Source organism: Paenibacillus terreus, from assembly GCF_042138595.1.
Lineage (GTDB): Bacteria > Bacillota > Bacilli > Paenibacillales > Paenibacillaceae > Paenibacillus > Paenibacillus terreus.
Map to the genome: position 1 here is coordinate 115,344 of NZ_JBHIRX010000006.1, position 115,343 is coordinate 230,686.

98 protein-coding genes and 3 pseudogenes (2 of these 101 cut by a window edge) are annotated in these 115,343 nt (G+C 48.7%); 31 read left to right on the plus strand and 70 right to left on the minus strand.

Going from position 1 to position 115,343, the window contains the following annotated elements:
- Both ACE5KN_RS13205 and ACE5KN_RS13210 read right to left on the minus strand, forming a co-directional pair.
- On the minus strand, positions 1-627 hold the 5' portion of the coding sequence (locus tag ACE5KN_RS13205; protein WP_375524908.1) for an ABC transporter permease. It extends 279 nt beyond the left edge of the window; the window shows 627 of its 906 coding nt (coding positions 1-627); the start codon lies at positions 625-627; its stop codon lies off the left edge, out of view.
- 28 nt (positions 628-655) lie between these two features.
- On the minus strand, positions 656-1,666 hold the full coding sequence (locus tag ACE5KN_RS13210; protein ID WP_375524907.1) for an ABC transporter permease: 1,011 nt from the start codon (positions 1,664-1,666) through the stop codon (positions 656-658).
- A gap of 608 nt (positions 1,667-2,274) precedes the next feature.
- Here ACE5KN_RS13210 and ACE5KN_RS13215 point away from each other — a divergent pair.
- Complete coding sequence (locus ACE5KN_RS13215) at positions 2,275-2,880, plus strand: YjgB family protein (RefSeq protein WP_375524906.1); 606 nt, start codon at positions 2,275-2,277, stop codon at positions 2,878-2,880.
- Between the two features lie 174 nt (positions 2,881-3,054).
- Here ACE5KN_RS13215 and ACE5KN_RS13220 read toward each other — a convergent pair whose 3' ends face one another.
- From ACE5KN_RS13220 to ACE5KN_RS13230, 3 genes are read right to left on the minus strand one after another with little or no spacing between them, the layout of a single operon-like run.
- Positions 3,055-4,161, minus strand: a complete 1,107-nt coding sequence (locus ACE5KN_RS13220; protein WP_375524905.1) for a GerAB/ArcD/ProY family transporter — start codon at positions 4,159-4,161, stop codon at positions 3,055-3,057.
- A gap of 14 nt (positions 4,162-4,175) precedes the next feature.
- Positions 4,176-5,333: a Ger(x)C family spore germination protein gene (locus tag ACE5KN_RS13225; RefSeq protein WP_375524904.1), complete on the minus strand. Its 1,158-nt coding sequence runs from the start codon at positions 5,331-5,333 to the stop codon at positions 4,176-4,178.
- A gap of 4 nt (positions 5,334-5,337) precedes the next feature.
- Positions 5,338-6,816 carry a spore germination protein gene (locus ACE5KN_RS13230; protein ID WP_375524903.1) on the minus strand — a complete coding sequence of 493 codons (1,479 nt, stop codon included), beginning with the start codon at positions 6,814-6,816 and terminating at the stop codon, positions 5,338-5,340.
- Positions 6,817-7,076: 260 nt separating this feature from the next.
- On the opposite strand from ACE5KN_RS13230, the gene ACE5KN_RS13235 reads away from it, so the two are divergent.
- Complete coding sequence (locus ACE5KN_RS13235) at positions 7,077-8,021, plus strand: phosphotransferase (RefSeq protein WP_375524902.1); 945 nt, start codon at positions 7,077-7,079, stop codon at positions 8,019-8,021.
- 19 nt (positions 8,022-8,040) lie between these two features.
- Here ACE5KN_RS13235 and ACE5KN_RS13240 read toward each other — a convergent pair whose 3' ends face one another.
- The 4 genes from ACE5KN_RS13240 to ACE5KN_RS13255 form a co-directional block, all read right to left on the minus strand.
- Entirely contained in the window at positions 8,041-8,670 is a 630-nt protein-coding gene (locus ACE5KN_RS13240; RefSeq protein WP_375524901.1) for a YfbR-like 5'-deoxynucleotidase, read from the minus strand.
- A 171-nt stretch (positions 8,671-8,841) separates the two neighbouring features.
- Positions 8,842-9,420: a GNAT family N-acetyltransferase gene (locus ACE5KN_RS13245; RefSeq protein WP_375524900.1), complete on the minus strand. Its 579-nt coding sequence runs from the start codon at positions 9,418-9,420 to the stop codon at positions 8,842-8,844.
- 69 nt (positions 9,421-9,489) lie between these two features.
- Positions 9,490-10,551, minus strand: a complete 1,062-nt coding sequence (locus ACE5KN_RS13250; RefSeq protein WP_375524899.1) for a suppressor of fused domain protein — start codon at positions 10,549-10,551, stop codon at positions 9,490-9,492.
- 222 nt (positions 10,552-10,773) lie between these two features.
- Positions 10,774-11,652 (minus strand): ROK family protein, encoded by an 879-nt coding sequence (locus ACE5KN_RS13255; RefSeq protein WP_375524898.1) that lies wholly within the window; start codon positions 11,650-11,652, stop codon positions 10,774-10,776.
- Positions 11,653-11,844: 192 nt separating this feature from the next.
- On the opposite strand from ACE5KN_RS13255, the gene ACE5KN_RS13260 reads away from it, so the two are divergent.
- The 6 genes from ACE5KN_RS13260 to ACE5KN_RS13285 all read left to right on the plus strand — a co-directional run bounded on the left by ACE5KN_RS13260 (position 11,845) and on the right by ACE5KN_RS13285 (position 18,628).
- Entirely contained in the window at positions 11,845-13,308 is a 1,464-nt protein-coding gene (locus ACE5KN_RS13260) for a GH32 C-terminal domain-containing protein (protein ID WP_375524897.1), read from the plus strand.
- A 24-nt stretch (positions 13,309-13,332) separates the two neighbouring features.
- On the plus strand, positions 13,333-14,667 hold the full coding sequence (locus tag ACE5KN_RS13265; RefSeq protein ID WP_375524896.1) for an ABC transporter substrate-binding protein: 1,335 nt from the start codon (positions 13,333-13,335) through the stop codon (positions 14,665-14,667).
- A 95-nt stretch (positions 14,668-14,762) separates the two neighbouring features.
- The gene (locus ACE5KN_RS13270; RefSeq protein ID WP_375524895.1) at positions 14,763-15,638 is read left to right on the plus strand and encodes a carbohydrate ABC transporter permease; all 876 of its coding nucleotides are present in this window, start codon (positions 14,763-14,765) and stop codon (positions 15,636-15,638) included.
- 1 nt (position 15,639) lies between these two features.
- Entirely contained in the window at positions 15,640-16,473 is an 834-nt protein-coding gene (locus tag ACE5KN_RS13275) for a carbohydrate ABC transporter permease (protein ID WP_375524894.1), read from the plus strand.
- Positions 16,474-16,496: 23 nt separating this feature from the next.
- Positions 16,497-17,585: a glycoside hydrolase family 172 protein gene (locus ACE5KN_RS13280; RefSeq protein ID WP_375524893.1), complete on the plus strand. Its 1,089-nt coding sequence runs from the start codon at positions 16,497-16,499 to the stop codon at positions 17,583-17,585.
- 44 nt (positions 17,586-17,629) lie between these two features.
- Positions 17,630-18,628 (plus strand): LacI family DNA-binding transcriptional regulator, encoded by a 999-nt coding sequence (locus ACE5KN_RS13285; RefSeq protein ID WP_375524892.1) that lies wholly within the window; start codon positions 17,630-17,632, stop codon positions 18,626-18,628.
- 327 nt (positions 18,629-18,955) lie between these two features.
- Here ACE5KN_RS13285 and ACE5KN_RS13290 read toward each other — a convergent pair whose 3' ends face one another.
- The 13 genes and pseudogenes from ACE5KN_RS13290 to ACE5KN_RS13350 form a co-directional block, all read right to left on the minus strand.
- Positions 18,956-20,380, minus strand: coding sequence for a GH32 C-terminal domain-containing protein (locus ACE5KN_RS13290; protein ID WP_375524891.1), 1,425 nt, complete (start codon positions 20,378-20,380; stop codon positions 18,956-18,958).
- Positions 20,381-20,418: 38 nt separating this feature from the next.
- Positions 20,419-24,390, minus strand: coding sequence for a GH32 C-terminal domain-containing protein (locus ACE5KN_RS13295; RefSeq protein WP_375524890.1), 3,972 nt, complete (start codon positions 24,388-24,390; stop codon positions 20,419-20,421).
- Positions 24,391-24,544: 154 nt separating this feature from the next.
- Positions 24,545-26,824: a GH32 C-terminal domain-containing protein gene (locus tag ACE5KN_RS13300; RefSeq protein ID WP_375524889.1), complete on the minus strand. Its 2,280-nt coding sequence runs from the start codon at positions 26,822-26,824 to the stop codon at positions 24,545-24,547.
- Positions 26,821-28,317 (minus strand): annotated as a pseudogene (locus tag ACE5KN_RS13305) (glycoside hydrolase family 32 protein); the annotation flags it as partial. The gene ACE5KN_RS13300 and the pseudogene ACE5KN_RS13305, both read right to left, overlap by 4 nt.
- 41 nt (positions 28,318-28,358) lie before the next feature.
- Entirely contained in the window at positions 28,359-29,984 is a 1,626-nt protein-coding gene (locus ACE5KN_RS13310) for an ABC transporter substrate-binding protein (protein WP_375524888.1), read from the minus strand.
- A gap of 121 nt (positions 29,985-30,105) precedes the next feature.
- Entirely contained in the window at positions 30,106-31,002 is an 897-nt protein-coding gene (locus ACE5KN_RS13315) for a carbohydrate ABC transporter permease (protein ID WP_375524887.1), read from the minus strand.
- A 12-nt stretch (positions 31,003-31,014) separates the two neighbouring features.
- The gene (locus tag ACE5KN_RS13320; protein WP_375524886.1) at positions 31,015-31,965 is read right to left on the minus strand and encodes an ABC transporter permease; all 951 of its coding nucleotides are present in this window, start codon (positions 31,963-31,965) and stop codon (positions 31,015-31,017) included.
- Between the two features lie 176 nt (positions 31,966-32,141).
- Positions 32,142-33,110 (minus strand): LacI family DNA-binding transcriptional regulator, encoded by a 969-nt coding sequence (locus ACE5KN_RS13325; RefSeq protein WP_375524885.1) that lies wholly within the window; start codon positions 33,108-33,110, stop codon positions 32,142-32,144.
- 205 nt (positions 33,111-33,315) lie between these two features.
- Positions 33,316-34,035, minus strand: coding sequence for a GntR family transcriptional regulator (locus ACE5KN_RS13330; RefSeq protein WP_375524884.1), 720 nt, complete (start codon positions 34,033-34,035; stop codon positions 33,316-33,318).
- 9 nt (positions 34,036-34,044) lie between these two features.
- Positions 34,045-35,061, minus strand: a complete 1,017-nt coding sequence (locus ACE5KN_RS13335; protein WP_375524883.1) for a sugar kinase — start codon at positions 35,059-35,061, stop codon at positions 34,045-34,047.
- Positions 35,054-35,809 (minus strand): 2-dehydro-3-deoxy-phosphogluconate aldolase, encoded by a 756-nt coding sequence (gene dagF / locus ACE5KN_RS13340; RefSeq protein ID WP_375524882.1) that lies wholly within the window; start codon positions 35,807-35,809, stop codon positions 35,054-35,056. Before dagF ends, ACE5KN_RS13335 begins: the two co-directional genes overlap by 8 nt.
- Position 35,810: 1 nt before the next feature.
- Positions 35,811-36,914 (minus strand): DgaE family pyridoxal phosphate-dependent ammonia lyase, encoded by a 1,104-nt coding sequence (locus ACE5KN_RS13345; protein ID WP_375524881.1) that lies wholly within the window; start codon positions 36,912-36,914, stop codon positions 35,811-35,813.
- Entirely contained in the window at positions 36,892-37,992 is a 1,101-nt protein-coding gene (locus ACE5KN_RS13350; protein ID WP_375524880.1) for an amidohydrolase/deacetylase family metallohydrolase, read from the minus strand. The genes ACE5KN_RS13345 and ACE5KN_RS13350 overlap by 23 nt, the downstream gene beginning before the upstream one ends.
- Before the next feature lie 309 nt (positions 37,993-38,301).
- Between ACE5KN_RS13350 and ACE5KN_RS13355 the strand changes: the two genes are divergently transcribed.
- Both ACE5KN_RS13355 and ACE5KN_RS13360 read left to right on the plus strand, forming a co-directional pair.
- Positions 38,302-38,541 carry a hypothetical protein gene (locus tag ACE5KN_RS13355; protein WP_375524879.1) on the plus strand — a complete coding sequence of 80 codons (240 nt, stop codon included), beginning with the start codon at positions 38,302-38,304 and terminating at the stop codon, positions 38,539-38,541.
- Between the two features lie 2 nt (positions 38,542-38,543).
- A complete protein-coding gene (locus ACE5KN_RS13360) occupies positions 38,544-38,939 on the plus strand; it encodes a retroviral-like aspartic protease family protein (RefSeq protein WP_375524878.1) in 396 nt (131 codons plus the stop codon).
- A 143-nt stretch (positions 38,940-39,082) separates the two neighbouring features.
- Here the strand turns inward: ACE5KN_RS13360 and ACE5KN_RS13365 are convergent, their stop codons facing one another.
- The 3 genes from ACE5KN_RS13365 to ACE5KN_RS13375 all read right to left on the minus strand — a co-directional run bounded on the left by ACE5KN_RS13365 (position 39,083) and on the right by ACE5KN_RS13375 (position 41,237).
- The gene (locus ACE5KN_RS13365; RefSeq protein WP_375524877.1) at positions 39,083-39,601 is read right to left on the minus strand and encodes a hypothetical protein; all 519 of its coding nucleotides are present in this window, start codon (positions 39,599-39,601) and stop codon (positions 39,083-39,085) included.
- Between the two features lie 139 nt (positions 39,602-39,740).
- Positions 39,741-40,268, minus strand: a complete 528-nt coding sequence (locus ACE5KN_RS13370; protein WP_375524876.1) for a copper amine oxidase N-terminal domain-containing protein — start codon at positions 40,266-40,268, stop codon at positions 39,741-39,743.
- Between the two features lie 72 nt (positions 40,269-40,340).
- Complete coding sequence (locus ACE5KN_RS13375) at positions 40,341-41,237, minus strand: LysR substrate-binding domain-containing protein (protein WP_375524875.1); 897 nt, start codon at positions 41,235-41,237, stop codon at positions 40,341-40,343.
- Between the two features lie 131 nt (positions 41,238-41,368).
- On the opposite strand from ACE5KN_RS13375, the gene ACE5KN_RS13380 reads away from it, so the two are divergent.
- Together ACE5KN_RS13380 and ACE5KN_RS13385 are read left to right on the plus strand one after the other, a co-directional pair.
- The gene (locus ACE5KN_RS13380; protein WP_375524874.1) at positions 41,369-42,040 is read left to right on the plus strand and encodes an O-methyltransferase; all 672 of its coding nucleotides are present in this window, start codon (positions 41,369-41,371) and stop codon (positions 42,038-42,040) included.
- A 155-nt stretch (positions 42,041-42,195) separates the two neighbouring features.
- Positions 42,196-42,375, plus strand: a complete 180-nt coding sequence (locus ACE5KN_RS13385) for a hypothetical protein (RefSeq protein ID WP_375524873.1) — start codon at positions 42,196-42,198, stop codon at positions 42,373-42,375.
- A gap of 244 nt (positions 42,376-42,619) precedes the next feature.
- On the opposite strand, the gene ACE5KN_RS13390 is transcribed toward ACE5KN_RS13385, so the two are convergent.
- The 8 genes from ACE5KN_RS13390 to ACE5KN_RS13425 form a co-directional block, all read right to left on the minus strand.
- Complete coding sequence (locus tag ACE5KN_RS13390) at positions 42,620-43,402, minus strand: SDR family NAD(P)-dependent oxidoreductase (RefSeq protein WP_375524872.1); 783 nt, start codon at positions 43,400-43,402, stop codon at positions 42,620-42,622.
- 92 nt (positions 43,403-43,494) lie between these two features.
- Positions 43,495-44,193 carry an SDR family oxidoreductase gene (locus ACE5KN_RS13395; protein ID WP_375524871.1) on the minus strand — a complete coding sequence of 233 codons (699 nt, stop codon included), beginning with the start codon at positions 44,191-44,193 and terminating at the stop codon, positions 43,495-43,497.
- A gap of 198 nt (positions 44,194-44,391) precedes the next feature.
- Positions 44,392-44,964 (minus strand): TetR/AcrR family transcriptional regulator, encoded by a 573-nt coding sequence (locus ACE5KN_RS13400; RefSeq protein ID WP_375524870.1) that lies wholly within the window; start codon positions 44,962-44,964, stop codon positions 44,392-44,394.
- Between the two features lie 27 nt (positions 44,965-44,991).
- Positions 44,992-45,714, minus strand: a complete 723-nt coding sequence (locus tag ACE5KN_RS13405) for an NADP-dependent oxidoreductase (protein ID WP_375524869.1) — start codon at positions 45,712-45,714, stop codon at positions 44,992-44,994.
- A gap of 5 nt (positions 45,715-45,719) precedes the next feature.
- On the minus strand, positions 45,720-45,998 hold the full coding sequence (locus ACE5KN_RS13410; protein WP_375524868.1) for an alcohol dehydrogenase catalytic domain-containing protein: 279 nt from the start codon (positions 45,996-45,998) through the stop codon (positions 45,720-45,722).
- 10 nt (positions 45,999-46,008) lie between these two features.
- A complete protein-coding gene (locus ACE5KN_RS13415) occupies positions 46,009-47,022 on the minus strand; it encodes an NADP-dependent oxidoreductase (protein WP_375524867.1) in 1,014 nt (337 codons plus the stop codon).
- 172 nt (positions 47,023-47,194) lie between these two features.
- Positions 47,195-48,277 (minus strand): alkene reductase, encoded by a 1,083-nt coding sequence (locus tag ACE5KN_RS13420; RefSeq protein WP_375524866.1) that lies wholly within the window; start codon positions 48,275-48,277, stop codon positions 47,195-47,197.
- Positions 48,278-48,334: 57 nt separating this feature from the next.
- Entirely contained in the window at positions 48,335-49,087 is a 753-nt protein-coding gene (locus ACE5KN_RS13425; protein ID WP_375524865.1) for an SDR family NAD(P)-dependent oxidoreductase, read from the minus strand.
- 433 nt (positions 49,088-49,520) lie between these two features.
- Here ACE5KN_RS13425 and ACE5KN_RS13430 point away from each other — a divergent pair, with 433 nt between their 5' ends.
- Positions 49,521-49,844: a helix-turn-helix domain-containing protein gene (locus tag ACE5KN_RS13430; RefSeq protein WP_375524954.1), complete on the plus strand. Its 324-nt coding sequence runs from the start codon at positions 49,521-49,523 to the stop codon at positions 49,842-49,844.
- A 102-nt stretch (positions 49,845-49,946) separates the two neighbouring features.
- On the opposite strand, the gene ACE5KN_RS13435 is transcribed toward ACE5KN_RS13430, so the two are convergent.
- The 7 genes from ACE5KN_RS13435 to ACE5KN_RS13465 are packed head-to-tail and all read right to left on the minus strand — an operon-like array spanning position 49,947 to position 57,154.
- On the minus strand, positions 49,947-51,128 hold the full coding sequence (locus tag ACE5KN_RS13435; protein WP_375524864.1) for a M20 metallopeptidase family protein: 1,182 nt from the start codon (positions 51,126-51,128) through the stop codon (positions 49,947-49,949).
- 13 nt (positions 51,129-51,141) lie between these two features.
- Entirely contained in the window at positions 51,142-52,362 is a 1,221-nt protein-coding gene (locus ACE5KN_RS13440) for a M20 family metallopeptidase (RefSeq protein WP_375533087.1), read from the minus strand.
- Positions 52,363-52,383: 21 nt separating this feature from the next.
- Positions 52,384-53,463 carry an ABC transporter ATP-binding protein gene (locus ACE5KN_RS13445; protein WP_375524862.1) on the minus strand — a complete coding sequence of 360 codons (1,080 nt, stop codon included), beginning with the start codon at positions 53,461-53,463 and terminating at the stop codon, positions 52,384-52,386.
- 15 nt (positions 53,464-53,478) lie between these two features.
- Positions 53,479-54,255 carry an ABC transporter permease gene (locus ACE5KN_RS13450; RefSeq protein ID WP_375524861.1) on the minus strand — a complete coding sequence of 259 codons (777 nt, stop codon included), beginning with the start codon at positions 54,253-54,255 and terminating at the stop codon, positions 53,479-53,481.
- Positions 54,255-55,115 carry an ABC transporter permease gene (locus ACE5KN_RS13455; RefSeq protein WP_355316097.1) on the minus strand — a complete coding sequence of 287 codons (861 nt, stop codon included), beginning with the start codon at positions 55,113-55,115 and terminating at the stop codon, positions 54,255-54,257. Before ACE5KN_RS13455 ends, ACE5KN_RS13450 begins: the two co-directional genes overlap by 1 nt.
- 49 nt (positions 55,116-55,164) lie before the next feature.
- A complete protein-coding gene (locus ACE5KN_RS13460; RefSeq protein ID WP_375524860.1) occupies positions 55,165-56,247 on the minus strand; it encodes an ABC transporter substrate-binding protein in 1,083 nt (360 codons plus the stop codon).
- A 19-nt stretch (positions 56,248-56,266) separates the two neighbouring features.
- Positions 56,267-57,154 (minus strand): MurR/RpiR family transcriptional regulator, encoded by an 888-nt coding sequence (locus tag ACE5KN_RS13465; protein WP_375524859.1) that lies wholly within the window; start codon positions 57,152-57,154, stop codon positions 56,267-56,269.
- A 436-nt stretch (positions 57,155-57,590) separates the two neighbouring features.
- On the opposite strand from ACE5KN_RS13465, the pseudogene ACE5KN_RS13470 reads away from it, so the two are divergent.
- A pseudogene (locus ACE5KN_RS13470) lies at positions 57,591-57,881 on the plus strand (PhzF family phenazine biosynthesis protein); the annotation flags it as partial.
- Between the two features lie 212 nt (positions 57,882-58,093).
- Here ACE5KN_RS13470 and ACE5KN_RS13475 read toward each other — a convergent pair.
- The 4 genes from ACE5KN_RS13475 to ACE5KN_RS13490 all read right to left on the minus strand — a co-directional run bounded on the left by ACE5KN_RS13475 (position 58,094) and on the right by ACE5KN_RS13490 (position 60,468).
- Positions 58,094-59,131, minus strand: coding sequence for an aldo/keto reductase (locus tag ACE5KN_RS13475; RefSeq protein ID WP_375524858.1), 1,038 nt, complete (start codon positions 59,129-59,131; stop codon positions 58,094-58,096).
- 61 nt (positions 59,132-59,192) lie between these two features.
- The gene (locus ACE5KN_RS13480; RefSeq protein WP_375524857.1) at positions 59,193-59,489 is read right to left on the minus strand and encodes a dehydrogenase; all 297 of its coding nucleotides are present in this window, start codon (positions 59,487-59,489) and stop codon (positions 59,193-59,195) included.
- 186 nt (positions 59,490-59,675) lie between these two features.
- On the minus strand, positions 59,676-59,867 hold the full coding sequence (locus ACE5KN_RS13485; protein ID WP_375524856.1) for an SDR family NAD(P)-dependent oxidoreductase: 192 nt from the start codon (positions 59,865-59,867) through the stop codon (positions 59,676-59,678).
- A 367-nt stretch (positions 59,868-60,234) separates the two neighbouring features.
- Positions 60,235-60,468: a hypothetical protein gene (locus ACE5KN_RS13490; RefSeq protein WP_375533088.1), complete on the minus strand. Its 234-nt coding sequence runs from the start codon at positions 60,466-60,468 to the stop codon at positions 60,235-60,237.
- 222 nt (positions 60,469-60,690) lie between these two features.
- Here ACE5KN_RS13490 and ACE5KN_RS13495 point away from each other — a divergent pair.
- Positions 60,691-60,855 (plus strand): annotated as a pseudogene (locus ACE5KN_RS13495) (methyltransferase); the annotation flags it as partial.
- Between the two features lie 148 nt (positions 60,856-61,003).
- Positions 61,004-61,183 (plus strand): hypothetical protein, encoded by a 180-nt coding sequence (locus ACE5KN_RS13500; protein WP_375524855.1) that lies wholly within the window; start codon positions 61,004-61,006, stop codon positions 61,181-61,183.
- 181 nt (positions 61,184-61,364) lie between these two features.
- On the opposite strand, the gene ACE5KN_RS13505 is transcribed toward ACE5KN_RS13500, so the two are convergent.
- Together ACE5KN_RS13505 and ACE5KN_RS13510 are read right to left on the minus strand one after the other, a co-directional pair.
- Complete coding sequence (locus ACE5KN_RS13505) at positions 61,365-62,000, minus strand: VC0807 family protein (RefSeq protein WP_375524854.1); 636 nt, start codon at positions 61,998-62,000, stop codon at positions 61,365-61,367.
- A gap of 25 nt (positions 62,001-62,025) precedes the next feature.
- Positions 62,026-62,607, minus strand: a complete 582-nt coding sequence (locus tag ACE5KN_RS13510) for a TetR/AcrR family transcriptional regulator (protein WP_375524853.1) — start codon at positions 62,605-62,607, stop codon at positions 62,026-62,028.
- A gap of 202 nt (positions 62,608-62,809) precedes the next feature.
- On the opposite strand from ACE5KN_RS13510, the gene ACE5KN_RS13515 reads away from it, so the two are divergent.
- Positions 62,810-63,547: an SDR family oxidoreductase gene (locus ACE5KN_RS13515; RefSeq protein ID WP_375524852.1), complete on the plus strand. Its 738-nt coding sequence runs from the start codon at positions 62,810-62,812 to the stop codon at positions 63,545-63,547.
- Between the two features lie 125 nt (positions 63,548-63,672).
- Here ACE5KN_RS13515 and ACE5KN_RS13520 read toward each other — a convergent pair whose 3' ends face one another.
- From ACE5KN_RS13520 to ACE5KN_RS13570, 11 genes are all read right to left on the minus strand, one after another.
- Positions 63,673-64,623 carry a diacylglycerol kinase catalytic domain-containing protein gene (locus ACE5KN_RS13520; protein ID WP_375524851.1) on the minus strand — a complete coding sequence of 317 codons (951 nt, stop codon included), beginning with the start codon at positions 64,621-64,623 and terminating at the stop codon, positions 63,673-63,675.
- 21 nt (positions 64,624-64,644) lie between these two features.
- Complete coding sequence (locus ACE5KN_RS13525; RefSeq protein ID WP_375524850.1) at positions 64,645-65,664, minus strand: SPFH domain-containing protein; 1,020 nt, start codon at positions 65,662-65,664, stop codon at positions 64,645-64,647.
- Between the two features lie 186 nt (positions 65,665-65,850).
- Positions 65,851-66,903, minus strand: a complete 1,053-nt coding sequence (locus ACE5KN_RS13530) for a hypothetical protein (RefSeq protein ID WP_375524953.1) — start codon at positions 66,901-66,903, stop codon at positions 65,851-65,853.
- A 2-nt stretch (positions 66,904-66,905) separates the two neighbouring features.
- Positions 66,906-68,744, minus strand: a complete 1,839-nt coding sequence (locus ACE5KN_RS13535; protein WP_375524849.1) for an HSP90 family protein — start codon at positions 68,742-68,744, stop codon at positions 66,906-66,908.
- 185 nt (positions 68,745-68,929) lie between these two features.
- The gene (locus ACE5KN_RS13540) at positions 68,930-69,757 is read right to left on the minus strand and encodes a carbohydrate ABC transporter permease (protein ID WP_375524848.1); all 828 of its coding nucleotides are present in this window, start codon (positions 69,755-69,757) and stop codon (positions 68,930-68,932) included.
- A 13-nt stretch (positions 69,758-69,770) separates the two neighbouring features.
- Positions 69,771-70,670 (minus strand): carbohydrate ABC transporter permease, encoded by a 900-nt coding sequence (locus tag ACE5KN_RS13545; RefSeq protein WP_375524847.1) that lies wholly within the window; start codon positions 70,668-70,670, stop codon positions 69,771-69,773.
- A 23-nt stretch (positions 70,671-70,693) separates the two neighbouring features.
- On the minus strand, positions 70,694-71,947 hold the full coding sequence (locus ACE5KN_RS13550) for an ABC transporter substrate-binding protein (RefSeq protein ID WP_375524846.1): 1,254 nt from the start codon (positions 71,945-71,947) through the stop codon (positions 70,694-70,696).
- 34 nt (positions 71,948-71,981) lie between these two features.
- Positions 71,982-74,075, minus strand: coding sequence for an amylo-alpha-1,6-glucosidase (locus tag ACE5KN_RS13555; RefSeq protein ID WP_375524845.1), 2,094 nt, complete (start codon positions 74,073-74,075; stop codon positions 71,982-71,984).
- Positions 74,076-74,131: 56 nt separating this feature from the next.
- Positions 74,132-75,148 (minus strand): LacI family DNA-binding transcriptional regulator, encoded by a 1,017-nt coding sequence (locus ACE5KN_RS13560; RefSeq protein WP_375524844.1) that lies wholly within the window; start codon positions 75,146-75,148, stop codon positions 74,132-74,134.
- Positions 75,149-75,225: 77 nt separating this feature from the next.
- Positions 75,226-75,984, minus strand: a complete 759-nt coding sequence (locus ACE5KN_RS13565; protein WP_375524843.1) for an exodeoxyribonuclease III — start codon at positions 75,982-75,984, stop codon at positions 75,226-75,228.
- Positions 75,985-76,071: 87 nt separating this feature from the next.
- Entirely contained in the window at positions 76,072-76,731 is a 660-nt protein-coding gene (locus tag ACE5KN_RS13570; RefSeq protein WP_375524842.1) for an alpha/beta hydrolase, read from the minus strand.
- 126 nt (positions 76,732-76,857) lie between these two features.
- Between ACE5KN_RS13570 and ACE5KN_RS13575 the strand changes: the two genes are divergently transcribed.
- The 7 genes from ACE5KN_RS13575 (at position 76,858) to ACE5KN_RS13605 (ending at position 84,000) form a co-directional block, all read left to right on the plus strand.
- Positions 76,858-78,282: an amino acid permease gene (locus tag ACE5KN_RS13575; RefSeq protein ID WP_375533089.1), complete on the plus strand. Its 1,425-nt coding sequence runs from the start codon at positions 76,858-76,860 to the stop codon at positions 78,280-78,282.
- Between the two features lie 272 nt (positions 78,283-78,554).
- Complete coding sequence (locus ACE5KN_RS13580) at positions 78,555-78,878, plus strand: DUF3817 domain-containing protein (protein ID WP_375524840.1); 324 nt, start codon at positions 78,555-78,557, stop codon at positions 78,876-78,878.
- A gap of 252 nt (positions 78,879-79,130) precedes the next feature.
- Complete coding sequence (locus ACE5KN_RS13585; RefSeq protein WP_375524839.1) at positions 79,131-79,883, plus strand: IclR family transcriptional regulator; 753 nt, start codon at positions 79,131-79,133, stop codon at positions 79,881-79,883.
- Positions 79,884-79,907: 24 nt separating this feature from the next.
- The gene (locus ACE5KN_RS13590) at positions 79,908-80,861 is read left to right on the plus strand and encodes a sugar kinase (protein ID WP_375524838.1); all 954 of its coding nucleotides are present in this window, start codon (positions 79,908-79,910) and stop codon (positions 80,859-80,861) included.
- Between the two features lie 30 nt (positions 80,862-80,891).
- Positions 80,892-81,524, plus strand: coding sequence for a bifunctional 4-hydroxy-2-oxoglutarate aldolase/2-dehydro-3-deoxy-phosphogluconate aldolase (locus tag ACE5KN_RS13595; RefSeq protein WP_375524837.1), 633 nt, complete (start codon positions 80,892-80,894; stop codon positions 81,522-81,524).
- 18 nt (positions 81,525-81,542) lie between these two features.
- Positions 81,543-82,691 carry a galactonate dehydratase gene (dgoD, locus tag ACE5KN_RS13600; protein WP_375524836.1) on the plus strand — a complete coding sequence of 383 codons (1,149 nt, stop codon included), beginning with the start codon at positions 81,543-81,545 and terminating at the stop codon, positions 82,689-82,691.
- Between the two features lie 22 nt (positions 82,692-82,713).
- Positions 82,714-84,000, plus strand: coding sequence for an MFS transporter (locus ACE5KN_RS13605; RefSeq protein ID WP_375524835.1), 1,287 nt, complete (start codon positions 82,714-82,716; stop codon positions 83,998-84,000).
- Positions 84,001-84,042: 42 nt separating this feature from the next.
- On the opposite strand, the gene ACE5KN_RS13610 is transcribed toward ACE5KN_RS13605, so the two are convergent.
- Positions 84,043-85,059 carry an ABC transporter substrate-binding protein gene (locus ACE5KN_RS13610; protein ID WP_375524834.1) on the minus strand — a complete coding sequence of 339 codons (1,017 nt, stop codon included), beginning with the start codon at positions 85,057-85,059 and terminating at the stop codon, positions 84,043-84,045.
- 562 nt (positions 85,060-85,621) lie between these two features.
- Positions 85,622-87,016, minus strand: a complete 1,395-nt coding sequence (gene thrC, locus ACE5KN_RS13615; protein WP_375524833.1) for a threonine synthase — start codon at positions 87,014-87,016, stop codon at positions 85,622-85,624.
- A 308-nt stretch (positions 87,017-87,324) separates the two neighbouring features.
- Between thrC and ACE5KN_RS13620 the strand changes: the two genes are divergently transcribed.
- Together ACE5KN_RS13620 and ACE5KN_RS13625 are read left to right on the plus strand one after the other, a co-directional pair.
- Positions 87,325-88,488 (plus strand): MFS transporter, encoded by a 1,164-nt coding sequence (locus ACE5KN_RS13620; protein WP_375524832.1) that lies wholly within the window; start codon positions 87,325-87,327, stop codon positions 88,486-88,488.
- A gap of 38 nt (positions 88,489-88,526) precedes the next feature.
- Complete coding sequence (locus ACE5KN_RS13625; RefSeq protein ID WP_375524831.1) at positions 88,527-89,651, plus strand: VanZ family protein; 1,125 nt, start codon at positions 88,527-88,529, stop codon at positions 89,649-89,651.
- A 25-nt stretch (positions 89,652-89,676) separates the two neighbouring features.
- On the opposite strand, the gene fhuB is transcribed toward ACE5KN_RS13625, so the two are convergent.
- Both fhuB and ACE5KN_RS13635 read right to left on the minus strand, forming a co-directional pair.
- Positions 89,677-91,761, minus strand: a complete 2,085-nt coding sequence (gene fhuB, locus ACE5KN_RS13630; RefSeq protein ID WP_375524830.1) for a Fe(3+)-hydroxamate ABC transporter permease FhuB — start codon at positions 91,759-91,761, stop codon at positions 89,677-89,679.
- Positions 91,762-91,763: 2 nt separating this feature from the next.
- The gene (locus ACE5KN_RS13635; protein WP_375524829.1) at positions 91,764-92,768 is read right to left on the minus strand and encodes an ABC transporter substrate-binding protein; all 1,005 of its coding nucleotides are present in this window, start codon (positions 92,766-92,768) and stop codon (positions 91,764-91,766) included.
- Between the two features lie 273 nt (positions 92,769-93,041).
- Here ACE5KN_RS13635 and ACE5KN_RS13640 point away from each other — a divergent pair, with 273 nt between their 5' ends.
- The gene (locus ACE5KN_RS13640; RefSeq protein ID WP_375524828.1) at positions 93,042-95,402 is read left to right on the plus strand and encodes a helix-turn-helix domain-containing protein; all 2,361 of its coding nucleotides are present in this window, start codon (positions 93,042-93,044) and stop codon (positions 95,400-95,402) included.
- A gap of 923 nt (positions 95,403-96,325) precedes the next feature.
- Here ACE5KN_RS13640 and ACE5KN_RS13645 read toward each other — a convergent pair.
- The 4 genes from ACE5KN_RS13645 to ACE5KN_RS13660 form a co-directional block, all read right to left on the minus strand.
- Entirely contained in the window at positions 96,326-97,924 is a 1,599-nt protein-coding gene (locus tag ACE5KN_RS13645; protein ID WP_375524827.1) for a type 2 periplasmic-binding domain-containing protein, read from the minus strand.
- Between the two features lie 210 nt (positions 97,925-98,134).
- Entirely contained in the window at positions 98,135-99,733 is a 1,599-nt protein-coding gene (locus ACE5KN_RS13650; protein WP_375524826.1) for a type 2 periplasmic-binding domain-containing protein, read from the minus strand.
- Positions 99,734-99,966: 233 nt separating this feature from the next.
- Positions 99,967-100,878, minus strand: a complete 912-nt coding sequence (locus ACE5KN_RS13655) for a carbohydrate ABC transporter permease (protein ID WP_375524825.1) — start codon at positions 100,876-100,878, stop codon at positions 99,967-99,969.
- 12 nt (positions 100,879-100,890) lie between these two features.
- Positions 100,891-101,874 carry an ABC transporter permease gene (locus tag ACE5KN_RS13660; RefSeq protein WP_375524824.1) on the minus strand — a complete coding sequence of 328 codons (984 nt, stop codon included), beginning with the start codon at positions 101,872-101,874 and terminating at the stop codon, positions 100,891-100,893.
- Positions 101,875-102,252: 378 nt separating this feature from the next.
- Here ACE5KN_RS13660 and ACE5KN_RS13665 point away from each other — a divergent pair, with 378 nt between their 5' ends.
- Positions 102,253-105,474 carry an alpha-mannosidase gene (locus tag ACE5KN_RS13665; protein WP_375524823.1) on the plus strand — a complete coding sequence of 1,074 codons (3,222 nt, stop codon included), beginning with the start codon at positions 102,253-102,255 and terminating at the stop codon, positions 105,472-105,474.
- Positions 105,475-105,496: 22 nt separating this feature from the next.
- On the plus strand, positions 105,497-106,777 hold the full coding sequence (locus ACE5KN_RS13670) for a glycoside hydrolase family 125 protein (protein WP_375524822.1): 1,281 nt from the start codon (positions 105,497-105,499) through the stop codon (positions 106,775-106,777).
- A 9-nt stretch (positions 106,778-106,786) separates the two neighbouring features.
- Here the strand turns inward: ACE5KN_RS13670 and ACE5KN_RS13675 are convergent, their stop codons facing one another.
- Positions 106,787-107,695: a helix-turn-helix domain-containing protein gene (locus ACE5KN_RS13675; RefSeq protein WP_375524821.1), complete on the minus strand. Its 909-nt coding sequence runs from the start codon at positions 107,693-107,695 to the stop codon at positions 106,787-106,789.
- A gap of 120 nt (positions 107,696-107,815) precedes the next feature.
- On the opposite strand from ACE5KN_RS13675, the gene ACE5KN_RS13680 reads away from it, so the two are divergent.
- Both ACE5KN_RS13680 and ACE5KN_RS13685 read left to right on the plus strand, forming a co-directional pair.
- Positions 107,816-108,874 carry a Gfo/Idh/MocA family protein gene (locus tag ACE5KN_RS13680; RefSeq protein ID WP_375524820.1) on the plus strand — a complete coding sequence of 353 codons (1,059 nt, stop codon included), beginning with the start codon at positions 107,816-107,818 and terminating at the stop codon, positions 108,872-108,874.
- Positions 108,871-109,728 (plus strand): sugar phosphate isomerase/epimerase family protein, encoded by an 858-nt coding sequence (locus ACE5KN_RS13685; RefSeq protein ID WP_375524819.1) that lies wholly within the window; start codon positions 108,871-108,873, stop codon positions 109,726-109,728. Before ACE5KN_RS13680 ends, ACE5KN_RS13685 begins: the two co-directional genes overlap by 4 nt.
- 271 nt (positions 109,729-109,999) lie before the next feature.
- Here ACE5KN_RS13685 and ACE5KN_RS13690 read toward each other — a convergent pair whose 3' ends face one another.
- The 4 genes from ACE5KN_RS13690 to ACE5KN_RS13705 form a co-directional block, all read right to left on the minus strand.
- A complete protein-coding gene (locus ACE5KN_RS13690; protein ID WP_375524818.1) occupies positions 110,000-111,616 on the minus strand; it encodes a response regulator transcription factor in 1,617 nt (538 codons plus the stop codon).
- A gap of 28 nt (positions 111,617-111,644) precedes the next feature.
- Positions 111,645-113,507 (minus strand): cache domain-containing sensor histidine kinase, encoded by a 1,863-nt coding sequence (locus ACE5KN_RS13695; RefSeq protein ID WP_375524817.1) that lies wholly within the window; start codon positions 113,505-113,507, stop codon positions 111,645-111,647.
- Between the two features lie 98 nt (positions 113,508-113,605).
- Entirely contained in the window at positions 113,606-115,174 is a 1,569-nt protein-coding gene (locus tag ACE5KN_RS13700) for an ABC transporter substrate-binding protein (RefSeq protein WP_375524816.1), read from the minus strand.
- Between the two features lie 67 nt (positions 115,175-115,241).
- Positions 115,242-115,343 carry the 3' end of an ABC transporter permease gene (locus ACE5KN_RS13705; RefSeq protein WP_375524815.1) on the minus strand. Its footprint extends 723 nt past the window's final position, so 102 of the gene's 825 nt are visible here — the last part of the coding sequence; its start codon lies off the right edge, out of view — the gene reads right to left on this strand; it ends in the stop codon at positions 115,242-115,244.

The window sequence follows — 115,343 nt, forward strand, 5'->3', positions numbered from 1 at the left end:
AATATGCCTGAATAAAATGGTGGAATCCTTCACCCCGATCGCCCGGCTGGCTTCCACAAACTCCTTCTCCCTGAGGGAAATGGTCTGTCCGTGAATGAGTCTGGCGAATTCCGGAATGCCCACAATACCCACGGCAATCAGCGCACTGAGCAGCCCCGGACCCATCGCAGCCGCGATAGCCATGGCCAGCACCAGCGAAGGAAAAGCAAGCAGGATGTCCATACAGCGCATGATCATGCTGCCTGTCCGTCCGCCGTAATACCCGGCAATCGCGCCCAGCGGAACCCCGATCACAAAGGAGATGGATACGGCAATCATGCCTGTCCATATGCTGATTCTCGCTCCATAAACGACACGGCTGAATATATCCCGGCCATAATTATCCGTACCGAACCAATGCCCGGTGCTTGGTGGCAGCAGCTTGTTGGCCGGATCGGTGCCATACGGATCATGCGGGGCAATCCACGCGGACAGAATTGCCGTCAGCATCCAGCCCAGGATAAATATCAGTCCGACTACAGCCAGTTTGTTGCGCACCAGCAGCCGCCAAAAGGTCGTTCGTTTCCCTATGGAAGCCTGCGGCTGTCCAACAGCTGTTTTGACCGCTGCATCACTAGCACTGCTCATTGCAGTCCCCCCTGTCTCTCTCTTCTATTTACTCATAGCGAATACGCGGATCGAGCCACCCGTAAATCAGATCCACAGCCAGGTTAATGAAGCTGTAAATCAGGGCGCTGACCAGGGTAAAAGCCTGAATCGGCGCATAATCCGCGGCCAGAATGGAATCCGTTACGTAGCTGCCTACCCCCGGCCATGTGAAAATCGTTTCCGTAATGACCGCGCCACCGATCAAATACCCGACCTGCAGGCCAAGCACCGTCAGTGTCGGAATAAAAGCGTTAATCAGCGCATGCTTGTAAATGACGATCCGTTCCCCAAGTCCCTTCGCCCGCGCGGTGCGGACAAAATCCTGGCCGATGACCTCAAGCATGCTGGAGCGCATCATTCTGGCCACGATGGCCATCGTGCCTGTGCTGAGACAAATGGCAGGCAGGATCAAATGGGAAATGCTGCTTTTCAATGCCACGAAATCTCCGCTCAGCAAGCTATCCACCACATAAAGTCCTGTAATATGTGTCGGCGGATTCAAATCATTGCTGATCCGGCCCATTGGGGCGGGGGCGATGCCCAAGGTCGCATAGAAAATGTAGATAAACAAAAGCCCGATCCAGAAAATCGGCATACATGCTCCGATCAGGGAGAATACCCGCGAAATATGATCGACGATCGATTCTTTGCGCGTAGCCGCTAGAATTCCCACTGGAATCGCCACCAGAATCGCCACAATCAGACTGGCCAAGGCCAACTCGATGGTCGCCGGAAACCGTGTCGCAAAGTCGCTGGCCACCGATTGTCCCGTATGATAGGCCTCGCCAAGATTCCCCTGCAGCAAGCCGCCTATATAATGAAAGAACTGAGTGTACAGCGGCTGATCAAGCCCCATGCTTTTGCGGATATTTTCAATCGTTTCCGGTGTTGCCTGTTCCCCCGCAAGCATGACGGCAGGATCGCCAGGCAGAACCCTTGAAATAATAAAGGTAATGATGACAATCCCCAGCAGCGCCGGGATCATTTGAATCAGCCTGCGAATGGTGTAGATAACCACTGCCTTTCCCCCTTTTTATACGGATGCAGCGCATCCTCTCTTGTCATGTTTGCATTCCCCTCGTGTTATGTTTGTTCTCCCGCTTGCGATTTTTTCAATTGTACTGTAATGAGCGCATCGCTTCCTATGTACCCTGCAAATAAAAATACGTTCTTTTCTTTGTCGTTTGAGCACAAATGAAACATTTGATGTAATGTAACAAACAAGCTTATTAGACAAATATGTAAATTTATATAACAAAATGACCTGTTGAAGCTGCGGCCACCTTTTTACGGATGAAATTCGGGGGCAAAGGCGATCGCTCCGCTTTTCCGGAATTGCTTCGTCCTTTCCGCTGCTTCGTGCAAACTTCTACCTAAAACAAGAAGAAATCTTCATTCTCATACGATTTCTAATAAAGCAAAGAGGTCGAGAAAAGGAGCAGCTCGCCCCTAATATCTACCTTTTTTTTAGGATTTTAGGAATATTACACCAATAAATTTATGTTTTCCAGAATCTTAACAAAACTTTAAGATTTTCTGTTACTTTTCCTCGTTTTATATCCTGTATATTGGTTAAATGACAGGATCGTCATAACATTCTTTTTTTCCTGAGAGGAGCTGCACATCATGAGCATGAAATTCAGAACGAAGTCAGCTGCAAAAACGGTTATAGCCATGGGCATCATGGGTGCGGCGGTTTTCGGCACAACCATCTCCATTCCCACTCCGCTCACATCTGCTTCCAGCGCCGCAGCAGCTGCAGCTACTAGCGACAGCATAAGCGCTGAGCAGAAGAAAATGGCCATCGATACGCTAAATTCTTTCTATAAACCTGCTTTGAAGGGACAATTTCCGGGGGCCGTCAGCGGCTTTACCGTGGGCAAGACCAAACGGGCCGAAGTGATCAAAAAGTTCGGAGAGCCTATGGAAAAAAGCGGGGGCTTTGAATTTTACACCGCCAATATGGGGAATCCCGGTTACGCTTTTGCCTATAAATCCGGTGTGATCAACGAAATGCGCTATTTTGGCACAAATGTAGAGCGGCAGACCAATATCGGCGGAATCACGATCAGTATGCTGTGGCAGCAGTGGTTCAAGCCCGAGCACAGCACCATCATCCAAAGCGGCGGTAAACAGCAAATCAAGGTAACTTACCTTAGAGGCGATTACAAGCTGGACTTTATTTTCAACTCCAAGACCGACCTTGATCATATCAATCTGACAAAAGCATAATTTACGAAAGCTGCGGCAGCGCGAAAAGACCGGCCACCCACCGTCATGGTGGTATTATCCCCTCACAGTAGACAGTGAAAAAAACGTTCATGTTACAATGAACTCAACACTGTAGACTGGAGGTTTTTTTTCAGGGAGGGAAGTTGAATGCAGAAGGCCGGTGCACGCTATCCTCTATCCTTGAGAGTGCTTGGCGGAGTTTCCCTTTCTCTGTAAAATTAAGGATATGATTAGCAGCAACAGCGGCATTAAAGCGCAAATAATGACTCCAAAATATCCTGCAAAATTACCCATTCTGTCGGTTTCCACTAAATTTTTTGGATACATGGCGGCGGCAAACAGAAAAACTAAAGGAAGATAATGAACATACTTGTTCCGCTTTTGGGTAAGGTGGCTGATTCCAGCGACAAGGTAAAAATAGTAATTTGCCGTAGTCATGTAAATTTTAATCGTCCACAAAACGATAAACAGCAATTCGAAACGTTCCAGGAATGCCCCAGGAAATTCAATCTGCTGGGCAAAAGAAAGAACCGGCCACTGCAACCGGGAAACCTCTTCAACTGACATGCAGGCGATGACCATCGTCACCATCAAGAGATACAACCCCATGGCGATGGAATAACCGATCGCTCCCGCCTTCCACGCCTGCTGCGGATGAACCATGAAATTTGTCAAGATGAGTATGGATTCAAAACCTAGTGTCGAAAAGGGAACTACTTTTAAAGATTGGAAAATCGGCTGCCATCCCTTATGAAAAACGGGAAGCAAGTTATCGGGATCGAAATGGTTGATGTTCAGAACAATCAGCAGTATAAAAACGATAAAAGTTAAGGGGAAAAAAAGCTCCACCAACCGAACCATCACATGAAGTCCGCCTGAAGTCAAATAACCGACAAGCAGCAGAAACGGGATGAGAATCGCGCTTACCGGCGTTCGCTCCAGGGCCAAGGCTTTGATAAATTCCGCCATCATTCTTACTACATGCGAGCAGATAAAGAGGCAGTATAAGATAAATGATATGTTGATGATGTGTCCGATAAAATTACCCGCAATTCGTGTATTTATCTCGTAAAATGTCTTCCCGGGAAATCTTCGGCATAAGCTCACATTAATAAAAACGGCGACCAACCCCAGCAAGCTGGACAAGAACAGCCCCTGCCACACATCGGGGGTTTGCGTCTTTTCCGCTATGGTTCTCGGCAAGCTGACAATCCCCACGGCGTACACGGTTGAAGTGACCGTAAAGACCGTTTGGAGGGTGGATATTTTTTCATGTTTCATGTCAGGTATGTTCGTCACTTTGCACCCGCTCCTTTGCTATAAGCGCCCGTTTGTTCTATCTCGGCCTGAACCTGGACATGAACCGGGATTTCACTGAAGGTATCCGGCCAGCTGTTCTTCACGCGATCCCAGGTTGCGGGATATTTCACTTTTAGCCTTGTGCGAAAATCGGCTACGTCCGTTTTTCTTTCTTTCTGCAGCTTTCTTATGGAGCGAAGCACAGTCTCTTTGATCTCCTCTTGCGCAGCTTCTTTGGCCGTTGACAAAAACGATTCCTTCAGAAGGTCGGCGGAGACAATTCGAATCTCGTTCAGCTTAAGGACGGCCTTAATACGGACCGTGAATGAGATATCTTGTCCCTTTACATGGGGGATGAGTTTACTCTTCACCTCATCAACTTCAAATACCATCGTTTGCTTCGTCCGCGGATCCTCAGTTTCAATAACGGCCCCCTTCGTGTTTCCCAGCATCCAGTTGATTCCGCTGACATCGTCTCCTTGCAGCCAACCGGCAAACTTCTTCGTCTGGCCGCTGATTAAGGCCGCGCCTGCCAAACGGTTACCCTCCTTACCGGTATTCAGCCGTTGAATCAGCAAATCGGCTCCTTGTGAAATCCGGATAGAGACTTCTCCCAATGTAATTTTTTCGGGTATTTTTGTGTTTAAAGCGCTATTTTGAGACAGGTCCTGCAGATCGATGGAAGCCATGTCTTTATGTTTGCCCGTCTTCGCTAGCGCTTCCTGGGCGCTGCCTTTCACGACCATAATCACCGAGTTGCGGCTTGGTTTGTAAGAGCGGGTATATGTATCCAGCAATTGATCGATCCTCGTCTTCCTTAAAACCTCATCACTGATCAAGATGAGACGGATGAAATTATACAAGGGAGCATGGGCCACCTGTTTTGCCTCTTCGCTTGAAGCGTTTTGAATGGAAGTTTTGTTGAACGTCGTGACGTTGATATATTCATTTTTTCTCTGTTTCTGTGCGATTAAGTGCTGATAAGTAAGTTTCAGCGAATCCTGATCCAAATCGATCGCTACTCCGAGAATGATGCTCAAATCTTCGATTTCCCGGCTATCCCAACAACCGGTGAGCAAAACACAGGCCATCCATGCGGCAATGCATTTCTGCAGCACCAGGTTGGGGCGTGACTTAAAGATGGAAGATGTCATAGGCTTATTTCCTTTTCCTGTTGGATAACATTTCGTCCTGTGTTTTTAACGTTATGGAACGTTTTTTGAAATATCTGTACGGAACGCGAATCAAGGCATCTTGTTGATCTCTTAATCGTATGGGGGCCAAAGGCGCCATATAAGAAACGCCAAAGCTTTTGAGCCTGACCATATGTGCACCCAGAAAAATAAAAGACAGGATCACCCCATAAAGCCCGTAAACCGCGGCAACCAACATGATCGGGAAACGAAGCAGGCGGATGCCGATACTGCCGCTGTACTGAGGGCTCGCAAAGGAGGAAATCGCGGTAAGGCCGACGATAATAACCATGAAAGGGCTCACGATCGAGGCCTCGACAGCCGCTTGTCCGATGACAAGCCCCCCCACAATGCCGATAACCTGCCCTATGCCTCTGGGCAATCGCAAGCTTGCCTCGCGCAGTATTTCCAGCGACACTTCCATGATTAATGCCTCGACTAAGACGGGAAAAGGAATTCCCTCCCGCGCGGCTATGATGGACACGACCAGTTCGGGTGGGATCAGCCCGGGATGGAACGAAACCAGAGAGATGTATAGCGAAGGCAGGAAGGTTGCTATAAACAGCGCCATTAGCCGGAGCATGCGAAAAAATGTACCAAGCGGAAACCGTTCATAATAATCCTCCGGAGATTGGGCCAGCATCCAGAACGTCATGGGGGCAATCAGAACGAATGGCGTACCGTCCAGCATGATGACGACTCTGCCGCTCATCAGGGCATTTATTGCTTTATCCGAACGTTCTGTCGCCTGGAGCTGCGGGAAGGGAGACCATGGATTATCTTCGATCAATTGCTCAACGATCCCGGTGTCGAGCACATCGTCTATATCGATAGATTCGATTCGTTTTTTTATATCCTGAACCAGATCCCGATTGACGATGTCTGCAATATAGAGCACAGCCAATTTTCGAGATGATCTTCTGCCTACGCGGTAACTATCAATCTTGAGGCTGACATCCTTGACATGCTGCCTGATTATGGCCAGATTACTTGCGATGTCTTCAACAAAACCTTGTCTTGGTCCTCTTACCAAAGTCTCTGTACTGGGTTCTGCAACGTCTCGGGCAGGAAAATTTGCGGTCTCGACAATCAGCGCCTCATCCATTCCTTCAAGGAGCAGGCAAGTGTTCCCGGACAATACTTCATGAACACACTTGTCCAAAAATTCACCCGTTTCAATTTTGAACAATAAAGCGGTCTTATGCAGCAGATTTTCTTTTAATGTTTCTGGGGTATGCTCAGGTTTATTTTCCCCGAGCCCCGCGATAATCATCGGTTTGACGATTTGTTCATTAACTACATGGGGGTCTGCGATCCCGGAGAGATAGATGATCATGACCTGAAAGCCGGTTTGTCCTACATCCAACTCCTTGAAGACAGCATCGGAAAAATGACTCAGGGTTCGTTTAAGGTATTCCAGGTTTTCTGCAAGCGCCCTTGCCATGAAGTTCCTCCCTCAGGAGCGTATCCGTGAACTTTAAGAGGTAATATGTGCTAAAAAGGAAATTAGTATTCGAATAGCCGCTTAAATCAAAAAGAGCAAGAGCAAAAAAGTGAATGGACATCCCCGCAGCTAAAGCTGACTGGTACACATGTTGCACTTGTTGGGAGACTTTAGTAACTTATATCTTATATGCTTTTTCCTATAAGGATTACTTCAATCTACCCTTTAAAACGGAGGTTTAAATGCACTTTTCGTCTCAATTGGAAAATATAAAAGAGATTCTGCATCACCATTACAGATTGGAAGCATCCCATGTCATTCCGCAGCAGGGTGGCTGGTCCGCCCTGGCTTACAGGGTGACAACCGGGGAACAGTCATATTTTCTTAAGTTATACGACAAGAGCAGGGCATCTACTCCAAAATTGACAGCGTTAATCAACATCTACTCTCCCCTCCTGCTCTGGCTTCATGACAACAGCCGTCTTAAGGGGAAAGTTCCCGTCCCTCTAGCAACCCAGGATGGGCGTTACCAATGCGAGGACGATGAAGGTATCTATCTGCTATATAAATACATTGCAGGGGAAACGATAGGGGAACGGGAGTTAACACCACAGCAAACAGCACAACTGGCAGGGATTGTGTCTGAGCTGCATTCTTTTGGCAGTGAAGTACCGGTGAATACAGCACAGATCAAAGAGGAATTTGAGCTGCCCTTTCTTCATTCGTTAAAACAGGTGATTGGCGGTCATTTACATGCTGTACCGACGGATATTCGCGATGTGCTGTATCCGTTTATCGAACCTTTGAACGCCCTCATCTCTGCCACTGAAGGATTGTCCCAAAGTCTGAAGCACCGCCCTCTAAGGTATGCACTTTGCCATACCGATCTGCATAACTGGAATTTGATGCAATCCGGTGACGACCTGGTGTTAATTGATTGGGAGGGAATACGGCTCGCACCTGTGGAAGCGGATATGATGTTTATCGTGGACCAGCCCTACTATGATGTTTTTCTGGACATGTATACCAGAAAGCACCCGGATTATGTCCCAAACCCGGAGGCTCTGAACTTTTATCAAGGCCGCCGCAAGCTGGAGGATATCTGGGAATGGACAGAGCTGCTTTTGTTCAACAGCCAGGATGCCCGCGAACGGGGGAGTGCGCTTCACAGCCTGGCAAATGAACTGAAGAGCTTGCACGGATAGCAGTTGCGGAGAAGCGAGCTTACAGAGCCAGCGCTTCCTCCGTAATTTTTCTGATATCAATGGTGGAGCTCATGCCATCCTTCACGATATCAGGCAAAATATTGTTCAGAAAATAATCTACACAGTGCAGCCGAATGTCCTTGATCTTAATGAGCGCATTGCGGTACATGACCACAAATTCTCTCTCGCTGTTGCCCCTCTGCAGCTCGGCAAAAGCCTCATACACCTGATCCAGCTTGTCGGCAACCTCCAGAATCAGGCCCTCAACGGACTGATCCTTGCCCTCACGCAGCTGTCTGCGGAAAATGGCCTTGAACTCCTCCGGGATATTTTCCTCGATAAAATGCTTCACCATCGCTTCTTCAACATGCTGCAGCATGGAGCGGAGCTCCAGGGAGTAATGCTTGACGGGAGTCTTGATATCTCCGATGAAGATTTCGCCATAATCATGGCTGCTGGTAATCTCGTACAGCTTCTTCCAGTCCACGGTTACACCGTGCTGTTCTTCAATATCCGCCAGCGTTTTGGCGTACTGCACGACCTTCCAGGAGTGGGCGGCCACGCTGTGTTCCTCAAATTTAAACTTTCCGGGGCAGCGGATAATCCGTTCCAGATCGTTCAGTGACCGAAAATACGTATGGATTCCCATGAATTAGCCATCCTTTGTCTAGTGTATGGATCGTCGATATACCAAGATCAGTATAAATTACATATGTTAATAGAAAATTAATTGAGGTTCCCTAATTTCTCCAATATCAAAATCCGCAGACCGTTATGGCCTGCGGATTAACTATTATTTCCAAATCACCTTTTGGATAAACTATGTAAAATCGATTCCCCGCACCTTGGCAAACACCATCTGATTCACAGGCGTACCGTCTTCTTCACGCTCCCAGCTGCGCAGAACACCTTCAAGCGTAAAGCCTGCCCGTCTTGCGACAGCGGCGCTGCGGGTATTGCGGTCATCACAGCGGATTTCCAGACGGTTTGCGCCAAGCTGCCTGACAGCAAAATCCGTTATGCCATGAACGGCTTCCGTGACAAGCCCTTCCCCGGAACGGGACGTTCTGATCCAGTAGCCGATTTCAAATCTGCGGGCATTCCAGTCGATCCGGTGCAAACCACATGCGCCAAGCACTCCGCCGCTCTCTTTATCACACATCAGCATCATCATATCCGTCCGTTCCAGGAAGCGGAGTCTGCCGCGGCGCACAACTCTCTCGGTTTCCTCAGGCTCGGGAGTCACACGGGCAAACGGCATAAAGGGCCGGAGTTCCTTGAGGCTTTCCCGGATCGCTACATTCAGTGGGGCCCCGTCTCCCCATTGCGGGGCACGAACAAGCAGCCTCCCGGTTTCAAACTGCTCCGGAAAATCAAACAGCAAAGGATCTTTTTGCATAAAAATATCCCCTTTCTCTCACGTGACTCCAAGCGAATCTGCCGTCTCTCCAAATGTGCTTGAACAGCGTCATCCTATAATTTCGACAACCTGACCCTCATGATCCTTGATTTCCGTTTTGACAATCTGGAAGAGCACGCCCGTTAAAAATGAAACCTCAAACACGCCGGCCTGCGGAATCAGTTTGCTGGCCAGTTCATCCACAACCGGACCATTCAGCATAATCCGCACTTCACCTTCCTGCGTTTCCCAAGCCGGGCTTTCTCCCGGCTCAAATACGACCCGTATGGACGGTCCGGACAAGCTCAGCTTTTTGCCCTTCAAAATGCGCCCGCGAAGCAGGCTTCCAATGATCCCCGCCTGTTTGGCTCCAAGCGTCAGCGTGGAGGAGGACTTTTTGAACAGACCCTTTTTTCCCGGCTCCCAGGTCAGCTGATCTACGTACAAAAAACCGGTGCTCGAGCCATCCCGCTCATGTCCCAAACGTATGGCCCCGGACACAGCATCATGACGAAGGAATGAATCCCTGTTCAGATCTGTGATATAACGGGGCATATACGGCTCACAAACGGACAGCACACCCAGCGTATTCCAGGTTTGCATGGCCTGCAGTTCATCGGCAGTAATGCCGATCATCTGCAGAAACTCCAATCGTCCATTCGGTGTATCGATCTCGGGGAGCTCCGGATCGGCTGTGAAAGCCAGTGCCGTAATCCGTGTATCCGCATCAAGGCAGATCGGTCCGTTGGCATCCATATAATCGCCTGCTTGAAACGTATTGCCGCTGCCAAACACGTATCTCCCGATATTTTGCAACAAATTCAGCGCCCACGCAGGAGGCTCCTCCTCTTCAGGCTGCCGCGGCAGCCGAAAGGTCAGTTCAAATCCATAACCGCTGTAATCGGCATTCTCTGATTCCTTCTCATATAACGCGGAAAAACCGTATGTAACAAAATGCCAATGGGGCTGCGGTGTTTCCGCCATGTAAGCACTGATCCCCTGCAGTGGGTCCTGTCCTCCCAGCGCATAGGGGATCAATGTGCCGTAATGCTTCGGCTCCTGATCACCATAAATGTTCCGTAATGTCTGATCAATGGCATCCCAACCGGGTGCGTTCAATTCCTCGCTCATTTCATGCCCTCCTGCTGTCCTTTATAAAAAGGTAAACCTTTAATTTACAATGTTTCGATTATATACTCTTTTTCCCTTCTCAAGGAGCAGGAATCTTAATATATTTTTCCGAACATGCCCGGGGGATTTTACCATGATCAAGTGAAACTATGATCTCGCATTCCGGTTTTTTATGAGACAGATTGTAATATGAAATGCGGCACTTACATCGTTCACCATATTCTATTTCGGTTCTACCGCTTCGATTCCCAGCGCCAGCGCGCCGCACAATCCGGCGTTGTCGCCCAGGCCCGGAGGAACGATATAATTTTCCATATCGTCAAGAATCGCCGGGGACGCCACATATCCGTTTAAGTTTTGGGCGACTTCCTTGCGGATAAGCGGGAATAACTGTTGCTGGTGCATCACCCCGCCGCCAAGAATCACTTTCTTCGGCGATAACAACAGGATCACCCCTGAAATGGCCTGCGCCAGATAATAAGCTTCCATCTTCCAAGCCTTATGATCTGCTGACAGCTCGTTTCCTTTCCATCCCCAGCGCTTCTCGATCGCAGGTCCGCTAGCCATACCTTCCAGACAATCGCCATGATAAGGACACAAACCACCGAAGTTATCCTCCGGATGCCGCCGGATCAATACATGCCCCCCTTCCGGGTGGACCAGTCCATGGACCAGCTTGTCTTCCGTGTACACGCCGACACCGACACCTGTCCCGATCGTATAATACACACAGCTATCCACTCCCTTCGCAGCCCCCCACTTCGCTTCGCCGAATACCGCCGCGTTCACATCGGTATCGAAACCGATCGGCACCGGGAAAGTACGCTTCATATATCCGACAAAGTCAAACCCCGCCCACCCCGGTTTCGGCGTCGTAGTCACCTGCCCGTAAGAGGGGCTGGAACGATCCAGGTTGATCGGTCCGAAGGAACCAATCCCAATCGCCTCAATAGACTTGTCCTGAAAATACTGAGCAGCTTGCTCAAGCGTTTTTTCCGGCTCCTCCGTCGGAAAGCTGATCCGTTCCAGAATTTCCCCCTGTTCATTGCCGATACCACATATAAATTTCGTGCCTCCCGCTTCAATCGCACCAATTCGCATATTTGATTCCTCCTGCATTGTAAGTGTTCGCACAAATATTTTAACTTTTTGAAAATCGTTTTACCATACTTTTTTTATTATCTTACTATACACTTATAGATTCTCTTATTATAGCTAATGAAAACGTTGACAAACACTAAAGCTATGTTATTATATGTTTTGTAAAACGTTTTACTAAATGGAGATGACGAGATGAAAAAAGTATTTTACAAACCGCAAGACGGATGGGTCGGAGACGTGATCCCGTTCTATGACAATGGAGAGTACAAGCTCTACTATCTCCATGATCAAAGAGTCGGCGGCGATTATGGGAACCATACAACGTGGAACCTGATCACGACCAAAAACGGCCTGGATTTTGAAGATTACGGCGTATCTCTATCGAATGGCGACGAAACCGAGCCAGACCGGAACGCCTATACCGGTTCCGTAATCAAGGATCAAAACGGAACGTATCACCTTTTCTACACCGGGCATAATCCCAATTCCGAGTTTTGCGTTGACGGAAAGCCCCTGCAAGTCGTTTTGAAGGCTACCGGCACCGACGGCATGCACTGGACAAAGGATGTAAATTTCAAGCTTTATGGGGACGGCGTGATTTATGAGAAGTTCGATTGGCGTGATCCGTTCGTGTTTTTTAACGAAGAACGGCAAGAGTTTTGGATGCTTGTCACCTCAAGGCTGATGAATTCCTCCGAAAAAAAAGGGGGTTGCATTGCCCTTCTCACTTCCGATGATCTTGTACATTGGCGTTATCAGGAGCCATTTTACAGTCCGGACAAGTACATCACCATGGAATGTCCGGATTATTTCCAAATGGGAGACTGGCACTACTTGGTCTACTCGACGTTCAGTGAAAAGTTTGTAACCCATTACAAAAAAAGCAAAAGCATCGAAGGTGTGTACACCTCGCCAATTCCCGACACTTTTGACGGCAGAGGGTTTTATGCGGCGAAAACGGCTTCAGACGGTCAACAAAGATTTGCCTTTGGCTGGGTCCCTTCCAAGAAAGATGCAAGCGATTACGGAGATTGGGAATGGGCCGGAACCCTGGTTGTGCATGAAGTTTATCAAAACGATGACGGAGATCTGCTCGTAAGGATGCCTCAAGCAATCTATGAGCATTTTAATACAGAAACGGACGCCGTTCCCGAAGCGGAGAAAAATTGCCACCACACCGGAAGCCGATTCGAACTGGAGTCCCCTGACGGACTGGCTTACCTCGTTTTGGATGAACTGCCTCCCCAAGTCCTGATCGAAGCCGAGTTTACGGACTGGAAAGAGGTGAAGGACTTCGGCATCGCGCTGCGCACCGATAAGGTGCTTGACACGGGTTATTTCATTAAATTCGATCCGTTCCACAATCGCATCGTGTTCGATATGTGGCCGAGAACCGAGCCCGGTTTCTTTCAATGGCAAATTGCCGGAGATAAACCGCAAATGATCGAACTGGAAAGACCGTTTTTGTTCAGCCGGCACGACCGGATTAGAGTAAAGCTGATTTTGGAAGATGACATCCTGTGTCTATATGTCAACGATGCCATCGCAATGACAACGCGAGTCTATAACTTCAAAACCGGTCACCTCGGTTTTTTTGCGAATGAGGGCTCCGTCAAAGTCCATAACGTCAAGCTCAAGACGGGGGCAAAGGATTAATTTATAAAATGGAGGGGTTTTAAAATGGCAAAAAAGAGAAAACTGTCGAAGGTCATCTCGCTTCTCACTATCTTTGCATTGATTGCAACCGCTCTCGCTGGCTGTGGCGGATCAGCGAAGGACGCCAACAAACAGGAAAATTCGTCTGATGGCTCCACCGGCAAAACGATTACATGGCTGTCGGCCCGCCCTTCGGACGGACCGATCGTGCAAACGATGCGTGAGCTGGCAGACCGGTATGCGAAGGATCATCCCGGATTCAAGCTGGATATTCAAGTAACTTCCGATAGACCTTCCTATTTGACCAAGCTGCGCACGCTCGTCGCTTCCGGCGAAGCTCCGGAATTGATCGATATGGACGCCGATCCGTTCGCCCAGCAATTGGCGGAAGCCGGAATGCTGGTTGACATGAAGCAGTTTCTGAACGAACAAGGACTGTACGACCAATTCTACGAACCTGCGTTGAAATACCAGGAACTGCCCGATGGCAGCCTGTACCTTCTCCCTTTGGAGTATCAGCTGGAAATGACCTGGTATAACAAGAAAATATTCAAGGAAAATAACCTCGCCGTTCCGAAAACCATCGATGACATGCTAACAGTTAGCAAATCGCTAAAGGACAAGGGCATTACCCCGATCGCCGTTGACGGTGTTGACGTTTGGCCCTTGCTGCGCTATGCGGCCATGATTCCGTTCCGGGCCACCGGAAATGAATTTGCCCGCAATCTGAGCCAAGGCAAGGCCAAAATGAGCGACGAAGTCGGAATGCAAGCTGCGAACTTTGCGCAGGGGATCGCTCAATACTTCCAGGAGGGGTTTGCCACTACGGATTATACGACAGCCAAGAACATGTTCCTCAATGGTGAAGCTGCCATGTATACCATGGGTACCTGGGAAATTCCTTCCTTTACAGAGGAAAATCTTCCGGAAAACCTCAAAGGCAACGTTGACTATTTCTATCTGCCTACCATCAACAACGCCAAAACGCCGAATAATGAGTTTTTCGGAAACAGCGGCATCGGTCTTGCCGCAACGGCTGACAAATTCGACGCAACCACCAAAGACTTCCTGAGTTTCGTCTTAAAAAATTACAGTGACATCTATGTTGCCAAACAGCAGATGTCTCCGCTCAAGTTTGAGATTAAAGATGAGTCCCAGTTCTCCGATTTATACTTGCGTATTAAAAAGGATATGGATAACTACGGATCAGAATTTGCCAAGCCTTGGGATACCTTACTGGACCCTAATACGAACTCCGTCATGAGCGATTTAATCATCAAATTGATGATGGGTGCCATGACGCCGGAAGAGTTTGCCAAACAAATCGATGATACTATTGCCCAAAACGTCACCAACTAGCTCGTTAACGTTCAGAACACTGCCACCCGGCCATACAAGGTCCGGGTGGCAGCCTTCAGTGAACTTTTTAAAATAAACTTTATGGAGAGATTTATATGAATGTGCTCAAGGACAAGAAGGCATGGTTAATATTCATCACGCCAGCCTTGCTGTTTTATTTGGGAACTGTCTTTGTCCCGATCATTCAGTCGCTGAACTACGGCTTCCAGGATTGGAATGGAATAAAAGATGCCGAGTATATTGGGCTGGGCAATTATATCAAGATGTTTCATGACCCCTACTTCTGGAATTCCGTGAAAAACAACTTGATATATGTCGTAATCGTGGTACTCATGCAGGTGTTCATCGGCTTGTTTTTTGCATTGCTGCTCTCGTATGTCAAGAAAGGAGCCGGCATTTTCAGAACGCTGTATTATTTGCCGGCCGTTGTGGTCACCGTCGCCATCGCGCAGATGTTTCGGAACTTCTATTCCCTGCAGCCGCTTGGTTTGCTGAACATGTTCCTGGATTGGATCGGACTGGGCCATTTGCAAACCGCCTGGTTATCCGATCCGCACACCGCATTGATTGCGGTATCCATCCCCGAGGGCTGGCGCTTTACGGGAATGTACATGGTCATTTTTTACGCAGCATTGATCGCGATTCCGAAAGAAATCGAGGAGGCTGCAACCATAGACGGCGTTAACGGATGGCAGCTGATCCGGCATATAAAATTGCCAAGTATTAAACATGTGCTGAGTTTGGCCCTTATCATGTGTACCACCGGTGCGCTGAGAGGCTTCGATATTCCTTATATCATTGGCGTGCCGGGTTCGACGACCGAGCTGGTTACCACTTATATGTACAAAAAAGCGTTTGCTACCAATCAATTTGGATACGGAAGCTCAATCGCCGTATTTATCGTAATTGAAAGCCTTATTGCTGTTCTTATAATTCGGGCCATATTCAGTTCCAGGAAAGGAGAAGCGTAACATGCAATCCAAAAAAGCAACCTTATCCTTCCTGTTGTATTTTATCGTTATCGCAATCCTGATCGTGCAGATCTACCCGGTGATCTGGCTGATGCTGTCCAGCTTTAAATCGAGCATCGAACTAACAACAAAGCCCTTTTCGCTGCCGACGGTATGGTCGTTCGACAACTATGCAGCCGTATTCAAGGGAAGCGATCTGCTGCTTTATATCAAAAATACCGCCATCGTGACGTTCAGCTGCCTGCTGCTGATCATCTTCTTAAGCTCAACGGCCGGGTTTGCCCTCGTTAAAATGAATTTTAAGCTGAATTCAAAGCTGCTGCTATTCTTTACGGTCGGGATCATGATTCCCATTCAAGTAACCCTGATCCCGTTGTTTATTATGTACAAGGACTTCGGGCTGCTGAATTCATATCTGGCGCTAATCCTTCCTCAAGTCGGATTTGCCTTGCCCTTATCCATTTTGATCTTCACCAGCTTCTACAGTTATGTGCCCAACGAATTGATCGAAGCTGCCGTCATTGACGGATGCAATATTTATCAGGTGTTCTATAAAATCATTTCTCCGCTTACCATCAACACAACCATCACGGTCGCATCGATCAATTTCGTTCTCATTTGGAATGATTTTATTTTTTCCAACACCTTTACGAGTGACAAGCAATACAAAACAATCGCCGTTGGTCTTCAGGAGTTCATCGGGGCATTCGGGGCTACGGATTGGGGACAAACGTTTGCAGCCATCAGCGTTAGCATCATCCCGATCATTATCATCTATTTATTTCTAAATAAATACTTGATGGCTGGCGTTTCTGATGGAGCAGTTAAAGGATGAAAAAAGATAAGGAGAGATAAACCATGTTATCCATGAATCAACTTTTCGGCAGAATGAAAGGGAAAAGCAGATCGATCACGGCGGAGAATCCCCGTGGCCTGAAAGGGGAAGGCGGAAAAGCAGAAGGTCCTCTGGGAGTTGCACGGAAAGGCAAAGCTTTTATCTCGTTAGCCCAAGGGCAAACCGCCACCCTTGTCGATGTCGAGGGCCCCGGCATCATCCAGCACATCTGGATGACCGTGACCGATCAGACCGAATCCGGCTGGTTCGTATTGCGCGACCTGGTGCTGCGAATGTATTGGGACGGTGAAGAGTCCCCTTCCGTTGAAGTTCCGCTGGGAGATTTCTTCTGCAACGGCTTCGGCGCCAGAGCGGTTGTGAATTCCCTGCCGATCGTAGTCAATCCGGTAGGCGGCATGAACAGTTACTTTGCGATGCCTTTCAAAAAAGCCGCCAAAGTAACCGTAACAAATGAGCATCCCCAGGAGATCGAGGCGTTTTTCTACCAGTTTGATTATATGCTGGTCGATGAGCTGCCGGAGGATACGGAATATTTTCACGCCCAATTCCGCCGGGAAAATCCGACCCAGCTTAAGCAGGATTATACGATTATTGATGGAATTAAAGGAAGGGGCAAATATGTCGGCACCTATATGGCCTGGACCTCGCTGTCCCGCTATTGGTACGGCGAAGGGGAAGTTAAATTTTATCTCGACGGCGATCGGGACTGGCCTACGATCTGCGGAACGGGAACGGAGGATTACTTCGGCGGAGCCTGGGGCTTCGTGAAATATGACAACGGCAACCCGGTTGAGGAGCAGACGTACTCCACCCCATTTATGGGTTTCCCGTATTTTGCAGTAAAAGATACGACGAGAGCGCATATTTACGACGGCGCCGCTTGTCCGATGCGCGGCTTCTATCGTTGGCATATGCTTGACCCCATTTTGTTTGAAGAGGATTTAAGGGTCACTGTTCAACAGATCGGGCATGACGGAAAGGCGTTGTTCGAAAGAAGCGATGACATAAGTTCCGTATGTTACTGGTATCAGACCGAGCCGCATCAAGCGTTCCCCGCCCTTCCCGGCGTAGTGGAAAGACGGCCACGCTAATCAAGACGAAATATTCGCAATCCAAAAGAAGCAGAGGTTCGAAAATGGCAAAGAAAAGGGTTACTTTAGTTCAAGTCGCAAAAGACGCGGGCGTATCGCCCGCGACGGTCTCCCATTTTCTGAACGGCAACTTTCAGAAGATGGGCGCGGAGACGAAGGAAAAAATCAGTCTCTCGATCGAGAAATTAGGTTACCAAGTGAACCCGGTTGCCAAAAGTCTTATTACTGGCAGAATGCATACCATTGGGCTTGTTTTATCCGATAGCACCTATGATGGTGACGGTTACTTTGAGGACTTATACTTCCTCCATTTTGCCAAAGTCATCAAGCAGCAGTTAAAGTCCTTGGGATATAAAATCATCCTGCTGGACTTTGAAGAAATCTTTATGAATATCCAGATGGTCGATGGGATTATCGTCAAAGCAACGATGGACACGGAAAAATTCATGTCAAAATTAATGGACCTTAACGTGCCAGTCATTACAGTGGGCCGCCACAATTTATCCTATGGAGCACATGTCCTTCGCGTCAACGACTATCAGAGCGGCCAAATCGGGGTGAATCACTTATTATCCCGCGGCTATGACAAGCTGGTTATTTTGACTTATCCGCACGGCCACGTCCCCGGCTTCGATGACCGGCTCAACGGAGCCAGTGAGACCCTGCAGCAAAACGGCAAGCTGCCGACTGTCATCACGGGCGATATGACGGAAACCTTCGGATACGAGACCGTGATAAACCTGACCAAAAATAATCAGCTGCCGCAAGCGTTGTTTTGTTTAAATGACATCTCCGCTATCGGGGCGTTGAAGGCCTGCAAGGATTTGAACATTTCCATTCCGGATGGGCTTGCTATTCTCGGCGTTGATGATATGCCTACCGTCTCCGAACTGCTGAGCTTATCAACCATTCGACATCCGATTAATGAATTAGCCGAGGCCGCTTCCAAGCTGATGATCGAATCCATTGAATCCGACAGCCAGCGCCCCGCGCCTGTCGAAGAAGTGTTTCCGACGGAACTGATGGTGCGTCGAACCAGCTGATATCCAAATAAACTTCAGACTCCCAGACTGAGGTGGCTGTCTATTGTGTTCGTGTCTTGATGCCCTTGCACGCTGCTTTGTACGATTATCCCTCTCGCTCAGGGAATAGGTGGGGCTAGGGTAGGTATTCGTCTGTTTCTCTGTTTCTGATCAAACGGGATAATCATGCAAAGCGTCCGGACTTGCGAGTGTTGATTGATCTATCGCCCAACCCACCGGCCTGCCAAGCCGTCAAGAATTGATTTCTAGGTTGAGCCAAACTTCAAACAGATCATTCAAGAAAATCGAGCGGGGGATTCATTGATCCCCTGCTCGATTTTTTTTGTTTTATCCTCTACCCTCGATTCGCACATCGCTAAACTTAGCATGGCCTTGGCTGACAAACAAGCCAAGCTTCCCTCGGGGGATATCGTACATTCTGGCGCTCATCGCTATGTTCTCATCCACGTAAATTTCGCAAATCGATCCGTCCATAAACACTTTGATTTCGTAAGGATGATCGGGAATAAGCTCTATCGGACGCTCCAGCTCTACCTCATAAGGGAACGTCTTCCCGCCCTCTTCCGACTGCATGATCTTCCCACGAAAGGTAAGACGATTCCGCTGCGGTTCCAGGGTAACGTAATAGGCCTCATCCAACGTGTCTTCTGCTCGCAGCATGAAACCAACCCCTTGCGTCTGCTCGGAGAATGAGACGCTGGCGGAAATCTTGCATGGATCAGGCAGCTCCTCCCAGCTCGTGCAGCCGGCAAAGCCGTACGGCGACACGCAGGAGAGCGTGCGATCCGTAATTAGCCAATCTCCCGTAATGCTCTGATAATGTGCGGGCAGCGGCTGCGAAAACGCCGCATCAACCGTATCCGGCACTTTTACGTCGAGCGTGCCGTCAGGGCGCTGAACGATTTCATGGACGATCAGATTTCCTCCCCAATCCCAGGTATTGTAGTCCTTGCCTCGGGATTTCGGCGGATTCCAACCGAATAAATCGTCGTTTTTCGTGGGATTCCACCCGAACAGATAGCGCCCTCGCCCGTCTGTCGAGGATTTGGCAGCGTAGAAAGCCCGCCCGTCGAAGGTATCCTCTTTCGGGGTAAGCCAAGGGCCATTCAGGCTACGGCTCATTCGGTAAAAGGTCGCAAAGCGTCCCGTATAGGAGGAGTAGATTAAATACCACCAATCCCCGATTCTGAACAAGTCAGGACATTCATGAGCCCCTACGTGCAAATTCGGCGCATACAGAGGTTCGCGGTACTCCCAGGTTTTAAGGTCTTTGGATGACAGCAGCGCAGTGCACCCTTTTCGGTTGGTTGGCCCTTTCGCCATCGCGGCAAGCAGCATCCAGTATTGGTCTTCCTCTTCATTCCAGAACACGAAAGGATCGCGCCAATCGGACAGCTCATAGATGCGGTCGTCAGCGGCAAAGGTATCTTCAGGAATGGGCTCCCAGTTCTTCAGGTCACTGCTGATCGCATGGCAGACCAGTTGCTTGCCTGGGGGAAATATGCAGTAAAACATATGATAGATACCGTCCACTTTCAGAATATGGCCGGTGCCGCCTTCTATTTTGCAGGCTCCTTCTGCCCGGTAATTCACGAAATCCTTCGTTCCGACCAGATACCAGCCATGGTCAAGACCCTCCCGGTAGTTTTCTCGCCAGCCGTGCAGATAGAACAATTTAAATTCCCCATCTTCATAATAGGGAATCACATCCCCTACCCAGGCGTTCTCCGGCCGATAGAAAAATTCCCTCATCCAATGATTCCTCCTAAAGATTTAAGTGGTTTATGCGTTCATTTAACGAAACCCAGGGGAGAGTCAGTTGGATCGTTCTCCTTCTTGACCTGTACCGGTACGTTAAAATCATCGACGTTAAGATGTCCGAAACCGCCTGTGGATTGGTCAACCACTTTAATATAAAGCTCCTCGCCGATATACTCCGATGCATCCCAGATCTTCCGTTGATACTCCTCATAATTAGTGGCAGTCTCTTTAAACAGCTCTTTGCCGTCCGATGCCCGGACCAGCGCAACGTACAGCTTATCTATATCGCGCCCGCCGCTGACTAGGAAGTTGATTTTGCCGTTCCCGCCAAGGATGAAATTCTGTGATTGTAGCGTACCTGTCAAGCTGTCGCCGCCAGCTTGCTCGTTGAAGCCCCACAAATGATAGCCCCCCGGAATTTTTTGCGACGGATTAAAGTAAATGTTACCCCAGAAGAACTTGGTGTCGGTCACGTGGACATCTTGGAAAGCATCTCCTTCGGCAATCCAACCGGTTAAATCACCCGTTGCAAAATCATGATTAGGCAGATCTGTAATATCGGTATACACTGAGTTGTCCCAGTTCTCAGGCACATCGACCGGAGCAGCCGGTTCACCGGTTAAAGCATTCATCTCCCATACTCCCATCGATTTGACCGTAATATCATTGTCGGCCCAAACCTGCAAGCCCAAGGAGTCGTATCTGCCTACGTATACTCGGGTTGTCAGCTTTTTCTTGTAATTTGCAAAAGCTTCAATGACCGAACGGTCGAGGAAAATATGGAGTTTCAGGTTATCTCCGTTCAGATCAACGTATCCGCCTTGAATGCCGTCTACGCGCACATCCGGGTCGATACTGCTCTTGGTGCGATCCACATTAAAGGTACCGTTTGTCTTGTCGTAGTAAATCAGGGTTTCTTCCTGGCCGTTGTCGGAGCGCCGCACCTTGAGGCCGAATTTCTGGGCTTCTCCCGGATCTATTTCCATTACAATCTCCAGCATGTCGCCTTTGACATTACGGATCAATTGATTAGCGGACTCCATATTTTTCTCTGATAAATCAACCAGTTTATTTCCTCGCAGACTCTGCAATTCTTGAATCGGGTCAATGCGCAATTCATCATGCTCATCCAGGCTTAGTGAAACTGGCAGAGCCAGATTATGAGCCCATCCGGATTGATATTCTGCTTGCGGTGTTCTTACATTTTGCACCATGGAGAATACGACAGTTCTTCCATCGGGCGTGACCAGGCCACTCTCAGCGGTTAAGTACCCGTCACCTACATCCATTTTGGAGGGAGCCTCTTGATCGGGAATAAACTTGAAATTATCCCGATCCCAGGTCCCAATCCAATAAAAGACCTCAACATCTCGTTGCACATCGTTCGCGGGCGGTACATGCTCCGGTTTTTCATGCGGATTAATCATGAATATATGTTTTTGTTGGCCCTTGCTATCCTTGCCTAACGGCAATAATACCGGCAGTTCCCAGACCGTACCCAACTCCGGATAGAGGGTTCTGTTGCTAACATATAAAGGCCCCTTGTACTCCCAGTTGTACATATCGTCGGATACATATACTAATGCCGTGCCGCTGCTGAAGTCCTGAAGGCCGGAAGTCACTAATTGATACCACTTATCCGTCTCTTCATCGTACCAGACGAACGGATCGCGAAACTCGTTATGGATGCCGATCCCGTTCTGTTCCGTCACCGGTTCGGGGTATTTCACCCATTGCTCCAAATCGGGATCGGATAAATCGGCTGGAGTCGCAATTGCTGTTCGCTGGTTCGGCGACTCGGAGTCGTTGCCGGCGGTATAGAACAGCACGGGATTGCCGTTTCGATCATACGCCGCTCCGCCTGACCACGCGCCGTCCGGGTCAAGAGTGCCCGCTTCGGGCGCAAGGGCCGGCCTTACATTTTCCCAGTGCACCATGTCGTCGCTTACCCAATGTCCCCAATGGATTTGATGCCAATATGGCCCCTGCGGGTTATGCTGATAAAACAAATGGTATTGGCCGTTATAATAAATTGGCGCATGCGCTTCATTCATCCAGTTTTGCGGAGGCATTGCATGATACTGGGGACGGTGCTGATCTCCGTCAAACACGCTTGGGTCCTCATCAATGTCCCCATTCGGAATTTCCGGAACCGAACCGCCATGGAGCGCCTTTACGTTCTCATACTCAGCTAGTACCTCTTCATTCGTAAGGGCTTTGTTATGCAGCTTCACTTCATCGATGAGCCCACTGAACATATTGAAGGAAAACAGTCCTGCCAACTCAACCGGTTTATTGTTTTTCCCGATGATCAGGCTTTCCGTGGATGGTGTGATTGGGACGTTAACGGGGGTTGCTTGGGAAGCCACTTCCTCACCGTTTAGATATAACTTGATCATTCCATCTTTTTTGTCGAACGTGGCGGCGACGTAATTCCACTTGTATTTTTCCAATGGGTGATCCTTTGCCCAAACCTGAAGCCACTGCCCGCCAATTCCGGCCTGCATCGACCATGTACCGTGCCGGTACATTCCAAGAGAAAAGCCTTCCGCTTTATCCTGATCGGATTGGTTCACAATGGCAGACAGTTTGTTTCCGTCTCCCCATTCATAACTGCGCGGAGCGACCCAGGCTTCGATGGTTAACGCATCGTTTACAGTCACGGTATCCTTGGCGTTGACCTCAATATAGTTCGAATATCCATCGAACAACAAGGCCCCGCCTTTCACCCCGCGGGGAGTCCATCTCGGATCCTTGGAGTCCATATATCTGGCGTTGTTAAATACATAGTTCACATCATGCTCAAGCTTGCGTACTCCATCCAACGTTTCCTTTCCTGTGCCTTCATTAAGACCCAAGTAAAATATAGTACCCGTACCACGTACTTGGAAACCGTCAACGGCTATGCGGGCTTGATCAGACTGATCAACGACCTTTACATAGAGCTCCTTGTTGTAGTACTCCTGCACGTTCCATGTGATATTCTGATTTGCACTGACATTCCCCGTTTTCTTAAGCAACGTATTGCTGACGGCATCGTAAAGTTCGACGTAGGCGTCCTCCGGTTTTAAAATGTCCAAAATAGTAAAGTTAATGGTTCCACTTCCCTGGAGTGTGAAAGTATTGGAGGTGATGGAGCCCTGAGCTTCCAAGGCAGATTTAGCATAGAAGTTTCCTTCTTTGCTCGCATGAGCTTCATCAGTCACTTGAAAAGCATTTCCTTCAACCGTCCAGCCATCGAAATTTCCCGTTTCAAAACTGGCATTCGTGATTTCAGTCGGGATCATGTTAACCGCCAAAACCCCTTCTTCCGGAACGCTTTCATGGAAGGTGCGGAAGGCATCCGCAAAAATCAGGCCCCAATCCGAGGTTGCATGATCGACGATTTCCACATACAGCTTCTTGCCCAAATATCCGGAAAGATCCGCCTTATACTGCTCCATATTGGCAAGCCGCATGCCCTGTGCGGGATCCGGGAACCCGGACTCGTTAAATTCGCTGTTGCCGTAACGGGCAATCATCTTTCCCGTATCTGCTTCGATGACGCTCACATAAACTTGATCCCTATGTTTGCCTCCGCCCAATCTGAAGGTAATCCACCCCGTTCCCCCCAGCTCGAAAGTGCTGGAACGAAGAATGCCTGTCGCAGATTCCGCATATTTCCACCCATTTAAATGATAAGTACCTTCCTGATTATAGGGGATTTCTTCCGCCCACCAGGTTGTTTCATCCGAAACGCTATCCGGGCCGAACGCTTCGCCTTCGACAATGGTCCATCCCGTCAAATCTCCGGTTTCAAATCCCGAATTCTCGATTTGATATACTGCTTGATATACTGCATCTGTAACCGTCGTCTTCACTTCAGCCAAAGACGCGGGCGTTTCCACCCCAACGGAATCGGAAGTGGCCGCGGCCGGAATCACGGGAGCAATAAGCTGAAGAACCAGAGTCCATATAACCGCCTTGCCAAACGCGTGTCCTCTCTTTTTTTCTTTTCTCATACACAATCCTCCTTCGTGATTTCCCAATTCAGAAAAACATCGCTAGCTGACTTCGCAATGCTCCCTTTGTACAAGGATGAAAATCATGATGAAAAAGGAGAATAATAGAGCGTTTTCACAATGTAAGGCGATAAGGAGCGCCTAAACGCTCACTTTACCAAATGGCCTGCATATCCCATATATCCAAGGTTTTAACCGTTAGTTCCCCGTCTCCCCAAATCTCTAGCCCCAGAGCATCCATACGGCTCGGATACACACGGGTCGTCAGGCTTTTCAATCCGTTGGCATAGGCTTCGACCATGGAACGGTCCAAATAAAGGTGAAGCTTCAGATTCTCACCTGGCAGCTCCAGCTTGCCGCCCTGAATCCCTCCGCATCTTTCTCCCGGATGCAGTGTCGTTTTTGTCCGGTCGACCAAGAGCATAGATTGATTCGCATCATAATACAGCTGCGTTTCTTCTTCTCCGTCCGGGGTGCGCCGGACCTTGATTCCGAATCGTTTGGCGCTGCATGGCTCGATTTCCAGCTGAATCTCAAGCATGTCGCCTTGTACCTCCCGGAGCCGTACATTCGTCTCGGCCAGTGACTTGTTCCGAAGCGATAGCCGCTTCTCTCCGCGCAGCGATTGCAACTCCTGGATCGGCTCGATTCCCAGTCGTCCGTCATCCCGCAAATACACGCTTAGCGGCAAGCCGCCGTTATGGGCCCAACCCGATTTATATTCCAGCTCGGGCGTCCGCTCCCCTTGGGCTATCGTAAAGATAATCTTTCGCCCGGTTTTAGGATCCACCATTCCGCTCGGTCCGGTAAAATGGAAATCACCAACGTCAATCAGTTGCGGCTTCTCTTGATCGGGAATAAATGACAGGTTTTCCTTGTCAAGCCGCCCGATCCAATAGAACACCTCTACATCCGCCCCTTTTCCCACAGGGCTGACCAGCAGGAGATGTTTGTTCACCCCCTGCTTGTCGGTGCCAAGTGGAAGCAGCACGGGGAGCTCCCAGATCGGGCCAAGATAAGGGAACTTCTGAAGATCCGCATGATACAATGGACCCTTGTAAGTCCAATTCAGCATATCCTTGGACGCAAATGCCAGCGCCGCGCCTCCTTCGCCTTCCATCCCCGACCCGACCAAAGCATACCAGCCGTCATCGTCCTTCCAAACAAAGGGATCTCGGAAATCGCCGAATGCCCCTATGCCCTTTTTCTGCACGATGAGCGGCTCCGGATGTTTGACCCAATTTACCAGATCCGGGTCTCCATCCCGAGAATAAGTGCTGCGGGCAAGCGCTACGCTCTGATTCGGCGAAGCGCTGTCGTTGCCTGCGGTAAAGAACAAGACAGGCAGACCGTCCGCATCATAGGTCGCGCTTCCCGACCAGATCCCGTCCGGTGCAAGCTGATCCTTCTCCGGCGCCAGCGCGACGGGAAGGTCCCTCCAATGCACCAGATCTTCACTTACCCAATGTCCCCAATGGATCTGATGAAAGAAAGGCCCCAGCGGGTTATGCTGATAGAACAAATGATATTTCCCATCAAAATAGATCGGCGCATGAGGTTCATTCATCCAATGAGCCGGCGGGCTGACATGATATTGGGGTCTATGCCGGTCCGACAGCAGGGGCGTCCGGTCCAGCTTGATCTCATCATATTTTAAGGACGGCCGGACACCTCCATGGGCGGAGTCCAGTACATGACGATAAGCAACGACCACCTCTTCCGCGCTAAGGACCCGATTATAGATCTTGAGCTCATCAATGATACCGCTAAACATGTGCAGGCTGAACGCTTTTGCCAGACGGCTGCTGTGATTGTTCTTTCCGATGAGCAGATCGCTGTCCACTGCCTCGGTCAAGCGGGAACCGCGTGGCAAAGCAGTCGAAGCGATTTCGCTGCCGTTCAAATAAAGCTTCATTTCTCCCTGGTTCCCATCGAACACCGCACTTACGTAAGACCATTCATTTTTGGGCAGTTCACAGCCGTCCGGCGACCAAATCTCCGCCCAGGCCCCTCCTTCAAGCCCAACCTGAAAAGACCATGATCCGTGGCGAAACATGCCCAGCAAATAACCCTGCTTGCGGTCCATGTTGTAGCGGTTCACGATGGAAGCCAATTTGCCGCCTTCCCCCCATTCGTAGGAGCGGGGCGCTACCCATACTCCGATGCTGAGCGCTGTCAGAAATCCTGGCTCGCCATTCGAATCTCCCGTATTGACCCGATGGGCAACGAATGTCGAGTACCCATCGAACAGGAGTCCGCTGCCCAATACACCCTGCCTCCACTGCGGATCACGCGGTTCCGTAAACTCCGCTTGCTTAAATACGTATTGAATATCATCATGAGTTTTGGATACACTCTCCAAAGCTCTTGCTCCGCTTCCTTCATCGAAAGCCCAATACATCATCAGCCCTCGATTGTCGGGTACTTGGCTCACGCGTCATTCCCCCTTGAAGTCTGCTCGACGGCACCATTAGGAATTGGAATGGATTTAAGAGTATGAATATGAAGCGAGTTCAATACAACCTGCCCCGAATTCGTGCTTATCCAAACATTCTCGATCGGAGCATCCGGGAATATTTGATCCGTCAGCACAACCAGTCCCCCATTCCCATACACTTCAACCGCATTGCGGTCCAGCCAGATATGCAACTTGATCTTTCCATCCTCCGGAACCAGGCTTGCGCCGTGATTGCATGCAAACTCCGGATGAAAGTCAGTCAGACCCGATTGGGAACGGTCGATAGATAGCCGTTGGCACACTGGATCATATCCAATAATCGTCTCGTTTTGCCCGGAGGACTTGAACTTAATATGCACCTCGTTCCCGGACCGGGTATCGATATCCGCTTCTATCTCGAGCAGTCCATCGTTCGTCTGCTGTGTAAACGGTACGTCCTGAGTCACTGTAACATCATTCCAGCTCGTCGACGTTTTTCGCAGCCGTTCAACTTCCCGGACAGGCATTTGGGTCAGAACTATGCCTTCGTCCCGGCTGGTCAATGACAAGGCGCGGGGCAGAGTCATGGCGCCTCTCCAGTCTCCAGTTGGCGTGTGGTTGGCATATTTCCAGTTGCTCATCCATCCAATAAGCACGCGCCGTCCGTCTCGCTCCGGTATATCCGACCAGGTGACACCCGCATAATTATCCCTTCCATGATCCAGCCAAAGGATATGATCAGCCGAATGGTCATTGATGAACGTATTTCCGTCGAACTCTCCGATAAAATATTGCGTGCGCGAGCCTTCAGGACAGTCGGGATTATCTCCAATGCTTATGATAAGCACCCATTTGGAGCGTTCGCTGTCATCAATCGGCAATTCAAAGAGATCCGGGCATTCCCACACACCGTCATGTGATCCTTCCCCTTTACCGAATTCGCCGGTCAGCGTCCATTCGAGTAAATTTTGCGATCCATAAAAACGAGCATGGTCTCCCGCCACAAGCACCATCACCCACCGCTCACTCTGCGGATGCCAGAACACTTTTGGATCTCGAAAGTCGATCAGATCATCCTCGGCGAGAACCGGGTTCCCCTCATATTTGTGCCAAGTTCGGCCTTTGTCGCTGCTGTACGCCAAGCTTTGCCGCTGGCGCGGCTGCCCGGTCTTCGGACAGGTGTCCGCATGGGTAAAGATGGCGACTAATCCATGGGGGCCTTCGAACAGTCCGCTGCTGTTATTCCAGTCCACTACACAGCAGCCTGAGAAAATGGCTCCATGCTCATCCGGGAACAAAGCGATCGGCATATGCGCCCAATGAATCAAATCCGGACTCACCGCATGTCCCCAATGCATGGGCCCCCATTTGTTGCCGTGAGGATGATGCTGATAAAACAGATGATATTCTCCCTCGTAATAGACCAATCCGTTCGGATCATTCATCCAATGGGATGGAGGCGAAAAATGAAAGCCGGGTCTGAATCTCTCATAAAATACATCTAGCACAATTTCTCCCACCAATCGTTTGATTATTTATCTTTTAAATTTGCATGATAACGGTCTAATCCTGTTTGATAGATTTCCATCAATTCGTTCAGGCCCATCTTCTCCAATGTCTTCACATATTTATCCCACTGTTCATCCACGCCCCCGTTAACAATGAATTTACCTCGTTGGGCATTTACATATTTAATCAGTTCTGGCTCAATTCTATTGATTTTGTCCAGCTCTTCCTTTTCAAAGAATATATTTGGATAGTTTTCCTTCTCCATATATGGATTGTAATATTGCTCCAAATCTTTAACACGCTGCTGGGCCCGCGGCTCCAGATCAACAACTTTTCCAAGGTCTTCGATGGTAATAACGCCAGGCCCGCCTGCACCTGGAGCCACTTTTTGCCGGAATTCACCTGCGGAGGTTCCATCAGGGAGCGGCAGGTTCACCAACTTGCCATTTTCGTCTTTCTTGAATACAACATCCAGCGGACCCCAGTGAATCTGAGCCGCCATATAGGGTTCATACTGCTGATCGATCCAACGCATCGTGATTTCGGGATAGCGGTTCGCTTTTGTTATCACAAAGGCGCCGCGTCCCGGCCCCCCTCCGTTGCCGCGGCCAATCAATTGGTCACCGTTCGGTCCTTTAAGCGGAGACAGTAAAGCATAATCCTGGCTTCGTTCCGTTCCGACAACCTCTTCGGCTTCCCACCAGATGTAGGAGCCAAGGGTTTCGTCCTTCGTTTTGCCTTTTGCCAGATACTGAGCAGCGTCCTGGGTGAAAGATTCGGGGTCAATCAGGCCCTGTTTATACCACTTTTCGTGAAAATACTTCAAAGCTTCCTTGTACTGGGGTTGCGTCGCGGTAAAAATCACTTTTCCGTCGCGGACGATCCGATGCTCCATGTTATCCGGAAGTCCGAAAGCTCCGAATATGCCGCCAATGTCCATACACCATTGCATGTGCATGAAGCTTAACGGAATTTCATCGGCCTTGCCGTTGCCATTCGGATCCTGCGTTTTAAAGGAAATCAAGGCTTCGGTGTATTCATCGAGCGTTTGCGGCATTTTCAGACCGAGCTTTTCAAGCCACTTTTTATTGATGACATGAAAGAAAGGGTTGGTTCCCAGGTTATTCTCTTCCCACGACGGCAGCCCATAAATGTGCCCATCGGGGGCTGTGATCGCTAACTTGATGTCTGGCCTGCGCTCCAAAAGCGCTTTCAAATTAGGCGCGTACTGATCGATCAAATCCTCCAGTGGAATGATCGTCCCGTCTTTACCGTAATTGATGAGCTCGTAATCCGAAAATCCGGCTGCGTAAAAAGCGTCCGGCAAATTTCCGCTGGCCAGCAGCAAATTTTTCTTCTCTGCATAGTCTGTGTCCGGAATGTTCTCCCACTCGATCTTTACATTTGTTTGCTCCTCCAGCCGTTTGAAAATTTCCATTTCGGAATACTCCGGCGCCAACGCTGCTTTTGGGGATACCATCTTTAACGTCACTGCTTCTTTAACAATCGGCAGACCGGTTTTGTTGAAGTTCGTATCCTGTTTCGGATTTTTCACCTGATTTTTGGAGCCGTCTTCTCCCGCACATCCGTTCAGCGCAAGGGCTCCGGCCAGCACGAGAATTCCTGCGTTTTTGAATAAAGATTTCATCGTACCTAACCTCCCTTTAGTTCATCCATAAAAATCACAATATTTTTTTCCCAATCCGGCTTTATCCGAATGCACAATGGTTGGCTGCCATATATCCCCTCCCTTCAAGTAATCGTCAGCATCAGCCTTTGATCGACCCAATCATTACCCCTTTGACAAAGTACTTTTGCAGAAATGGATACAAAATCAGCAGTGGCAAGCTGGACACGATAATAACACCGTACTTGATAAGTTCAGTAACCCTCATCTTCGCTGCATAGGATTCCACATCCACCATCATCCCGGAGTTGACCTGATTTTGGACGAGAATGTTGCGCAGCACCAATTGAAGAGGATATTTGCTCTCGTCATTCAAATAGATCAAAGCATCGAAAAAGCCATTCCAAAAGCCGACGACATGATACAACACCATGACTGCAATGATGGACTTGGAGAGAGGCAAGACAATACTCCAAAAAAATCTGGTGTTGGAGCAACCGTCGATTGAAGCGGCTTCCCACATTTCATCCGGAATGGACGACTGAAAGAATGTCCGAACGATGATAACATTGAATATCCCGCCAGCTCCAGGAATAACCAGCGCCCAAATCGTATTTAACATGTGCAGATCCTTGATCAACAAATACGTGGGAATCAACCCACCGCTAAAAAACATGGGGATCAGTAAAAACCACATAATTGCTGATCTTCCGACCAGATCCTTGCGGGCTAACGGATAGGACGCAAATACGGTAACAGCTACTCCAATCAAAGTTCCCAAACCCGCGTAAAGAAGGGAATTTGCATATCCGATCCAAATAGAGGAGTCATTAAAAATTCGTAGATAGCCATCGAGTGTAAACCCCTTCGGATATAACCATACTTCTCCTGAATAAATCAGATTGGGATCACTGAATGAAGCAATCCATACAAAATACAGCGGAAATAATATGAGCAGCATGACCACGGTCAACACGAAATAGTTAATGGCGTCAAACCAGGCGTCCTCTCTGCTTTTTCTCTTCAAAAGATTGTTCAAAGTAAATCCCCCTTACCACAGACTGGTTTCCGTCAATTTTTTGGCGATCCGGTTAACGGTGACAATCAGGATGATGTTGATAACGGAATTAAACAATCCAACCGCCGTTGAAAAGCTGTATTGCGCCTTCTGAATCCCTAATTCGTATACATAGGTTGGAATAATATTGGAGGTGGCATAGTTCAGATCACTTTGCATCAAAAAGGCCTTCTCGAAACCGATGCCCATAATGTTTCCAAGTGCGAGAATCAGCAGAATGATAATCGTCGGAAGAATGCCAGGAATATCTACATACCACACCCGTTTCCATTTACTCGCACCATCCATAATGGCGGCTTCATGCAATTCAGGATTGACTCCTGCAAGCGCTGCCAAGTAAATAATCGTGGAGAAACCGGTCTCTTGCCATATCCCTGACAAAATATATAAAGGACGGAACCAGCCTTCATCAGCCATAAACAGAATGGGTTCTCCTCCAAACGAGGTAATAATGTGGTTCACGAGCCCGCTGTTTGGCGATAAAAAAACATGGAGCATACCGACAAGCACAACGGTAGAGATAAAATGAGGCGCATAAATGACCGTCTGAATAAATTTCTTGTATCGCTTGCCTAACATTTGATTCAACATAACCGCTATGATAATCGGAGCCGGGAAGCTGAACAAAAGTGACAGGAAACTGAGCGTCAGCGTATTGAACATGATCGTCCAGAAGTTATAAGAATCAAAAAAATCAATAAAATGCTGAAAGCCTACCCATTCGCTGCCCCATATCCCCTTGCTCGGTGAAAAATCCTTAAATGCAATTTGCACTCCGTACATCGGGTAGTACTTGAATACGAGATAAATCAAAACAATCGGCAGCAGAAACAGATACAGTTCATAGTTGCGTTTGATTCGATCCCAGGTTTTACGATTTTCTTTGATAACGAGTTGATATTCTCCGGAATCCCTTGAATTCACCCTAATACTCCCTTTCTTATATAATTTTTGAAATTGAAACGTTTCCATTTTAATTTGAAACGTTTCCAATTTAGTTTAAGAAGAACGCCAACCGCAAGTTCACTGATGCAGCGACAGAAGCGATTGGTGTTTTTCTAATAACCGTTGAAAAGGAAACTCCTTTTTTTTAGGTGAAACTAAGTAGTTTCACCTCGTCTAAATATGACCGGAAGACGATAAACTTCCCGGTCCAAGGTTTCTCCTTCTATCTTTTTGTAGAGCAGTCTGATCGTCATACGAGCCATCTCCTCTACAGGCTGCCTGATCGTTGACAATATCGGATGAAAATAGGAATGATCCTGAATACCGTCATATCCGATAACCTTTACATCCTCTGGAACACGAATCCCCTGCTTGCCTGCTTTATCTATATATTTCGCGGCGAACATATCAGTAATGGCAAAAATACCGTCCACATCGTGATACTTATCCAGAAACTCGTCAAAATAGGCATCGTCGTCCAAAACGGGATCCGGCTTCTCGTATACAACATAGTCGACTCCCATTGTTTTCGCCTCATGTATGAAACCTTCTCTCCGATTCATGGTTTCACTGAAAACGGAGGTGACACTGCCCAAAAAAGCCATTTTTTTTGCACCTGCTTTGACAAGTTCCCTTAACGCCAGGCGCCCCCCTTCATAATTGTCCGAAGTGACGCATGTGATTTTCTTGTTAAAGTGTCTGTCGATACTGACAATCGGAATGTCATTGCTTACGTCATTTTCAATATCGTTGTATGTAATACCAACAATACCTGCCACTTTGTTTTGCTGCAGCATATCGAGATAATACAATTCCTTTTCGGGTTTGCCGCCGCTATTGCACAGCATAAGCTTAAAGCCTTCCCGGTCCAACTCATCTTCAATGTAATATGCCAATTCAGAAAAGAAAGGGTGCCAGATACTTGGGAGCAGCAGGGCAACCATCTTGGATTTCCGCATTTTGAAGTTGCGGGCAACCTCATTAGGGATATAATTCAATTCTTGTATGGCTTTCTCCACTTTTTTGCGTGTAGCGGGTTTTACAGAGCCCGAATTGTTAATGACTCGGGATACAGTTCCCACAGCTACACCAGCCAAGTTGGCTACATCTTTAATACTTGACATCTAACCCTCCACTTGAGCATCGCTTATGACAATCATAATAATACTAAATTGGAAACGTTTCAATAGTTAATTTGGAAACGTTTCATTTTTTTTATGGACGCACATAATCACCATCAATCACGAAAAGGCGGCTCTCCTGGTCATAACCAAGGAGGCCGCCTTTTCACAGGCAATACAAAATGAGAGGGGCAAGCAGCCCAGTTTATCAAGGAGCATCATAGCTCACAAGATAAGGCTGGAGCTCGGTATTGTAATGACCGATGCTATATTCAACGACCTGGCCGTCGGCACTGTAGGAGTATCGGATACGCTTAAGCGTAGAAGCTCCTTCCGGGATGCCAAGCAATCGTCCGGTTTCAACGCTTGCCGTACCGACGGTAAACGCATCACGAAACCGCTCCAGGCTGATATCATTTTCTTCAATCAGGTCATACAGCGATTGCATATCTGCATGTGCATCCCCTGTAACTGCAACGGCAGAGGGATCAAGGTAATGCACATAATGAATATATGGTTTACCGTCGAGCAGATATAACCTCTCAATACGCAGGCAGCGCTCCCCGAAAAGCTGGAACGGCTCGGATAACGCATCATTGGTTACCATTTCCGAACCGAGCAGCTTCTTCTCCATCCGATGGCCTTCGTCAACGAGAATTTCCGTGAACCTTTTCCCTTTGGACAGCCGGGACAGGGAGCGATTCCGGATCACTGTCGTGCCTACACCGCTTCGTTTTTCCAGATAGCCCTCCTGGCATAATTCCTGCACCGCATTGCGGACTGTCACCTTGCTGACGCCAAACTCTTTTTCCAGCTGCGGCTCAGACGGAATGATCGTTCCCAGGGGATAAATGCCGTGCAATATCCGGTCCTTCACGATTTTCTTGATTTGCAAATATAACGGCCCATTTTTGCGCGTAATGGACAATCCGCGTCACTACCTTTCCACGTCAGGCATCATTTGGGTCATGGCCTTCAAGACTTCGGCCTCGGATGCATTCGGCGTATCTCCGGACACGGTATGTGCCAGCGCCGCGGCGGCTGCGGCAAAGTCAACAGTGTTCTTCGCGGAGAAATTCTGAATTTCTCCATGAATGATGCCGCTCGCATATGCATCTCCCGCCCCTATACGATCATACACCATAAAGCTGAGCGTGTCCGAAAATTCAAATTGTCCGTCTTTATAAATATACCCCTGCAAGGAGTGGCTGTTATCCCGGTTAATGGACCGGTGCGTCCCGGCGGCTACCGAGATCCCAAACTTGCCCGCAACCTGCGGGATCAAGTCCAGCAGCTGCTCCTTCCTGTCCGTGGCCTGCGTTTCCATACCGAGAATATGCAGCGCATCCTTTTCATTCATCATGACGACATCGGCCAGCCCGAGCATCTCCTCATAATGTGGTTTGGCCAGCGCATATCCACCGTCACCCCATAGGGATGGGCGATAATTACAGTCGAACACGACCTTGCCGCCCGCCTGCTTCACTGCTGCGGCCAGTCTTTTCATATGTCCGCGTACCGTGTCGTTCATGGCCAGCGAAATTCCGCAGAAATGCATGATATCCACGTTCCCGGCAATGTCCGCCGGATCGTAGCTGTCCTCTGGAGCCTGATTAAAACTGCTTCCCAGACGGTCTGTGTAAGTAACCCTGCTTGGGCGCATACCAAATCCGTTCTCCAGAAAATACATGCCGACAAATTTTCCGCCCCGCTGGATCAACGAGGTGGACACATCCAGCTTGCGCAAATACGCCATGGCCGCTTCGCCCAGCGGATTGTCAGGCAGCGTTGTGACCAGGTAACCGGTATGACCAAAGCGTGCCAGGGCGGACACAATATTGACGCCTGTTCCCGAAAAGGTATACCGGAGCGCATCCGCCTGTGCCAGCGTGTCATACCCGGGCACCTGCAGCCGCATCATCACTTCCCCAAATGCGGCTACACGTTTACTCATATTGATCCACCAGCTTTTTCATCGTTTCGTACAGGAACTGTACGTCCTTGACGTTCGTGTTGCCGGTGTCCTTATCGATGATGGAAGAATACACATGCGGGATCACCTGCGGAACACCAGCTTCGAGCGCAATACGCAGGATCTCTTCGAAATTGTCCAGATCGATGCCGCCTGTCGGCTCCAGGGCAAAGCCTTCCTCGCCGCATGCCTGCGCCACTGCCCGGAATTCATCCTCAAGCTTCAGCCCCTGCATTGGGAAATATTTCAGCGCATTTCCGCCCATATCGCGCACGAGCGCAATCGCTGCTTTCACAGGCACGATGGCATGTTCGGACAAAGCCGCACTGACAGGGCCAGTCGAAATATTCACATAGCCGGGACGGCCGCACGGAGATACAAGACTGTTAATCCAGCTGTCGCGGGTGTCCAGATTGGCGCGGGTCGCTCCAACGGCTGTGAACACCTGGTTGATGTGTGTGCCGCCATAGCTTTTCACGATTTCCGCCACGACCGCCGCCTGCCGGTTGTCCCCGGCCCCGAGACCGATGGACACGGCGTCTTCGATGGCCGCTCCATATTCCTTCATGGCAGCGACAGCTGTCTCCGCATCCGGATAGTTTTTGGACAATACCCCGACAATGACATGGCCTTCAGCGGCTTCGTACACTTCACGGGCGTTCTCAATGCTGCCTGCCAGCACATTAAGCGCAGCGCGGTTTTTGTAAAGACGTTTTTCCATCAAAGACATATTATTTTCCTCCCACAATTTCCTGAATTCTCGATACGATCACCTGGATGTCATCCCCTTGGAAGGAGCGGGCATCCAGATCGAAATATCCCTGCCGTACTCCGTAGTCGCGTGTATAGATGGCAATCTGCCCTTCCCGCAATTGGTCGTTCACTTGTTTGGCATCAATGCCGGTCTCCGCCTCGTTAATCTGGATCCGTCCGCGGAAAATCGCTCTGCCTGCTTCGTCCTGCACAATGCTCACCCGGACGCCTGGCAGATCGTTCAATACCATGAGCGCCTGCAGCGATTCCTTCTCCTGCTCGCTCTTATCCTCTTTGCGGGTATACTCGTCGAGTGCCTGTAGCAAGCCAAATGTCGATTCCTTGCCAACCTTCATGCTGCGCCCGATGCCATGCAGCTGTACCTTCAGCCACTCAATATATTGGCGCTTGCCAGCGACAATGCCGGAGGTCGGTCCTTCAATGGCTTTGGAGCCGCTGTAAATGGCCAGGTCGGACACCTTGACATATTTGTAAATATCCTCTTCCGCCGCCGCATCCACGATGAGCGGTACACCCCGCCGCTGCGCGACTTCCCAAGCTTCCTCCACGGAGATCATGTTCTTTTGCACACTGTGATGGGATTTTACATACAAAATAGCGGCCGTCTGATAGCTAATAGCGTCTTCGATATGCTCCTTCCGGCCTTCATTGGCATAGCCCACTTCAACGAGCTTGCCTCCACCCAGATACACCATAGTCTCCACAGGAGCACCAAATTGTACGTTATGACCCTTCAGGATAATGATTTCATTCTTGGCAATGGGGTCCTGGTGAAGCCGTTCGCTTAGGCGTTTGTTGCCCTGGGTCACGATCGCTGCAACCGACAGCGCAATGCCACTGGATGCCGAGTTGACGACGACAGCAGCCTCCGAGCCCAAAATTTGCGCAATATGGTCGCCGGCTTTATTCACCAGGTCAGCAATCTCCACATACTGCTGCCCGCCGGTCTTCATCGCCTCCATCACCGTATCCGTAGGTGCGGAGACACCCAGAATGCTCATGCGGCCGCTGGCGTTAATGACCCGTTTCAATCCGTATTTAGCAAGTAAAGAATGATCCATGAATGACAGCTCCTTTAGCTTCAATATATTGGTCCGCAGTCCGTTCCTCGCCTTCGGAATCGACAAGCACAATCGGCTCCTGCTTGACGGCAAACAGCGTCAGGTTGGCATCGTCCCCGACCTGAATGCGGCCGAGCTCAGGCTTACCGAGCCAGTCTGCCGCTTTGGCGGTGACGGCATGAATAACGTCTTCCAGGCTGTGGCCCAGATACAAAAACTTGGACAGCACGTTCGCCATACTGTAGACCGGTCCGTTCAGACGGTTGCCCCGGTAAATGTCGGTGCTGATCGTGTCAGGCTGAATGCCGTTTTGCTTGGCGTGCTCGGCGACCCGGAACGAGAAGCTCGCCGAGCCGTGGCCGACATCCAGATGTACTCCCCGCTTGACCGCATCCACCAGCACAGGCAGCGGCTTACCGGCTTCATCGAACAGATTGTTCGGCTTGCCGTTCAGATAGTGGGTGACCACGTCCCCTTTGGCGAGCAGAGGGATCACCTCTTCGATTTGCGGCGGAGCCGAGCCGATATGCACCATCAGGTGCAAACCTGTTTCCTCCGACAGCTCACGCGCCAGCTGCAGCGGCCGAATACCGCTCTCCTTCACCACACTGCGGCTGATACGCGCCTTCAGGCCGACAATGAAATCCGGATACAGAGCGACGGCCTCCCTGACCTTTTCCTTGTCGATCCACTCCAGCTGGGACAGCTCATCCACCCGCTGCAATCCGATGTGCGAGATGTTCAGAAATGCAAAACAGCGGGTGTTCGCAGCAGCCGCGCTTAATTGCAGCTCCCCGATCCGGTCAGCGCCGCAGCTCCCTGCATCGATGATCGTCGTCACTCCCTGCTTGACGCCAATCTCGTCGATCTCGTCCCCATACGGATCAAACTCCGGAAAAGCATGCACATGCATGTCGATCCAGCCGCTGGATACGTACAGCCCGGTGCCGTCAAAACCATCGCTTCCCGGCAGCGAGCCTCCCTGGGCAATCTCCGTAATCTTCCCATTCTCGACAGCAATATCGGCGGTCTGTCCATTGACAAATTTCACATTGCGAATGACCAAACGTTCAGACATGTACTCCTTCCTTCCCGAACGGCCTCCCATCCTTCATAAGGCGATAGCTTGTTTGGCTCCCTCTCTTACCGGAGCAGCCGCTCTTTATAGATCAACAATACCACATCTTGAGCAAGAAAAGAATATAACGTTATAATGTTTGGATAAAAAATATATTTTATAGGATATTGTGCTGTTTCTCTTTGATCCTATAATCAAAATGATAGGCAAAAGTCTTGTGATTCCGCCGTTTTTCAGCCGCTCTATACTGAATCTTTCAGGCGGAAATGGTATCATGGAAGTACAAAAAATTCGTTGGAGGTGTAGACGATGAAATGGGAGGAAGTACGTAGACTGTATCCTGACCGTTTTGTTAAACTTCGCATCCTGGAAGGACACATCGAAAACCAAGTTCAGTATGTTGACGATATGGCCATCATTCAAGCATTTGACGACAATAAAGAAGCCACCCGAGAATTGGTTCGGGCAAAGGACGACATTCTCGTCTATCATACGGGCAAGGAAAAGATTGAGATCCCTATCAAACGTTTATTTGGATACAGAGGTTAGATATGACCTTAAACATCGTGCCTAAAGACGGTCTTTTGTTTACGTCGATCGAGATTGTGTTTCGGGGAAAATCCATGGTGATTGACAATGTCGTTATCGACACTGGAGCCGCAGAGACGATCATTTCCCCGGATGCAGTCGAGGAAATCGGCATCTCTGCCGAACTCGACGATTATATACATTCTTCATATGGTATCGGCGGAAGTCTGCATAGGTTTTATTCCAAGTCGATTGACCAAGTGAATTTAGGAGCAGTAAGCCTGAGTAATGTGAAGCTGGATTTTGGTATCATTGACCCTCAGGGGCATATCAATGGTCTCCTCGGACTTGACCTTCTTATCAAATTAAATGCCGTTATCGACTTGAAGCATCTAACTCTGTCGCTGGATGCTTCATGATATTATCCATGTAGATGAAAAAGCAGGAGCCATTGTGGCTTCTGCTTCTTCACGGACGCCAAAAAAACTACATCATTTCCAGCGAAGCGATAGGTTTCAGGAAGGTGAATAAACAAGGCCTAAATGAAGTTGATGGTTTTTGATTAAAAATCCGGGTCAAGACTTAGATGATCGCTATAATTCCAGTGACCATTGGCAAACTCCATATAAATAAGAGCCGGAAATACATCATCACCTTCCGCTATACCTTGCGTAGAATCAGTCCATTCAAGTACTCCTTGGACTACGGCCTCTTTTTTCCCAAGGAAAATAACACGAACTTCCGATAATTTGTATCTCGAATCAGAATATTCAAAATGACCCTTCAACATCTCTTCCCACCTATACCAATCTGTAGCACCAGTATTCCATCGCTCAATAAATGAAGGGGCGGTATACTGAAGTGTAAGATTGAGATCTTCCGTGTTATAGGCTTTGTAATAGGTTTTGAGATCTGATAAGACTGCAGCCTGTTCCTGATTATATTTCTGTAATATCTCTGCCGCCTTTATATCAATATCCTTTGGAAGATCCACAAAATCGCTGGTTACATCCTCCCGTGCAATCTTCCACTGTCCATTTTCTTTTTTAATTTCAAAATTATACTCATTTTTTTGATCCAATACTTCCGTATTTTTAATGTAGGTAACCCGAAGAGTTGCCTCACTGGCAGATAAGTAATCAATTTGATCAATTGTGACTATGAAATCCCTGACTGGAATTTCACTGGGCTGTGTATTGGTCTCTTCATCATCTCTGGGATTATAATAGGCCCCGTTCAGGATTATCAGAGGTTAATAAAGCAGGACGGGGCGTTTCAAGGTATTGGGTAAGGAGTTTTTTCACTGCCGCATCCTCGCCATATCCATAAGGCTTCATTTTAATGGTAGAATTTTCTCTATCATAATCTATCGAATACTCTGCAAGATAACCGACCAAGCGAAGATAAAGGTAGACTTGCCCGTTTATAATAGGGATCGGGTCGTCCAAGTAGTAAATTCTGTCGTTAAACTCCACAATATCATCCCCGGCCCACAAAATAAGTTCAGAGCCATTAATGACCGTTGAAATTTCCAGATTTTTGGCATCAAACGAAGTCTTATAACCCAGCAGCTCAAACATTTCTTGAGCCGGGACATACGTGATCCCGTCTTTTACAATTGGCTTGACCTCATTAACCTTCTCATTTTTTACATAAAACTGAATCGGCCTTTCAGCAGCCATCACCATATCAGGCAGCGCTGCCAGCAAAACAATTGAAAACAAGAGGAATAGAAACTTTTTGATCATACAACACTCCCTATCGCCTTTGATATATTTCATATAGAGCCTATTCTTTATATCGGTAAATTTCTGTCCCAATCAAGCCCTAAACGGATGCTCCCGGATCATTTGAATAAAATTCCGGGCCGCTGCCGACAATTCCTCATTTTTACGTGTACACACAGCGATCGTATTCTTCATTTGCACCCCTTCTACCTCAACCCGGCACAGCTCACCGCGCTCCACGTAATCGCGCACAACCAGCGATGACACAAAGTTCGCACCGTACCCGGCAATCACGGCCGTAATCGCCTCATGCAGCCCGTTAAATTGCAGGGAAATGGTAGGAGCGGGCGCATTGTATGTACGGCATAGGGAAAATAACCGCTCCCGCGTCGAGCTGCCTTCCTCCCGCATGACAAACGGCTCCTTCATCATCTCGACCAAAGATACCTTCTGATTGGCATAGCGGTGATTGGGCGCCACCACGAACCACAGCTCATCCTGAAAAAGCTCCTCCGCCTGCACCGTATCCGGATATTCCTCAGGTCTTCCCCCATAAACGGCGATGTCCGCCTCCAGATTCAGGAGCTGCTCCAAAGCGCCGCTGGAGTTCGTTGTGGTGATCTTCATTTCTACCTGCTCATACTGCTTTTTGAATTTGGCAAGCCAGGCGGGCATGAGAAAATGGGCGGGCAAATAAGTGGCGGCGATCCGGATCGAGCCAACAGTCCCGCTACGATACTCCTGCACAAAACGCTCCATCTGCTGTTCGACCGCGAACAATCTCTTGGCCAGGACAGATAGCTGCTCACCGGCATCTGTCAGGGCAATCCCTCTTCCCTGAGGCTGGATTAAGGTAAGGGACAGCTCCTTTTCAAATTTCTTGATCTGGGCTGTTATCGCAGGCTGGCTGATATTAAGCGTCTCAGAAGCGCGCGTAACGCTCCCTGTGGTGGCAATGACGTGAAAAAGGCGCAATGCGTGCAAATTCATGACAGACAGCTCCGTTCCATAAATTTATATATTAAATATATAACAAATACAAAAACATATATTATATTTATGACTTTAACGAAAATATAATGAATTCGAAAGGAAAAATCAAATAAGGAGCAGTGATCGATATGAGCCAGTCAAACACATGGACCAAGGTAGACGAGTATATCGGGGAAAAGCTGATTGAACATGATCCCGTTCTGGAGCAGGTGCTGGTGGCCAATCGGCAGGCAGATCTGCCGGCAATCGATGTATCTCCAAGCCAGGGAAAGCTGCTGTCCCTGCTGGCGCAAATGGCAGGTGCCAAACGAATTCTGGAAATCGGCACTCTGGGGGGCTACAGTACCATCTGGATGGCCAGAACGCTTCCTGCCGACGGGAAAATTGTGACACTCGAGCTGGACCCGCACCATGCGCAAGCGGCCAGAGCCAATTTCGCCCTTGCGGGCCTGGAGGAAAAGGTGGATTTGCGCCTGGGCAATGCCTTGGAGCAGCTCGCTCAGTTGGATCAGGAAGGCACTGAACCCTTTGATCTGATCTTCATTGATGCCGACAAACCCAACAATCCGGCTTATCTGCGGTGGGCACTCCATTTTTCACACCCTGGCACAGTAATCATCGGCGACAATGTCATCCGGGAAGGCGAAATTATAAATAAGCACAGCACTGACCCCAGAATTCACGGGGTGCGTGCCTTTTATGACCTCCTGGCGGATGAGCCCCGAATCAATGCCACGGCCATGCAGACGGTTGGAAGCAAAGGCTATGACGGCTTTGTGCTGGGACTTGTAACCGGCTGACACTAGCTTCACAAATCTATCTCTTTGCCCGTCTCCATATTCCGCAGATTATTCCGATTTATGAAGTAATGACTTGAAACAAGAACATATGTTCTGTATAATTACTTTAGCAAACTTGGGATAAATGAAGAATTTCTTTCTATGGAGATACGGACATGGACGACAACTTTATTAAAGAGCTCCGCAGAACGAGCCGGAATGACAAACAGCGTTCCGAACTGCTCATCAAAGGCATGAAAGCTGTGCTGCAGGAACGCAAGGAAGAGAGCAGAATCAAGAGATGGATGAGGATGTACCGGGATAAGAAACGGCTGACCCGAAAGTTCAGGTCCTGATACCTATTCCTGGAATTTTATATTCCTGTAGAGTAGAGAACTGAAATTTCATTGGAGGGCTAAATGCCCTCTTCTTACTTTTCCAGCTCCCCCTTCATCAAACCGGACGTGAGGTTTTCCCTCATCCGGCCAACTCCATATCCCCTAAGGCAAATGGTTGAAACACATTGGCTGGCTCCGCTCGTGTTTCACAGCAACTGTACTTGGGGAGCGCCCTACTTGACTGTGTTGATCCTCCATCAGGTCAATGTTCCGTCCTGTTCTGCGTAGAAACTACACGGGCCACCAGCTTGCGCGGCAACAACCGCGGGAGAAACGTTATGAAGCGGTTGCGAGCCCCTGGCATGATGAATGTCTTGCCACCGATGAATCCTTGGTATGCTTCATCAGCCACCTGTCCGACTTCCATGATGCCTCCCCTCTGGAACAGCTTCGAAGCGCCCATACCTGAACGATCAACGAAGCCGGTTGCCGTCAATCCCGGACACAGTGCCGTTACCGTCACGCCCGTGCCGCTCAACTCGTTCCCCAGCGCCTCGGTGAACGACAGCACATATGCCTTTGTCGCGTAGTAAACCGACATCAGAGGTCCCGGAAAAAAAGCAACCACCGAAGCCACATTCATCACGCCGCCTTGACCTCGTTTGACCATGTCCGGCAAGAACAACTTTGTCGTAACCGTCAGCGCCTTGATATTGACATCGATCATATTCGTCTCTTGCTCCAACGGCGTTTCCAAAAAAGCCCCATGCAAACCGAAGCCTGCATTGTTAACGAGATAATCGACGGCAATCCCTTTTTCCTTGAGCTCCGCGTAAATCTTCTCCGCCACTCCGGGCAATGCAACATCCTCGGTGAAGACCGTCGCGTGTACGCGATACCTTTCCTGATAGTCCTTCGCAAGCTCCGCAAGCTTGTCCCCGCTGCGTGCTACCAACACCAAATTGTAACCATCCTTGGCAAACCGATCCGCCAATGCTTTGCCAATTCCACCTGACGCTCCGGTGATAAGTACCGTCTTGTTCATCTATAGTCACCCTCTGCCATTTCTTCAAAGCTTTCCATTCATTTCCTCCATTCTTCCTACAACGAGGGACAGAAAACTCAACAACCAGCGTATTAAGAGAGCTGCGGGTATAGGGCGGCTACACCGCCAGCAAGCCCACTTTGCACTTGGCGGCTCGCATCATCGGCGAGAATTTCAAAACTGTTCGATTCTATTCCGTCAATCGCAATTTTGGCAATATCTGCAGGGTTGGACTTGGGAGCGTCAATGCCTGACGTCATGTCTGTGTCCATATAACCCACATGCAAGCCAGCCACTCTTACTTGTTGAGGGTACAGATTTAAGCGCAGCACGTTTGTCAATCCCCATTCGGCTGCCTTGGCAGCCGTATATGCGCCTGCTCCTCCCATACTAAACCATGATAATACAGAAAGAATATTCAGAATGGTCCCTCCGCCATTATTGGAAATAACAGGCGCGAAAGCACGAACCATTGATAAGGTGCCAAAAACGTGCGTATTAAACTCTGTTTGTATGCGATCGAGATCATCGTCAAGCAAAGAAGCGCCGGTAGAGGAACCCGCATTGTTGATCAAAAGTGTAACATCCTTAGCCGCCGAAGCTGCCGCCTCTACCTCTTGAGGATTGGTAATGTCAAGTTTTACAGGTATTGCGCCGGGAATATCGACGGAGTCCGGATTTCTTGCGCCCGCATAAACCTTAGCCCCTCTGGATAAAAGTTCAAGCGTAAGATGGCGGCCGAGACCCCGGTTCGCTCCGGTAACAAATGCGACTTGTTCAGATATATTCATTTTGACAGCTCCTTTTCGTGTAATGGTTTTATAACCCCGTGTTTGTTGTCTGATACTAAGATATCTATCTCATTAAACGGACAACAAACGGACAACGGATGGTTTTCGACGCCAGTTTGCAGCCCGCGGCTCTTGTCACGGTTATCGAATGATCTTCATTATTCAAATCAGCAGCTTCAAGTTCTTATTTATATTTTCTTAACCTAAAATGCTAAGTGTGGTATTAATTATACCCGATAATTTCTCTTGATTTGTTGCTGTTTTAACCATTGTACGCAACCCTAACCAAGCATTCATGAAGTAATGAGAAAGGGCCTCAGGATCAAGTTTGGAGTCGATTTCCCCTGTTTGTTGACCAACAAGAATGAGATTATATAAAAGCTTCTCCGTTTTTAAATAGCTATCCTCAACAAAGGAAGAAACTTCTTGATCCAATATTCCTAGTTCTACACCAGAATTAACGATGAAACAGCCTTGAGGTTCTCCTTCTTTCTCTAAAGTGGTCTCTAAAAAAAGACGTAATAATTCTTTAACCGGATCTTGCTTCTCAACGAGTAACCTCATTTTTTTGTTTTGGATAGCCTGATATCGTTTAAGTGCCCTCATAAATAAGGCATGCTTATCTCCAAAAGTATCATAGATGCTTCTTCTGTGAATGCCCATATACTCGACCAGTTCTTGCATTGAAGTTTTTTCATAACCTTGCACCCAAAAAAGATGAATAGCTCTATCCAATACTTCATTTACTTCAAATTCTTTGTGTCTTGCCATTATCATCACCTCAAAGATTTGTTGCTTCTACCTCCTGGGCATGGTTAGAAGAATCTTCCCTTTGGCTGTTCCTTGGGCGATTTTCGCAATAGCTTTATTCACTTGTGAAAATGGAAATGTCGAATCAATGATTGGTTTCACACCTGTTTCATCGATCCACTGAGTCATATTTTTCAATTGAATGCCATTGGGCTGAACATACAAGAAATCATATGTTTTATGCTGAAGATACGCCGCTATGTCAAACGGCATTCCAATCGCACTAAAAATAAATTTCTGTATCGTTGAAAATCCGCCTTGTCGAGCTGCAAAACGTGCATTGGGCCCAGCATTCAATGATAACAATTTCCCGCCAGGTTTTAATATACTTAATTCTTTCCTGAACTCGCTTGCGCCTCGGGTGTCAATCACGTAATCGAAATCTTTCAGTAGCTTAACATAATCTTGCCTTTGATAATCAATAAAATGGTCTGCACCAATAGACGATGCTACATGGCGAGTCGATTCATCACCACTGACAGCTACAAAAAGGTTTTTTGATTTTGCATACGGAATGGCAATTTGTCCGAAGCCCCCCGTTCCACCGGGAATGAACAGCTTCGAGCCAGCTTTCACCTTCAGTACATTCAATGCCTGCACAACCGTCAAAGCTGATAATGGAACTGCTGCGGCTTCTTCAAAAGTAAGATTTTTGGGCATTTTCGCAACAATATTTGCATCAACAACAACGTATTCTGCAAAAGCTCCCATTGTATTCAGGGCAGTAGCGCATATACTCTGTCACCTGTCATTAAATCTCTAACGTCTTGACCAACCGCTTCAATAACACCTGAACCATCAATGCCTAGCGTTAATGGGAACTTATATCGGTCAAATACACGCACCTTTCCATTGATCGCTAGTTTGAGATGCGGATCAACACCTGCAGCATACATTTTTATTAATACCTGATGTTTGTCTATTCTTGGAATAGGCACATCGTTGATGAGAGCCTCCAGCTTTTTCGAGTAGCCGTTTATTTGGACTGCTTTCATCGTGTTCTCCTTAGAAATTTATAATCACCTTCCCTTTTGGACGTCCATTTGCGACTAATTCTATCGCTTCATTTATTTCGCTAATCGTAAACTGTTTTGGATGCAGCGGGGGAACGATATTATTTTTTTCAATCATTTCAGTGATTTTTTTTAGCTGTGCGCCATCGGAACGAACAAAAATAAAGCGATATTCGACATTTTGCTTCTTGGCTTTGTTATCATATTTAGCACCAGCAAGAGAAAAAAGCTTCTTTTTCCACCATGGAAAATTATTATCTTCAGCAAACCGCTTATTTGGCCCTGTACGGAGAGAAAGTAATCTTCCGCCCGGTTTAATGATTTTTAATTCATTATCGAATTCCCCCGGTCCCAAGGTATCTATTACATAATCAATATTTGACAACAAATCAACATAGTTTTCCTTGGTGTAATCTAAATATTGGTCTGCACCAATTTCTAAAGTACGCTCGCGTGCTTGTGAGTTGCCGCTAACAATAACCTTAAGCCCCATAGCCTTTGCAATCGGGACAGCCATTTGGCCAAAACTACCCGATCCACCTGGGATAAATACGGACTTGCCAGACTGTGCCTCAAGTTCTTCATGCAAGCCCTGATACGCCGTAAGCCCCGTCAATGCTGCGGCAGCGGCTTCAGTATAGGACAAGTTTTTAGGCATAGGCGCAATTGCGTCAGCATCAATCGCAGCATATTCCGCAAAAGCGCCAATTTTATTTAGTGGCAGTCGTGTGTAGACTTCATCACCTATATAAAATCCTTTTACATTTCTCCCTACTTTTTCAACAATCCCTGCCAATTCATTGCCAAGTGTCAGCGGGAATTTATAATCTTGAATCAGTTTCACGCTACCTGTAATAATTAACATTTCGAGTGGATTGACAGCAGCAGCTTTGACCTTTACCAAAACTTCGTTGTCAGCAATTTCCGGAATAGGAATATCATTTACTTGAGCATGGAGTTCTTTTGAATACTTGGTAATTTGAGCGGCTTTCATAAGTGTTTTCATTATTCATTCACATCCTTCCGTTTGTTTCCTTATAGACCAAATTAGGATTCCTTCAGAAAGTTGTACTTTAAGGAGTTTACTAATAGATGAAATGTATGGCGTAGAATTTTTCGGTTGTACGCCATTTTGAGCATTTCTATTTCTATCATTTCCAATTTTAATTTGAAGCTAATTACTTGCTTTCCTGGCGCTTTAATTCTTTCAATGTAGGATAATCCGTATACCCCTTGCTCCCGCCTAAATAAAATGTTGCAGGATCTGCTTCATTTAATGGAGCGCCTGTTTTAAGCCGTTCCACAAAATCCGGATTAGCTAATGCCCATACTCCAACAGGAGCTACATCAGCAAGGCCGCTTTCAATATCAACACTGATCTTGTCTATTGTCCGCCCAGCCCGATTGACTAATAAAGGATTTGTCCATAAGGAACGAATGTCTTGAAGTAATTCATCATTTCCAAGGTGCATGACGTGAAGATAAGCCAAATTCAATTTAACTAATTCTTTCGTCAAGTAACGGTAAAGCTCTGGCCCTTGTTCACCATCTTGAATTCCGCCAAGAGGCGTCCCTGGAGAAATGCGGAAGCCCGTTCTCTCCGGACCAATCTCATCAACGACAGCTTTGGCTACTTCAATCCCAAAGCGAGCGCGATTTTCTATAGAACCGCCATAATCATCCGTCCGCGTGTTTGAATTTTCTCCAATAAATTGGTTAATTAAATATCCGTTTGCTCCATGAATTTCAACACCGTCAGCGCCTGCTGCAATAGCTGCAGCCGCGGCTTTTCGATAATTTTGAATGGTTGTTTGAATTTCTTCTTTACTTAGTTCGCGTGGTACCGGGATCTCCTGTTTACCTGTAGGCGTATGCGTTTCTATCCCCGGAGCAATTGCAGATGGCGCAACCGGCTGCCGATGATGTGGTGTATTGTCAGGGTGCGATACACGACCGGCATGCATTAATTGAATATAGATGTATCCGCCTGCTTCATGCACGGCACTGGTCACCTTTTTCCATCCTTCGATATGCTTTTCTGTATAGATCCCAGGCGTCATTAAGTATCCTTGACCATCGTCTGATGGTTGTGCGCCTTCCGTAATTAGAAGTCCTAAGGAGGCGCGTTGAGCGTAATAAAGTGCAGCCAACTCTCCAGGCGTACCATCTACTTGCGCTCTGTTACGCGTCATTGGCGACATCGCTAGTCGATGAGGCAATTCCATGTTTCCAATTTTGATTTTACTCCATAATTTTTCCATCTTTATTCCTCCTATTGAAGTGAGATTTCTTGAGTTTGTATAGATTTACAATTATATTCAAAATTCTAAAATCACTGGATAAATCTGTCCCCTTAAATTGAAAGTATAATTTTGATCTACAATTCCTACCACTTCGTTGCTGTCATACAGCTCTACCATAAAGCCTGCCATTTCCTTAGCGGTGTGATATTTAGGCATATTTGCTTTAAAATCAAAAGCTTCAGCATCTATTGATTTTTGTGCAAATTCCGACTCCGTAATAGCTGGTGCTAAAATTTTCGCCTTTAATTTTGCACCTCTTAGTTCCAATTCTTTAGCAAGCCCTTCAGTAAATGCACTAACATAATATTTGGATGCAGAATATGTGACACTGCCTACAGCGATAGCATATCCAAGTGCTGAAGATACGTTAATCAACTGAGCGCCTTCTACATCAGCATAGTCTCTAACATAGAGCGTAGAAAGAATAGTCAAGGATTCGATGTTCACTCTGAGCATATTCTCTACTTTTTCCAATTTTTGATCAGCAACAAAGGCTCCTTCTCCAAGCCCTGCATTATTGATCCATGTTTCAATTTGATATCTCTTCAAATCCTTATATAAATTGTATGCTTGATCAGTAACCGAGAGGTCACTTGTAACAACAACAACATCAAGATCTGAATTTATCTCCTTAACCTTTGATTTAAGTTCTTCTAACTTATCTAATCTTCTGGCAACAATGATCAAGTTTTTTCCCCGAGCAGCAAACGCCAACGCAGTCTCATAACCAATTCCTGAACTTGCTCCTGTAATTACTGTATACTGCATGCAATTCTCTCCTTTTAATTTGAGCGACCATTAGAGAATGATCGTTCTATTTTGATCATAGTGAAGGTTTTTTTAATCTAGAGCAATCTTATCATTTTTAGAACGATCAGTAAAGTATTTTTATCAAGGGAATTTGACTTGTATCTTTAACTTTTAAGCGGTTGAAATTCTTAAGACAACTTACATCTTCCCCACGACAGAGCACAATTATTCTTCATACTTGATAAAAAGCTTTTGATAATTATTATGCAGAATGCGAAGACGCATGCATGGGAGCTTAGGGGACCTGGCACCAAAGCAGTTCCGTCAGGCGTTAGCTACGCAACAAGTAAAAGCTCAGACGGTGAAAGTGTAAGAAAAACAAGATCAGCTAAGCAATTGCTAAGTTAAGTGACCTAGACTCTAGAATTCGGGGGTTTAACCGAGATTAAACCTGGTTGGCGCTCAAATAAGGGCATTGCGAAAGGAAAGAGGATTATCCCAAGAAGCTCTTGGAGAAAAAGGTGGATTCCATTTTACATACATCGGCCAAATTGAACGTGGCGAGAAAAATGTCGCTTTATTTAACCTTGCAAAGATTGCAGACGCTCTAGGCGTAAATGTTTCACAGCTGTTTGCATATGTACATGAAGAAATTGAATTGACTGAAGCAGAGTTGGATATTCAGGACGTTGTTAGCATGCTCAGAAAATCAACTCCTGACAAAGTACGATTGGCCAAAAATATCGTGAGAGAAATTGTAGATGGGGAAAATTAACCTAATAAAGAGGAGAAAAGACTAAAAAGACGATGTTTATTCAAAGTCAAATAAACATCGTCTTCTTTACATTCTAATATCAGAGGAACAATTTTTTGAATCTCACTGACCCTGCTTCAAATAATCGAAAACCGCGGCAATAAAGACTTTTCCGATATCCAGCATGGAACGCTCATCGGCATCAAATAGGGTATGATGATGCGGATAAACGGCATTTATGCTTTCATTTCGGCCACCGATGAAGAAATAATTGCCGGGCATTTCTTTCACGTAATAAGCAAAGTCCTCCATGCCCATGGAAGGTGTGTACTTCCTGACCTGCTCTTCCCCGAAAATACGTTTGGCGAGCCTTTCTATTCGCTGTGTCTCTGCTGGATGATTCCATAACGCAGGATACCCTCTGCTATACGTATAGTTGACTTTAGCATCCGCTGCTTCACAGAGGGATGATGCTAATTTGCCAATGGACTTTTCAATAAAATCTCGCACTTGCTCGTCGTAAGTCCGTACTGTTCCGGTAATTGTCGCTGTCTCCGGGATAATGTTGGTGGCCTGGCCCGCATGAAAAGTACCTACCGAAATAACAGCGGGTTGAATGGGGTCTACCCTCTGGCTTACGATTTGTTGTAGGGCAACGACCAGTTGGCTGCCTGCCATCAGCGGATCTATCGTTAGGTGGGGGGACGCTCCGTGTCCGCCCTTGCCGATGATTTCAATCTCAAATGTATCCCCGGCAGCATGAACATAACCTTCCAGCGTGCTGAATATGCCCGCAGGTATGGCCGAGCTGACGTGCGCTCCGTAAATTACATCCACATCCATCAGGCATCCATCTTCAATCATGGGCTTGGCACCGCCAGGAATTTGCTCCTCGGCAAATTGATAAATGAAAACGACGTTGCCATTGATCTCGTTTTTCACTTCACTCAGCACTTTGGCTACACCCATCAGGGCGGCCGTATGGATATCGTGACCACAGGCATGCATGACGCCGGGAATGCGTGATTTATATTCCACTTGTTTCTGATCCTGAATGGGCAAGGCATCGAAATCTGCCCGCAGTGCGACCGTTTTTCCCGGCTTGCCGCCTTTTAACATAGCAACGACTCCCTTGCCTCCTACCCCGGTTCTAACCTCCAAACCCAGTTCACTTAAAAATGCAGCGATTTTCCGTGGTGTTTCTTCTTCCATAAAAGATAACTCCGGATACATGTGGAAATCCCGTCGGCAAGCAACCATTTCGGGAAACAATTCCTCCAGCCTTGCAAATAATGTATCGCTCACGGTGCACCACTCCTTATGGCCTGGTCTTTTCACAGTTGCAAATTTCAACGATAGAGGCGGCATACACTCTGGCGCATGTCTTTAAATCTTTGAGTTCAACCCGCTCATCCGGCATGGTGTTGTATTTGCCTCCACAGCCGTAGATCACTCCTTTGATGCCTGCTTTCTGCAGATGCGCTGCGTCTGTGCCGTAAAACTTGTATGGAGCAACGTCGCCTACACGTGGCTTTGCCCCGGTGATTCGTTCATGCGCTGCCCGCATTACCTGGACAACAGCTTCATTTTCGTCGATTTCAAAAGAACCCATAACCGGATAGCCAGGTCCGTTCAGCAGCTCGATCTCGGCTTTAAATTCAGGGTCCTCCACATGAAGACGGTCTAGCAGATTTTGGACATCCGCCACAATGCTCTCCGCAGTCTGGCTTGGCGCAAAACGGAGAGCTACCTTCAACGTGCATTTGTCCGGCAGCTGTGGAATTCTCCATTCATGATACTCGTCTCCGAGACCACCCCTGATCACTCCAATATTGTAACGGTTCAAGCCTGCATATTGCGGTTTCGTCGCCCCACTGAACTGCAGGCTCGCCAAACCGTCCATCACTTTTTTCGCCTGCTCAATCGCATTGACACCTTGCTCCGCCTTCGACAAGTGCCGGCTTACTCCGTAGACATGAATGGCAATTTCACAAGCACCTGCATGCAAGGTCATCAAGGACAAATCGGTGGGCTCTCCGTTAATAAACCAGTCTGCATTTATGCCGGATTCCAGCATATGGATCGTACCGATTCCGCCCTGCAATTCTCCGATTACAAGGCCTACAATGATATCGCCCTTCAGGCGAACGCCCGAATCAACGATCGCTTTGACGGCGGCAACGAATGCGCTATCCGACGCTTTCATGTTGGACACGCCGATTCCATAAATACATTCGTCATCGACATATCCCGCAAGCGGATCCACCGTCCATCCCAATCCGATCGGATTCGTATCGATGTGGCCGTTATACATTACACTCTCACCGCCTCCCGTGCCTTTCAATACCCCTATGATATTGTATCTCCCCGGCACGACCTCCTGCATTTCCACTTCAAGGCCCATATTCCTTAAATAATCCGCCATAAAAAGCGATAGCTTCCCTTCTTCGCCGCTGTAGCTTTTATGCTGAATCATACTTTTCAATAGACTGATCATTTCATCGTCGTTAACCTGGATTACTGTATCCACCGTTTCCATGTCCATTCTCCATTCTTCAATTTATTGTACGTTCTCCGGACGAAGCAGCAAGGTATCTTCCGGTTGCCAATATACCGTTACAGCAGTGCCTTCCACAGCTTTCGCCGCTTCCGAATCCGCCGGAACGACTGATGTGAACATCAAATCCGATACTGCTTGAATTTCCAGCTTGACCGTCATACCGGAATAGCTTCTGCGGACCACTTTTCCGCGAAAGCTGTTGGGCTCTTGCATATCATTGGAATCCAGACGAACCTTGAGCTTCTCGGGGCGGATGCCTATGGAATGAAGATCCGGTTCGTTCCTGCCCGCAACGATGATTACATCACCATCCAGCCTGTAACGGTTATCTCCCGCGGGAACGGCGGAAAAAATGTTCGAAATTCCCATAAAACGGGCAACGAATACATTTTCCGGATGCTCGAAGATCATTTCAGGCTTGTCGTACTGCTGAATAAGCCCGTTGCTCAGTACGGCTACCCGATCCGAAAGCGCCATCGCCTCTTCCTGGTCATGGGTTACGAATACGGTAGCAACACCCAGTTCTCTTTGCAGCCGCTTGATCTCCTCCCTCGTCTCATGTCGGAGCTTGGCATCCAATGCGCTTAACGGCTCATCCAACAGCAGGACAGCCGGTTTAATAACAAGTGCCCTCGCAAGCGCGACCCTCTGCTGCTGCCCGCCCGACAATTGCTTCGGATAGCGGCTGCCGAACCCTTTCAGATTCACAGTCTCCAGGATCGCTTCCGTCTGCTGTTGGATGTCCGTACGGTTCATGCCGGTTTTGCGCATTTTCAAGCCGAAAGCTACATTCTCCTGCACAGTTAAATGAGGAAAAAGCGCATAATTCTGAAATACCATGCCGATATCTCTTTTATAAGAGGGCAGCTTGGCCACTTCTTTATTTAGAATATGAATGGTGCCGCTATCAGGCAGCAGCAGCCCTGCGATCATGCGCAAAATGGTCGTTTTACCGCAACCGCTTGGTCCAAGGAAGGATACCAGCTCTCCGGCTTTAACTTCCAGTGAGACACCTTTCACAACCTGCTGCTCACCTTTATGGTAGCTTTTGCAAACATTCTTAAGAACAAGATCAGACATGCCGCACCCCTCCTGCTAGTACATACGATTCAAGCCAACGAACTTCTCGGTAATATAAAGAATGACTACCGTCACCACAATGACGATTGCCGAAATGGCGGCAATCCTCGGGTCAGGGCTGTACTGCACAAATCCGAAAATCTGAACCGGCAAGGTGTTGACCCGGGGACTGGAAATAAACATGGAAAACGAAAGATTGCCGAAGGAAACGACGAATCCGAAGATGGCCGAAGCAATCAGCGACGGCTTCAACATCGGCATCGTTACATGCCACATCGTCTTCAGCGGTGATGCACCGAGGGTAAGAGCCGCCTCCTCCACCGACTTGTCAAACCGGAACAATGCAGCACTTACCGTGCGAATGGCATAAGGCATACACAAAATCAAATGGCCAAGCAGCAGCGTCGTGAAGCCCATGGTAACTCCCAACCCTTTAAACAACTGGAAAAGGGCGATCCCCAGCACAATAGCCGGCAATTGGAGAGGACTCATAAAAAAGGCATTCATCCCGTTTCTCCACACGGCGGGTAAACGTTCAATACCGTAAGCCGCCAGGGTGCCGAACAGTAATGAAAGGACGCTGGAAATGATCCCGAGCTTCACGGATGTCCACAAAGCGCTCATAAACGCCGTATCTTCGAAGATCACCTGGAACCACCGAATTGAAAAAGAGGTGGGCGGAAATGCCATATAAGCTTCAGAGTTAAAAGCAGCTCCAATCAATACAACAATCGGGGACATTAAATAGATAAATACAAAAACACTTAACAGAATAAAGAAGCCTTTAACCATCAGCTTCTTCCACCTCCCCCAAGAAGCCTGGATTCCATAAGACGGCTGTAGCCCCAAAGAAGCGCCATGGTGATCAGCAGCAAAATGATGGAAGCCGCGGCGGCGACAGGCCAATTCAAGGTCACCATCGTCTCATCATAAATCAGCCCAGCTAAAGTATGAACTCTCCCGCCCCCCAACAGCATGGGGGTGACGAACGCGCTGATCGTATTGATAAATACCAGCAAGCTTCCCGCAAATACTCCCGGCATGGACAACGGCAATACGACTCTAACAAAAGCACGGAATGGCGAAGCCCCCAGGCTGCTGGCCGCATCCTCCAGTGTCGTGTCCAGGCTCACCAACGTCGACCTGAGGGAAAGAATCATAAAGGGCAGGGAATATTGAATGAGCGCAATCACGACTCCTGTTTCGTTAAACATCATTTTCAAAGGGGAATGTATAAGCCCTGTGTTGATCAGAATTTGATTCACAAGCCCATTGTCGGATATCAGCACCACCCAACCGAAGGCCGTCACCACCGGGCTGGTCAGTAACGGTATGATGACAAGCAGAGAAACGAATTGCCTGAACATAAACTGTTTCCTGGCCAGGAAATAGGCGACCGGATATCCGAGCAGCGCACAGAAAATGACGACTTTAATCCCGATCCAGATCGTATTTTTCAATGCTTCAAAATAGGTCGGATTATGGAAAATACCCTTGTAAGCCTCGATTACCCAGCCTGGCTGCATGAACTGGCCCGGAACAAACTCGTAGAAGCTGTACCGGAACAACAAGATCAGCGGGAGTACAAAGAATAAAATCATCAATATCAGGCCAGGCAAAATAATAAGCCACCACGTTTTGATCCCTCGCATTGCTTCACCTCGATAGGAAGAATGGGCAAGAAAATCTTGCCCATCCGCATTATTTCATTGCAGGAACAATCGATTGATTCCATTCGTTGATCCATTCGCTGCGGACTGTCGCAACATACTTCCAATCCACATTTTTCAGGCTCTTGATGCCTTCCTCTCCATAAACGACCTGTTTGGCCAAATCGTCGGGAAGCTTCACATTTTTATTGGTCGGGCCGTAAAACATGTCTTTGGCAAAACCCAGTTGAGCATCTTCTTCAAGAAGCATATTGATGAACTTATAGCTTAACTCCTGATTTTTGGCATTGACGGGAATGGCCGTCTCCACAATAGTGGCATAAGCACCTTCCTGGGGACGAACGAACCCGATATTGCTTTTGGTGCTGGCCAGATTCAGGGCGCGGCCGTCCCACCATGGCGCAATCCAAATATCTTCACGGGTGAGCAAATCGGTCATTTGCGGGGTGCTGTTCGCAATGGTCAGCAGGTTCGGGGCAAGTTCCTTGTATTTCTCAAAGGCCGGAGCCATATTCTTTTCGTCTCCGCCGTTCATTTTGGCGATCCCGACAAAGGCTTGAACTGATCCGTTGGCGGAAGCCAAATCATTAATCGCGACTTTCCCCTTATACTCAGGGTTCCACAGATCATTCCATGAGGTCGGAGGTGTTTGGATTTTGTCTTTGTTATAGGCGATCCCGTAGGAGCCGACGCACCATGCTATCCCGTACTGATTGGCATCAATCATCTCGGGATATACATTGCTCCAGTTGCTGATTTTGGAAGAGTCCAGCTTAATCAGAAGGCCCGCTTCTCCTCCTTGAATGACTCTGGCATCGTCCAGAACGATTAAATCGACGCTTGGATTTTTGTTGTCGGCAGCAAGCTTCGTATAGTTATAGGAAGGGTCCAGAACGACCTTGGCTCCCGTTTCCTCCTCAAACTTGGTGATGACATATTTTTTGACCGCTTCATCAAATACTCCGCCGTAAGAAGCCACTGTCAGTGTTGTACCTTCGTACGGCTTTCCTTCCGCACCGCCCGAAGCCGCATTCTTTGTCGTACCCGAACAACCGGCCAATACCGTGAAAACCAGCAGCAGGCTGCAAATCATAGCAGTCGTTTTGTTGTTCATACCCGCGTCAGCTCCTCTGTCAATTGTTAGTCGTCAACCCATATGTCCGATTCAGCAGTTCGATTTCTTCCACAGATCGAATCACCTTGCCGTTGTCCCGCTTGGTCATGATGTGCAGCAGAATCTCAATTAAAAAAACAGTGGAAACGTGGGAGGTGGCGAACGAATAAGACCGGAAAGAAGTCAATAAAACCGTAACGCCCGGTAAAGCTAAAGGACTTGATAAAGAATCGGTAAAGGAAATCTGCTTAACCTTTCTTGCTTCCGCAAACTTTGCAGCTTTAACCGTATTCGTACTGTAAGAGGGATGTCCGAATGTGATGAGCAAATCTTCCTCGGTTAAAGGCCGTAAGTGATCGAACATGTCGTCCAGTCCGGCCGCAACCAGAAGGGTATTGGTAAATATCTCATTCAAATGAGCGGCAAGAATCGTTGCCGGCCCCAATGCATTTCTTGAGGCGATGATGACGATCCTTCTGGAGTTCACGATCTTATCCACAGCTTTGAGGATGGTTTCAAAATCGTTGTTGTACAGTGTGGCTTGAAGATTTTTCAATGTTAAATTGTAGCTAAGCTGAACGACCTCCGGGGAATGCTTGTCCGTGATCGATTCAAGCTCTTGATCGTCTTCGATACTTGCCAGAGAATCCGAAACACCTGTCATTCTGTGGCGGAGTATAGTTTGCAGCACCCCTTGAAGCTCGGGGAAGCCGGAATACCCTAAATCCTGCGCAAATCGGACAACGACTGATTCACTCACGCCCACTTTTCTCGCTATTTTACCAGCCGATAAAAACACGGCTTCCTGCCAATTTTCCATTAAATATTCCGCAATGGACCGTTTGGCTTCGCTCATTGATGGAAGAGCATTCTGAAGATCAGAAAAAAAGCTTTTGTGATTTTCCACTTGTTCCTCCCTCCTATAAACTTGGCAATTTTTGTTGCTGAATCGACAATTAATGTTGCTGAGTAATGCTTATAAAATAAGCTGTACCTCTTGTATTGTCAATAAAATTATCACAAAATAAGTCTATAGTATCATTTATGTTATGTTAATTAACATACGAATAACACAAAAGGGAATTTGGAAATATATTGGAGCCGAGATCGGTACTGACTGGGGATTTTTCCATACTATATAAGCGATTATCGCCTTGAGGCACAAAAACGGGCATGGTACATTAACAATAGAAATAAGGACGGTCCGCCAACCGTCCCCAGCACAACAGCTTGAATGGGTTTACTCCTCCAAGCAGAATGTTATCGTAGAAGAAGTGAGCTCGCAGGCGGGAACCTTGAGTGGGTCGCTTCTTCGTTTTATCCAGGTATGTCACAGTGCAATTAAATTAACAGAACTTCCGGATGGCTTAGGTGTTTTAATTACAGCAAAAAGTGAAACTTATGATTTTGTTTCAAGATGCTTCTTCCCTAAGCTAAATGTAAATGAAGATCCCGTTTGTGGTTCAGCTCATTGTTACATCATTCCATTCTGGTTAAATCGTCTTGGTAAAAATTAAATGTTTGCTAGGCAACTATCAAAGCGTGGAGGAACATTATTTTGTAAATCCGTTGGAGATAGAGTAAAAATAAGTGGTTCTGCCGTTTTATACTCGATAGCCGATCTTCAGTTGTAAGTAAAGAGTATGGCTCCCTACGTCGATAGATGGTGCTGAATCCTTACCGTGAAGAATGCATCAAAGCCGTTTATATTAAGCATAAATGCATTACTTTTATAAATTACCTCATTTGTTTAAATGGACAAAGAGCAGTAAAAAAAATCAAAACATAAAATCAAGCAGATGTGCTTGATTTTATGTTTTATTATTATAGTGACTATATTAATGAGCTACCCCTTAATTCTTCGCTTGTCAGCTCCTAACCAATCTGGAGCCCAGCCTTTCTCCACCGCATCTAAGGTCACACCTGGTGGAACAATCGCGTCTATTGCATCAAGTATATCATTACTCAAGCGAATATCACTGCCCTTTAAAGTTTCACGAAGCTGCTCAATCGTTCTGGCACCAATGATTGATGCAGTTATGGATGGATGAGATTGCGTAAACGCCATGGCAAGATGCGGTAAAGTTAACCCTACTTCGTCCGCAAGGACCTGAAGCTTCTCAATAGCTTCAAACTTGGACCGATTTTCTTCCCGAGTAGGATCAACAATAGATTTTAAGTTTCCTGCAAAAGTGGCTGCTCTTGAGTCAGAGGAAGATGCTTCTCCAAACTTATATTTACCAGTTAATAAACCACCTGAAAGCGGACTCCATACCAAAACGCCGATTCCGTATTTTGCAGTGGCAGCAAGTAGATCAAATTCAACACTTCGGTTTAAAATGGAATACGGGGACTGTTCAGAAACAAAACGCGCCAAATTTTTACGTTCGCTAGCCCATTGTGCTTCAGTTACTTGCCATGCTTGAAAGTTGGATGTACCAATATAGCGAATTTTTCCCTCCCTGACCAGATCCGTAAGCGCATCAAGCGTCTCTTCAATATCGGTATGCACATCTGGCACGTGTAGCTGATACAAATCGATATAATCTATCTGAAGTCTTCTTAAACTATCCTCTACAGCTCGTTTAATCCAATATTTTGAACTCCCATTTTGATTTGGCCCACTGCCCATGGGATGACCACCTTTAGTTGCCAGGAGCACATCATTTCTACGACCTTTTAATAGTTCGCCTACAATTTCTTCTGCTTGACCACTGGAGTAGACATCTGCTGTGTCAATCAGGTTAACTCCTGCAGCCAAAGCCTCGTCCACAATGGGCTCACACTCTTTCTTTGTATTATTTCCCCAAAAACCAAATGTTCCAGTACCTAATACAAAACTACTTACTTTAAGACCTGTACTACCTAATACACGATATTCCATCTTTACTCATCCCTTTCATCCATTAATATTTTTGACACGCACTGTAATAACGTAAGCTTTTTCAAATCAAAACCTTCATAATACTTTTAGGAAAAGTGTCTTCTTTAGCTTCTCTTTGCTCATACATGCTATACCAAGCTTCGGCAACTTGATCTGGATCAAATCCTGTGCCCTTTTTAATTAAAGGACTAATAGATAAATGCCCAACATATATACCAAGTGGAAGCAAGCGTTCGTGTAAATTAAGAACATAGTTTCGCAACCCTGACATAGCAATACCCGTATTTCCAAATAGAGAGCTTGGGCTCATTGCGGAAAGATCACTTGTAAATAAAAGTGCTCCTTCTGCCTCGTTCAATCATTTCAGGAATAACTTGCCTAGCTGTGTTAACAGCGCCAATAACTACGTTGTCAAAAATCTGAAGAACACTCTCATCAGTTATTTCAAGAACAGGGGTCACAGGAACACTTCCACTGTGCGGACTAAACTCTACAACATCAATTGTGTCATAAGTGTTCTTTATTTGTTGAAAAGCTCAGTAAGCTACATTTTATTTGTAATATCAGCAGCAAAACCCTGCGCTTCAATCCCCAAATCATTTAGCTTGTCAGCGTATTGATCTAGTTTTTCTTGTGTTCTTGAAATCATGGCAATATGGAATCCATGCCGACCAAAAGTTTTAGCAAGTGATAAGCCTAGGCCCGGACCAGCATCAACTATAACGATTGTTTTCATAACACTTCCCTACTTTTCTGGGTATTTTTAGCTAAGCATAGATTCCATACATGCTCGTCTAGTGGGACCAACATATGGCACTATCGTTTAGCTCTGCCCAATTAAAGAATGATTGTTCTAAAAAAATAATCACGTATCTACTCAAGAAACAAGCTATGCTAATAATTATTGCATATGGTTGCACAACTTATTCTTGCTTGTTCAGCATAACATATTTAGAACGTTCGGTAAAGAAAGGGTTTTAGTGTTCTTTTCTCCTCTTCTCTAAGGTATTGTTACTTGAAGATTTATATTATCTTTCTCTCCCATTTCAGCCATATTCATAATATAACTTCTAAATGGAGTGCCATTAGGGGCTTTTCCATAGTTAATAACTTTCTGAGGTAAGCAACTCACGTATTTGCACAGGGTTTGCCCCTGACAAAATAATCCGATTCATTAATCCAATAGTCTGCACCATGCTCTTTAAATCCGAATCACTGAAATTTTTGAACTCAGCTTTACTAGACAACATATTGAAATATTTATATTGCCATAAAGATTCAGAAGATTTGGTGCTAAAAAGATCAAACTGTAACAAGTTCGGATTCAGTTGTTCCATATTCTTTAGCCCAAATATCTATATTTAATTGATTGACAGAGTAATTGAATGTATGGTTTGACACAGAGTAATGCAAAGCTCCGAATAAATGAGGGTAGACAGATAGTGCTCCACCTGCAACATATAAATAATTTTAGTTTCCTTATCATCAGTTGATGCAATATCTTGTAAATGACTATGGCCACTAAATACAAGGCTTACACCAGCACTTGCCCATTGGACCGGGAAGGCGAACTTATAAATAAGCACAGCACTGACCCCAGAATTCATGGGGTGCGCGCCTTTTATGACCTCCTGGCGGAGGAGCCCGGAATCAATGCCACTGCCATCCAGACGGTAGGAAGCAAAGGCTATGACAGCTTTGTGCTGGGCCTTATAACCGGCTGACTACTTCGTTCCAGAATGGGTTGTCTCTTGTTTCGATTTCTCCATATTATTCCGGTTTGAGTTCTCGAAAAAAAGAACATGTGTTCTGTATAATTACATTAGCAAACTTGGAATAAATGAAAATTTATAATCTTTTGGAGATACGGACATGGATGACAACTTTATTAAGGAGCTCCGCAGGACCAGTCGTAACGACAAGCAGCGTTCCGAGCTGCTCATTAGTGGCATGAAGGCCGTGCTGCAGGAACGCAAGGAAGAGACTAGAATCAAGCGTTGGATGAGGATGTACCGGGACAAGAAACGATTGACCCGCAAGTTCAAGCCCTGATCCCTCATGATCTGATACTTCATATCTTCGTACACAAAAATAGGCCGCTGTCACAGCGGCCTTCGTTCTATGAGCCAATCCATCAAGGAAAATGAAATATCTTTGAATCCATCTTTGCCCGGATTCTCGCCATATCCCCCTCTGTCAGTTTAAAGTCAAATACATTGAAGTTTTCTTCCATTTACAAACCGTCACGGATAGACTGCAGATAACGGCGTGCGGATTTGCGGTACAAGGAAGTCCATAAGATGGCCATGCCGATAAAACCGTACATCACCAGACTTGAAACAGCCAGAAACGAGGTGGTAGAAAGCGTGTATACCAGTATCCCTTTAACTCCAGCCTCTGCCACCAGCGCAATTCCCCAGCCTAGCGTCATGATGCGGAAAACTTTACGGATATAGGGCAGCTTCCAGTTCTCCGCAAAGGAAGACTGCCGCTCCGGGCTGTCTCCAACGGTAAACCGCAGCGCAAAATGATAAATCAGTGGTTTTTCCAGCAGCAAGGAGCCTAAAAAGATCACCCCCATAATGCCCGTTACAAAGGATTCACGCAGCAGGATCAGCTTTTCGCTGCCCCCAAGCAGTGATGCCAGAAGGCTCAAAATAAAGCCAGCAGCCATAAATGCCGCAAAAATATCGAGCTTTCTGCGCGCAATCAGATGATACAGCGTATCACAGAGAGGAATGAGCATGGCAATCATCAAAGCTGTCGTATTGGATGTCCTTCCTTCCAGCAGCTTGTAAATGAGCAAGGGCAGTACCCCATTAATAACGAACGCTATAACTACTCCTTTAAACACCTTTTTGCGGTTCATGATGAAAGGCCCCTTTCTGCCATATTTAACGATCACGCGGTTTCAATGCTTCAATCATCAGCTTCATAACCTCCTGTGATGCCGTATGCTGCTGCTCCGGCTCCGGGTCAATTAATTGTCTGACACGCAAACCATAGGAAAATGTAACAAACATGGATGCCGCAGCTTCCGCATCAAGATCAGCCGGAATTGCACCATTTTCCTGTCCGTATTTGATCCAGCTCACCGCGAATGCCACCGAGTTCCGGTGCAGATCATCGAGAATACTCCTGATTTTCTCGTTATGCTGCTGGCTGAGGAGATAGATCAAAATTTTATTGCTGATGTCCTTTTTGGTGTTTGTGGTCATGATGGCTTCGACAGGCCCATAAGTCTCATAGTTTTGGGTGTGCTGGACTGCATCCATAAAAGAACGGTTCGTTTCCTCCATATATTGCAAAAGGATTTTGCCGAAAAGCTCATCTTTACTTTTCACATAATGGTAAATGGCTCCCTTGGACAAACCCGTCCGTTCCATAATGGCCTGTAGCGTCGTGTGCTGACAGCCCTTCTCGCGGACAATTTCTTCCGCCGCCAACATAATGGTTTGAAAGGTTGGGGTAATCATATTTATGCCTCCGTATCAATCAGTCATTCATCTGTTTCATTTATAACATACCGACGGTCGGTTTGTAAATGGACAATAAAATATTCTCCTTTGTCAGCTGCCCTGAGAGGATTCGGCAATGATTTGGGATGAATCTTCTATCGGCTGCAAAGCCGGATGTTCCATAATGAACACAAGCTTAAAACAAAGGAGAGAATCACAAATGTCCAATGTTAAGGGAAAAGTTGTTGTTATTACAGGTGCAAGCAGCGGAATCGGTGAAGCGACGGCCCGCCTGCTGGCCGAGCAGGGAGCCAGTATCGTCCTGGGAGCGAGAAGGACGGAAAGGCTGGAAGCACTCGCGGCCGAAATCCGTTCCAAAGGAGGAGCTGCAGAATATTGCGCCCTGGATGTCACCAGTAAGGAGCAGATGGATGAGTTTATCAGCTTCGCGAAGAGTAAATTCGGCCGTGTGGATGTGCTGGTGAATAACGCGGGCGTAATGCCCCTTTCACCGCTGGAAGCCTTGAAAATCGATGAATGGAACCGGATGATTGACGTCAATATCCGTGGAGTGCTGCACGGCATTGCCGCCGGACTGCCTCTCATGAAGCAGCAGGGCTTCGGCCAGTTCATTAATGTCGCATCCGTCGGAGCGTACAGCGTAACGCCGACCGCTGCGGTATACTGTGCCACCAAATATGCCGTCCGCGCCATTACCGACGGGTTGCGAATGGAGGTCGGCGGTGATATTCGCGTCACCCTGATTTCACCGGGAGTCACGGAATCCGAGCTTGCCGACAGCATTACGGATGAGGAGTCCCGCGAGTTCATGAAGGAGTACCGCCGGATTGCCATTCCCGCGTCCGCTATCGCCCGTTCTATTCAGTATGCTGTCGAGCAGCCTGCCGAGGTGGACGTAAGCGAGATCATCGTGAGACCAGCGGCGAGTCCATATTAATCTTTTTCAAAATGGGAACAAGAAATTCCTTTTGAACTACGAAGGGAGGAATGCATCGTTCCCGGAACACCTCCCAACAAACGAAGGGAAGTCCCTGGTTCAGTGGAACTGGGGCTTTCCTCTTTTCATACAATCAGCCGTCCCTTCCGTTCCGCAAGACCAATCCTCACTTCCACACCCGAATTGAATTCAAGAAAATCATCCTCAACACCGTCACTGAAAATGACGCCATTTTCCGGCATTTGTGAAACGATTCGCAGCGGATTTCCGGCATCTATTTTCCCAAAGACGAGTCCTGCTTCCGTTGACCTGCTCGGAAAAGGCTCTCGAACCGTGAACAGCAGATAAGGCGAATCCCATTGAAAATGCCCGATGTCCAGACTGGGTAAAGCTGCAGCTTCGGAATGGGCAACACTGCCGGCAATGCCGGCAGCCCCCGCCAAAACGCTCTTCAGCCAGCCAGTTGCTCCAAGCCCTGTTGATACAACAATCCCGCTTGAGGACTGCCGCTCTGTATGATTGGCAATCGTCAGCTCATATCGTGCGGATACATGCGTTTTACGGCCGATGAAGAGATCGTTTACCCCGTATAGTGTCTGTCCGTCATTGAGCTCCGCTTTGGCCAGCACCACTTCCTGAACAATGCGCCGTTGTGCCATGACATCCCGGACAATACTACCCAGATCCTTGACGGAAAAGGGCAGCAGCACACCGTCCCACCGCAGCGGATCGGGATTGACGCCGATGAGCGGCTGCTCCTTCAGGTACTTCATCGTGTTGGCCACAAGCCCATCCTGCCCCAGCACAACCACGATATCCTGCTCCCCAAAAATAAAGTTCGGCACATGTTCCCGGTCAATGACCTGCACCCGCCCCAGACTCTCCAGCCCGGTCAGAGCCTGACTTACCGCCTTTTGGTAGGTCTGATCCTCAGCCGCATAATCGCTGAAGTCCGCTCCAAGCCGCCGGATATAAAATTCCGCCTGGCTGATCGTGTTATAACGTGCCACAAGTTCCTCCAGCCGTGTCCTGCGCTTGATCAGCACAATCTTCTCCTCCGTCATCCGCTGCTTCATCGGGTAACCCTCCTTTTCAACTCATCTCATCCGATTCTCCATCAGCCCCTGCAGCAGGTCAGGTGTAATGTTCAGCTGCCCGATTTTCTCGGCCTTCTCCGCCAGCTCCTGAAATGCGATCGCAATGAGCTTGTCCGGGTTCATGTCCATATTGGTCATCGACTGCAGCACATTCGGGTTAACCCCTTCAAGCGACTTCATGACGGCGGCAAGCTCATAGGCTTTGGCGTCGGATTCTGCTTTGCGGTTGGAGACGGTGAGCTCAATCAGCGCCCGCTTTTTCTCCTCCATCTCGGTATCAAACCGGAGCTGCTCCTCCTTCATTTCATTCCTTTTCAGCAAAATCGCACGCTCTGCGGCAAGCTCCGTTTCTCGGATTTGCTGCTTCTTCGTCTCAACCGCAATTTCCGTGTTCAGCTCATTCTCTTTGACCCGTCTCTCCTGCTCAATAGACGCGTTCCGCCGCTCATACAGCGCTTCATCCGCGCTTTGCAAAATCTCCTCTCTCGCTCTTGCCTCCAGCGCACGCATCGTTTCCTTGTTCGGCAGAACGGCCAGAATCGACAAACCCAGCAGCTGCAAACCGATATTTTCAAGCTCTTCGTCCTGGGCCACTTCCTTTCTGACGTTGAACGCCAGCTGTTCACTGAATTGAAGCGCTTCACGCAGCGGCATCCGTTCCAGGTACTTTTTTAATCGCACCTTCGCAATGTTGATCATCCGCTGGTCAAGCTTTCCCGGATCATCGGACAAATACCGTTTATGCTTCAGATCATAGGTATAGTTCAAAATTTCCGTCATTTTCCGGTAACCGGCGATTCGATAAGTCAGCTGTCCTTGCACGGTGACCTTCTGGTAATCATTCGTCATTTCCTCGAACATAAACGGAACATCAATCGACGACACCGGCACAACGGCCACCGAAGTGGTCGGCTCATAATAATAAAAGGACAAACCGACACCTTCCCTGACTACCTTTCCGTTTTTCATCTTCATCACATACTCGCTGGGCTGAAATTTAACAAATTTGAAGCCGAACATAGGCGATCCCTCGCTTCCGTTTTTCCGGGTCAACCCGGTTATGAATATCCAAAGGATAACATGTTAAATTGATAATTTCAATATGACATTTACAATTTATTATGAACAATTCTCCCTTATCTTCCCAAAGAAAAAGGATGCCAGGAGCTACAAGCCCTGACATCCTTGGTTTCCGAGTCTACGTTTTTATTGGAAGCTATCTATAGAACTTTCATAATGGCGATTTCCGTTGCGCTCATCAAACTGCCGGGCTGCCGTAACGGCCATATCCCTGAATCGCTCCGACAAACGTTCAACATCCGTTGATTCATCAGCATAAGGAAAGTCCGCCGGCAATCTGACCTCAAAATTCATCGGCTCGGCTGCCAGTCGCTTGAACAAGGTGGAGGCATGGGCGTTGAACATCATCCGGTCATGCGGATTCTCATGATCCAGAGCGAGCGGCGCATGCAGTTCAAAGAGCTCAAGCCCTTTAACGGGGTCCGTTTTCGTTAAATAGGCGATATGCTGGCTGATTTGCAGTACGAAATCCCGCTCTCCCTTGATAAGCCGATATCCCTGCCGTTGGTACTTCTCGGCTTCCTGCAAGCGGCCCTGCCGGTACAGCGGCAGCAAAACCTGCGGGTAAGTGACATGTGGAACCTCGGCACAGCTCATCCGGTCTGACAGGATCGGCTCCGCCGTTTCAATCGCCCGCTGATCGTCTCCTGCCAGGACATAGTATTTGACAAACTGATCCTGCTCGCACGCTGCACAATCACTCATCTCATCACGGTCCATGGCTTGAATTTCCCTGAAGAAACGCCCCGCATCCTCAAGCTCGCCATACTGGAGGGCCAAAGTCATCCGGTAATAATAATATGTACGGTCATTATAGCCATGTTCGCGGTAGCGTTTCTTCATGTCCTCCAACAGGCCGTCAATCTGCGTGCGGCTAATTTCCGGGAAGCAGGCAATCTTATCAATAATCCACTTGTACGACCACAGCAAATTGTACCCGTCATAGCTGTCCGGGTCTTTATCGAACTGGCCCAGCAGCCAGGAAAAGTTCACCAGGGCTTTCTTGGGATAACCGTTAAAGGTCGCCGCTTCAACCAGCTCAAAACGGGCTTCAAATCCCTGTTCAACATTGCCGGTACTGTCCGCTAATTTAACGGCTTCCTCCAGCAGTTCAATTTTTGCTCTGCCGCCGGGCAGATCGTACGCCTCGAACATTAAATCATCAAAATCCATATTCATTGTCACTGCGGACCGCCTCCTTTTTGCGCATCAGCCGCCAGGCCGGCTTCGATCAAGCGCAGAATTCCCTGGTTCAGCACACTCATCTCTTGCCTGTTTAAAGGGTAATGCCCCATCATCAGGGCGTTCACGTACAGCATTTCAACCGTATTGACCAGGCCCCCGGCATTCACCGGCATGAAGATGCGGGCCACGACCGGGTTGTCCAGATTCAAATACAGCGTCGAATAGGCCGCTTCCGGATTGAACGAGGAGCCCAGCGAATGCAGTACCGACGACAGCACATCAGGGCTTGCCTCTTCCGCTGCTTTTAAGGAACGGAACTCGGAGGACTCCTTCGACAGGGTGAAGAGGGCCGGGAGCTCCACAGGCTTGAACCGTTTCAGCTGAACCCGGCAGCGGAAGCGCTGCAATGCGGCATCCGCCATACGTGTCAGTTCGTAGTACCTCATTCTTTCTTCGGCAGTGATGTCCGTAAATGTTAGCGACACGTCCTCCGGAAGGAGACGCTCGGTACGCACCTTCGCGTTAATGGCAGGCAGGCTCGCCATCAGCTCCGCGTCGTAAATATAACCTCCGTTTACGACCAATAACGATTGTGCCGCCGCCACGTGTGTGATCTGACGGTATTCATCCAGTGTCGCCGTAAAGTATAAATTTGGGTTATCATCGATCAGCTCACCCAGCTCGCGCCGCCCATAAGTGCTTTCAAACGGCAGCCAACGGTGAATCATGCGATAAAAATTCCCGTCCTCCACCGCCAGCGCCTTCATGGATAATGCGTGCAGCTGGATCATATGACGCAGCCGGTCAGGATCATATTCCGCCATTCGCATAAGCTCGGCGCGGATGGATTCACCAAGCTCGGCGCGAACCTCCTCAAGCTTCTCGTTCTCATAAAAATGTTCGCGGGAAGCCGTTGGCTGCAGCTCATCGCTCCAGATGACTCCTTTCACAAAGAAGGCCCATTCCGGCAATATGTTCTCCGCTTGATCAGACACCAGCATATGCTTCAAATAGACACGGTGATTCTTTTTCGCGTGCAGATTGACAGCCTGCGGCAGAACATAAGCAATGCCGCCTGTTCTGCCGGAAGACGTACGCAGCGGAATGAAGTCGCCAAACCGCTCGCCGTGCAGACTTTCTCCAAAGCGGAGCACCTCGTTACGCTGTCCGCGCGCCAGCTCAGGCTGTGCAATCCAGGCAGGGACCGCCGGGTTCACCACTTGTTCAAACCGTTCTGTCCGCAGTTCAATCGGATAAGGAAGCAGCGCCCCGTAATCATAAAGCCATTTTTCCACGTTCTCCGTTTCATAATAAACCTCACAACCGGGCTTGCAGCGTAAATACACCCTCGTCCCCGGTGAAAGGGCTGTTTCAAGCTCGCGAATGCTGTACGTACCATCCGGCTTCCCTTTCCATTCGAGCGAAGGTCCGCCTTTAGCAGATTGCGTAAGCATGACGATTTCATCGCTGACCATAAAGCAGGACAGCAATCCTATTCCAAACCTGCCGATAAAGGAAGTCTCCTCCATGATAAGGTCCTTCCCTCTCTTGGAGGACTGCCCGATCATGGCAAGAAACTGATGCACATCATCCTCGGTCAGTCCGATACCGTTATCCTCCATCATTAAAGTCGCTCCGCTTCCCGTACCTGCAAGCTCAATATGAATTCTTCCTTCATAGTCATGCTCCATCCCCTTTCGGGCGGTCACGGCATCGACGGCATTTTGCAGCAGCTCCCGCAAGAACACTTTAGGGCTGCTGTACAAATGATTGGATAAAATATTGATCATTCCGCTTAAATTCACCTGAAAGCGGTAATTGTCCTGCTGCTTCATATTCCTCGCTCCAATCCTCAAGTCTATCTCACCTGTCGTTAAATACCTCCAGATAAAAGTATAACTACACATCCTGGCCCGAACAATAGGACCTGCTTAATGCAAAAAGCAGGCCCTTGTGATTATTAAGCGGCCTGCTTCCGTGTATTTTTTGCGAGAATATGAAAGACACACCATCATATCCTCTATTTGCTGCCTGTAAACGTAATGCCTTTGATGAAATAACGATTGAAAAAGGCATAAATGATCAATACCGGAACTGTACAGATCATGGAAGCGGCCATGATATAGTTCCAGTAGCTGATATACTGGCCTTTGAACGTGTTCAAGCCGAGCGGCAGGGTGAACATCTCCGGACTCGACATAACGATCAACGGTTTCATGAAATCATTCCAGGAGCCCATGAACACGAAAATAATTTGCGCGGCCATCGCCGGCCGGGCGAGCGGCAGCACGATCCGGAAAAAAGCTCCCATCCGGCTCAAACCATCAATCTCGGCCGCCTCCTCCAGCTCTTTCGGAAAGCTGACGAAGAACTGGCGCATCATAAAGATGTAAGTCGCGCTGATCATGGAAGGAATGATCATGCCCTGATACGTGTCCAGCCAGCCGAATCCTTTCAGGATCAAAAAGTTCGGAATCATCGTAACCTGCGCCGGAATCATCAGCACCCCGAGAATAACGACAAACAGCAGATTCCTCCCCGGAAAGTTTAATCTTGCAAGCGCATAACCCGCCATCGAGTTGAACAGTAGGTTCAACCCGGTAACGATCACACCGATCACGACACTGTTAAACAGCCAGCGCCCGAATAAAGGCTCCTGAATGAATATTGTTTTGTAGTTATCCAGCGTAAATACTTCCGGCAGGAAGCTGAAGCTGCCGCTTACGATTTCTTCCAGCGTTTTGAAAGACGATGACAGCGCCCAGAAGAACGGGACGAGCGTCACAACCGCATACGCGGCCAAAATGATGTACAGCAACACGTTGCCGATTTTTTGGCGATTGATCATGATACACCTCTCCCTAATTTAAAGATTCTTCTTGCGCAAACTTACGCTGCAGCCATGTCGCAATCATAATAATGACGGCTAGCGTCATGGCAAGTGCGGCGGCATAACCCATCGTTCCTATATTTTTGAAGGCATATTGATAAATCAGCAAAACGACGGTGAGCGTCGAGTTATTCGGACCCCCGGACCCGGCCGAGAAAATATAGGACTGGTCAAACAGCTGAAAGGTTCCGATCAGTCCCATGATGATGACAAAGGAAGTAACCGGCTTTAGGCTGGGCACCGTAATGCTCATAAATTTCTTGAAGGCGTTCGCCCCGTCCAGCTCGGCAGCCTCATACAGTGAATCCGGAATATCCTGAAGCGCCGCCAAATAGATGATCATGTAAAATGGCGCCGTAGACCAGATGTTCATGCCCATGATGGCATTCAATGCCACTCGCGGGTCCCCCAGCCAGTTATACGTGGGCAGGCCGATAGAGCTCAGCATTTCGTTAATCAATCCGCTCTGATTGAACATCCACATGAAGATCAGGGTTAAAACGGCTGACGAAGTCAGCGTTGGCAGAAAATAAATAATACGGAAAAACTTCTGGCCTTTCACCCCCGCATTCAGCACGGCCGCCAGCACCATCGCCAAAATGGTTTGTATCGGTACAACGATAACGACATATTTCAAGGTATTCCAAATAGCAATATGCGCCCGCTGATCCACCGTAATGCGGGAGAAATTTCTAAGACCGATAAAATCGAAGCCTTGCCCTCCAAGGAGCTGTACCTTGTGAAAAGCGAGGAATAATGCGTAAAAAATCGGGCCAACGATAAAAGTCAGCAAAACAAACAAAGTCGGCAGCAGGAATAGATACCCCTGTATCGCCTCTTTAAGCGCTCTTCGCGAATGCTTGATTCCCATGACCTGGATCCTCCTTGTTCGAACTACTGATCGTACAGCTGAAACTCGATTTCCTCGTTAGCCTGAGCCTGTGCATCCTCAAGCGCTTCACGTAATGACCGCTCTCCGATATAAGCGCTTACAAATTGGTTATTGAAGTTATTGAAAATCGTCGGCAGTGTCGAACCTGCTGACCATACTGTGGCGTAGGGCGCTCCCTTGACTAGTGGTCCCAGCAGAGGGTCCTTATCATAGCCAAGCTCTGCGGCGACCGATTTCCGCGTCGGAAGCTCAAACTTTTTGCTTGCCCAGGCTTTCATCCCCTCTTTGCCCGTTAGGTACGAAATCAGCTCCCAGGAAGCCTGCTTCTTCTCGGATGCCGCATTCATGACGTAAGCGACGGTAAAAGCCATCGTCCCCTTTTTACCATGAATTGTCGGCACTTCCGCCGTCCCGAAATCGGTTTTCGGGAATGTGCTTTGCAGGAACGGGATCGCCCAGTTACCTTCCAGCACCATCGCCGCTTTTCCCTGCCCGAACATTTCTCCTGTCCAGCCTGCCCCCACATCGCTTGGCTGCGCAGCCGTTTTATCCGTCAAATGCTGATCAACATAAGGCTGGAGAGCGTTCAACACTGCCGGGTCCGTAAAATTCGCCCTGCCATCCTTAACCACTTGACCTCCCAGCGATTGTGCTATAAAAAAGGTACGGGCGAGCTCCGGATTTTGTCCAAAGCCGTATATTTTATTGCCAGTCGTCAGCTTCCTGGAGGCTTCACGCAGCTCATCCCATGTCTCTGGAACCTGTACCCCGGCTTTATTCAGCATTTTCTTATTGTAGAACAGCGCCAGCGTCGAATAACCCTTCGGAAGCCCGAATGTTTGATTGCCCTGCTGGAAAGCCTGAATCATCGGTTTTTCAAAATCATCCACATCAAAGTCATCCGTTATGAATCGGTCGAGCGGCTCAAGCACCCCTGTTTCGATCAGAGCCGGTGCTTCAATCGCGTCCAGATAAAACACGTCAGGCCCCTTGCCTCCGATCAGCCTTGTTTTGATCACATCCATATATTGATCGGCAATGACTTCATGCTTGACTTTAATATTCGGGTGCTGTTTCTCAAAATCGGCGAGCAGCTCCTCCAGAAGCTTGCTCTCTTCCGGAGTGGAACCCCATCCGGCAAAGGTAATTTCGACTTTTCCGTCGGCACGTTTCTCATTTCCGCCACAGCCGGTCAAGAGTCCGGCGATAACTGTGATCGTGGCCGCGAGGGCCACGATCTGTCTGAACACGTTCATACGGGTCATCTCCTTTCCGTATCGAAGGCTTTGGTTATCTTGTCACAATCTCATAACCTGTCGTATTTTCCGTGATGCTCCAGTTCAATTCTGTCCCGGCTCTTTCAACTCTGATCGAAAGGATACCGTCGCCGATGGCGATATTGGACACGGAAAGTTCGTTCATGTCTGGCAGAAGCGTCGGCGACAAATGGATTTTGCGGTGGATTCCGTCCGGAAATAAACCGAGCAGTGCCTGTACAAAGGTCAGAGGCGTACCGGCAGCCCATGCCTGCGGAGAACAAGCCACAGGGTAAAGAACCGCTCTGCCGATGGACCGGTCATAACCGCAGAACAGCTCCGGCAGACGGTTGTATTCAAAATGTTCGGCAGCAGCGATCAATCCCGTCATCACCACGCCCGCCTCCTCTTGATGACCGGTCTTGCTGAGACCGAGAATGCTCAGGCTGTTATCATGCGGCCAAATGCTTCCGTCATGATAGCTCATCGGGTTGTAACCAGCCTCACCCGCACCCATCGTACGAATTCCGTAACCGGAGAACATGACGGGGGATACCAGCATCCTCGCAACGGCTTCGGCTTTTACTTCATCCAGCATACCTGTCAATAAAATATGTCCCGGATTGGAGGTAATGGTGCCGACCTGTCGCTTGTTTCCATCCAATGCAATGGCATAATACTGTACATCTTCCATCCAAAATTGTTCATCAAATTTTACCTTCAATGCCTCGGCTTCCTTACGCAGCCGATCGGCTTCCCCGATGCGCCCGAGCGCCTCATACAGCTCCGCAACCCCCTGTTTGGCCTGATAGACATATCCTTGAACCTCACTCAGGGCAATTGGTGTCTGGGCATAGTCGCCATTGCGGTGTACGACGGAATCGGCTGAATCTTTCCATCCTTGGTTCGCGATGCCTTTGCTCGATTCCTGATGGTACTCGACAAACTGATCCCCATCCCTGTCGCCGTAGCGGTCAATCCACAGCAGCGCATCCTCAATAGACTGCTCCAGTTCCCGGACAAGGGACAAATCACCTGTCCACTTTACGTACTCCGCAATGAGCACCAGAAATAACGGAGTCGCATCAATCGTGCCATAATAAGGCGTGAATGGAACCTGATTCGTATTTGCCAGCTCTCCATAACGGATTTCATGCATGATTTTACCCGGCTGCTCATCCCGCCACGGATCAACGGCTTTTCCTTGTGTGGAGGCCAGCGTTCGAATGGTGCCCTTCGCCACTTCAGGAGCAAAAGGCAGCATCTGCAAAGCTGCAATCAGACTGTCCCTGCCAAAAGGAACGCCGAACCACGGCAGACCGGCCACCGGGAAAGATCCATATCCCAAATCGGTCAGCAAAATCCGCAAATCGGACAATCCCCGATCAATCAGACTCTGTAATGGCTTATAATCGGTCTGCACTTTCGTAATCCTGTTGGCCCAGGCATTATAGGATTGCTGCAGCAGTTCCACTGCGGCTTGTGGAGATGAAACATGCCTGTGCTTCACCTCTCCAATTTGCGGCTGTATCGTGAAGGTGATCGTCTCCGTCTGCCCGTGAGCCAAGCTCACGTTAAACATGACATCGCCATCGTTGGCGGTTTCCTCCTGACGGTCCCAGGAAATGACCGTGGTCCGTTTGATATGGTCTGCACCTTCATAGTGGAAACTAACCGTTCGGGGTCCGTTGATATTCCCCGTTCGTCTGCCCAATTCGCCATGTTGAAAACCTCTGACCACGAACATATCCATAAAATCCGCATCCATATGCACACTCAATTGGAATGTGACTGGCTTGGGATAATAATTGGTCAGCTTGATGCTTTCATACAAAACATCATCATAAATAAAACGCTTTCTCTCAATCTCGACAGATTCCCGCCACAGCTCAAGCTTGCTCTCTGTTTCCATATGTACATTGGTCATTAATATGGTGGATAAATAGCTGTTCGCCCCATCGGATGAAAGAAGCACCAGATCCTGTCCATTCACTTTTAGATCCAGCTTGCTGAGAAAACGGGTGTCCTTCATATAAAGACCCAATCCATACGGATGATCCTGCGGAATGTTGCCCTTTTTGTCAGAGAGCATGAACAAATCATTTTCCTTAATCACTCTGTAATCCATAATTCACCCTCCTGATGTATCCGAAACGTTTCGGATTTTGCGCAATTGAAAAACCACTAATTGTGGTTTTCAGATGTGGAACGGCGTATGACAAGTTGGGTATCCAAATACATCTCATGCGGCTCGCGGCTGCCCTCCAGCATATGGATCAGCATGGTCGCTGCCTCATAACCAAGCTGAAATTTATTTTGCGATATTGTGGTCAGCGGCGGGTTGGAATACGATGCCAGCAGAATGTCATCATAACCTACGACCGACAGCTGCTCGGGAACACGCCTGCCCAGGCTGACCGCCGCCTTCAGTACCCCGAGTGCCATCAGATCACTTGCGCAAAAGACGGCTGTAATTTCAGGATAACGGGCCAGCAGCTTCTCCGCCTCCTGCCTCGCTGTCTCCTCATCATATGCGCCATTCACAACCCATTCCGGCCTGAATGGCAGATGGCGGGTCTCCAGCGCTTCCTTATATCCCTGCAGACGCTGCGGGCTGACAAAAGCCTGATCATGGCCATTGACCATGGCGATATTGCGGTGTCCAAGCCCGATCAAATGATTTACCGCCGTACTCGCCCCCAATACGTTATCTGTTGTTACATACCCGACGGTGTCCGACTTCATGGGGATGTCAATCAGAATACAGGGAATATCGCTTTCCACCACTTCCTGCAGATAAGGGTCATCCGTTTTAATACCCGACAGAATAACCCCGTCCACTCTTCGCTCCTTGCAAAGCTGGGAATACGTTTTCTCCCTTTGTTTGGTGGAGTTCGTACTGAAGAGGATCAGATCATAGTCCTGCTCCGAGGCATATTCGTTGATCCCGGACAGCACTTCAAACGTAAATTGATCCTTCGCATTTTGCCGATTCATGCCGGATACGAGCAAGCCGATCGTCCTGGACTTGTTCATAACGAGCCCTCTTGCCAGCGTATTCGGGCTGTAGTTCAAATCCTTGGACACCTGAATGATCTTTTGACGGGTATTTTCATTCACATCCCCATAACCATTCAAAGCCCTTGACACAGTAGTTACGGATACGCCGGCAACGCGGGCAATGTCTTTAATTGTCGTCATACCCTATACTCCTTATCGTTATATCCAAAACGTTTCGGATGATGATGAAGCGAGTATAACCGATATTGAAAACGATATCAAGCATTAAGTTCCAGCAGTACGGGGCAATGGTCGCTGCCCATGATATGGCAATCGATCCCGGCATCCTTTAACTGCGGCTCAAGCCGCGAGGAGACCAGAAAATAATCGATCCGCCACCCGATATTCCGTTCCCTCACCTTGGGCATGTAGGACCACCAGCTGTACACCTCTTTACGGTCAGGATAAAAATAACGGAACGTGTCCGTAAAGCCGGATTTCAGCAGTGTTGTGAACTTGTCCCGCTCCTCTATAGTAAAACCTGAATTGCCCATATTGGACTTCGCATTTTTCAGATCAATCTCCTGGTGGGCGACATTCATATCACCGCAAACGATGACAGGCTTGTCCTGATCCAGTCCAACCAGATATGCCCTGAACTGCTCCTCCCATTGCAGCCGATGCTCCAATCTGGACAAATCGCGCCGCGCATTGGGCGTGTACACATTGACCAGAAAAAAATCGTCAAACTCCAACGTGATCACACGTCCTTCGGTATCATCATCCGTCTCCCCCAGCCCGTACGTTACCGCCAAAGGTTTGATTTTCGTGAATACGGCCGTTCCGGAATACCCTTTCTTCTCGGCATAGTTCCAATATGAATAGACTCCACTGCCCAGCTCCAGACTGATTTGTCCTTCCTGCAGCTTCGTTTCCTGCACGCAAAAAATATCTGCTTCCGATGCATGAAAATAATCCGTAAAGCCTTTGTTCACACATGCTCTCAATCCGTTTACATTCCAAGATACCAGCTTCATGTCAGACTCTCCTCACCTGTTTCCTGTGACCCAGTTTACCATACCGTGCTTGATTTGGCCTGTCTGCTGCCCGGTTTCATGCAATCTTCACGGGTTGGATATCCAACCTAAGGCTGCGCGGAAGAGTAAATCCTTTTTGCTGCAATGGCATACCAGATGGCCGCTATTGGGGATCATCAGCAGCTTTTTATCCATTGACCCAAGATGCTCAACCAGGTAAGAAGCGCTGCGGTCTCTGACCAGATGATCGTTTGTGCCCTGCACAATAAGCGCCGGCTGCCTGACCTGCCCATAAAGTGCAAACGTTTCGCGCACCAGACGATAATATTCACGCGTGGCCCAGGGCGGTGTCTTTATTGCATTTCTTACATAGGCTTTCAGCATTTCGGCGCGAAGCAGGGTCTTCATAATTTCACGCGGGTTCAGGGGAAATACGGGAGTGGACAGCAGGATCAGCCTGCCGATTCTATCACCGTATTTGGCCGCCAAATGAACGGCAATCAGCGCACCTGTCGAAAAGCCGATTACATGGACCGTCGAGTGCCGGGCCAGCAGGCCCGCCAGCTCCTCCTCCGCACGGCTGATCCAGTCCCTTCTTCCGGCTGCGAGCATTTCCTCACGCGTTCCCGTGAGACCTTTCAATGTAAAAGTACGTGCCGTACAGCCATGCTGCCGCAAATAATCAGCCAAGGGTGCAATCTCATGCTCCCCTCCGGTAAAGCCATGAATCAGCAAACAAACGGTCATCGCGGCTCAGCTCCTGTTTTGTCTATTTGTACATATGATTTTAAAGCATGGCCCTGGGTATAACCAAATGGACTCATCCTGCCCAAGCTTCAGCAAAGCTTGCTTCCCTCTTCATTCTCCGGTAGTATGAGACTGCCGAAAATACGGAAGCATGGATGGGAAGAATATATATCCAGACGCTCTACGAAGGAGGATATCATTACAGTGAAAGAAGCGGAACAACCGTCCTTGCAGAAAAAATTGCGTCCCAGACATATTACCTTTATGGCGATGGGCGGGGTCATCGGGACGGGGATTTTTAAGGGGAGTGCGGAAACGATCAGCCTGGCCGGTCCGGGCGTTATTTTTTCCTATATATTAGCAGGACTGCTGCTGCTCGTCGTTATGGGAGTCATTGCGGAAATGGCTACCGTGTATCCCAACCACAATATGAAGGATTTTATCCGCACAGCCTTAGGGGAACGCATTTCCTTTATTATCGGATGGATGTACTGCTTTATGTGGCTTACAGTCTGTGTCATTGAAGTGCTCGCTGCCGGCAGCTTCCTGCAGTTCTGGCTGCCGGATGTTCCCTTGTGGCTGCTGAGTCTGATCTGCGGAGCCTTTATTATTGCGGTGAATATGATGAGTGTCGGACGTTTCGGTGAGCTGGAGTTTTGGCTGGCAGGCATCAAAATTACGATGATCGTGGTGTTTATTATTCTGGGGGCATGTCTTTTGTTTGGCGTCCTGCCTTCAGCACATACGCCTTATCTGTCCAACTATGTTCAGCACGGCGGCTTCTTTCCGAACGGATGGATGGCCATCTTCCCGGCGCTGCTCGTCGTCACCTTCTCGTACGGCGGGTCCGAGCTGATCGGCCTTACCCTGACAGAAACGGAGAACGCCGCCCAGGTCATGCCGCGTGTCGTGAAAAACTTCATTTTGCGGGTCGTGCTCTTCTACACTCTGCCGATTCTCATCATATGCGGCTTGATTCCATGGAATCAGCTGAACGATCAATCCAGCCCATTCGTTCAGGTGCTGTCAGCGGCCGGCCTGGCCGGTTCGGCGCATGTCATGAACTTCATCCTGATCACCGCCGTTCTGTCAGCCGCCAATTCGGGCATTTACGGCGCTACCCGCATGCTGCACTCGATGGCTGTGAACGGTGAAGCGCCGTATCTGCTCGTTCGTACCACAGGCCGCGGCGTTCCACGGAACAGCCTGCTGCTGTGCGCCCTTGTGCTTCTCGGAGGTTCCATGCTGGCTTATGCCGCTCAGGACAGCTTGTTTCGGCTGCTGATGGCAGTGCCCGGCTTTGTCGTGCTGATCGTCTGGATCACGATCTGTCTTGCGCAGTTGAAGCTGCGCAGGCGTTATCCGAGGAAGCCGTTTTTCACCGTATGGGGTTTTCCATACATCACCGGATTAACGGTCCTGTGTCTGTGCATTATTGCGGCCGTTTTTCTGTTTGATGCCCAGAACCGCATCAGCATCGGGGTATGCCTTGCTGTACTTGCGCTGCTGACAGTTTGGTCACTGATCAAATTCAGAGCGAATCAAAATTGAAATATTCAATTTTTTGTAACTTCCCGAATGACTGCACATGCTCTATATCAGCTATATTAAAAAGAAAACTATTAGAGGTAGTTCAAAAAGTCATCTTTTGATCACGAAGGAAATCAGGAAGCGGACTCGACATCGAATCTTGAATTCAGCCGGGCCTTCCGGTGCTCACGTACCTTAAGTACGCTCCGCTCCTCAGTCCCTATCTTCATTCAACCTTCTCGGTGCTGAAAACCTGACTTTTTGAACACACACTATTACTAGGAGGTATTCACTTGTCAGGACGCGTCTTACAACTGCTGCGCATCGTCGGCAATTTTGAAGCGGTATCGTATCTGCTGCTCGTTTTTATCGCAATGCCCCTCAAATATTTGGCGGATCAACCTTCTATGGTCAGTGTGGTCGGCATGGTTCACGGTGTTTTATTCATCCTGTACGTGGTAGCCATTCTCGCGGCGCTTCTGATGCGTAAATTGACATTCAAGCAGGCCGTTTTCGGCTTCATTGCCTCACTGCTGCCTTTCGGTCCTTTCGTGTTCGACCGTAAGGTGCTGAACAAGGGCAGTATCCCTGCCGATCCTGTCAATCCGAAAGCATAAAAACATATTCAATCCAAAACACATCATCGAATGTAGAACTGAAATTCCATTTGGGAGGGCGCATGCCCTCCTTTTACTTTTCCAGCTCCCCTTCATCAAAACGTACACAAGGTTTTCCCTCATCCGGCTTTCCGATGTCCTTTTCCCAATAAGGTATTGATTGAAATGAAATAATGAATATAATAAAGTCAGACCTACAAATCATATATATGAATCAAAATCACATATGTGATTTTGATGGAAAGGAGCCAAATGTCAGTTAAATCTGCAGAGCGTGTATTAAGGGTATTTGAGTTGTTAGCTCTTCATAAAGAAGGATTGACGATAAAAGAAGTGAGTGAACTGCTTTCATTTCCTCAAAGCAGTACATCTACTCTGGTTAAGACATTGTTTGAAGAAGGATATTTAAGTCAAGATGCTCTCAAGAAATATAAATTAGGACCTAAGTTAATTCAGATTGGAACGGTTGCCATGGAATCGTTGGATATTTCCTCTCAAGGACAGCCTTTCCTTAAAAAATTAATGGAAGAAGTACAAGAAACCGTTTTTATGGCTTTACTATCTGATGATGAGTTGGTATACGTTGCAAAAATCGATAACAATCGTTCCATTCGTACAACGGCTCAGCCAGGTTATCGAAAACCGTTATATTGTACAGGATTAGGAAAAGCATTTTTAGCTTTCTTACCAGGAGAGAAACGAAGCGAGATATTGGATAAAACACCTCTCATTTCGATTACCGACAAAACCATTACGGATCGAAAGACGTTAGAGAAGGAACTGGAAAGATATATTGATGCAGGATATTCCATTGACGATGAGGAGAACGAAGAAGGGTTATTTTGTCTTGCAGCACCCGTATTTGGAGCGGATGGAACGATTCAAGCGGCCATCAGCGTAGCTGGTCCGAAAGAAAGAATGCTTACACGTAAGGATTTTATTATTGACAAATTACTTCGCACGTCAAAACAAATCTCAGAAAGCATTGGACACACATCCAACTAGTTAGAGAGAAAAGGGAGGAACAATATGGATGTTGTAAGTGTTGGAGAAACGATGGTTTTGTTTACTCCCGAAACAACTGGCCAAATGAGATATGCCAAACAATTTTCTTCCAGAATTGCAGGGGCAGAAACAAACACCTTAATCGGTCTGGCCAAACTCGGGCATCAAGCAGGCTGGATTAGTCGAGTTGGAAAGGATGAATTTGGCTCGTCCATTCTTTCATTTGTCCGTGGTGAAGGAGTAGACGTTTCCCGGGTGAAACAAACTACGGGTGCCTCAACCGGAATCTTTTTTAAAGAAATCGTTAGTGAAAAGAATGTACGTATTCATTATTATCGGAAAGATTCGGCAGCAAGTTTATTGGCTCCTCAAGATATTGATGAAGATTACATTGCACAATCAAAATATTTATACATCACTGGGATCACACCGGCTTTAAGTGAATCCTGCAGGGATATGACATTCTATGCAATGGATGTTGCAAAGAAGAATGGTGTACAAATTGTATTTGATCCAAACGTTCGCCGTAAACTGTGGGATGATGAATTAGCCAGAAAGACATTACTCAGAATTGCTGAAAAATCCGATATTATCCTGCCGGGCATTAGCGAAGGTGAATTTTTATTTAACGTAAATCATCATAAAGAGATTGCCCAATTATTTCATCAGCTTGGCGCAAAAGTGGTTGTCGTTAAACTTGGAGAACAAGGCGCATATTATTCGGCCAATAATGAAAGCGGTCACATTGAAGCAGTAAGAATCGAACATGTTGTGGATCCCGTTGGGGCTGGTGATGGATTTGCAGCAGGGCTTCTATCAGGGCTACTTGACGATTTAGAAATGAAGCAAGCAGTTGCAAGAGCATGTACAGTCGGAGCCATGGTCACAACTGTGAATGGTGATGTAGAAGGCTTGCCTGATCGAGATGCGTTAGAATCGTTTATTCGATCGTCTCCATCCGATGAAGTTTCCCGATAACTTTCCCCATTATTATAGGAGGGCAAAAATATGAGTACATTATCTGAAATTTTAGAACATAAAGTGATCGCAATTATACGTAATGCCAACCCTGAAGATGTTCCAAAAATTATAAAAGCTCTTTATGAGGGCGGAATAAAAATCGTAGAAATTACTATGAATTCTCCGAAAGTTCTATCTGTTATTGAAAAAGCAGCAGACGAGTTTGGCGGAAAAGTGAAAATAGGAGCAGGCACTGTCCTGGATCCCGAAACTGCCCGCAGCGCTATACTCGCCGGAGCTGAGTTCATTTTATCCCCTACCGTTAAAGTCGAAACCATTAAAATGACAAAAAGATATGGAGCAGTAAGCATCCCGGGTGCTTTCACTCCTACAGAAATCTTGGAGGCTTATGAAAATGGCGGAGACATTATTAAAGTATTTCCTGCAACACTGGGACCCGGCTATATAAAGGATATACGGGGGCCACTTCCACAAATTCCGTTACTGCCAACAGGCGGTGTAGGGCTGGATAATATCAAGGACTATATGGCTGCAGGAGCAGTTGGATTTGGAATAGGGAGTTCTCTTGTAAATACAAAAGAAGAGATCACAGAAGAGTATTTGGTTCAATTAACGGAAAAAGCAAAGCGATTGAGTTCAGCTGTCAAAACTAATCATTAAAAAAGGAGCGATTCCGTAATGAAGATTACTAGTTATGAATTATTTACAGTACCTCCTCGTTGGCTATTTCTCAAGATTGAGACAGATGAAGGGATTGTTGGCTGGGGAGAACCTGTAATAGAAGGAAAAGCAGCAACCGTAAAAACTGCGGTTGACGAATTAATGACGTATTTAATCGGGAAAGATCCATTAAGAATTGAAGATAACTGGAATTTAATGTACAGAGGAGGCTTCTATAGAGGAGGCCCTATCCTAATGAGTGCCATTGCAGGTATTGACCAGGCACTTTGGGATATCAAAGGTAAATATTTTAACGCACCTGTGTATCAGCTCTTAGGCGGCGCTTGCCGTGATTCGATTCAGGTGTACTCCTGGATAGGCGGTGATCGCCCCAGCGATGTGGCTGCGGCAGCTAAAGCAACCGTTGATCGAGGATTTAAAGCAGTCAAAATGAACGGCTCAGAAGAACTGCACTACGTAGATTCTTTTGAAAAAGTAGAAAAAATATTAGAAAATGTAGCGGCTGTTCGAGAGGCAGTTGGTAAACATGTCGGAATTGGATTGGATTTCCACGGACGCGTGCATAAACCAATGGCTAAAATTTTAGCGAAAGCACTTGAAGAATTCAATCCTATGTTTATCGAAGAACCGGTATTACCACAAAATAACGAAGCTTTAAAAGAGATCGCCCAATTAACTTCCATTCCAATTGCAACTGGTGAGCGCATGTTCTCAAGATGGGACTTCAAACCATTATTAGTTGGAGGATATGTTGATATTATTCAACCTGATCTTTCGCATGCGGGCGGTATTACAGAGTGTAAGAAAATTATTAGCATGGCAGAAGCATTTGATGTGGCAGCAGCTCCACATTGTCCGCTGGGGCCGATTGCATTGGCTGCCTGCTTACAGGTAGATGCAACTGCACATAATGCATTTATCCAAGAACAAAGCTTAGGGATTCATTATAACCAAGGCAGCGATTTATTGGATTATGTAACAGATGCAAGTGTGTTTGATTATAACAATGGTTATGTCAAAATCCCACAAGGACCAGGACTGGGCATTGAAATTAACGAAGAGCATGTACGAAAAATGGCAAAGGTTGGACATCAATGGCAAAACCCGGTATGGCGCCATGCAGATGGAAGTATAGCAGAGTGGTAAAAAACATAAGAGGAGAAGTAATATGAACCAGAAAGCAACAAAAGTTCGTTATGGGGTAGTCATAGTTTTGTTTATTACAGTAATCATCAATTACATGGATCGAAGTAATATTTCAATAGCAGCCCCTCTTCTTACTAAAGACTTAGGTTTAGATCCAGTAAAAATGGGTTTAATCTTCTCGGCTTTTGGTTGGACCTATTGTGCTCTGCAAATTCCTGGCGGATGGCTTTTAGATAAGTTAGGAAATAGAAAGACGCATGCTCTTGGAATTACTGGTTTCTCTCTTGCAACACTACTACAAGGGTTTGTTAGTGGTTTTACAGGGTTATTCTTACTGCGGGTTGGTCTGGGAGCTTTCGAGGCACCAGCATTTCCAACGAACAGTAAAGTTGCAGCTGCTTGGTTCCCGGAAAATGAAAGAGCCAGGGCAGTATCCCTTTATACATCAGGACAGTTCGTTGGATTGGCATTTTTAACACCTACATTAATAGCGCTCCAGCAATGGTTGGGATGGAGAGGACTATTTATTCTAACAGGCATTATTGGAATTGCATGGGCTATGCTCTGGTACATTTTATACAGAGATCCTCAACACAGTAAACGTGCAAATAAAGAAGAATTAGACTATATTCGTGAGGGTGGAGCCATTTTTGATTCAGCTGCTGCTGAAAAAGTTGCAAAACCTAAAACAGGATTAAAAGATTTTGCAGTCGTATTAAAAAGCAGAAAGTTATGGGGAATATACATTGGACAATTTTCAGTAGCTTCTACGTTATGGTTCTTCTTAACATGGTTTCCCACTTATCTTGTTGAATACAGAGGGTTAGGATTTATTAAAACCGGTTTTCTGGCTTCTTTACCGTTCTTAGCAGCATTTGTAGGGGTTATCTCAGCCGGCTTCCTTTCGGATTATCTTGCCAAAAAAGGCGTTTCAGCAGACATTGCACGGAAAGTCCCTGTTATTACTGGTTTATTATTAGCCACATCAATCATCGGGGCTAACTATGTTGAAAGTACTAATTTGGTCGTTCTATTTATGTCCATTGCGTTTTTTGGAAACGGTTTCGCGTCCATCACATGGGTATTTGTTTCCCTGCTGGCACCAAAAAGACTTATTGGTATCGCTGGTGGTGTGTTTAACTTCATAGGTGGTACAGCGTCTATTATTATTCCTATCGTGATTGGTGTATTAGCAAAAGGCGGTGATTTTGCACCTGCACTTACATTTATTGCTTGTGTAACTTTAGCCGGAGCACTATCTTATATCTTCTTGGTTGGGAAATTAGAGAGAGTGCCTGACGTTAAATGAGTAAGTAAAGAGAGCCGGGGAAGTGGTCCCTGGCTCTTGGTCTCACTTATCTGCCCGTCCCTTGTTCTCTTCTTCCCGTTGAATAAGCATGTCGGCAAACAGGTCGATCTGCTCGCTGATCGCGATCGGGTCGTAAGGGTAAAACGTATCAAAATCATTCGAGAAAAACCGGTTGTTCTTCACGGCAGCAAGATTCCTCCAGACACCGGATTTCTTCAGCTTTTCAAGGCTTTCGCTTGTCCCGTCCGGATCGTAGTTGGTTAAAAACATGTAATCCGCCGCATATTGGGGCAGCGCCTCCAGGGAAAGCAGCTTGGTTCCTTCGCCTCCCTGCAGCAGTTCCTTCTGTATGACCGCTGGCGCTTTAAGCCCCAAGGCACTATAGAGGGCCTGTCCGCCACGACCGGCATTGTCCCCAAATGCATACAATTCATTCTTCGGGGTCAGCTCGTAAATGCCGAAGGTGGCGTTTTCGTCGATAATACCTTTGATTTTTTCCCGTCCGGCAGCCGCTTTTTCCTCATATTTGCTGATAAACTGCTCACCCTTCTCCGGATGGCCCGTTAAATCGGCAAACAGCTCGACCGTTTTATAAATGTCTCTTTCCGCGTCAAAGGGAATATGTACAGTCGGCGCGATTTTGGACAGCTGCTCATATTGATCATCATACATGACCACGATCAGATCAGGCTGCAGCTCCAAAACGGATTCCGCGTTAATCGGCGTTCCAACATCCTTGATGTCCTTCATTTTGTCTTTTATAAAAGGATTCTTGAAAGCATCGCTTCCCGAGCCCGCTACAGGCGCCTCGACGGACAACAGCGCACCTGTATAATAATCGGTTATGATCCGCTGCGGTTTGACAGGAATTTCGATCGGACCTTTGTCCGTCTCAAATACTCGCGTTTCATTTGCAGCCGTTTCGGTGCTGCCCGTGCTCTCTCCCGTATTTCCTGCCGCCTTGTTTTCAGAGCCGCCCGCCGCCCCGCATCCGGACAAAATGATTAAAAATATAAACATCAAGATGCAGATTGCAGGCATTGCTTTTTTCCTGCTCATTTTTCCTTTGTCCCCCTACCGTAAGCAATAAATATATGATAATGAAAATCATTATCATATAAATGATAATAGCAAGACCTTTCCCTGCCGTCCAGCCTTTTTTATGATTACCTGAGAGGAATTCCGGAAACACAAAAACGGGCCAAGTCCACTGAAGTGGGACCCGCCCGTTTAGAGATGATCCATATCCGTATTGTGCTGCATTGACCGCAAGAGTAATACCTCCTGTTAGAATTGACTTATACGTATATTCGCTTGTGAATGCGCTTACAATTTGCTTTAGAACAAATCGCTTACCAACTGGATCCACCCCCATATCGAGAGATACAACGGAATGCTGAGCAGTGTTGCCCACAACAGGCCTACCCGAAAATCTCCTTCATGTCTCATGGGAATTCCTCCTCACGATTGAGCTTTTGGTACCGCTTACTACATATTATATACCCAACCGGCGAAGTTACCACTCCTTTTTTTGCACTCAGAAGACAATTGGGCTCTATAAAAAAAGCAGACACAAGGGCTGCTCATCCCTTGGTCTGCTTGGATGTATGGAAGTCTCTGCTTACAGCTTGTAGAAAGCCTCCAGTTCCCGCACGATTTCAGCTTTATCATGCTCAACAACCTTCTGATGCTGCGGCAGCGTGAACAGCTGCTCGATCTGCGGCGGGAATTGCTGCTTGATATCTACGAGCCGCACCGCTTCATCAAATTTCGCCGGATGCGCCGTTGCAAAGGTTACTGTGACTTCCCCTTCACCGGCCTCCGCCTCATATGCCGCAATGCCGCAGGCTGTATGCGGATCGAGGAGGTAGTCATAATCTTTCTTGTAAGCTGCGATGACTTCCAGACACTGCTCATTGCTGGCTCCATGGGCCGCGAAATCCTGCTGCACCTTGGCCAGGTCCTCAGGGCTGACCGTAATCTTGCCGTTTTGCTGCAGCTCCTTCATATATGCGGATACCTTCTCAGAATCCTCGCCCAGGAAATAGTACAGGTATCTCTCGAAGTTGCTGGCCACCTGGATGTCCATCGACGGGCTGTGGGTCATTTTGAAGTCACCCGGCTTATACTCTCCTGTCTTCACAAAACGTTCCAGAATGTTGTTTTCGTTGGTGGCAATGATCAGCTTATTGACTGGCAGCCCCATTCGTTTGGCCAAATATCCTGAGAAAATATTGCCGAAGTTGCCGGAAGGCACACAGAAATTGATTTTCGGAAGCTGCTCTCCCTTGTTGATTTGCAGGTATGCATAAAAATAATATACGGTTTGGGCCAGAATCCGTACAAAGTTAATGGAGTTAATGGCGCGCAAATGGTATTTGCTCTTGAAATCCAGATCCGCAAACAGCTCCTTGATGACCTTCTGGCAATCGTCAAAATTGCCTTTGACGGACAGATTCAGCACATTCTCATCATCCACCGTCGTCATCTGCAGCTCCTGCACCTTGCTCACCTTTTGATGCGGATGCAGAATGCAGATCTTGATGCCTTCCTTGCCGCGCACACCCTGAATGGCCGCCGCACCTGTATCACCGGAGGTCGCTCCAAGGATATGGATGATCTCGTTCTGTTTCTTCGATACATAAGAATAGAATTCGCCCATAAATTGCAGGGCAACGTCCTTAAATGCAAAAGTAGGCCCGTGGAACAGCTCCAGAATGTACAAGGAATCATTCAGCTGATGCACAGGCGTCACTTCCGGCGTCCGGAAGCTGGAATAGCTGCGGCGAACCAGCTCCCGCAGGTCCTCCTGCGGAATCTCATCATTGATATACAATGAGAAGATTTCCAGGAACAGCTCCTCATAGCTGAGCTGCTTCCAGTTCTGCAGCGTCTCCTTCGCAACAACCGGAACTTCAACAGGCACCATCAGTCCCCCGTCGTCGGCCAGGCCCATAAGCACCGTGTCTATGAATCCTTTGGGTTCCACTTGTCCTCTTGTGCTGATATACTGCATTGTCCACTTTCCCCCATTAAACGTAAATATTTTAATCTGTTAAGAAAAATCGATTTTCGAAAAAATTCCACCAGGCGCGGACACTTTTCTTAAATGTACATTGGCGTACTTTTTTTTAATTATTGTCTATATTAACCTGACATGTGGCTGTAACCAAGCATTATTTTTGTTTTCGCAAAATATACCTCCAGGAACTGAACAAATTGCAGCTTCAGGGGGGCATAGAACCTATTAAAATGATACAATGGCAAGGCTGGATGCTGCAATATATCCATATTAATCCAGATAGGAGAGATATACATAGCACTATGAGTCCATCTGCCGCATTAAGAACATTCAACTTTTTATACTTCGCCCTGATGGCGATGTTCCTTCCGTTTCTTCCGGTGTATCTGGATGAACAAGGGGTAAGCACGTCACAAGTAGGCATTATAGTATGCACCGGGGGTATCGTTACTCTTATCTCGCAGCCATTATGGGGAATGATCAGCGACCGCACGAAAACAATTCGCAAAATCATGCTGCTGCTGATTACATGCACATCTGTTACCGGTTATCTGCTGTATGATACCGCAAGCTACGGGCTGCTGATCCTGTTTGCCATGCTCGTTTACTTTTTTCTGATGCCTATGGATCCGTTGATTGAAAGCTTGAATTTTCGTGTTGCCGAGTCCACCGGCGCCAGCTATGGCTCTTTCCGCACCTACGGTGCACTGGGTTATGCCGTTATGTCCCTCGCCGCCGGTTACATCCTGTCCCTGCTTGGAGCGGGCAGCATGGCCTATGTTTTTGCCGGTTTGGGTGTGGTCAGCTTTCTGATTTGCTTACGCGTGCCGGATGCACCTGTGACAGGCAAACCGGTAACACTGGACAGCCTCAAGGGTTTTCTGAAAAACAAAAAAACGCTGCTGTTTCTCCTGCTCGTGTTCATCAGTTCCGTTCCTGCGCGTCTGAATGATACCTTCCTGGGCGTATATATCCGCGAGCTGGGCGGAAGCGCCGAGCTGGTCGGGCAGGCCTGGTTTCTGGCCGCAGGCAGCGAGATCGCCGTATTCGCGCTCAGCTTCTGGTGGCTGCGCAAAGGCAAAGAGCTGATCATTGTTACCATTGCCGGCGCTTTCTATTTTGTACGCTTCTTTTTGACCGCCTGGATTGCCGACCCGCAGTGGCTCGCCATTCTACAGATTCTGCAGATCGCAACGTTCCCGGTGTTCTATTCCGCCGCCATTCAGTACATTTACAGCATCGTGCCGGAGGAATGGCGGGCAACCGGCCAAACCGTGCTGGCGCTTCTGTTCTTCGGCATCTCGGGCATCGTTGCCTCCTACGCAGGCGGGGCGCTGTACGAAGCCTTTGGCGGCAGAGTGCTGTACTTGTCCGTATCCGCCATGTCTCTTGCGGGCGCAGTCATTGGCTTCGTTCTAAGCCGGGTGTATGGAAGCAAGCATAGAAGCGGCGCAAAGGCTTCCTGATTTTCAAACAAAGGCTCAAACTACAGGTGATATAAAATATGCTGAAATTCTACTTATTTCCGATCTCATATGCATTCTTGACCTTTCCGATCGCCGCACTGCTGTTCACGCTGCCGTTTCTTATTGTGCAGTACCGCAGACACGGCTATATCCACAAGGCCAGAGCATTTATGCTGTATCTTTTTTTGCTGTATCTAATGAATATATTTTATCTAATTCTGCTGCCGTTTCCCGAAACACGGCATAATGCGCCGCTCGCGGGCGGCAATTTGCAGCTGGTTCCGCTTCATTTTATTCAGGATATTATCCGGGAAACCAAGGTGGTCGCGGATGAACCGTCAACCTATTGGCATCTGCTGCAGGAACGCGCCTTTTTGCAGGTTGTGCTGAACATCGCGCTGACGGTGCCATTTGGCATGTTTCTGCGCTATTATTTCCGTACAGGGTGGTTGCTGTGCATCCTCCTGTCTCTGCTGCTCTCGCTCACGTTTGAGGGGATTCAGCTGTCCGCTAATTTCGGGTATTATGACAATCCCTACAGAGTGGCTGATGTGGATGATTTGATTGCCAATACGCTTGGCGGCATCAACGGTTTTCTGCTCGCAGGCTGGTCTGCAGCCCACCTTCCCCGAATGGACCGTCTGGATGAGAAGGTCGATCTGTCCGCCAAACGCGTATCCTACACAAGACGGGGCGTCGCCTGGCTCATCGATCTTGGGGTATGGCTGATCATTTACGCTCTGTTGATGAACTACCATACAGCAGCGGCTTATTGGATATCCAGCGGGCTGTATTTTATGCTGCTTCCCTTTCTGACAGGCGGGCGTACGGTGGGCAAATGGACGGTCCGCATCAAGGTGGTTGGCGCAAGCGGCAGGGTCTCCCTGCCGGCGCTAATCGTCCGCTACGGTATGCTCTATTGGATATTGGGCGGAATCTGCATTTGGCTTCCTATTCTATCCCTGCGGGTCTCCGATCTGACTTTTGTCATGGCCGCGTTTGTAGTATTCGTTGTGATGATGGCATTTGTCGTTCATATCATGACCCGTATCCTGAAAAAAGACCCGCTTCTGTTCTACGAGAAGCTGAGCAGAACCTCCCATGCCATCACCTGGCCGGACAAACATCGCAACAATAAAAGCCTGCAGACTACACCGATGTAGTTTGCAGGCTTTTTTACCGCCATCTCTATTTCATCTTTGTCGTTCTGGATGAGCGCCACATCAGGAACAGCAGATAAGGCGCTCCGAGCAGAGCGGTTACGATGCCGGCCGGCAGCTCCTTGGGCATGATGACGATTCTGCCGACCCAATCCGCAGCGGCCAGCAGCACGCCGCCAATGAGGGCGGCAAGCACCATGTTCTGCCGGTGATTCGAGCCTGTAAGCAGACGTGCGGCATGGGGAGCCAGCAGTCCGATAAAACCGACCGAGCCGACGCTGGCTGCTGCGATGGAGGCCAGCAACACGGCAATGATGCCGGTATACAGCCGGGTATTGCGGACATGCAGGCCGACACCGGCCGCGCTTTCGTCGCCGAATGCCAGCAGATCGACTCTGCGGCCAAGCCACCAGGCCAAGGGCAGCAGCAGGACGAGGGCTGGCGCAAGCTGCAGCACCTCCGCCCAGCCACGGCCATAGGTACTACCGGCCATCCACGCCAGTGCGGGGGCAACGGCCAGCTTGGCGTGGATGATCATAAGATTGATCAACGCCGCGCTCGCAGCGGCCACGGCAATCCCGACAAGTGTCAAAATGGTCGGGTTCAGCCCCCTTTTCCAGGAGACGGCATAGACCAGCGCTGCGGCGGCAATCCCGCCGATGACGGCTCCAACCGGCACCCAGCTCGCGGGCAGCTGCGGCAGCAGAATCATCAGGAAGAGGGCTCCCGCTCCGGCGCCGCTCGTAACGCCCACGATATGCGGGTCACCGAGCGGATTGCGCACAGCGCTCTGCAGAAGGCTGCCGCTGACCGCCAGTGCGATGCCGGCCAGGCCGGCTGTAAGCAGACGAGGCAGACGGAATTCCAGCAAAATCTGCCGGTACATCTCTTCTCCCCCGCCCGATAATACCGCTATGACCTCTGTAAAAGGAATCTGGAGCGTTCCGCTCATCAGGCTGAGCGTCCACACGGCAAGCAGCAGGAGGCTGAAAAGGACGACCCACAGGCGGAAAGCTCCCCACCTGAGCCTGCCTCCGGCAGCCATGGAAGTGGTCGGCCCGCCTTCGATCCTGCGTGAGACGCGCATGGCAAGCCAGATCAGCCAGGGCCCGCCGATCATAGCCGTAATGGCGCCTGCCGGCAGTTCGCCGTACGAATTGACGAATATCCGGGCGATCGTATCGGCACCTGTCAGGAGAGCGGCCCCCCATACCGCGGCAAGCGGCACAAGTCCGGCATGTTTCGTAATGCCGGTCAAACGGACCAGATGGGGCGCAACCAGGCCGATAAAACCGATGGGCCCTACGACACTGACGGTCACACAGGCCAACAGAACGGCCGCCGCCATGGCGGCGGATCTTGCCAGCCCTACACGCTGGCCCAGCGAACGGGCAGTGTCCTCTGAGAGCAGCAGCATGTCCAGCTGCCGGGAAAAGAGCATCGCTGCTAGCAGTCCGGCGGCAACCCACGGCCAGGCAAAAACGACACCGTCCCAGTCATTCTGAACAAGCGACCCCGAGCCCCACAGAAAAATGCCCTGGGTGGTTTGTTCATTCAGCAGCACCAGCGCGCTTGTTACGGAGGAAAGGATAAGCGTCACAATCATCCCCGACAGGGCGATGCGCAGCGGAGTGCCCTTGGAACCGCCTGCCAGCGCATGCACGGCGAGCGCGGCTGCCGTCCCGCCGATGACAGCAAAGAGAAGGGAGTAGTGTCCCTGCATTACCGGCCAAAAGAGCATCCCACATACAACCGCCAGATAAGCGCCCGCATTGACACCAAGGGTTGACTCCGAAGCAAGCGGATTGCGGGTGACGGTCTGCATGAGCACACCGGCTGCGGCCAGCGCCGCGCCGGACAGCAGCCCGATCACGGTCCGCGGCATGCGCACACCACGAATGAGATGGTGATCGGGCAGATCCTGCGGAGCTGTAATGGCTTGAAGGACGGTCGTCAGAGAGATATGAGCCAGCCCTTGAGTGAGGCTGATAAACGATATGCCGAGCACAGCCGCAAGCCCTAAGAGCAGCATCCCGGTGGTACGCAGGCCTGTCCCGGTTCCGGCGGCTTGTTCCGGCTGTGAAGGTATGAGATTTCTGTTGAAAATGCCCATGGTTACTTGGTCAGCAGATCGGCAGCCTTCTCAGCCATGACTTTTGCCCCGAGCGGGCCTCCGTACGGCCAGGTATCTCCGCCCAATGCATAGATGCGGTTTTCTTTTACAAAATTAAGGCCATTCCAGACCGGATTATCCTTCAGCTGATTTTCAAAGACATTGTCGTCATTCTGGGTAATATGAATGAAATTGGCTTCCTGCAGCGCGGGCAGTGCTTCAACGTCTGCAGTCGTGAATCCGTAAATCTCAAACTGTTTCGATTTGTACGCATTTTTGAGACCGAGATGCTCCAATGTCTTGACGGCCAGGGAATTATCCGTAGATAGACGGAACGTCACGGCATTCTGGTTGGTAAAGGCCATGGCAAGAATAAACGGCTTCTGATCCGCGCCGACTTCCGCGATCCGCTTTTTGGCCGTTTCATACGTTTGATTCAGATCATCCAGCACAGCCTGTGCTTCCGTATTCTTGTCCAGCACATCGGCGATGGTCCGGAACGTCGTTTCCATATTTTCGTACTGGTCTCCCTGCCCCTCTTCCGGGTAAGGATTGAACAGCAGTGTTGGCGCAATCGCTTTTAATGCGTCATAGTTTGCCTCATTCAGGGATTTCAAGCCCAGGATTAAGTCCGGCTTCAGGGAAGCGATTAATTCCATGTTGGGAGCGCTGCGGTCACCAATATCCGTGACGTCCGGTCCTATTTCCACCGGTATGTCAACCCATTTTTTCATTCCTTCGATATCGGTAATACCCACGGGCTGCATGCCAAGCGCCAGTACATCCTCCGCAGCCGTCCAATCCAGCACGACCACGCGTTTGGGAACACCTGTCACCGATATATCTCCCATGGCATCCTTGAAGGTGCGTGTTTCCTGCGGCGTGCCATTCGAAGCCTCCGCAGCACTCCCTCCCCCTTCAGTAGCGGTGTTCTGAGCGCCGCAAGCGGATAGAATAACAGCGAACAATAGCATGATCAAAAAAGCAGAAGATTTTACAATACGCAATGAAACTTCCCCCTTAAGCTGTATGTATTAAAAGTTCCTGTATCGATTAATGATAAAGATTATCATTATCATGTATCCGTTTCATGATAATCGTTCTCATTAAGGCTGTCAATTCATTCTCTGTTGTTTTTTCTAAAATGTCACATTGTCTTAGGATTTTCCTTCCCCATCGTTAAATTTTAGTGCATAATTAGTACCAACAAATATATAAAGCGCTTTCAAACCTTACACTTGATGTAATTGCATAAAAGATAAAGATTGGGGGCAGGGAGCATGATGAACAGAATTTCCAAGCTGCCGAAGTTCATCTCAGGCAGAATGAACTGGAATGATTTCAAATCAAAGCTGTTGCTGAGGTATACCTTGTCTTATATCCTTATTTTTCTGATCCCGCTTACCGGCGTGACCGTGCTCGTATACAACAGTGCCATTACCAGCCTGCGCTCGGAAATCGAGCAATCCAACGTCAACCAGCTGAATCAGGTACGCATGACCATAGACAGCCGTATGGCGGAGCTGCAGGATATTGCCGGACGCATCGCCTATGACGAGCATCTGACCCATTACATGGCACGCCACCCTTATTACAGCCGCGAAGCCATCAACGCACTGGCCAATTACAAAGCAAACAGTCAAATCCTGGACGATCTGTTTCTGTATTTTCGCGGGGACCCTGTAATTTATTCCTCTGCCGGTCATACGAATCTTGAGGTCGTTTTTAATCAAAAATACAAGTTCAGCAATTGGAGCCCGGAAGAGCTGCGCCGCGATCTGAATGAAGTGATACATCCGCTGATGCGTCCAGCCGAACGGGTCAGTGTAAATTCCCGGCAGGAATCGGTCCTCTCGCTCCTTATTCCGATCAAACCGAATGACCCTTATCCTTATGCCACGGTAATCTACCTGATGGAGGAATCCAAGCTCACGGGCATGATGGACTCCATATTGAACAACTATTCCGGCAACAGCTATATTTTCAATGAAAAAGGGCAGATTCTGACGTCCAACAGCCACGGGACAGCCATTCCCGCAGATGAACTGGATAAACTGGTCGCCCTGGGGCCAGGCATTCACAGCCTGACACTGAATGATGAGCAGCAGTCTATTGTCGCTGTGCGTTCCGAGGAAAATGGCTGGACCTACATGACCACCATGCCGAGCAGCCAATTTTTCAGCCGGATCGTTCACGTGCAGACGCTGATTCTGATCGTATTCGCCGCCGTAGCGCTGACCGGAGTCACGGCTGCCATTATGCTTGCAAGACGACAGTATCACCCGATCCAGGACCTGCTTGAATTTGCAAGAGTGAAAACCGGCACCAAAACCCTCGATACGGTTAGATCCGGCGGAGAGTGGGAATGGATTCGCCAGACCATTCATGACTACAGTGTGCGCATTGATATTCAGGAGCCCTATGTGCGCAACCATTTCCTGCTGACCCTGCTCAAGCACGGAAATCCGAGTGACGAAGGACTGGATACCATTATCCGCTCCATGGGACTGCAGTTCCCGCAGGCGAAAGGAAGTTATTTTGTCATGCTGCTCACCTGGGACGAATTCCCGGCAGCCTCCAAGTCGGGCCCGGACCGCAGAATGATTTACAAGCTGTTCAGCGACCTGGAGCTTCCGGAATGGAAAGCCCATGTGTATGGCATTGAATTTTCTCCCGCTGATCCCTTCGCACTGATCGTCAGCATTGCGGAAGATGAAGAAGCCACGCTGCACGAAAGAATCCGGAATACCGCCGATTCGGTAAGGGCCAAGGTGGTTGAATCCTTCTCCCTTCATCCGTCCATTGGGGTGGGAACACCTTATGGCTCCCTCGGTGAAATCAATCAGTCGTTCATTGAAGCGGCCACTGCTCTAGAATTCCGTATGCTGGGGGGACAGGGAAGCATTACGTTCTTTGAAAACCTGACCAGTTCGTCGCCCGAAGCCTTCTGGGTTTCCAAAAAGTCGCTGCTCAAGCTGGAGCAGAGCCTTAAACAGGGAAACGAAACCGTCGCCGTGCAGATGATCGATTCCATCATCGCGGACATCCGCAATCAGCCGGTATCAGCAGCGCTGCTGCGCTGCATCTGCTTTGACCTGCTGAATTCCCTGCTTAAAATCGCATCCGAGTCCGGCATGACCAGTGTCATCCGCGATATTCCCAGGTTCACCTCCTTCGAAACGCTCGAAGAACTGGAAAGTACCCTGGAAATGCTGGCAATGCAGATTTGCGCCCAAGTCGAACGCAAAGCGGAGCAGCAGCAAAGCTCGTTGGTGGACGATATTGTCAGTTATGTTGACCGGCAGTTCGCCGATTACACGCTGAGTCTGGAGCAGCTGGCGTTGAAGTATTCCATATCCACTTCCTATTTGAGCCGCTGCTTTAAAGAAAAAACGGGTTCCACCTTTTCGCAGTACATTTGGCATCTGCGCATGAATGAAGTGATCCGGCTGCTGCTCACCACCAACGATCCTCTAAAGGACATTATCGAGCGGGTCGGCTATCTGGACACTCCGAATTTCATCCGCAAGTTCAAGAAAGAAACCGGCTGCACGCCTGGCCAATACCGGAAGCTGTACGCGGACACACATCTGGACGCGGATAACACCGTCTCAGGCCCAGCCCACTCAGGGGCAAAATAGGAGAGTCGATAACACGAGAGTGCCTCAAAAGGTTCTCTGACATTAGGTACTCCTTCGTATCTAAGGGCACTACTTTTGCATGTTATGTGATGCTCCGTGCTTAACCCTACTTCTAAATGATCGGAAAGAAATCACTAATCTCCCACGATTTTCAGTTTGACTAGGAACAGGAGTATCCCCCTGTTCCCCTCCCCTATTACATGCCCTCGTGTGCCATGTATGAAGTTCGGACATGTAAACCCTTATTGCTGAATGCTGAAGAGTCCGTCTTTTGAAGCACTAGCGTCGCAACAAATCTGACAAGGATACATTTCTAACCGCATAACGATTCTAACGGTTGCCCCAGCCGCTATTGGTCCCAGTAACGTTGATTTCAAATTATAACGGTTGCCGTGGAGCCTATTTCACTTAACCCGGATATTTTCGCCCAGTTTAAAGCAAATAACAGCGGTCACGACCGTTAAAGTTTAGAAAAGGTCTTTTTTCGTAAAATAGCAGCAGCTACACCCGTTAGCTTTCTGGCAGGGGCAATATCGGTTAGAAAACATAAGCTTTTACGGGAAAGCTGGAAAGGATCAGGAATACAAGTTGTCTTGTGCAAGAGTTAATGCAACGCTAGTGCTTCATTGAACAAATAGTGACCCTCCAATCCCGAAAACTGGCTCAGGTCTGCAGTGGATTACTCCTCCCGTCAAATCGCCGGAGAAGATGAAGACGGTACAATATAACTCAATAGTGAATGTATGAACTTACACGGGCCAAAGCGATAAAAAAAGAGAAAGAGCGAGTATCGGTGGAAATCAACCATCATACTCGCTCTTTTAAATGAAAATAATGATTTCGTAATTCGGGACTGCTTGTCATCATTTGAAAACCGCTTATGGAGCAGCCCGTTTAATGTGAAAGCCCCATGAAGGGTTGCATCAGCTGGATTTCCAGCGGTCGTAGGCGGTTTGATAGATCTCCGCCAGGCGGCCTCCGCCCATCTTGTTAATGGTCTCCACGTATTTATCCCAGTTCGCAAGCGGCTCCTGGCCTGTCACAAACCGTGCCTCCATCTGCTCCACATACGTGTTCAGGTCGGATTGCAGACTTGTAACCTCCGCCTGCTCCTCCTCGGTCAGGAACAATACCGGGAACGGGATTCTCGCTCCCCGGTCGAGCAGCTTCTCCTGCGACTGCTTCGCCACCCATTTATCAAAATCGGTGGTAAGCCCTTTGTTGATATCGTCCGTCATCATGGCCGGTGTCGGAATGCCATAATTCGGTGTGATGGTGGCGCGGTAGTCTTCACGCTCCATGCCGTTCGGGACGGGCAGCCACTCCTTCACGCGCGCTTCCTTATCCGTATACTTCCAGAGCAGGCCTTCAGGGCCCTTATCGAACAAAACGGCTCCTTCGTAGGAATAAATGTAGTCCACCCACCGCATAGACGCTTCCGGTGCGGGATTCGTGCTGGTAATCGCAAAGGCTCCGCCCGTGACTCCCTTGTTGCGGGCAATCGCAGGGGCATCAACCATATCGCTTTTCACCGGACTGAACATCGGATCATCCGTACTCGGCTCACCGCCCAACACAAAGTAGGCATGCCAGTCCGTGAACAGGCCCAGCTGGCCGTTCTTGCCCTTGGCTTTTTTCTGCTCATCCGTTTGCGAGAAGGTATCATGGTCCAGCAAATCCTCATTCCAAAGCCGGTTCAGGTAAGTCAGATATTCCTTATAACCAGCCTCAACCGGTGTGTAATGCACCTTGTCCTGGTCATCCACATAAATTTTCTCTTCGTAAATGCCAAATGCGCCCAGCAGCCAAGTGCGGATATCTTTCAGCTTTACGGAGGTGAGCGGGATTTCATCCTGCTTACCGTTACCGTTCGGGTCCTCTTCCTTGACGCGTTTCAGATATTTATACAACTCCTCTGTCGTTTCAGGAAGCTTGGTCACCCCCAATGCCTTTAAATAATCACCGTTATACCACAAAGGATTCTTGTACCAGGGCTGGTTGAACTCGATGCGCGGCAGGGAATAAATATGCCCGTCCGGTGCTGTAATCGATTTGCGGATTTCCGGGTTCTCATCCAGAATTTTTTTGAAATTCGGTGCGTATTCTTCGATAAGATTTTCAAGCGGAATCAGAATGCCCTGACTGCCGTAAGTCAGCTCTTCGGCCGGAGTCAGGCCGGCTGCGTAGAACATGTCCGGATATTCCCCGCTGGCGAAGACCAGGTTCTTCTTGGTCTCGAAGCTTTCCTTCGGGGCATTCATGAATTCTAGATGGATTCCCGTAAGCTTCTCCATTTCCTGAATAACCGGCATATCCGCCCAGTTCTGAATGCCGACATCCGGCCCCATCATCGTAAGCGTCAACGGTTCGCTTACAATGGGAAAACCTTCTTTATTGACGATATCCGCCTTAGCGGACGGCCCTTCCGCCGCCCCTTGATCCGATGCCCCACAGCCCGCCAGCAGCGATACACTAAGGCCCGCCGCCAGCAGCAGGCTGAGGCTTTTTCTGAATGTAATCATGAGTTCATTCCTTTCATCGATGACTAAGATGGCAGTAAAATCTTGTTCATTTCCCGAGAGCGTAGCAATCGAGGGTGCTTTTCCACTACCTTAGAGAGGGAGCAGAATTCCACTGGAGAAGCGGAGCGTTCGCCTTTGGCCCCGGATTTTTACCGCTTAAAATTCAATTCAATAAAATCCGGGGACAACAGCGATCGGAAGTGGAATCTGCTAACTCTCCTTCCACCGATCATACGCCCCCTGATACACCTCGCGAACACGGCTGCCGCCCATTTTCTCCAGCGTTTCGATATAATTGTTCCAGTTCCCCAGCGGCTCCTGGCCCGTGATAAACCTGGCTTCCATCTGCTCCACATAAGTGCGCAGATCCGACAGCAGGCCGGACACCTCCGTCTGCTCCTCCTGTGTCAGGAAGAGCGCCGGGAACGGAACCCGCGCGCCGCGGTCCACCAGCTTTTCCTTCGTCTCCTTATCGACCCAGTCATCAAAGTCGCTCTTGAGTCCTTTCACCACATCATCGTTCACCATCATTGGCGAGGCAATGCCGTAATTGGGGGTCAGGGTTGCACGGTACTCCTCGCGATCGCCCCCACCGGGCACGGGCAGCCATTCCTTGGTCAAAGTGTCTTTATCCGTATACTTCCAGAGGATTCCCTCCGGACCTTTATCGAACAGCAGCGCTCCCTCGTACGTGTAAATGTAGTCGATCCAGCGCAGAGAAGCTTCAGGTGCAGGATTAGAGCTGGTGATAGCGAATTGCCCTGTGGAAATACCTCTATGCTTGGCAATGGCGGCCGCCTCGACAGAATCACTTTTTACCGGGATGAACATGGGATCTTCTTTGCTCTGCTCTCCGCCAAGCGTAAAATAGGCATGCCAGTCGGGGAACAGGGCAAGCAGGTTGCTGCGACCTTTCGCCTTTTTCTGCTCATCCGTCTGCGAGAAGGCTTCATGATCCAGCAAGTCCTCGCTCCACAGCCTGTTCATATACTTCAAATACTCAAGATAGGCGTCATCCATCGGGGTAAAATGGACCTGCTCCTGATCATCCACATACAGCTCTTCATCGTAAATGCCGAAGGCGCCGAGCATCCAGACCCGAATGTCCTTGATCTTGACGGACTCCAGCGGGATTTCGTCCGCCTTGCCGTTGCCGTTCGGGTCTTCTTCTTTCACTCGTTTCAGATAGGTGTACAGCTCCTCCGTCGTCTCCGGCAGCTTCTTCACACCAAGCGCTTTCAGGAAATCCCCGTTGTACCACAACGGGCCCCGGTACCAGACTGCGTTCAAGTCAATGCGGGGCAAGGAATAGATATGACCGTCGGGAGCGGTGATCGATTTGCGGATATCCGGGTGCTCGTCGAGAATTTTTTGCACATTAGGCGCATATTCCGGAAGCAGCTCCTCCAGGGGCAGCAGAATGCCCTGGCTGCCATAGGTGATCTCCTCGGCCTGCGTCAGGCTGGCCGCATACAGGATGTCCGGATACTCCCCGCTGGCGAACACCAGGTTTTTCTTCGTTTCAAAGCTATCCAGCGGAGCGTTGGCAAACTTCAATTGAATGCCGGTCAGCTTCTCCATCTCCTGCATCACCTTCATGTCCTGCCAATTCTGAATGCCAACGTCCGGCGCCATCATCGTAAGGGTCAACGGTTCACTGACAATCGGAAAACCTTCTTTATTGACGATTTCTGCAGTAGCGGACGGCCCTTCCGCCGTCCCTGAGTCCGGGGAGCCGCAGCCTGCCAGCAGTGATACACTAAGACCCGCCGAAAGCAGCAGGCTGAGACTTTTTCTGAAAGTAATCATATTATTTTCATCCCTTTCCCGGTGATTTCCTGGCGTTGAAACTTGGATTCCCCATGGAAGAAAATGTATTCCCCCGTACAGAGGGAGCAGAATTCCACTGGAGAAGCGGAGCGTTCGCCTTTGTCCCCGGATTTTCACCACTTAAAAAACAATTCAATAAAATCCGGGGACAACAGCGATCGGAAGTGGAATCTGCGACCGACTCAGCGATCGGAAGTGGAATCTGCGACCGCTCACCCTTTCACGGAACCAATCATCACCCCCTGTACGAAATAACGCTGCAGGAATGGATAAATTACGATGACAGGCAGCGTGGAAACGATGATAGCGGCATATTTTACAAGGGAAGCCACGTCCGCCTTGTTGTTCAGCGCAATCGCCATGTCCCCGCTGACAGCGACGCCCGTCGTCTCTGCCGTCATTTCCTGCAGGACGAGAATCTGGCGCAAAATGAGCTGTAGCGGATATTTGCTTTCATCCGTCAAATAAATGAGCGCCGAGAAATAGCTGTTCCAGTGGCTCACCCCATAAAACAAGGCCATTACGGCGATAATGGGGCCCGAGAGCGGCAGAATGATGCGCACGAACAGCCGGAAATTGGTGCACCCGTCCATCTGTGCGGCTTCCTGCAGCTCATGGGGAATCGTCGATTGGAAAAAGGTTCTGGCGACGATGATATTCCACACAGAGGCGGCCACCGGCAGAATCAGAGCCCCCATCGAGTTCATGAGGCCCAGGCTTTTGATCAGCAGGTAGGTCGGCACTATGCCGCCGCTAAAGAACATCGTCACGAGCATCATGCCCATAAAAAAATTACGCCCGACAAGATCCTTCCGGCTCAAGGCATACGCGGCCGGGAGCGTTACGGCCAGATTCAGCAGCGTGCCGAGCACCGTATACAGGATCGTGTTGGTGTAGCCGTTCCATATTTTCGCGTTTTCAAAAACCCGTTTGTACCCGTCCACATTCAACCCCTTCGGAAACAGCCACATTTCCCCCGAATTGACGTATCGCGGATCGCTGACCGAGGCGCTCAGAATATAGAGCACCGGGTACAGCACAATGATCATGGCAATGGACAAGTAGATGTAGTTCAAAATGATAAATAACCGGTCGGAACGCGTCTCTTTAACAGGTGTAATCATCAGCTGTCCCCCTTACCATAAGCTGTTCTCGCTCGTACGGCGTGCGATTTGGTTGACGGTAATCAGCAGCAAAGCATTGACAACGGAATTGAACAATCCGACAGCCGTAGAGAAGCTGTACTGGGCATCCACCAGGCCGGAGCGGTACACAAAGGTGGAAATCACGTCAGAGGAGCTCATATTGAGCGGATTTTGCAGCAGCAGGATTTTTTCAAAGCCCACACCCAGAATATTGCCCATATTGAGAATCAGCAAAATGGTGATCGTCGGCAAAATGGTCGGAATATTGATATGCAGCATGCGTTTGAAACGGCTGGCTCCATCAACAATGGCGGCCTCATGCAGCTGCGGATCAACACCGGACAGTGCTGCCAAATAAATAATTGTCCCCCAGCCCGCACTCTGCCAGACCCCGGAAAGCACATACACAGTCTTGAACCAGGCGGGATCGGTCAGGAGATCAGGCGCCTGGAAGCCCAGAAATTCCACAATCCGCACAATCATACCCGTGGACGGGGATAAGAAGGTAATAATCATGCCTGCCATAACGACAACGGAAATAAAGTGCGGGGCATAGGTGATCGTCTGTACGGACCGCTTGAAGAAGCCGTTCCGGATTTCATTGAACGCCAGCGCCAGGATGATTGGAAGCGGGAAGCCTACGGCCAGCTCGTACAGGCTGAGGCTGAAGGTATTCCACAGCAGGTCCCAAAAATAATAGGAATTAAAAAAGCGTTCAAAGTGATCAAAGCCGACCCACGGACTGCCGGTGATCCCCTTCGTGGGAATAAAATTTTTGAAGGCGATCTGGACACCGTACATCGGAATGTAGTGAAAGATAATAAAATACAGCACTGCCGGTGTGATAAACAGATACAATTCCCAATTTTTCAGAATCCGGCTCCAAAGGGTACTGCCCGTCTCTCTGGAGGAAAGAACGGTTCCTTGCTCTGCAGCCGACTCCAATGAGAGAGTCCCTTCCTCTCTTTTCTTCATGGCATCATCCCCTCTTTTCAATGTTCAGGCTGGAGTTCGCGGTTTGCGCCACAAACCCGGGCCCCGCTTGGTGTTATTGAGGAAATTGTAGTCCGACACTTTCACAACGTAAATATGTAGAATCTGCACAAACGCGGCAAAATAGCTGCCATCCTTTATACAACAGGGTTTTACAGAACGATGCAACTCCTTTTTGAAAGCGTTTGTACATGTTGGCTATATGTGAAATTTGTTATCGAAAATCCAATTCACATCTGACACATTGCATAATCGATCAGGTTGTGTGATTCTTTCTAACGAGCTAACGAGTTCAGATACAGCTTTTTCAAAAATCAGCCCGGGTACTGAGCCGTAAGGCCGTAAGGAGGTATATGAAACATGTTTCTGACTGAGAAAAAATTGTACGCACGCCTGAGAGAGCTGGATGAATACCGATACCGTGACCGGATTCCGTTCAAAGAGCTGCGGACACTCGAAGATGAAGGCTCCAAAGTCAATCCCGACCGGCCGGAGGTTGGCGGAGAGTGGGGGCATATGCGCCACGGAGACACCTGGACAGGCCGTGACCGTTATTTGTGGGTCTCCATGAACGCGGAATTCCCGGCCGAATGGGCGGGAAAAAGAGTGCTCGGGCGTTTCGATTTCGGCAAAACCGGCGGGGGCACCAATTCAGGGTTCGAGTCGCTGCTGTATCTTGACGGCCAGCCTTATCAGGGCGTCGATTCCAATCATAAGGAAGTGTTTTTTGCGGAAGAAGACGTGGCAGGCGGCAGCAAAAGACTGCTGTTCCGGCTGTGGTCGGGCCTGGAAGGCGGCGGTAAACCCCGAGAGCAGAAACATGAAATCAAGCTGGCGGAAATGTGCTGGCTGGATGAAGCGGCCGACGATCTGTACTACACCGGGTTAACGGTGTATCAGACCATCCAGGTGCTGGACGAGCAGGATGCCGTACGTGCGCTGCTGCAGAAAACGCTGGATCAGGCCTTCCGCCTGATCGACTGGAGCGAGCCGGGCTCGGACGCTTTTTATGAAAGCGTGGCGGCCGCCCGTAATTACCTGTCCGAACGGATCGATGAAATGGACAAAAATACGCTCGTCACCATTACCTGTGTCGGCCATACGCACATTGACGTTGCCTGGCTGTGGCGGTTAAAGCATACGCGCGAGAAAAGCGCCCGCTCCTTCTCCACGGTGATGCGCCTGATGGAGCTGTTTCCGGAATATATTTTTCTGCAAACCCAGCCGCAGTTATATGAATACATCAAGCAGGACTTCCCCGGTATCTATGAGCAGATTCAAAGGCGGGTCAAGGAAGGCCGCTGGGAAGCAGGCGGCGGCATGTGGCTGGAGGCGGACTGCAATCTGACGTCAGGTGAATCGCTTACCCGCCAACTGCTGGTGGGCACAAGATTTTTCAAGGAAGAATTCGGAACGGACTGCGAATATCTGTGGCTGCCTGACGTGTTCGGGTACAGCTGGTCGCTGCCGCAAATTTTGCGCAAATCCGGGATCGGTACATTTATGACCACCAAAATCAGCTGGAACCAGTACAATCGGATGCCGCATGACACGTTTAAGTGGCGCGGGATTGACGGTTCGGAGGTGCTGACCCATTTTATCACCACAATTGAGCCGTGGTCTGTGGCCTCCTCCACGTTCTATACGTATAACGGGCATGTAGAGCCGAAGACGGTCAGAGGCAGCTGGGGGGCTTACCGGGACAAGGAGCTGAATCAGGAGCTGCTGTTGTCGTACGGCTACGGAGACGGCGGCGGAGGCGTCAACCGTGAGATGCTGGAAATGCGGCGCAGGATCGACCGTCTGCCAGGGCTGCCCAAGGTGAAGACCGGCCGGGCGGATGAGTATTTCCGGCGGCTGCAGGAGACCGTGGAAAATACCGAAAGCTATGTGCACACCTGGGATGGAGAACTGTACCTTGAATACCACCGCGGCACGTATACGAGCCAGGCCTACAACAAGCGCATGAACCGCAAGCTGGAGCTGCTGTACCGGGAGGCTGAGTGGCTGAACGCCTGGCAGAGCGTGCTGGGTGGAGATTGGGGCTTGTATGAAGGGAAAAAGCTGACGGACGGCTGGAAGATCATTTTGCGCAATCAGTTCCACGATATTATCCCCGGTTCCTCCATCCGGGAGGTCTATGAGGACAGCAAGCTGGAATACGCCGAAGCGGAGGAAATCGGCCAGTTAGTCCGGGCGCAGGCTGAGCAAGGCATCGCTTCTGCCGTGAAATCAGACGACCCGGGGCGGGAGTCGGATTCGGCGGGAGTCAGGTCCTTCGTGATTTGGAACTCCTCCCCATGGCAGCGCACAGATCTGGTCGATATATCCCTTCCGGACGGCAGCGGTTCAGGTGTATGGCGCACTGTGGATGGCCGCACGCTGAACGCGCAGTGGAATAACGGAGCCTGGACGGTTCAGGTCGAAGACCTGCCTCCGCTCGGTTACACAACGATTGTGCTGGAAGTGCCAGCCGGAAATGATGAGCTGACGGCGGCAGAGAATGAAGTCTTGGTGCCGGCAAGTGCGGATACGCCCTTCCTGTTCCGGGAGAATGGCCTGTCGACTCCGTACTACGAGCTGGAATGGAACGAACAAGGGCAGCTTACGCGCCTGTACGACAAGGAACAGCAAAGGGAGGTGCTGGCGCACAAAGGCCGCGGCAACGTGCTGCAGCTGTTTGAGGATAAACCGCTCAATTTTGATGCATGGGATATCGATATTTTTTACCAGGAGAAAATGCGGGAAATCACAGACCTGACCCGTCTGGAAGTGGTGGAGAACGGTTCACTGAAGGCGGTGATCCGCTTCGAATGGAAGTACGGCGGCTCGGTCATCACGCAGGATATGATCCTGTATGCCAATGACCGGCGCATCGATTTTGCGACAGAGGCGGATTGGCATGAACGGCATCAGCTGCTGAAGGTGGCCTTCCCCGTTCACATCCGCTCGACCGAAGCGACCTATGATATCCAGTACGGCAACGTCAAGCGGCCGACACACTGGAACACGAGCTGGGACAGCGCACGCTTCGAGTCCGTTGGCCACCAGTGGGCGGATTTGTCCGACCGCGGCTATGGCGTCAGCCTCATGAACGATTGCAAGTACGGCTATGACATCAAGGACAACGTGCTGCGCCTGTCCCTGATTAAATGCGCCACTTCACCTGATATCGAAGCCGACCAGGGGTATCACCGCTTCACTTATTCCCTGCTTCCTCACAATGGTGACTGGCTGCAGGGCAATACAGTGAAAAGCGCCTGGGCACTGAACGCTCCGCTGCACTTCAGGGAGGGAACGGCGCAGGCTTCGTCGCTGTCCATGTTCCGCCTGTCCACAGACACGGCAATGGTTAGCGCCATCAAAAAAGCCGAGGACAGCGACAAGGTGATTTTACGGGTCCATGACTACTCCGGCAGCCGGCAGTCGTTAACCATTACGAGTGACCTGCAGATTGTTGGCTGGAGAGAGTGCAATCTGATGGAACAGACGGATGAAGCCATGCGGCTGGAGAACGAAATTCAATATGTGCTGGAGCCTTACGAGATCAAGACGTTCGAAATTGATTTACGCACCCCATAACATTTTTCAGGAGGCCTCATCAATGAACCTGCCCGCATCGATCGTTCAGGTACTGAAAGATGCGGAGCAGCGGCTGGCCCACCGGCCGAAGCTGCTCCGCCTGTTCACCAACTGCTTTCCCAATACATTGCAAACCACGACCAAGCTGCTGAATGACGGCACTACCTTTGTATTTACCGGCGACATCCCCGCCATGTGGCTGCGCGATTCCGTCGAACAGGTGCGGCATTATATTCCGTTCGCCAAGGATGACGCGGAGCTGCAGCGTATATTGGAGGGATTGATCCGCCGCCAGATGTTTTACATCAATATCGACCCGTATACGAACGCGTTCAATGAAGAAGCAAACGGCAGGCATTATAACGACGGGGATCAATCCGGGATGACACCCTGGATGTGGGAGCGCAAATACGAGCTGGATTCGCTCTGCTTTCCCGTTCAGCTTGCTCATATGTACTGGAAGGCCACAGACAAAACGGATATTTTTGATCATACATGTTATCAGGCCCTCTCCTCGATCGTAGATGTCATGATCACTGAACAGCGGCATATGGAAAAATCACCATATCGTTTCGTACGCCCAGGCTTCAAGGAGTCCGAAACGCTGCAGAACGATGGCCTTGGCATGCCTGTCAATTACACGGGAATGACCTGGTCCGGCTTCCGTCCGAGCGACGATGCCTGCCTGTTCGGTTATAACATTCCGTCCAACATGTTTGCTGTCATGATTCTCGGCCATATCCGCGAAATTGCAGAAACGGTCTTCAAAGACGCGGAACTGGCAGCCAAAGCCGGCAAACTTCGTGGTGAAATTGATTTTGGCATCCGTACCTACGGCACCGTGGACCACCCGCGCTACGGAACCATCTATGCCTATGAGACTGACGGGTTCGGCAACTACTGTCTGATGGACGACGCCGGCACCCCGGGGCTGCTCTCCATCCCTTATTTCGGCTATGCCGGGACCGATGATCCGATCTACCGCAATACCCGCCGCTTTGCACTGAGCAAGGACAATCCTTTTTACTTTGAAGGAAAATACGCCAAGGGCATCGGCAGTCCGCATACCCCTGGCGGTTATGTATGGCATATGGCGCTGTCCATGCAGGCATTGACGGCAGACAACGAGCAGGAGGTCCGGGAGCTGATTGATATGCTGGTGAACACGGACGCGGATACCGGCTTCATGCACGAAGGCTTTCATCCGGACGATCCTGCCAATTTTTCACGCGAATGGTTTGCCTGGTCCAACAGCCTGTTCGCGATGCTCATTTATCAGGCTATGGAGAAAGGCTGGGTATAGTCCGGGCTTCTAGGCCATCCGGTGTTCTTCCTCCGCGCTGCTGGCTGCAGCGGATGCCGCTCTCAGCTCGGAGGGGGACACCGATTTGTATTTTTTGAAGGTACGGCTGAAATAAGAGATGTCGTTATATCCGGTGGTCCAGGCGATTTCGGTGATCGTCATATCCGTATGGAGCAGCAAATGTTCGGACTTGTTGATGCGCAGCTGGTTGATGTACTCGGACACCGTGCGTCCGGTCAATTCGTGGAACAATCTGCTAAAGTGAAACCGGCTGAGGCCGGCCATGCGGGACAATTCATGCACTGACAGCTCCTGCCCGAGATGCTCTGCGATATATTCAAAAATGGGCGTAAAGCGCTCCAGATTTTTTCTCCTGTTCGTCTCGTAAGGCAGCGGCGGCGCTTCGGTTACATAATTACGGAATAAAATGGTGAGCAGCCGGTACATGGAGGATTTGATCGACAGCTCATAACCAGGCTCTTTCGATTTGAATTCCTCAACGATGGAATCCATGCACGCATGCAGATTTTCATCATTGCGGATATGATGCTGAAACAGCACCCGATTCTGCAAAATCGGCACGATGAATTTTGTTTCAATCGCATCCGGTGACTGGCTTTGCAGCAAAGAGATATCCATGATCAGGCAATAGTAGCGCACCTGCCCGGACCGGCATATCCCGTGATGCAGATCATTGCTGTTCAGCACGATCAGGTCGCCGCCGCTCACTTCGTATCGCGTGGAGTTGCATTCGATCACCGCTTCACCGGACACGAAATAGAGCAGCTCCATATGCTCATGCCAGTGATGGGGGAACAATGTGCTGCCTTCCCCGCCCGCCTTGCAGGTATGAAGCTTGATGGGAAAATAACGATCAGGCATATCCATCGGCTCGCGTAAATCGGCAGGTCTTTTCATGTACATTCCTCCTCAGTGACCGCACATTATTGCAAACAAACAGCAAGGTGCTGCATGGATTTTAGCTTCACTGCATCCTTACAATAGATTATAGACCTATTATGAAAGGGGCAACAAGGCATGAAAACCGTCAATATCGGCGTCATCGGCCTCGGCAGCATTTCCGAGTTCCATCTCAAGCCATACAGCAAAAATGAGCAGGCAAGAATCTACGCGGTCTGCGATCTGAATGAGGAACGCGCCAAGACAGCCGCTGCCGCCTACGGCGCTGAAAAAGTATATACCGATTACCGCGAGCTGCTGGCAGATGAGCAAATTGATGCCGTAAGCATCTGTACCTGGAACAATACGCACGCGGAAATCAGCATTGCCGCGCTGAACGCAGGCAAGCACGTGCTCGTGGAGAAGCCGCTGTGCCGTACGACCGCGGAGGCCGCCAAAATTCAGGAAGCCGTCGAAGCCTCCGGCAAGCTCCTTCAGGTCGGATTTGTGCGCCGCTATGACCCGAATGCCCAAATGCTGCGCACCTTCGCGGATGCAGGTGAATTCGGTGATATTTATTATGCCAAAGCTTCCATCATCCGTCGTCTCGGCAACCCGGGAGGCTGGTTCAGTGATATCGAGCGTTCCGGCGGCGGGCCACTGATCGACATCGGTGTGCATGTTATCGATCTGTGCTGGTACATGATGGGCCGCCCAAAGGTCAAATCCGTTTCGGGCAATACATACCGCAAACTGGGCAACCGCGCTCATATCCAGAATCTTTCGCGGTATCAGGCGGCCGATTATGATGCAAAGAAAAATGATGTGGAGGATTTGGCAAATGCCCTCATCCGCTTCGAGAACGGAGCCTCGCTCATGATTGAGGTCAGCTTTACCCTTCATGCCAGCAAAAACGAAAGCATCGTCAAGCTGTACGGAGACAAGGGCGGCTTCGAAATCGATCCGGAAGTCATCATGACCACGGAGAAAAACAACACCATCCTGAATGTTCACCCGCAGATCGACAGCTCCGGCTTCCAGTTTGAAAAAGCGTTCCAGAATGAAATCGACCATTTTGTCGATTGTATATTGACAGGCAATCAGCCGATCAGCCCTGTCGAGGACGGCGTTGAAATTATGAAAATCCTGAATGCCGTCTATGAATCCGCTGCCCAAGGAAAGGAAATTTATCTATGAAGCTGGGACTGAGCACTTACAGCCTGTACGGCGCGTTGAAAAGCGGGGAGATGACCGTTGCGGATGTCATTGATTTTACGGCGGACATCGGCGGCTCCCATGTTGAAATCGTACCGCTTGGCTACAACCTGACCGAAGATTCCGGACTCGTTGATGTTATTGTTGAAAAAGCAAAAGCAAGAGGACTGGATATTTCCAATTATGCCATCGGAGCCAACTTCCTTACAGACGACGAGGCCCTTTACGAGGCGGAAATCGAGCGGGTCAAACAGGAAGTGGATATCGCCGCCCGCCTCGGCGTCAAGCTGATGCGGCATGATGTGGCATCATCACCCGACGTTTCCATCGGTCATTTCAACGCGCAGCTGCAGCGGCTGGCCGAGGCCTGCCGCAGGATTGCCCGCTATGCCGCGCAGTTCGGCATTACGACCAGCGTCGAGAACCACGGCTACTTTATTCAGAACAGCGACCGTGTTCAAACTTTGGTGAAAGCCGTAAATGAACTCAACTATAAAACGACGCTGGACATCGGCAATTTCATGTGCGCGGACGAAGACCCGATTGCGGCGGTCAAAAACAACCTGCCTTACGCGTCTATTGTGCATATCAAGGATTTTTATCTGCGGCCATCTTATCGTAACCCCGGTGAAGGCTGGTTCCGCACGACCAGCGGCAACTACCTGCGCGGCGCCATTGCAGGCCATGGCGATATCGATCTGCACGAAGTGCTGCGTGTCATCAAGCAGTCCGGATATGATGGTTATTTCTCCCTGGAATTCGAGGGCATGGAAGACTGCCGCACAGGCGCGAAAATAGGCTTCGACAACGTGCGCCGCATCTGGGATGAAGTGTGAAATTGGAAGAGACCCGGATGCCCTGATATAAATATTTTTTCATTAAAAGAGATCTATAGGAGTTTAGAAAGACTCTATAGATCTCTTTTTTTACATATCGCCGGTAACAGTCGCTTTGGCTCTGAATAAACTTTACGGCTGTCCGGATATCGTCTTCCGGATGTTTGCCACCCTCCCGTTCCACAGCACCGGGCCGCCCTTCCTTGCCAAGTTTATCAGCTGCTTAAACGCCTCGACCGCAAAATTATGCGCGGAAGGCTGCAGATTTATCTTAGATGAAGGTTTTCTTTACCTTTCCCGGGCTTACACCGATATATTTTTTAAATACTTTGCTGAAATAAGCCTCATCCTTGATACCGACCCGTTCGGCTGCTTCATACACCTTCAGATTATTCATTGCGATCAGCTCCCGGGCTTTCTCCATTTTCGTCCGGTTAACGAAATTGGTAAAGCTTTCCCCCACTTCGGATTTGAAAATATAGGAGAAATAACTTCTGCTCATATTTGCGTATTTTGCTGCATCCTCCAGTGAAATCGCCTGCTCGATATGTTCGTACACATAACGTTTAATATTTTTGATTTCGGGACGGGTCTGTAATCCGCTTGCGGCAGGCAAGGACCTGAAATAATGCTCGACATACTCCAGGGTCAGCTCTTGAAGATTGGCCAATGTGTCGGCATTCAGAATGAGCTGCGTGAATTTTAAATTGGCTGCGCCAAAAGCGGGAGGCAACTGTTCCTCATAAGGCGCCAGAACCTTCTGAAAGCTGTACAGGATATTCAGAAGAGCTGTTTTGACACGGATCGGATGATGCGACGCACTGGCGGCAAGGGTTTGGAACAACTGATTTAATATCCGGGTCACCCCTTCCCTGTCGTGCGAGTAAATATACTCGGTGAGCAGCTTTTCCTCATCCGCCGGCATAATAATATCTCTGTCTTTGAACGTGGTCAGCGAGTCTGCAAAAATGATGGATTCCTTTCCTTTATAAAACCGGTATTCCGCTGAATCCCTGGCTTGGGCATACAATACGGGAACCTTGTCCAGCGAAGTGGTCAGACCGGAGACGGCAAACGATACAGAAATATTTAAATAACGCTTCAGCGATAGATTCATCTTGTGAAAAAAGCGGGTCAGTTGATCAGGCACCCTATCAGGGTAAGGGGATTGCAGCAGGATCAAATACGCGCCTTCCTCCAGTTCCGCCACTTCTCCGCCAGTAAAGTCTTTCAGGCTTTCCATACAAATGTTTACAAACGATGAAGACAGCAGATGCCTGTCTCTGATTCTGCTCTGAAGCGGAGCGTTCTGCCAATCGTCGATCGTGCAGCAGACGACAAGGTATGGAGGGAAATCCGGCTGCACGTCGATTAACGAGTATTCTTTCAAAAAGGCTTCATGGGATAATGAACCTTCGATCCATTTGGCATACAGGCCATTTTTGATCATCTGCCTGTTGGAATGAAACACCGTTTCCAGGTTTACCTTTTCCGCTTTCCGCCTCGTCTCTTCCTCGATGACCGCCTTGGTCCTGAGCAATACCTCCAGCAAATTTTGCGGTTTCATGGACAGCTTAAGAATGTAATCCTCCGCTCCCAGCTTGATCGCCTTTTTGACGGTATCCATATCGTTCAGGCAGCTGAGGACAATCACCTTTATACGGGGGTATCTGCGGTTGATCGTTTCAATGAGCTGCAACCCGTCCATATTCGGCATCATAATGTCTGTCATCACAATATCGGGATGGCTGCGTTCCATCAGTGCAAGTGCCTGCAGACCGTCTTCCGCTTCACCGACAAAATCGAATTGCTGCTTCTCCCAATCGATACATGACTTAATACCAATTCTGACCAATGCTTCGTCATCGACGACCATTACTTTCAGCATAAGGGAAGACCTCCGTTCTGTCGTTTCTTCATCCTCTTATTTGTGCAGGAAACAATACGGAGACACATGTGCCTTCTCCCGGAATGGACGTTATCGTTAAACCATAACCTTCACCATATTTAAGCTGCAGTCGATTGTGTATATTGGATAGACCAATTCCGTTAAATTTGTCCATATGGCCTGTTCCGGCGGGTGAAGGTGCTGCAAGAAGTGTCTTCAGCCGCTCAGGAGGGATTCCCTCTCCGTTATCTTGTATACGAATCAGGATGTCTCCATTTAACCGGCACGTATCGATTTCAATCCTTCCCCCCACCTTGTTGCCTCGAAATCCGTGTAGCATGGAATTCTCTACGAGCGGCTGCAGCAAAAGCTTGGTAATCAGGGCATGCTCAAGTTCAGCGGGAAGGCGGACATGAAGCTCGATACTTTCGTTAAACCGGGCATTCTGGATATTCATGTATGCCTGTACAAGCTCCATTTCCTCCTTCAGGAGGATATGCTCATCCCCTTTGTTCATGCTCACTTCAAGCAATCGTCCCAGGTCGGCAATCATTTCCGCAGCCGTATCCGCACCGTTCATCATGGCAGTCCACTTGATTCCGTTTAACGTATTAAACAGAAAATGGGGATTGATTTGCGCTTTTAATGCTTCATACTTCAGCTCCTGCTCCCGTTTTTGTTCCAAAATCACTTTTTCCACCAGTTCTTCTACCCGTTCGAATAAATGATCGAAGCTTCTAACGATGCCATGCACATCATTGGAATACGTCATCTCTTGTGTTCCTAAGCTGTAAACACCGATCTTTTTCTTTTTAAGCTGATGAATAAGCCGCTTGAGCGGATTGGTAATATAGACAATCAGCGCCACGCTGAACAATAAGAACAATCCGAATGCGACATAATTGATCGTCAGCACTTCGTGTTTGATCGCTGTCGTATTTCTCATGACTGCTTTATAAGGTGAGGCGGAAACAATCGTCCAATGAAGATCATTCAAAATATAATAATTCATAACGTACCGCTCATCGTTCATGATGCCGACAAAAGAGCCCTTGCGGGTTCCATATAACCGGAGCCGGTCTTTCATAGCCGAAATATCCTGCAGCTCGCCGTCGCCATACACCATAAACACATCATTGGTTTCATTGAGCACAAAATAGGTCGCTCCAGTCCGCGCCTGAAACAGGGGTTTCAAAGTATCCAGATCAACCTGGATGAGAATCATGCCGAGCAGTTCGCCGGTATAGCTGCTCTTGACGGCTCGGGCCAGCGATATGTATTGTCCGTCGCTGTCTGAAGCTTTGTGGCAATTGCCAAACGGCACAACCCAGGTTATATTCTTTTCCTGTCCGGCCAGTTCACGAAACCAGCTCTCTGACCGCACACAATCTGCGAAGCCCATCTTGAACTCAGGCTCCAATTGACCAATATTGCCTTTTACGGAACCAATCAACCCATCAGCACTGATGACGGCTATAAACGCGTCATAATTAAAAAGGGCGCTGTTTTTAACAGAAAAAATATGGTTTTCAATTTTAGAAATACGAGTGTAATCAGCTGAGGTCAGCTCTCTTTCGCTTTTAATGCGCTGAAAGGGGCTAAAGTCTTCTCCCCGACTGAACCCGGTCAGGGCATCCAGAATAACATCGTCCGAGTTTAACAGATTGGAAAGCTTCATCATATCGAGATTGATTCCTTCAATACGGTTTCCCATCAGTTCGAGATTGCTGTTCAGCAGACCGGAGGTTTCTTCAAGAAAATGAGACTCTGTTTGTTTAAAGCTTACATGCAAGGAAATGGAGACGGCAAAAAACAGGAAGAGAACGATCGAAACGATAATTCTGATTTGAAGCTGGCTGAACAAGAGGTGTGCGAGCTGTTTGATCCTCATCATGGAAGCCACCTGGTGTTGTCTGCAGATTTTATTAAGCGTTACCTGTTATTATACAGCATCCCCCAGACGTGTCATCTGGGGGATGCATATATGATTTAACGAACCGTCACATCTTCTAACGAAACACCGGATTGGAAGGTAAGAAAACCGGGAAGGTTTTTAAAGCCCTCAACATTGGCCTTCATTGCATAACTCTGCTCCCGCCAGGATAGATACACAAATGGAGACAGATCCAGACTGCGCTCAATCAGCTGCTCATAAATTTGGGAGCGTTTCTTTTCGTCCGGCTCTTTCCGTCCCTCATCAAGCAGCTTGTTGATTTCCGGGTCGTCAAAATAGGCGGAGTTGTTCAAACGTACAGCTCCTCCCGCATAGAAGTTGCTGAGCCAGTCTGCATCCGTAATATCCCCTGCCGTACCGGCCACGAGGAAATCATAGCTGCCTTCCGTATTTTTCTTGATTCTTGTCGCCCAGTCCGGGAGGTCAAGCTCTACCTCAATACCGATTTTTTTCAATTCAGATTGAATAGCCACTGCGGTTTGCTGATGGTAAGCGTATTGTGCCGTGGCCAGCAAGCGCGCCTTGAAACCATTCGGGTAGCCGGCTTCTGCAAGCAGCTCCTTCGCCTTATCGATATTATACTCGAAATAATTGGTGAATTTTTCATTATACCCCATATACCCTTCCGGAATGGCCATGCCATAGATCGGTTCGCCTCTGCCGTTGAATGCGGTATTAATGATGGTATTCCGGTCGATCGCGTATGCGATCGCCTTACGTACACGCGGGTCGCTGAACGGCGTGAATTGCGTATTGAACTGAAGCTGCATGAAAGGGCCGCTTACACTGTCCAGCTTCAAATTCGAGTCCTGCTCCAGGGAAGCCGAGTCCTTCCAGGGAACGGAGTCAATTAAGTCTACATCCCCTGCACGCAAAGCGTTCACTCTTGTATTTTCGTCCGGATAAAAGATAAAGCGGATGTTGTCCACCGGGTCCTTGTCAGTCTTGTAATATCCTGAAAATTGCTTAACGACAAGCTCCTGGCCTTTGGTCCATTTTACAAACTCAAACGGACCGGCGCCCATCGGATTTGCGTTAAGGTCCCCATTCTTTTCCTCCGTCCATTTCTTGCTGACGATGACGGACTCCGGCAGAGCCAGGTAGTGCACAAATGAAGCGCTCGGCTCCTTTAACGTCATCACAACCGTTTTATCGTCCACGGCATCGATGCTGTCGATAATGGAAAGCTCATTTTTAAAGGTTGCACTATTTTTCGGATTCGCAATGCGTTCGAATGTATATTTCACATCCTCGGCAGTCACCGGATCGCCGTTATGAAATTTCGCATCCCGCAAGGTAAATGTATATTTCTTTTGATCATCCGAAATCGTATAGGATTCCGCCAATTCATTGCTGAGCTCACCGTCTTTGTTGTAGTTCAGCAATCCGCGATAGATGGCCAGCTTAATAGTCCTGCCAACTGTGCCGTTCTGGACTAACGGGTCCATCGTTGACGGTTCACCGGATAATGCGAATCTTAGCGTGGTCTCCTCGCCGGCTGTTCCCTGCGCTCCGCTCGACGATCCATTGTCTGCCGAGTTACAGGCGCTCAACAAAAATACCAAAACCACAATAAAGCTCATTTTCGAAATCCATCGACTCATCGTTTGTTTTCCTCCCCGGTTGTATGAATTGCAGATCCGCAGGTCAAGCCGGACCGTGTTACTCCTTTCAAGAGCGATTCAATTTCGGGTCAAGAATGTCCCGCAAGCTGTCACCCATCAGATTGATCGCAAGAATGGTCACGCCAAGACACAAGGACGGCCATACGGC

Bases quoted from the DNA above. Each gene is read 5' to 3' on its own strand.
- ACE5KN_RS13335 (WP_375524883.1), bottom strand. From the start codon at position 35,061: ATGAGTAAACGTGTAGCCGCATTTGGGGAAGTGATGATGCGGCTGCAG.
- ACE5KN_RS13410 (WP_375524868.1), bottom strand. From the start codon at position 45,998: ATGAAAGCAGTCCAAATAAACGGCTACTCGAAAAAGCTGGAGGCTCTC.
- ACE5KN_RS13665 (WP_375524823.1), top strand. From the start codon at position 102,253: ATGTTTCTGACTGAGAAAAAATTGTACGCACGCCTGAGAGAGCTGGAT.
- ACE5KN_RS13490 (WP_375533088.1), bottom strand. From the start codon at position 60,468: ATGGAACAACTGAATCCGAACTTGTTACAGTTTGATCTTTTTAGCACC.
- ACE5KN_RS13385 (WP_375524873.1), top strand. From the start codon at position 42,196: ATGGACGACAACTTTATTAAAGAGCTCCGCAGAACGAGCCGGAATGAC.
- ACE5KN_RS13555 (WP_375524845.1), bottom strand. From the start codon at position 74,075: ATGGATTACAGAGTGATTAAGGAAAATGATTTGTTCATGCTCTCTGAC.
- ACE5KN_RS13620 (WP_375524832.1), top strand. From the start codon at position 87,325: ATGAGTCCATCTGCCGCATTAAGAACATTCAACTTTTTATACTTCGCC.
- fhuB (WP_375524830.1), bottom strand. From the start codon at position 91,761: ATGGGCATTTTCAACAGAAATCTCATACCTTCACAGCCGGAACAAGCC.
- ACE5KN_RS13220 (WP_375524905.1), bottom strand. From the start codon at position 4,161: ATGAAACATGAAAAAATATCCACCCTCCAAACGGTCTTTACGGTCACT.
- ACE5KN_RS13285 (WP_375524892.1), top strand. From the start codon at position 17,630: ATGGCAAAGAAAAGGGTTACTTTAGTTCAAGTCGCAAAAGACGCGGGC.
- ACE5KN_RS13245 (WP_375524900.1), bottom strand. From the start codon at position 9,420: ATGCAAAAAGATCCTTTGCTGTTTGATTTTCCGGAGCAGTTTGAAACC.
- ACE5KN_RS13240 (WP_375524901.1), bottom strand. From the start codon at position 8,670: ATGGGAATCCATACGTATTTTCGGTCACTGAACGATCTGGAACGGATT.
- ACE5KN_RS13345 (WP_375524881.1), bottom strand. From the start codon at position 36,914: ATGGATCATTCTTTACTTGCTAAATACGGATTGAAACGGGTCATTAAC.
- ACE5KN_RS13310 (WP_375524888.1), bottom strand. From the start codon at position 29,984: ATGAAATCTTTATTCAAAAACGCAGGAATTCTCGTGCTGGCCGGAGCC.
- ACE5KN_RS13595 (WP_375524837.1), top strand. From the start codon at position 80,892: ATGAGTACATTATCTGAAATTTTAGAACATAAAGTGATCGCAATTATA.
- ACE5KN_RS13215 (WP_375524906.1), top strand. From the start codon at position 2,275: ATGAGCATGAAATTCAGAACGAAGTCAGCTGCAAAAACGGTTATAGCC.
- ACE5KN_RS13230 (WP_375524903.1), bottom strand. From the start codon at position 6,816: ATGGCAAGGGCGCTTGCAGAAAACCTGGAATACCTTAAACGAACCCTG.
- ACE5KN_RS13540 (WP_375524848.1), bottom strand. From the start codon at position 69,757: ATGATCAATCGCCAAAAAATCGGCAACGTGTTGCTGTACATCATTTTG.
- ACE5KN_RS13585 (WP_375524839.1), top strand. From the start codon at position 79,131: ATGTCAGTTAAATCTGCAGAGCGTGTATTAAGGGTATTTGAGTTGTTA.
- ACE5KN_RS13500 (WP_375524855.1), top strand. From the start codon at position 61,004: ATGGATGACAACTTTATTAAGGAGCTCCGCAGGACCAGTCGTAACGAC.
- ACE5KN_RS13400 (WP_375524870.1), bottom strand. From the start codon at position 44,964: ATGGCAAGACACAAAGAATTTGAAGTAAATGAAGTATTGGATAGAGCT.
- dagF (WP_375524882.1), bottom strand. From the start codon at position 35,809: ATGTCTTTGATGGAAAAACGTCTTTACAAAAACCGCGCTGCGCTTAAT.
- ACE5KN_RS13610 (WP_375524834.1), bottom strand. From the start codon at position 85,059: ATGAGCAGGAAAAAAGCAATGCCTGCAATCTGCATCTTGATGTTTATA.
- ACE5KN_RS13535 (WP_375524849.1), bottom strand. From the start codon at position 68,744: ATGAAGCAGCAGGACAATTACCGCTTTCAGGTGAATTTAAGCGGAATG.
- ACE5KN_RS13515 (WP_375524852.1), top strand. From the start codon at position 62,810: ATGTCCAATGTTAAGGGAAAAGTTGTTGTTATTACAGGTGCAAGCAGC.
- ACE5KN_RS13570 (WP_375524842.1), bottom strand. From the start codon at position 76,731: ATGACCGTTTGTTTGCTGATTCATGGCTTTACCGGAGGGGAGCATGAG.
- ACE5KN_RS13575 (WP_375533089.1), top strand. From the start codon at position 76,858: ATGAGACTGCCGAAAATACGGAAGCATGGATGGGAAGAATATATATCC.
- ACE5KN_RS13395 (WP_375524871.1), bottom strand. From the start codon at position 44,193: ATGAATATATCTGAACAAGTCGCATTTGTTACCGGAGCGAACCGGGGT.
- ACE5KN_RS13455 (WP_355316097.1), bottom strand. From the start codon at position 55,115: ATGCGAGGGATCAAAACGTGGTGGCTTATTATTTTGCCTGGCCTGATA.
- ACE5KN_RS13260 (WP_375524897.1), top strand. From the start codon at position 11,845: ATGAAAAAAGTATTTTACAAACCGCAAGACGGATGGGTCGGAGACGTG.
- ACE5KN_RS13505 (WP_375524854.1), bottom strand. From the start codon at position 62,000: ATGAACCGCAAAAAGGTGTTTAAAGGAGTAGTTATAGCGTTCGTTATT.
- ACE5KN_RS13255 (WP_375524898.1), bottom strand. From the start codon at position 11,652: ATGCGAATTGGTGCGATTGAAGCGGGAGGCACGAAATTTATATGTGGT.
- ACE5KN_RS13460 (WP_375524860.1), bottom strand. From the start codon at position 56,247: ATGAACAACAAAACGACTGCTATGATTTGCAGCCTGCTGCTGGTTTTC.
- ACE5KN_RS13380 (WP_375524874.1), top strand. From the start codon at position 41,369: ATGAGCCAGTCAAACACATGGACCAAGGTAGACGAGTATATCGGGGAA.
- ACE5KN_RS13405 (WP_375524869.1), bottom strand. From the start codon at position 45,714: ATGGGAGCTTTTGCAGAATACGTTGTTGTTGATGCAAATATTGTTGCG.
- ACE5KN_RS13560 (WP_375524844.1), bottom strand. From the start codon at position 75,148: ATGACGACAATTAAAGACATTGCCCGCGTTGCCGGCGTATCCGTAACT.
- ACE5KN_RS13420 (WP_375524866.1), bottom strand. From the start codon at position 48,277: ATGGAAAAATTATGGAGTAAAATCAAAATTGGAAACATGGAATTGCCT.
- ACE5KN_RS13295 (WP_375524890.1), bottom strand. From the start codon at position 24,390: ATGAGAAAAGAAAAAAAGAGAGGACACGCGTTTGGCAAGGCGGTTATA.
- ACE5KN_RS13440 (WP_375533087.1), bottom strand. From the start codon at position 52,362: ATGGAAACGGTGGATACAGTAATCCAGGTTAACGACGATGAAATGATC.
- ACE5KN_RS13270 (WP_375524895.1), top strand. From the start codon at position 14,763: ATGAATGTGCTCAAGGACAAGAAGGCATGGTTAATATTCATCACGCCA.
- ACE5KN_RS13450 (WP_375524861.1), bottom strand. From the start codon at position 54,255: ATGGTTAAAGGCTTCTTTATTCTGTTAAGTGTTTTTGTATTTATCTAT.
- ACE5KN_RS13370 (WP_375524876.1), bottom strand. From the start codon at position 40,268: ATGATCAAAAAGTTTCTATTCCTCTTGTTTTCAATTGTTTTGCTGGCA.
- ACE5KN_RS13660 (WP_375524824.1), bottom strand. From the start codon at position 101,874: ATGAAGAAAAGAGAGGAAGGGACTCTCTCATTGGAGTCGGCTGCAGAG.
- ACE5KN_RS13360 (WP_375524878.1), top strand. From the start codon at position 38,544: ATGACCTTAAACATCGTGCCTAAAGACGGTCTTTTGTTTACGTCGATC.
- ACE5KN_RS13375 (WP_375524875.1), bottom strand. From the start codon at position 41,237: ATGAATTTGCACGCATTGCGCCTTTTTCACGTCATTGCCACCACAGGG.
- ACE5KN_RS13350 (WP_375524880.1), bottom strand. From the start codon at position 37,992: ATGTCTGAACGTTTGGTCATTCGCAATGTGAAATTTGTCAATGGACAG.
- ACE5KN_RS13670 (WP_375524822.1), top strand. From the start codon at position 105,497: ATGAACCTGCCCGCATCGATCGTTCAGGTACTGAAAGATGCGGAGCAG.
- ACE5KN_RS13675 (WP_375524821.1), bottom strand. From the start codon at position 107,695: ATGAAAAGACCTGCCGATTTACGCGAGCCGATGGATATGCCTGATCGT.
- ACE5KN_RS13545 (WP_375524847.1), bottom strand. From the start codon at position 70,670: ATGGGAATCAAGCATTCGCGAAGAGCGCTTAAAGAGGCGATACAGGGG.
- ACE5KN_RS13250 (WP_375524899.1), bottom strand. From the start codon at position 10,551: ATGAGCGAGGAATTGAACGCACCCGGTTGGGATGCCATTGATCAGACA.
- ACE5KN_RS13425 (WP_375524865.1), bottom strand. From the start codon at position 49,087: ATGCAGTATACAGTAATTACAGGAGCAAGTTCAGGAATTGGTTATGAG.
- ACE5KN_RS13605 (WP_375524835.1), top strand. From the start codon at position 82,714: ATGAACCAGAAAGCAACAAAAGTTCGTTATGGGGTAGTCATAGTTTTG.
- ACE5KN_RS13225 (WP_375524904.1), bottom strand. From the start codon at position 5,333: ATGACATCTTCCATCTTTAAGTCACGCCCCAACCTGGTGCTGCAGAAA.
- ACE5KN_RS13695 (WP_375524817.1), bottom strand. From the start codon at position 113,507: ATGAGGATCAAACAGCTCGCACACCTCTTGTTCAGCCAGCTTCAAATC.
- ACE5KN_RS13265 (WP_375524896.1), top strand. From the start codon at position 13,333: ATGGCAAAAAAGAGAAAACTGTCGAAGGTCATCTCGCTTCTCACTATC.
- ACE5KN_RS13690 (WP_375524818.1), bottom strand. From the start codon at position 111,616: ATGCTGAAAGTAATGGTCGTCGATGACGAAGCATTGGTCAGAATTGGT.
- ACE5KN_RS13530 (WP_375524953.1), bottom strand. From the start codon at position 66,903: ATGAATATGGATTTTGATGATTTAATGTTCGAGGCGTACGATCTGCCC.
- ACE5KN_RS13525 (WP_375524850.1), bottom strand. From the start codon at position 65,664: ATGTTCGGCTTCAAATTTGTTAAATTTCAGCCCAGCGAGTATGTGATG.
- ACE5KN_RS13550 (WP_375524846.1), bottom strand. From the start codon at position 71,947: ATGAACGTGTTCAGACAGATCGTGGCCCTCGCGGCCACGATCACAGTT.
- ACE5KN_RS13700 (WP_375524816.1), bottom strand. From the start codon at position 115,174: ATGAGTCGATGGATTTCGAAAATGAGCTTTATTGTGGTTTTGGTATTT.
- ACE5KN_RS13415 (WP_375524867.1), bottom strand. From the start codon at position 47,022: ATGAAAACACTTATGAAAGCCGCTCAAATTACCAAGTATTCAAAAGAA.
- ACE5KN_RS13640 (WP_375524828.1), top strand. From the start codon at position 93,042: ATGATGAACAGAATTTCCAAGCTGCCGAAGTTCATCTCAGGCAGAATG.
- thrC (WP_375524833.1), bottom strand. From the start codon at position 87,016: ATGCAGTATATCAGCACAAGAGGACAAGTGGAACCCAAAGGATTCATA.
- ACE5KN_RS13390 (WP_375524872.1), bottom strand. From the start codon at position 43,402: ATGAACAAGACGGTACTTATCACCGGAGCGTCAGGTGGAATTGGCAAA.
- ACE5KN_RS13445 (WP_375524862.1), bottom strand. From the start codon at position 53,463: ATGTCTGATCTTGTTCTTAAGAATGTTTGCAAAAGCTACCATAAAGGT.
- ACE5KN_RS13645 (WP_375524827.1), bottom strand. From the start codon at position 97,924: ATGATTACATTCAGAAAAAGCCTCAGCCTGCTGCTGGCGGCGGGCCTT.
- ACE5KN_RS13650 (WP_375524826.1), bottom strand. From the start codon at position 99,733: ATGATTACTTTCAGAAAAAGTCTCAGCCTGCTGCTTTCGGCGGGTCTT.
- ACE5KN_RS13275 (WP_375524894.1), top strand. From the start codon at position 15,640: ATGCAATCCAAAAAAGCAACCTTATCCTTCCTGTTGTATTTTATCGTT.
- ACE5KN_RS13485 (WP_375524856.1), bottom strand. From the start codon at position 59,867: ATGAAAACAATCGTTATAGTTGATGCTGGTCCGGGCCTAGGCTTATCA.
- ACE5KN_RS13325 (WP_375524885.1), bottom strand. From the start codon at position 33,110: ATGTCAAGTATTAAAGATGTAGCCAACTTGGCTGGTGTAGCTGTGGGA.
- ACE5KN_RS13290 (WP_375524891.1), bottom strand. From the start codon at position 20,380: ATGAGGGAATTTTTCTATCGGCCGGAGAACGCCTGGGTAGGGGATGTG.
- ACE5KN_RS13655 (WP_375524825.1), bottom strand. From the start codon at position 100,878: ATGATTACACCTGTTAAAGAGACGCGTTCCGACCGGTTATTTATCATT.
- ACE5KN_RS13565 (WP_375524843.1), bottom strand. From the start codon at position 75,984: ATGAAGCTGGTATCTTGGAATGTAAACGGATTGAGAGCATGTGTGAAC.
- ACE5KN_RS13520 (WP_375524851.1), bottom strand. From the start codon at position 64,623: ATGAAGCAGCGGATGACGGAGGAGAAGATTGTGCTGATCAAGCGCAGG.
- ACE5KN_RS13590 (WP_375524838.1), top strand. From the start codon at position 79,908: ATGGATGTTGTAAGTGTTGGAGAAACGATGGTTTTGTTTACTCCCGAA.
- ACE5KN_RS13355 (WP_375524879.1), top strand. From the start codon at position 38,302: ATGAAATGGGAGGAAGTACGTAGACTGTATCCTGACCGTTTTGTTAAA.
- ACE5KN_RS13680 (WP_375524820.1), top strand. From the start codon at position 107,816: ATGAAAACCGTCAATATCGGCGTCATCGGCCTCGGCAGCATTTCCGAG.
- ACE5KN_RS13625 (WP_375524831.1), top strand. From the start codon at position 88,527: ATGCTGAAATTCTACTTATTTCCGATCTCATATGCATTCTTGACCTTT.
- ACE5KN_RS13280 (WP_375524893.1), top strand. From the start codon at position 16,497: ATGTTATCCATGAATCAACTTTTCGGCAGAATGAAAGGGAAAAGCAGA.
- dgoD (WP_375524836.1), top strand. From the start codon at position 81,543: ATGAAGATTACTAGTTATGAATTATTTACAGTACCTCCTCGTTGGCTA.
- ACE5KN_RS13510 (WP_375524853.1), bottom strand. From the start codon at position 62,607: ATGATTACCCCAACCTTTCAAACCATTATGTTGGCGGCGGAAGAAATT.
- ACE5KN_RS13475 (WP_375524858.1), bottom strand. From the start codon at position 59,131: ATGGAATATCGTGTATTAGGTAGTACAGGTCTTAAAGTAAGTAGTTTT.
- ACE5KN_RS13685 (WP_375524819.1), top strand. From the start codon at position 108,871: ATGAAGCTGGGACTGAGCACTTACAGCCTGTACGGCGCGTTGAAAAGC.